General features: G+C 43.4%; 135 protein-coding genes and 3 pseudogenes (2 of these 138 running past the window's edge). 118 read left to right on the forward strand and 20 right to left on the reverse strand.

Features of this window, described 5'->3' with window-relative positions; genetic code table 11:
* The 13 genes from MKZ13_RS08000 to MKZ13_RS08060 all read left to right on the forward strand — a co-directional run.
* Positions 1–433, forward strand: partial view of a GNAT family N-acetyltransferase gene (locus MKZ13_RS08000; protein ID WP_339183143.1) — the 3' portion only. 359 nt of this gene lie to the left of the window's left edge; 433 of the gene's 792 nt are visible here — the last part of the coding sequence; its start codon lies beyond the left edge, outside the window; its stop codon occupies positions 431–433.
* A gap of 168 nt (positions 434–601) precedes the next feature.
* On the forward strand, positions 602–1,258 hold the full coding sequence (locus tag MKZ13_RS08005; RefSeq protein WP_339183145.1) for a HEPN domain-containing protein: 657 nt from the start codon (positions 602–604) through the stop codon (positions 1,256–1,258).
* A gap of 189 nt (positions 1,259–1,447) precedes the next feature.
* Entirely contained in the window at positions 1,448–1,831 is a 384-nt protein-coding gene (locus MKZ13_RS08010; RefSeq protein WP_339185367.1) for a DUF4259 domain-containing protein, read from the forward strand.
* 178 nt (positions 1,832–2,009) lie between these two features.
* Positions 2,010–2,810, forward strand: a complete 801-nt coding sequence (locus MKZ13_RS08015) for a hypothetical protein (RefSeq protein ID WP_339183147.1) — start codon at positions 2,010–2,012, stop codon at positions 2,808–2,810.
* A gap of 323 nt (positions 2,811–3,133) precedes the next feature.
* Complete coding sequence (locus MKZ13_RS08020; protein WP_339183149.1) at positions 3,134–3,565, forward strand: hypothetical protein; 432 nt, start codon at positions 3,134–3,136, stop codon at positions 3,563–3,565.
* Positions 3,566–3,747: 182 nt separating this feature from the next.
* The gene (locus tag MKZ13_RS08025) at positions 3,748–4,470 is read left to right on the forward strand and encodes a hypothetical protein (RefSeq protein WP_339183151.1); all 723 of its coding nucleotides are present in this window, start codon (positions 3,748–3,750) and stop codon (positions 4,468–4,470) included.
* 189 nt (positions 4,471–4,659) lie between these two features.
* On the forward strand, positions 4,660–5,739 hold the full coding sequence (locus tag MKZ13_RS08030; RefSeq protein ID WP_339183153.1) for a hypothetical protein: 1,080 nt from the start codon (positions 4,660–4,662) through the stop codon (positions 5,737–5,739).
* Positions 5,740–5,903: 164 nt separating this feature from the next.
* The gene (locus tag MKZ13_RS08035; RefSeq protein ID WP_339183155.1) at positions 5,904–6,746 is read left to right on the forward strand and encodes a restriction endonuclease; all 843 of its coding nucleotides are present in this window, start codon (positions 5,904–5,906) and stop codon (positions 6,744–6,746) included.
* A gap of 178 nt (positions 6,747–6,924) precedes the next feature.
* Positions 6,925–7,338 (forward strand): hypothetical protein, encoded by a 414-nt coding sequence (locus MKZ13_RS08040; protein WP_339183158.1) that lies wholly within the window; start codon positions 6,925–6,927, stop codon positions 7,336–7,338.
* Positions 7,339–7,360: 22 nt separating this feature from the next.
* A complete protein-coding gene (locus MKZ13_RS08045) occupies positions 7,361–7,582 on the forward strand; it encodes a hypothetical protein (RefSeq protein WP_339183160.1) in 222 nt (73 codons plus the stop codon).
* Positions 7,583–7,736: 154 nt separating this feature from the next.
* Positions 7,737–8,555: a DUF2971 domain-containing protein gene (locus MKZ13_RS08050; protein ID WP_339183162.1), complete on the forward strand. Its 819-nt coding sequence runs from the start codon at positions 7,737–7,739 to the stop codon at positions 8,553–8,555.
* Positions 8,556–8,734: 179 nt separating this feature from the next.
* Entirely contained in the window at positions 8,735–9,163 is a 429-nt protein-coding gene (locus MKZ13_RS08055) for a hypothetical protein (RefSeq protein WP_339183164.1), read from the forward strand.
* A 694-nt stretch (positions 9,164–9,857) separates the two neighbouring features.
* Positions 9,858–11,957, forward strand: coding sequence for a hypothetical protein (locus MKZ13_RS08060; RefSeq protein ID WP_339183166.1), 2,100 nt, complete (start codon positions 9,858–9,860; stop codon positions 11,955–11,957).
* 121 nt (positions 11,958–12,078) lie between these two features.
* Here MKZ13_RS08060 and MKZ13_RS08065 read toward each other — a convergent pair whose 3' ends face one another.
* From MKZ13_RS08065 to MKZ13_RS08075, 3 genes and pseudogenes are all read right to left on the reverse strand, one after another.
* Positions 12,079–12,243 carry a hypothetical protein gene (locus MKZ13_RS08065; protein WP_339183168.1) on the reverse strand — a complete coding sequence of 55 codons (165 nt, stop codon included), beginning with the start codon at positions 12,241–12,243 and terminating at the stop codon, positions 12,079–12,081.
* Between the two features lie 366 nt (positions 12,244–12,609).
* Positions 12,610–13,697 (reverse strand): annotated as a pseudogene (locus MKZ13_RS08070) (IS3 family transposase).
* A 681-nt stretch (positions 13,698–14,378) separates the two neighbouring features.
* Complete coding sequence (locus MKZ13_RS08075; RefSeq protein WP_339183170.1) at positions 14,379–14,624, reverse strand: helix-turn-helix transcriptional regulator; 246 nt, start codon at positions 14,622–14,624, stop codon at positions 14,379–14,381.
* Positions 14,625–14,788: 164 nt separating this feature from the next.
* Here MKZ13_RS08075 and MKZ13_RS08080 point away from each other — a divergent pair, with 164 nt between their 5' ends.
* The 3 genes from MKZ13_RS08080 (at position 14,789) to MKZ13_RS08090 (ending at position 16,104) form a co-directional block, all read left to right on the forward strand.
* On the forward strand, positions 14,789–14,995 hold the full coding sequence (locus MKZ13_RS08080; RefSeq protein ID WP_339183172.1) for an aspartyl-phosphate phosphatase Spo0E family protein: 207 nt from the start codon (positions 14,789–14,791) through the stop codon (positions 14,993–14,995).
* 13 nt (positions 14,996–15,008) lie between these two features.
* Positions 15,009–15,305: a hypothetical protein gene (locus MKZ13_RS08085; RefSeq protein ID WP_339183174.1), complete on the forward strand. Its 297-nt coding sequence runs from the start codon at positions 15,009–15,011 to the stop codon at positions 15,303–15,305.
* Positions 15,306–15,501: 196 nt separating this feature from the next.
* Positions 15,502–16,104: a hypothetical protein gene (locus tag MKZ13_RS08090; protein WP_339183176.1), complete on the forward strand. Its 603-nt coding sequence runs from the start codon at positions 15,502–15,504 to the stop codon at positions 16,102–16,104.
* A gap of 97 nt (positions 16,105–16,201) precedes the next feature.
* Here the strand turns inward: MKZ13_RS08090 and MKZ13_RS08095 are convergent, their stop codons facing one another.
* The 3 genes from MKZ13_RS08095 to MKZ13_RS08105 form a co-directional block, all read right to left on the reverse strand.
* The gene (locus MKZ13_RS08095) at positions 16,202–17,881 is read right to left on the reverse strand and encodes an ABC transporter substrate-binding protein (RefSeq protein ID WP_339183178.1); all 1,680 of its coding nucleotides are present in this window, start codon (positions 17,879–17,881) and stop codon (positions 16,202–16,204) included.
* Positions 17,882–18,374: 493 nt separating this feature from the next.
* Positions 18,375–19,985, reverse strand: coding sequence for a response regulator (locus tag MKZ13_RS08100; RefSeq protein ID WP_339183180.1), 1,611 nt, complete (start codon positions 19,983–19,985; stop codon positions 18,375–18,377).
* A 226-nt stretch (positions 19,986–20,211) separates the two neighbouring features.
* Positions 20,212–22,029 (reverse strand): histidine kinase, encoded by a 1,818-nt coding sequence (locus MKZ13_RS08105; RefSeq protein ID WP_339183183.1) that lies wholly within the window; start codon positions 22,027–22,029, stop codon positions 20,212–20,214.
* A 274-nt stretch (positions 22,030–22,303) separates the two neighbouring features.
* Between MKZ13_RS08105 and MKZ13_RS08110 the strand changes: the two genes are divergently transcribed.
* The 5 genes from MKZ13_RS08110 (at position 22,304) to MKZ13_RS08130 (ending at position 26,129) form a co-directional block, all read left to right on the forward strand.
* Complete coding sequence (locus tag MKZ13_RS08110) at positions 22,304–23,161, forward strand: ABC transporter permease subunit (RefSeq protein ID WP_174806429.1); 858 nt, start codon at positions 22,304–22,306, stop codon at positions 23,159–23,161.
* A 16-nt stretch (positions 23,162–23,177) separates the two neighbouring features.
* The gene (locus MKZ13_RS08115) at positions 23,178–24,050 is read left to right on the forward strand and encodes a carbohydrate ABC transporter permease (RefSeq protein WP_127544821.1); all 873 of its coding nucleotides are present in this window, start codon (positions 23,178–23,180) and stop codon (positions 24,048–24,050) included.
* 193 nt (positions 24,051–24,243) lie between these two features.
* The gene (locus tag MKZ13_RS08120; protein WP_339183186.1) at positions 24,244–24,588 is read left to right on the forward strand and encodes a hypothetical protein; all 345 of its coding nucleotides are present in this window, start codon (positions 24,244–24,246) and stop codon (positions 24,586–24,588) included.
* Positions 24,589–24,630: 42 nt separating this feature from the next.
* Positions 24,631–25,098 (forward strand): GNAT family N-acetyltransferase, encoded by a 468-nt coding sequence (locus MKZ13_RS08125; RefSeq protein WP_076252701.1) that lies wholly within the window; start codon positions 24,631–24,633, stop codon positions 25,096–25,098.
* A gap of 389 nt (positions 25,099–25,487) precedes the next feature.
* Positions 25,488–26,129, forward strand: coding sequence for a FusB/FusC family EF-G-binding protein (locus MKZ13_RS08130; RefSeq protein ID WP_339183188.1), 642 nt, complete (start codon positions 25,488–25,490; stop codon positions 26,127–26,129).
* Between the two features lie 129 nt (positions 26,130–26,258).
* On the opposite strand, the gene MKZ13_RS08135 is transcribed toward MKZ13_RS08130, so the two are convergent.
* Positions 26,259–26,846: an NAD(P)H oxidoreductase gene (locus tag MKZ13_RS08135; protein WP_339185368.1), complete on the reverse strand. Its 588-nt coding sequence runs from the start codon at positions 26,844–26,846 to the stop codon at positions 26,259–26,261.
* 245 nt (positions 26,847–27,091) lie between these two features.
* Between MKZ13_RS08135 and MKZ13_RS08140 the strand changes: the two genes are divergently transcribed.
* The 10 genes from MKZ13_RS08140 to MKZ13_RS08185 all read left to right on the forward strand — a co-directional run bounded on the left by MKZ13_RS08140 (position 27,092) and on the right by MKZ13_RS08185 (position 34,482).
* Entirely contained in the window at positions 27,092–27,478 is a 387-nt protein-coding gene (locus MKZ13_RS08140; protein WP_076209362.1) for a helix-turn-helix domain-containing protein, read from the forward strand.
* A 36-nt stretch (positions 27,479–27,514) separates the two neighbouring features.
* Positions 27,515–27,982, forward strand: a complete 468-nt coding sequence (locus MKZ13_RS08145) for an NUDIX domain-containing protein (RefSeq protein ID WP_339183191.1) — start codon at positions 27,515–27,517, stop codon at positions 27,980–27,982.
* 69 nt (positions 27,983–28,051) lie between these two features.
* A complete protein-coding gene (locus tag MKZ13_RS08150; RefSeq protein ID WP_221822628.1) occupies positions 28,052–28,441 on the forward strand; it encodes a hypothetical protein in 390 nt (129 codons plus the stop codon).
* A 121-nt stretch (positions 28,442–28,562) separates the two neighbouring features.
* A complete protein-coding gene (locus tag MKZ13_RS08155) occupies positions 28,563–29,444 on the forward strand; it encodes a DUF4085 family protein (RefSeq protein WP_339183194.1) in 882 nt (293 codons plus the stop codon).
* Between the two features lie 436 nt (positions 29,445–29,880).
* Positions 29,881–30,354 carry an NUDIX domain-containing protein gene (locus MKZ13_RS08160; RefSeq protein ID WP_339183196.1) on the forward strand — a complete coding sequence of 158 codons (474 nt, stop codon included), beginning with the start codon at positions 29,881–29,883 and terminating at the stop codon, positions 30,352–30,354.
* Positions 30,355–30,533: 179 nt separating this feature from the next.
* Positions 30,534–31,091, forward strand: coding sequence for a MepB family protein (locus MKZ13_RS08165; RefSeq protein WP_339183198.1), 558 nt, complete (start codon positions 30,534–30,536; stop codon positions 31,089–31,091).
* A gap of 263 nt (positions 31,092–31,354) precedes the next feature.
* Positions 31,355–31,771: a MerR family transcriptional regulator gene (locus tag MKZ13_RS08170; RefSeq protein WP_221822636.1), complete on the forward strand. Its 417-nt coding sequence runs from the start codon at positions 31,355–31,357 to the stop codon at positions 31,769–31,771.
* A gap of 25 nt (positions 31,772–31,796) precedes the next feature.
* Positions 31,797–32,768: an aldo/keto reductase gene (locus MKZ13_RS08175; protein ID WP_339183201.1), complete on the forward strand. Its 972-nt coding sequence runs from the start codon at positions 31,797–31,799 to the stop codon at positions 32,766–32,768.
* Positions 32,769–32,931: 163 nt separating this feature from the next.
* Positions 32,932–33,315 (forward strand): hypothetical protein, encoded by a 384-nt coding sequence (locus MKZ13_RS08180; protein ID WP_339183204.1) that lies wholly within the window; start codon positions 32,932–32,934, stop codon positions 33,313–33,315.
* Between the two features lie 141 nt (positions 33,316–33,456).
* The gene (locus MKZ13_RS08185) at positions 33,457–34,482 is read left to right on the forward strand and encodes a hypothetical protein (protein WP_339183207.1); all 1,026 of its coding nucleotides are present in this window, start codon (positions 33,457–33,459) and stop codon (positions 34,480–34,482) included.
* 197 nt (positions 34,483–34,679) lie between these two features.
* On the opposite strand, the gene MKZ13_RS08190 is transcribed toward MKZ13_RS08185, so the two are convergent.
* A complete protein-coding gene (locus tag MKZ13_RS08190) occupies positions 34,680–35,663 on the reverse strand; it encodes a cation diffusion facilitator family transporter (RefSeq protein WP_221822653.1) in 984 nt (327 codons plus the stop codon).
* 290 nt (positions 35,664–35,953) lie between these two features.
* On the opposite strand from MKZ13_RS08190, the gene MKZ13_RS08195 reads away from it, so the two are divergent.
* The 9 genes from MKZ13_RS08195 to MKZ13_RS08235 all read left to right on the forward strand — a co-directional run bounded on the left by MKZ13_RS08195 (position 35,954) and on the right by MKZ13_RS08235 (position 43,149).
* Positions 35,954–36,631 carry a response regulator transcription factor gene (locus tag MKZ13_RS08195; protein ID WP_221823490.1) on the forward strand — a complete coding sequence of 226 codons (678 nt, stop codon included), beginning with the start codon at positions 35,954–35,956 and terminating at the stop codon, positions 36,629–36,631.
* Positions 36,628–38,004, forward strand: coding sequence for a HAMP domain-containing sensor histidine kinase (locus MKZ13_RS08200; protein WP_221822655.1), 1,377 nt, complete (start codon positions 36,628–36,630; stop codon positions 38,002–38,004). The genes MKZ13_RS08195 and MKZ13_RS08200 overlap by 4 nt, the downstream gene beginning before the upstream one ends.
* A gap of 67 nt (positions 38,005–38,071) precedes the next feature.
* A complete protein-coding gene (locus MKZ13_RS08205) occupies positions 38,072–39,202 on the forward strand; it encodes an ABC transporter permease (protein ID WP_339183211.1) in 1,131 nt (376 codons plus the stop codon).
* Entirely contained in the window at positions 39,199–39,876 is a 678-nt protein-coding gene (locus tag MKZ13_RS08210) for an ABC transporter ATP-binding protein (protein WP_221822659.1), read from the forward strand. The genes MKZ13_RS08205 and MKZ13_RS08210 overlap by 4 nt, the downstream gene beginning before the upstream one ends.
* Positions 39,877–40,038: 162 nt before the next feature.
* Positions 40,039–40,575, forward strand: a complete 537-nt coding sequence (locus MKZ13_RS08215; protein ID WP_221822662.1) for an NUDIX domain-containing protein — start codon at positions 40,039–40,041, stop codon at positions 40,573–40,575.
* 48 nt (positions 40,576–40,623) lie between these two features.
* Complete coding sequence (locus MKZ13_RS08220) at positions 40,624–41,133, forward strand: DUF4275 family protein (RefSeq protein WP_221823493.1); 510 nt, start codon at positions 40,624–40,626, stop codon at positions 41,131–41,133.
* Positions 41,134–41,193: 60 nt separating this feature from the next.
* Entirely contained in the window at positions 41,194–41,787 is a 594-nt protein-coding gene (locus MKZ13_RS08225) for a DUF4304 domain-containing protein (protein ID WP_221822664.1), read from the forward strand.
* A 42-nt stretch (positions 41,788–41,829) separates the two neighbouring features.
* Positions 41,830–42,837, forward strand: coding sequence for a phosphotransferase (locus tag MKZ13_RS08230; RefSeq protein ID WP_339183217.1), 1,008 nt, complete (start codon positions 41,830–41,832; stop codon positions 42,835–42,837).
* Positions 42,838–42,855: 18 nt separating this feature from the next.
* Positions 42,856–43,149 carry an RNA polymerase alpha subunit C-terminal domain-containing protein gene (locus MKZ13_RS08235; RefSeq protein ID WP_221822667.1) on the forward strand — a complete coding sequence of 98 codons (294 nt, stop codon included), beginning with the start codon at positions 42,856–42,858 and terminating at the stop codon, positions 43,147–43,149.
* A 19-nt stretch (positions 43,150–43,168) separates the two neighbouring features.
* Here the strand turns inward: MKZ13_RS08235 and MKZ13_RS08240 are convergent, their stop codons facing one another.
* Positions 43,169–44,113, reverse strand: a complete 945-nt coding sequence (locus MKZ13_RS08240) for a hypothetical protein (protein WP_339183220.1) — start codon at positions 44,111–44,113, stop codon at positions 43,169–43,171.
* A 359-nt stretch (positions 44,114–44,472) separates the two neighbouring features.
* On the opposite strand from MKZ13_RS08240, the gene MKZ13_RS08245 reads away from it, so the two are divergent.
* The 8 genes and pseudogenes from MKZ13_RS08245 to MKZ13_RS08280 all read left to right on the forward strand — a co-directional run bounded on the left by MKZ13_RS08245 (position 44,473) and on the right by MKZ13_RS08280 (position 50,818).
* The gene (locus MKZ13_RS08245; protein ID WP_339183222.1) at positions 44,473–44,979 is read left to right on the forward strand and encodes a DUF2569 domain-containing protein; all 507 of its coding nucleotides are present in this window, start codon (positions 44,473–44,475) and stop codon (positions 44,977–44,979) included.
* A 125-nt stretch (positions 44,980–45,104) separates the two neighbouring features.
* The gene (locus tag MKZ13_RS08250) at positions 45,105–45,704 is read left to right on the forward strand and encodes a histidine phosphatase family protein (RefSeq protein WP_339183224.1); all 600 of its coding nucleotides are present in this window, start codon (positions 45,105–45,107) and stop codon (positions 45,702–45,704) included.
* 208 nt (positions 45,705–45,912) lie between these two features.
* A pseudogene (locus MKZ13_RS08255) lies at positions 45,913–46,056 on the forward strand (pyridoxamine 5'-phosphate oxidase family protein); the annotation flags it as partial.
* 262 nt (positions 46,057–46,318) lie between these two features.
* Positions 46,319–46,414 (forward strand): pyridoxine 5'-phosphate oxidase C-terminal domain-containing protein, encoded by a 96-nt coding sequence (locus tag MKZ13_RS08260; protein ID WP_339185369.1) that lies wholly within the window; start codon positions 46,319–46,321, stop codon positions 46,412–46,414.
* A gap of 81 nt (positions 46,415–46,495) precedes the next feature.
* A complete protein-coding gene (locus tag MKZ13_RS08265; protein ID WP_339183226.1) occupies positions 46,496–47,071 on the forward strand; it encodes a GNAT family protein in 576 nt (191 codons plus the stop codon).
* A 342-nt stretch (positions 47,072–47,413) separates the two neighbouring features.
* On the forward strand, positions 47,414–48,370 hold the full coding sequence (locus tag MKZ13_RS08270) for a radical SAM protein (RefSeq protein ID WP_339183228.1): 957 nt from the start codon (positions 47,414–47,416) through the stop codon (positions 48,368–48,370).
* A gap of 418 nt (positions 48,371–48,788) precedes the next feature.
* Entirely contained in the window at positions 48,789–49,808 is a 1,020-nt protein-coding gene (locus tag MKZ13_RS08275) for a phosphodiester glycosidase family protein (RefSeq protein WP_339183230.1), read from the forward strand.
* The gene (locus MKZ13_RS08280) at positions 49,805–50,818 is read left to right on the forward strand and encodes a bifunctional glycosyltransferase family 2/GtrA family protein (RefSeq protein ID WP_339183232.1); all 1,014 of its coding nucleotides are present in this window, start codon (positions 49,805–49,807) and stop codon (positions 50,816–50,818) included. The genes MKZ13_RS08275 and MKZ13_RS08280 overlap by 4 nt, the downstream gene beginning before the upstream one ends.
* Positions 50,819–50,973: 155 nt before the next feature.
* Here MKZ13_RS08280 and MKZ13_RS08285 read toward each other — a convergent pair whose 3' ends face one another.
* The 4 genes from MKZ13_RS08285 to MKZ13_RS08300 all read right to left on the reverse strand — a co-directional run bounded on the left by MKZ13_RS08285 (position 50,974) and on the right by MKZ13_RS08300 (position 53,846).
* Positions 50,974–52,428, reverse strand: coding sequence for a PTS transporter subunit EIIC (locus MKZ13_RS08285; protein ID WP_339183234.1), 1,455 nt, complete (start codon positions 52,426–52,428; stop codon positions 50,974–50,976).
* A gap of 30 nt (positions 52,429–52,458) precedes the next feature.
* On the reverse strand, positions 52,459–52,965 hold the full coding sequence (locus MKZ13_RS08290; RefSeq protein ID WP_221822677.1) for a PTS glucose transporter subunit IIA: 507 nt from the start codon (positions 52,963–52,965) through the stop codon (positions 52,459–52,461).
* Positions 52,962–53,633, reverse strand: a complete 672-nt coding sequence (locus tag MKZ13_RS08295; protein WP_339183236.1) for a PRD domain-containing protein — start codon at positions 53,631–53,633, stop codon at positions 52,962–52,964. Before MKZ13_RS08295 ends, MKZ13_RS08290 begins: the two co-directional genes overlap by 4 nt.
* A gap of 84 nt (positions 53,634–53,717) precedes the next feature.
* The gene (locus MKZ13_RS08300) at positions 53,718–53,846 is read right to left on the reverse strand and encodes a CAT RNA binding domain-containing protein (protein WP_339183239.1); all 129 of its coding nucleotides are present in this window, start codon (positions 53,844–53,846) and stop codon (positions 53,718–53,720) included.
* Positions 53,847–54,131: 285 nt separating this feature from the next.
* On the opposite strand from MKZ13_RS08300, the gene MKZ13_RS08305 reads away from it, so the two are divergent.
* The 47 genes and pseudogenes from MKZ13_RS08305 to MKZ13_RS08535 all read left to right on the forward strand — a co-directional run.
* The gene (locus tag MKZ13_RS08305; protein WP_339183241.1) at positions 54,132–54,842 is read left to right on the forward strand and encodes an AAA family ATPase; all 711 of its coding nucleotides are present in this window, start codon (positions 54,132–54,134) and stop codon (positions 54,840–54,842) included.
* A 52-nt stretch (positions 54,843–54,894) separates the two neighbouring features.
* Entirely contained in the window at positions 54,895–55,389 is a 495-nt protein-coding gene (locus MKZ13_RS08310; protein ID WP_339183243.1) for an isochorismatase family protein, read from the forward strand.
* 480 nt (positions 55,390–55,869) lie between these two features.
* Positions 55,870–56,397: a GNAT family N-acetyltransferase gene (locus MKZ13_RS08315; RefSeq protein WP_339183245.1), complete on the forward strand. Its 528-nt coding sequence runs from the start codon at positions 55,870–55,872 to the stop codon at positions 56,395–56,397.
* A gap of 17 nt (positions 56,398–56,414) precedes the next feature.
* Positions 56,415–56,831, forward strand: coding sequence for a hypothetical protein (locus MKZ13_RS08320; RefSeq protein WP_339183247.1), 417 nt, complete (start codon positions 56,415–56,417; stop codon positions 56,829–56,831).
* Between the two features lie 151 nt (positions 56,832–56,982).
* Positions 56,983–57,465: a hypothetical protein gene (locus MKZ13_RS08325; protein WP_339183249.1), complete on the forward strand. Its 483-nt coding sequence runs from the start codon at positions 56,983–56,985 to the stop codon at positions 57,463–57,465.
* A gap of 71 nt (positions 57,466–57,536) precedes the next feature.
* Positions 57,537–58,001, forward strand: coding sequence for an NUDIX domain-containing protein (locus MKZ13_RS08330; RefSeq protein ID WP_339183250.1), 465 nt, complete (start codon positions 57,537–57,539; stop codon positions 57,999–58,001).
* Positions 58,002–58,041: 40 nt separating this feature from the next.
* On the forward strand, positions 58,042–58,422 hold the full coding sequence (locus tag MKZ13_RS08335) for a hypothetical protein (RefSeq protein WP_339183252.1): 381 nt from the start codon (positions 58,042–58,044) through the stop codon (positions 58,420–58,422).
* A gap of 63 nt (positions 58,423–58,485) precedes the next feature.
* Complete coding sequence (locus MKZ13_RS08340; RefSeq protein WP_339183254.1) at positions 58,486–59,109, forward strand: hypothetical protein; 624 nt, start codon at positions 58,486–58,488, stop codon at positions 59,107–59,109.
* Between the two features lie 57 nt (positions 59,110–59,166).
* Positions 59,167–59,415: a hypothetical protein gene (locus MKZ13_RS08345; RefSeq protein WP_339183256.1), complete on the forward strand. Its 249-nt coding sequence runs from the start codon at positions 59,167–59,169 to the stop codon at positions 59,413–59,415.
* A 158-nt stretch (positions 59,416–59,573) separates the two neighbouring features.
* The gene (locus tag MKZ13_RS08350) at positions 59,574–60,026 is read left to right on the forward strand and encodes a hypothetical protein (protein ID WP_336760398.1); all 453 of its coding nucleotides are present in this window, start codon (positions 59,574–59,576) and stop codon (positions 60,024–60,026) included.
* A gap of 33 nt (positions 60,027–60,059) precedes the next feature.
* Positions 60,060–60,563, forward strand: a complete 504-nt coding sequence (locus MKZ13_RS08355) for a DUF4188 domain-containing protein (RefSeq protein WP_076209318.1) — start codon at positions 60,060–60,062, stop codon at positions 60,561–60,563.
* Between the two features lie 24 nt (positions 60,564–60,587).
* Positions 60,588–61,088 (forward strand): hypothetical protein, encoded by a 501-nt coding sequence (locus tag MKZ13_RS08360; protein ID WP_221822696.1) that lies wholly within the window; start codon positions 60,588–60,590, stop codon positions 61,086–61,088.
* A gap of 206 nt (positions 61,089–61,294) precedes the next feature.
* A complete protein-coding gene (locus tag MKZ13_RS08365; protein ID WP_221822698.1) occupies positions 61,295–61,741 on the forward strand; it encodes a LytTR family DNA-binding domain-containing protein in 447 nt (148 codons plus the stop codon).
* On the forward strand, positions 61,738–62,148 hold the full coding sequence (locus MKZ13_RS08370) for a hypothetical protein (RefSeq protein WP_221822700.1): 411 nt from the start codon (positions 61,738–61,740) through the stop codon (positions 62,146–62,148). Before MKZ13_RS08365 ends, MKZ13_RS08370 begins: the two co-directional genes overlap by 4 nt.
* An 85-nt stretch (positions 62,149–62,233) precedes the next feature.
* The gene (locus MKZ13_RS08375) at positions 62,234–62,641 is read left to right on the forward strand and encodes a hypothetical protein (RefSeq protein WP_221822702.1); all 408 of its coding nucleotides are present in this window, start codon (positions 62,234–62,236) and stop codon (positions 62,639–62,641) included.
* Positions 62,634–62,792 carry a hypothetical protein gene (locus tag MKZ13_RS08380; protein ID WP_339183261.1) on the forward strand — a complete coding sequence of 53 codons (159 nt, stop codon included), beginning with the start codon at positions 62,634–62,636 and terminating at the stop codon, positions 62,790–62,792. Before MKZ13_RS08375 ends, MKZ13_RS08380 begins: the two co-directional genes overlap by 8 nt.
* A 461-nt stretch (positions 62,793–63,253) precedes the next feature.
* The gene (locus MKZ13_RS08385) at positions 63,254–63,763 is read left to right on the forward strand and encodes a hypothetical protein (RefSeq protein ID WP_339183263.1); all 510 of its coding nucleotides are present in this window, start codon (positions 63,254–63,256) and stop codon (positions 63,761–63,763) included.
* Between the two features lie 67 nt (positions 63,764–63,830).
* Positions 63,831–64,667, forward strand: a complete 837-nt coding sequence (locus MKZ13_RS08390; protein ID WP_339183265.1) for an adenylyl-sulfate kinase — start codon at positions 63,831–63,833, stop codon at positions 64,665–64,667.
* Positions 64,668–64,708: 41 nt separating this feature from the next.
* A complete protein-coding gene (locus tag MKZ13_RS08395; RefSeq protein ID WP_339183267.1) occupies positions 64,709–64,894 on the forward strand; it encodes a hypothetical protein in 186 nt (61 codons plus the stop codon).
* Positions 64,879–65,382: an NUDIX hydrolase gene (locus MKZ13_RS08400; protein ID WP_339183269.1), complete on the forward strand. Its 504-nt coding sequence runs from the start codon at positions 64,879–64,881 to the stop codon at positions 65,380–65,382. The genes MKZ13_RS08395 and MKZ13_RS08400 overlap by 16 nt, the downstream gene beginning before the upstream one ends.
* 7 nt (positions 65,383–65,389) lie before the next feature.
* Positions 65,390–65,959 carry a phosphoglycerate mutase family protein gene (locus MKZ13_RS08405; RefSeq protein WP_339183272.1) on the forward strand — a complete coding sequence of 190 codons (570 nt, stop codon included), beginning with the start codon at positions 65,390–65,392 and terminating at the stop codon, positions 65,957–65,959.
* A gap of 20 nt (positions 65,960–65,979) precedes the next feature.
* Positions 65,980–66,156, forward strand: coding sequence for a hypothetical protein (locus MKZ13_RS08410; RefSeq protein WP_339183274.1), 177 nt, complete (start codon positions 65,980–65,982; stop codon positions 66,154–66,156).
* 21 nt (positions 66,157–66,177) lie between these two features.
* On the forward strand, positions 66,178–66,693 hold the full coding sequence (locus tag MKZ13_RS08415) for a nucleoside deaminase (RefSeq protein ID WP_339183276.1): 516 nt from the start codon (positions 66,178–66,180) through the stop codon (positions 66,691–66,693).
* Positions 66,694–66,719: 26 nt separating this feature from the next.
* Complete coding sequence (locus MKZ13_RS08420; protein WP_339183279.1) at positions 66,720–67,262, forward strand: GNAT family N-acetyltransferase; 543 nt, start codon at positions 66,720–66,722, stop codon at positions 67,260–67,262.
* Between the two features lie 19 nt (positions 67,263–67,281).
* On the forward strand, positions 67,282–67,947 hold the full coding sequence (locus MKZ13_RS08425) for a Type 1 glutamine amidotransferase-like domain-containing protein (protein WP_339183281.1): 666 nt from the start codon (positions 67,282–67,284) through the stop codon (positions 67,945–67,947).
* On the forward strand, positions 67,940–68,833 hold the full coding sequence (locus MKZ13_RS08430; RefSeq protein WP_339183283.1) for a PhzF family phenazine biosynthesis protein: 894 nt from the start codon (positions 67,940–67,942) through the stop codon (positions 68,831–68,833). The genes MKZ13_RS08425 and MKZ13_RS08430 overlap by 8 nt, the downstream gene beginning before the upstream one ends.
* Positions 68,834–68,859: 26 nt before the next feature.
* Entirely contained in the window at positions 68,860–69,621 is a 762-nt protein-coding gene (locus tag MKZ13_RS08435) for an aminoglycoside adenylyltransferase domain-containing protein (RefSeq protein WP_339183286.1), read from the forward strand.
* A gap of 4 nt (positions 69,622–69,625) precedes the next feature.
* Positions 69,626–70,078 (forward strand): GNAT family N-acetyltransferase, encoded by a 453-nt coding sequence (locus tag MKZ13_RS08440; protein ID WP_260870935.1) that lies wholly within the window; start codon positions 69,626–69,628, stop codon positions 70,076–70,078.
* Positions 70,079–70,131: 53 nt separating this feature from the next.
* On the forward strand, positions 70,132–70,971 hold the full coding sequence (locus MKZ13_RS08445) for a GNAT family N-acetyltransferase (RefSeq protein ID WP_339183288.1): 840 nt from the start codon (positions 70,132–70,134) through the stop codon (positions 70,969–70,971).
* A gap of 32 nt (positions 70,972–71,003) precedes the next feature.
* Positions 71,004–71,594: an HD domain-containing protein gene (locus MKZ13_RS08450; RefSeq protein WP_339183290.1), complete on the forward strand. Its 591-nt coding sequence runs from the start codon at positions 71,004–71,006 to the stop codon at positions 71,592–71,594.
* Positions 71,595–71,641: 47 nt separating this feature from the next.
* Positions 71,642–72,097, forward strand: coding sequence for an NUDIX hydrolase (locus MKZ13_RS08455; protein ID WP_339183292.1), 456 nt, complete (start codon positions 71,642–71,644; stop codon positions 72,095–72,097).
* Positions 72,098–72,113: 16 nt separating this feature from the next.
* On the forward strand, positions 72,114–72,443 hold the full coding sequence (locus MKZ13_RS08460; RefSeq protein ID WP_339183294.1) for an HIT domain-containing protein: 330 nt from the start codon (positions 72,114–72,116) through the stop codon (positions 72,441–72,443).
* A gap of 363 nt (positions 72,444–72,806) precedes the next feature.
* A complete protein-coding gene (locus tag MKZ13_RS08465; RefSeq protein WP_336760440.1) occupies positions 72,807–73,586 on the forward strand; it encodes a hypothetical protein in 780 nt (259 codons plus the stop codon).
* A gap of 52 nt (positions 73,587–73,638) precedes the next feature.
* Complete coding sequence (locus tag MKZ13_RS08470) at positions 73,639–74,319, forward strand: zinc dependent phospholipase C family protein (protein ID WP_339183297.1); 681 nt, start codon at positions 73,639–73,641, stop codon at positions 74,317–74,319.
* An 87-nt stretch (positions 74,320–74,406) separates the two neighbouring features.
* The gene (locus MKZ13_RS08475; RefSeq protein WP_339183300.1) at positions 74,407–74,829 is read left to right on the forward strand and encodes a hypothetical protein; all 423 of its coding nucleotides are present in this window, start codon (positions 74,407–74,409) and stop codon (positions 74,827–74,829) included.
* A gap of 27 nt (positions 74,830–74,856) precedes the next feature.
* On the forward strand, positions 74,857–75,417 hold the full coding sequence (locus MKZ13_RS08480; RefSeq protein WP_339183302.1) for a GNAT family N-acetyltransferase: 561 nt from the start codon (positions 74,857–74,859) through the stop codon (positions 75,415–75,417).
* A gap of 141 nt (positions 75,418–75,558) precedes the next feature.
* Positions 75,559–76,056 (forward strand): PH domain-containing protein, encoded by a 498-nt coding sequence (locus tag MKZ13_RS08485; RefSeq protein WP_339183306.1) that lies wholly within the window; start codon positions 75,559–75,561, stop codon positions 76,054–76,056.
* 5 nt (positions 76,057–76,061) lie between these two features.
* Complete coding sequence (locus tag MKZ13_RS08490; protein ID WP_339183308.1) at positions 76,062–77,597, forward strand: PH domain-containing protein; 1,536 nt, start codon at positions 76,062–76,064, stop codon at positions 77,595–77,597.
* Positions 77,598–77,679: 82 nt separating this feature from the next.
* On the forward strand, positions 77,680–78,456 hold the full coding sequence (locus tag MKZ13_RS08495; RefSeq protein ID WP_339183311.1) for a Cof-type HAD-IIB family hydrolase: 777 nt from the start codon (positions 77,680–77,682) through the stop codon (positions 78,454–78,456).
* A gap of 110 nt (positions 78,457–78,566) precedes the next feature.
* Complete coding sequence (locus MKZ13_RS08500; protein ID WP_094030640.1) at positions 78,567–78,737, forward strand: YHYH domain-containing protein; 171 nt, start codon at positions 78,567–78,569, stop codon at positions 78,735–78,737.
* Between the two features lie 37 nt (positions 78,738–78,774).
* On the forward strand, positions 78,775–79,437 hold the full coding sequence (locus tag MKZ13_RS08505) for an HAD family hydrolase (RefSeq protein WP_339183313.1): 663 nt from the start codon (positions 78,775–78,777) through the stop codon (positions 79,435–79,437).
* Positions 79,438–79,694: 257 nt separating this feature from the next.
* Entirely contained in the window at positions 79,695–80,219 is a 525-nt protein-coding gene (locus MKZ13_RS08510) for an NUDIX hydrolase (protein ID WP_339183314.1), read from the forward strand.
* Positions 80,206–80,877 carry a DUF3298 domain-containing protein gene (locus MKZ13_RS08515; RefSeq protein WP_339183316.1) on the forward strand — a complete coding sequence of 224 codons (672 nt, stop codon included), beginning with the start codon at positions 80,206–80,208 and terminating at the stop codon, positions 80,875–80,877. The genes MKZ13_RS08510 and MKZ13_RS08515 overlap by 14 nt, the downstream gene beginning before the upstream one ends.
* Before the next feature lie 127 nt (positions 80,878–81,004).
* Positions 81,005–82,338 (forward strand): IS3 family transposase gene (locus tag MKZ13_RS08520; protein ID WP_339183318.1). Its coding sequence is split into 2 segments (ribosomal slippage): positions 81,005–81,407 and positions 81,407–82,338, totalling 1,335 coding nucleotides; the frame shifts between segments, so codons are not numbered across the junction.
* A gap of 179 nt (positions 82,339–82,517) precedes the next feature.
* Positions 82,518–83,474 carry an IS30 family transposase gene (locus tag MKZ13_RS08525; RefSeq protein WP_339183320.1) on the forward strand — a complete coding sequence of 319 codons (957 nt, stop codon included), beginning with the start codon at positions 82,518–82,520 and terminating at the stop codon, positions 83,472–83,474.
* 125 nt (positions 83,475–83,599) lie between these two features.
* The gene (locus MKZ13_RS08530) at positions 83,600–84,622 is read left to right on the forward strand and encodes a phosphotransferase (protein WP_339183322.1); all 1,023 of its coding nucleotides are present in this window, start codon (positions 83,600–83,602) and stop codon (positions 84,620–84,622) included.
* A gap of 84 nt (positions 84,623–84,706) precedes the next feature.
* Positions 84,707–84,961: pseudogene (locus tag MKZ13_RS08535) on the forward strand (IS30 family transposase); the annotation flags it as partial.
* 258 nt (positions 84,962–85,219) lie between these two features.
* On the opposite strand, the gene MKZ13_RS08540 reads toward MKZ13_RS08535, so the two are convergent.
* Entirely contained in the window at positions 85,220–86,380 is a 1,161-nt protein-coding gene (locus MKZ13_RS08540; RefSeq protein WP_339183324.1) for a glycosyltransferase family 1 protein, read from the reverse strand.
* 385 nt (positions 86,381–86,765) lie between these two features.
* Between MKZ13_RS08540 and MKZ13_RS08545 the strand changes: the two genes are divergently transcribed.
* Together MKZ13_RS08545 and MKZ13_RS08550 are read left to right on the forward strand one after the other, a co-directional pair.
* On the forward strand, positions 86,766–87,335 hold the full coding sequence (locus MKZ13_RS08545) for a hypothetical protein (RefSeq protein WP_339183326.1): 570 nt from the start codon (positions 86,766–86,768) through the stop codon (positions 87,333–87,335).
* A gap of 27 nt (positions 87,336–87,362) precedes the next feature.
* Positions 87,363–87,647 carry a hypothetical protein gene (locus MKZ13_RS08550; protein ID WP_339183328.1) on the forward strand — a complete coding sequence of 95 codons (285 nt, stop codon included), beginning with the start codon at positions 87,363–87,365 and terminating at the stop codon, positions 87,645–87,647.
* Between the two features lie 91 nt (positions 87,648–87,738).
* On the opposite strand, the gene MKZ13_RS08555 is transcribed toward MKZ13_RS08550, so the two are convergent.
* Together MKZ13_RS08555 and MKZ13_RS08560 are read right to left on the reverse strand one after the other, a co-directional pair.
* Positions 87,739–89,103 (reverse strand): FAD-dependent oxidoreductase, encoded by a 1,365-nt coding sequence (locus MKZ13_RS08555; protein WP_339183330.1) that lies wholly within the window; start codon positions 89,101–89,103, stop codon positions 87,739–87,741.
* 142 nt (positions 89,104–89,245) lie between these two features.
* Positions 89,246–90,019, reverse strand: coding sequence for a sporulation protein (locus tag MKZ13_RS08560; RefSeq protein ID WP_339183332.1), 774 nt, complete (start codon positions 90,017–90,019; stop codon positions 89,246–89,248).
* A gap of 184 nt (positions 90,020–90,203) precedes the next feature.
* Between MKZ13_RS08560 and MKZ13_RS08565 the strand changes: the two genes are divergently transcribed.
* From MKZ13_RS08565 to MKZ13_RS08645, 17 genes are all read left to right on the forward strand, one after another.
* Positions 90,204–90,635, forward strand: coding sequence for a hypothetical protein (locus MKZ13_RS08565; RefSeq protein WP_339183334.1), 432 nt, complete (start codon positions 90,204–90,206; stop codon positions 90,633–90,635).
* Between the two features lie 30 nt (positions 90,636–90,665).
* Positions 90,666–91,205, forward strand: coding sequence for a hypothetical protein (locus tag MKZ13_RS08570; protein ID WP_339183336.1), 540 nt, complete (start codon positions 90,666–90,668; stop codon positions 91,203–91,205).
* Between the two features lie 8 nt (positions 91,206–91,213).
* Entirely contained in the window at positions 91,214–91,753 is a 540-nt protein-coding gene (locus MKZ13_RS08575) for a GNAT family N-acetyltransferase (protein ID WP_339185370.1), read from the forward strand.
* A 48-nt stretch (positions 91,754–91,801) separates the two neighbouring features.
* Positions 91,802–92,326 (forward strand): YfiT family bacillithiol transferase, encoded by a 525-nt coding sequence (locus MKZ13_RS08580; protein ID WP_339183339.1) that lies wholly within the window; start codon positions 91,802–91,804, stop codon positions 92,324–92,326.
* A gap of 34 nt (positions 92,327–92,360) precedes the next feature.
* On the forward strand, positions 92,361–92,876 hold the full coding sequence (locus tag MKZ13_RS08585) for a GNAT family N-acetyltransferase (protein WP_339183341.1): 516 nt from the start codon (positions 92,361–92,363) through the stop codon (positions 92,874–92,876).
* Between the two features lie 130 nt (positions 92,877–93,006).
* The gene (locus tag MKZ13_RS08590; protein WP_339183342.1) at positions 93,007–93,390 is read left to right on the forward strand and encodes a VOC family protein; all 384 of its coding nucleotides are present in this window, start codon (positions 93,007–93,009) and stop codon (positions 93,388–93,390) included.
* 193 nt (positions 93,391–93,583) lie between these two features.
* Positions 93,584–94,330, forward strand: coding sequence for a class I SAM-dependent methyltransferase (locus MKZ13_RS08595; protein WP_339183344.1), 747 nt, complete (start codon positions 93,584–93,586; stop codon positions 94,328–94,330).
* 50 nt (positions 94,331–94,380) lie between these two features.
* On the forward strand, positions 94,381–95,145 hold the full coding sequence (locus tag MKZ13_RS08600; RefSeq protein WP_339183345.1) for an SDR family NAD(P)-dependent oxidoreductase: 765 nt from the start codon (positions 94,381–94,383) through the stop codon (positions 95,143–95,145).
* A 191-nt stretch (positions 95,146–95,336) separates the two neighbouring features.
* Positions 95,337–96,026, forward strand: a complete 690-nt coding sequence (locus MKZ13_RS08605; RefSeq protein WP_221822759.1) for a response regulator transcription factor — start codon at positions 95,337–95,339, stop codon at positions 96,024–96,026.
* Positions 96,023–97,027, forward strand: a complete 1,005-nt coding sequence (locus tag MKZ13_RS08610; RefSeq protein ID WP_221822760.1) for a sensor histidine kinase — start codon at positions 96,023–96,025, stop codon at positions 97,025–97,027. Before MKZ13_RS08605 ends, MKZ13_RS08610 begins: the two co-directional genes overlap by 4 nt.
* Before the next feature lie 117 nt (positions 97,028–97,144).
* Positions 97,145–97,900, forward strand: a complete 756-nt coding sequence (locus MKZ13_RS08615) for an ABC transporter ATP-binding protein (RefSeq protein ID WP_339183347.1) — start codon at positions 97,145–97,147, stop codon at positions 97,898–97,900.
* Positions 97,897–99,822, forward strand: a complete 1,926-nt coding sequence (locus tag MKZ13_RS08620) for an ABC transporter permease (protein ID WP_221822762.1) — start codon at positions 97,897–97,899, stop codon at positions 99,820–99,822. Before MKZ13_RS08615 ends, MKZ13_RS08620 begins: the two co-directional genes overlap by 4 nt.
* 197 nt (positions 99,823–100,019) lie before the next feature.
* On the forward strand, positions 100,020–100,565 hold the full coding sequence (locus tag MKZ13_RS08625) for a ClbS/DfsB family four-helix bundle protein (protein ID WP_339183350.1): 546 nt from the start codon (positions 100,020–100,022) through the stop codon (positions 100,563–100,565).
* On the forward strand, positions 100,565–101,104 hold the full coding sequence (gene pgsA, locus MKZ13_RS08630) for a CDP-diacylglycerol--glycerol-3-phosphate 3-phosphatidyltransferase (RefSeq protein WP_221822764.1): 540 nt from the start codon (positions 100,565–100,567) through the stop codon (positions 101,102–101,104). The genes MKZ13_RS08625 and pgsA overlap by 1 nt, the downstream gene beginning before the upstream one ends.
* Before the next feature lie 44 nt (positions 101,105–101,148).
* Positions 101,149–101,742: a leucine-rich repeat domain-containing protein gene (locus MKZ13_RS08635; RefSeq protein WP_221822765.1), complete on the forward strand. Its 594-nt coding sequence runs from the start codon at positions 101,149–101,151 to the stop codon at positions 101,740–101,742.
* A 157-nt stretch (positions 101,743–101,899) separates the two neighbouring features.
* A complete protein-coding gene (locus MKZ13_RS08640) occupies positions 101,900–102,325 on the forward strand; it encodes a GNAT family N-acetyltransferase (RefSeq protein ID WP_221822766.1) in 426 nt (141 codons plus the stop codon).
* 39 nt (positions 102,326–102,364) lie between these two features.
* Positions 102,365–102,802, forward strand: a complete 438-nt coding sequence (locus tag MKZ13_RS08645) for a GNAT family N-acetyltransferase (RefSeq protein ID WP_221822767.1) — start codon at positions 102,365–102,367, stop codon at positions 102,800–102,802.
* A gap of 219 nt (positions 102,803–103,021) precedes the next feature.
* Here the strand turns inward: MKZ13_RS08645 and MKZ13_RS08650 are convergent, their stop codons facing one another.
* From MKZ13_RS08650 to MKZ13_RS08660, 3 genes are read right to left on the reverse strand one after another with little or no spacing between them, the layout of a single operon-like run.
* The gene (locus tag MKZ13_RS08650) at positions 103,022–104,404 is read right to left on the reverse strand and encodes an erythromycin esterase family protein (protein ID WP_339183354.1); all 1,383 of its coding nucleotides are present in this window, start codon (positions 104,402–104,404) and stop codon (positions 103,022–103,024) included.
* Positions 104,405–104,464: 60 nt separating this feature from the next.
* The gene (locus MKZ13_RS08655; RefSeq protein ID WP_175399435.1) at positions 104,465–104,668 is read right to left on the reverse strand and encodes a helix-turn-helix transcriptional regulator; all 204 of its coding nucleotides are present in this window, start codon (positions 104,666–104,668) and stop codon (positions 104,465–104,467) included.
* Positions 104,669–104,691: 23 nt separating this feature from the next.
* Positions 104,692–105,198 (reverse strand): DUF6773 family protein, encoded by a 507-nt coding sequence (locus MKZ13_RS08660; protein ID WP_339183357.1) that lies wholly within the window; start codon positions 105,196–105,198, stop codon positions 104,692–104,694.
* A gap of 298 nt (positions 105,199–105,496) precedes the next feature.
* Here MKZ13_RS08660 and MKZ13_RS08665 point away from each other — a divergent pair, with 298 nt between their 5' ends.
* Complete coding sequence (locus tag MKZ13_RS08665; RefSeq protein ID WP_339183361.1) at positions 105,497–106,717, forward strand: RtcB family protein; 1,221 nt, start codon at positions 105,497–105,499, stop codon at positions 106,715–106,717.
* A gap of 249 nt (positions 106,718–106,966) precedes the next feature.
* Positions 106,967–108,145 carry a DUF4272 domain-containing protein gene (locus tag MKZ13_RS08670; RefSeq protein ID WP_339183363.1) on the forward strand — a complete coding sequence of 393 codons (1,179 nt, stop codon included), beginning with the start codon at positions 106,967–106,969 and terminating at the stop codon, positions 108,143–108,145.
* Between the two features lie 160 nt (positions 108,146–108,305).
* Here the strand turns inward: MKZ13_RS08670 and MKZ13_RS08675 are convergent, their stop codons facing one another.
* A complete protein-coding gene (locus tag MKZ13_RS08675) occupies positions 108,306–109,346 on the reverse strand; it encodes a LacI family DNA-binding transcriptional regulator (RefSeq protein ID WP_339183365.1) in 1,041 nt (346 codons plus the stop codon).
* Positions 109,347–109,872: 526 nt separating this feature from the next.
* Here MKZ13_RS08675 and MKZ13_RS08680 point away from each other — a divergent pair.
* The gene (locus tag MKZ13_RS08680; protein ID WP_339185371.1) at positions 109,873–111,252 is read left to right on the forward strand and encodes an extracellular solute-binding protein; all 1,380 of its coding nucleotides are present in this window, start codon (positions 109,873–109,875) and stop codon (positions 111,250–111,252) included.
* A 125-nt stretch (positions 111,253–111,377) separates the two neighbouring features.
* Positions 111,378–113,420, forward strand: the 5' portion of a protein-coding gene (locus tag MKZ13_RS08685) for an extracellular solute-binding protein (protein WP_339183368.1). 885 nt of this gene lie beyond the right edge of the window; 2,043 of the gene's 2,928 nt are visible here — the first part of the coding sequence; the start codon lies at positions 111,378–111,380; the stop codon falls past the right edge of the window.

Consider the following 113,420-nt stretch of genomic DNA (forward strand, 5'->3'; position numbering starts at 1 on the left):
TCTAAATTCGTTTGATCATCATAAATTGGAAATTCGTGAACTACTCGAAGATGAGTTCAATACATATGCAGAAATTCATTGTTTAGGTACAGGATTATCTCTTGATGGGAAAGAACACGTAGCTGCAAATAACCGAGTACTGTTTTCCCGTCCTGGATGGCACTATTATTTGGGGTTGGATCAGGGCTATCCAGTTGCAGTAGCTGTAATGTATATAGAGAACAATGTTGCTTCATTAACATTTGCGACAACACTACCTGAATATCGAAATAAAGGATTTCAAACAAATTTATTACTTAGACGAATTCATGATATCTACAACAATTGTAATCTCGTTGTGAGTCAGTGCTCATTTGGCTCGCAAAGCCATCGGAATATGGAAAGAGTGGGTATGAGAATTGGATATACCCGGGCAACATGGACAAGGAATTAATTGTGAGGGGAAATTTAGGCTGGCATCGCCTAAGATAATATTCAAGCAGCGGCCCTTCGGAGCCTTGGTCTGCGACGTGGATTTCGAAGAGGCTTTTCAGCAGACAACCCCGTTGGGGTTCATGAATACAGGAACTTTATCTGAAAGTTCAAAAAAAGGAGTGTTTTTATGCCATCATACTCATACCGTGATTACAAAAGAAGAACTATCGATGTAAAAAAAATTTCAAGAGATTATAAATCATTAAGAACGATCTTTAATAAGCGTGGAAGAGTAGGGTTAGATCATTTATCTCGAAGTGGAATTTTGCTACTATGTGGTGCTTGGGAAACCTATGTAGAAGATATAGTAAGAGAGACGGCTACTCATTTCGCAACGCTGAATACAATAGATGAGTTGCCTAGGGAAGTGAAAAAGACTATAGCTAGTTATGTAAAGAATCACAAGGAAGATAATAAAGTATTAAAATTAGCAGACGGAGGTTGGAAGACGTTATATCTTGATGAGATTGTTGAACCCAATATTTCAGGATTTAATACTCCTAAAGTTTATAATATTAAAGAGCTTAGTAAGAATTTAATAGGATACGAAGCATTGTTAGATTGTTTATCTTCAGAAGACCGAAAGTCGATTGATGAATTTGTTAAATTTCGGGGGCACATTGCTCATACTGTTAGAATGAGCGGAGAAAGGTATCTTTCTGTAGAGGCTCTTGATGAGTATGTAGAGGATTTTCAAGAAATAGTTAATACTATAGATAACCATTTACTCGATTATTTAAGGACGCATATAAGTGCAAGATTGTGGAACAAAATAAGTGAATAATTCAATAAAGAATGAACCTTCAGTTAACATAATATTCACGCTACGGGCATACGTCCTTGGCCCGGCATTCGCCGAACACCCGACATACGTCGGGTCGTGAATACAACAACGTTATGTGAAAATCCCTAAGGGCTTTAAAACATAATGACACATTTTGGAGGTTAATTGATGGGAGCATGAGGAACTGGAATCTTTGAGAACGATGATGTATTAGATTGGAAAGCAGATTTACTTGATTCTGATGACATCGAATTAATTGAAGAGACGATTGAAGAAGTATTAGAAGAAGAATATATTGAGTCAGATTTAGCTTCAAATGCTCTAGGCGCAATTGAGATCCTTGCAGCATTACAAGGTAGACCTGGAAAAGACATATTGAATAATCAAAGTAATACTGAAGATCTACATGACTGGATTGATACACATAAAGGTAAAGGGAAAAAACTCATTTCAAAAGCTAAAAGAGCAGTTAAGAAAATTAAGAAAGATTCAGAACTAAAAGAGCTATGGGAAGAATCAGAAGAATATCCGATATGGTTAAATACGATAAATGACTTAGAAAATAGATTGTGAATAAATGGATATCTTTTTGAGAAGAGGGAACTTCACATAACAAAATATTCAAGCAGCGGCTCCATTGGAGCCTCGGTCTACGGGAAGGATTTCGGAGAGGAATTATAGCAGACAACCCCTTCGGGGTTCATGAATACAGGAACGTTAGATGACATTATTGAAATGAGGAGCAGCAATTATGGAAGAAAGAGAAGTTAAAGAAGATGTTGTAGAAGATCCTGTAGAAGATGTTGTAGAAAATCCTGTAGAAGAAGAAACTTCAAAAAATGGGAACATTACAGAGTTTCTAAATAGAATTGAAGAAGGGATTATCGAGGCTAAGTCTCAAGTAAAGAAGACGACAAAAGATAAGAAGATATATTTTGGGTTGTCAATTGCATTTGTTGCTCCAATAGTTGCAAAATATTTTGGTCAATTTAATCTTAATACTGTAGTTGAAGTTATATTGTGGGTACTTAGCATTCTTATTTTTATTGCAGCTCTGGGCACAGATTCTAGTAAACATAAAGACGAACTTGAAATATTAGAGTATCGTAGAAAATTTCTACTTCAATTGACTAATCCTAATTATAAGCCTACCTATTTTGATAGTCTCGTTAACATCAATATAGAGAATCTAAGCGAATATTATTCTTTAGTAAAGAAACATACACAAAAAAGTTTCATATTGTCTTGTACAGCCTCAGCATCTGGTTTTGTACTTATAATTCTTGGATTAGTTTTTCAATACATCAATCGAGATTATGAGAATATCTCTTTTCTGGTAACTTGTTCTGGTGTTGTAGTAGAACTAGTATCAGGGCTATTCTTTTATTTGTACAATAGAACTGTCCGTCAGCTTAAAGATTATCACGATAGTTTGTTAGAAGTTCAAAATATCTTGTTATCATTTAAATTAATTGAAGAAACGGGAGAAACGAGTGAAAGGCTTCCTTTAATCACAAAAATGATTGAATTTTTAGTGAGCCAACGAAAATGAAAATAAGTATCTCAGAGAAGTCAATAAACATCATCTAACATAATATTCAAGCAGCGGCTCCGTTGGAGCCTTGGTCTGCGGAGGGGTCTCGAAGAGGAATTTCAGCAGACAACCCCTTTGGGGTTCATGAATACAGTAACGTTAGCTGAAATTAATGTAGAACCGTCATAAACCCTTTACTAAGATTTAGAAAGGATAAACATGTATAAGTTAATAACTTTATTGATTTAGTAATTCTGTTGGGATGATCGGATGATACGCGAAAGAGCTTTGAACAAGATGACTCAATAAATAATAATCCCTTAAAGGAGGAACTAAGCGAAATGTATACCTATAAAGCTATTACTGAAGAAGATCAAACATTAGGATTTTCGAAATTTCTGGATACCGGCATTTTCGAAGGTAAAGAAAGTGCGAAATTTAGAGGATCGCTTCTTACTTTGTTTGGGGAACCCTTTTATAAGTCAGATAATGCTGAAGATGCGTACCATTATTTAATTGAAGTAAGCCATAATACAAGTAAGTGGAATTTTATGGTTTATGAAGGTCCTTCAGGACCTGCGATTGGTTATGATAGCAATGAAAATCAACCAAACGCAATGGAAGCCTCAAAAGCTTTGCTAGAGAAAATTAGAGGAACAACACCTTCTGATTTTAATGAAGTCGTCTATTACGAAGACTTCGGCTCGAAAATTACATATGGATCTAAGAACGGAGAATGCTTTTATAAAGAAGAAAACGAAGAAAATCATTAGAATTTGAGGATATTTCATAGAGGACATTAACTTCAGCTAACATAATATTCACGCTGCGGACATTCGTCCTTGGGCTGGCAGTCGCCAGACACCCGACATGCGTCGGGTCGTGAATACAGGAACGTTATACGACAGAATCAAGATGGCAATATCAAAGAATCAACTTTAGAGAAGGAGAAATTATGAATAACTTAGATTTAGATAAAATTCTTGCGGTAATTTTGAAAGAAATACAAAATGAAACAAGGGGATGGTTAATTGGAAGACCGTGTAGCGAAGAAGCGTTTTTAAATAGACTTACTGAAGTTTTAGCAAAGAGAAGGAAGTGCGATGTAGGAACTACTGAAGTTTATAAAGTAGAGGTTGAACAGCATATTCTACATAGGAAGGGTAAAAATCAAACGGATAAATATGGTTCAGACCTGGCAGTTACAATTTCTATTCCAGACCAAAAATTCTCAAAAACAGCACTACTTCAATTAAAAAAAAGCGAAAATTATAAGGCTCAACTTTTGCGAGATCAAATACAACAAGCCTCACAATTTGAACCGATTAAGCAAAGAAGTTTTGTTATGGTAGTTGATGAATTACGAGGAGGCATTAAAGTTAATTCGATTAATAGTATTGAGAAAGAGATACCTATTGGACAAACTAGTAAGACTTTTGAATGCAAAGAGTGGGATGCACTTTCAAAATGGATTATTAAATGGATGAGTTGTGAGGTAGGGGCTGGAAATACTTCTAGCGATCCAATGCCTATTGAAAGATTATTAAAAAAACAAATCATCAATCATGAAAAGATTGGCCAACTAGAACTTGATGATATTTATGATTCAAATGAATTTGAACTTCCTGAAAATTTCTTTATGACAAAAAGCTGGATAAAATATACTTTTAGAAATTAATAACCTTACAATAGAGTTTCAATAACTATGTATGTAAATCAGAGAAGTGATTCCGTCGCATAACATCATATTCACGCTGTGGGCATGCGCCCTTGGTCCGGCATGTGCCGGACACCCAGCATACGCTGGGTCGTGAATACAGGAACGTTATAGGAAATAAACGCAACTTCAATTGATGGAGGAATCCTTGTGAATAAAGAAGTGAAGATGAGATCTTTGGGACTCTCACAATCTGAAGTAAAATCATTCAAAAATAAAAAAGTTGAATTCAATAAATTAACAGGAACAATAATGAAAAAAAGCCGAGCGGATGCTAAAAGACTAAGATGCTACATCTGTAATACTGAGTGCAGTAGTTTTTGTAATTCCCATTCAGTTCCAAGATTTTGTTTAGATAATATTGCTGTAGATGGTCGCCTACTTTATTCAGGCAATTTAATTGACTCAGTTATGTTTGATAAACCTAAAGGGATAAATGAAGCAGGGACATTTAAAATAATATGTAACGATTGTGATAGCAAAGTTTTTAAAGATTACGAAAACCCTGAAAACTACTTTAATGAGCCGAATGATAAAATGCTCTCACAAATGGCTATGAAAAACTATTTGAAGAACATTGGTAAAAGAGAACTTGAAAATGCACTATATCCTAATATTGAACAGTTACCAGGCGGATTTGCGGATCATATGCACTCTATTAATAAGCTTGATTTAAGAGAATATGTTATGGGATTTGAATATTCTAAAAAGGCTACGGTATCAAAATGGAATGACCATTTTTACTTGGCTTACTTCGAATCTCTTGATTATGTTGTTCCAATAGCTTTTCAGAATTGTATATCATTAATAGCTGATTTTGAAGGTAATACTATAAATGATATCTATAATAGTTCTCAAGAGTATCTTTTAAGTGAAATGCACATAAGTGTATTGCCATTTAAAGATCATAGCGTTGTATTGATTTTTCTAAAAAATGAAGATAATAGATACAGAACTTTCTTTAAAAAATTTAAAAAGCTCACAATTCAAGAAAAATTAAAAGTGATTAATTATATAATTTTTAGTTATTCGGAGGATGTCTTTATTTATAAAGGATTAGATAAAGAAATTTTAGAGAACGAAGAATTAAGGAGGGTAGCGCAACAGACAAATGTGGCTGAAGCAGCTACGCCGTTTGCTAATTTCCTTGAAGAAGCTAAAAGAGTATTCGATCTACAGAATAGAAATTCTATTCCTAACTTATTGGATGAATCTTATAAAGTAAGATGAAATTTTAGGCGAAATCGAAGAAGGCGTTAACATCCTATAACACAATATTCACGCTGCGGGCATACGCCCTTGGTCCAGCATTCGCCAGACACCCGACATGCGTCGGGTCGTGAATACAAGAACGTTATCTGCAATGACTGTAAGTATATCGAGGAGGTTATTTCATGGCAGTACCTAAATATGATGAGTTATTTAATCCTGCACTACAGGCTCTTCATTCTCTTGGAGGTTCTTCTTCAATAGCTGAAATGGAAGAGGAAGTAATTAAAACTTTGAATTTATCTGAAACAGATGTTGCAGATTTGCATAAAGGAAATACAACGAAATTAAGTTATCGTTTGGCATGGGCACGTACATATCTTAAAAGATTTGGTTTACTTGAAAATTCCTCTAGAGGAGTATGGTCATTGACACAGCGAGGGCTTGCGACAAAAAGTGTTGATAAAAAACAAGTCAAAGATACCGTCCAAAATTCAAAGTTTCAAGTAAATATAGTAGGATCAGAATCTGAAGAAGAAAATGATGATGTATCCGAAGAATATGAATGGAAAGATAGATTGCTTGAAATAGTTAAACATATTTCTCCTGATTCATTTGAAAGATTATGTATGAGGCTTCTACGAGAGTCAGGGTTTACTCATGTCACTGTAACTGGAAAGAGTGGCGATGGTGGAATAGACGGAAAAGGAGTTGTGAAGTTAGGAGGACTTTTATCTTTTCATGTGGTTTTTCAATGTAAAAGATATAAAGATACAGTTGGTTCTGGAGTAATAAGGGATTTTAGAGGGGCTATGCAGGGAAGAGCAGATAAAGGCTTAATTATTTCTACAGGAACATTTACTAGGGATGCGCGTCAAGAAGCTCAACGTGATGGAGCTTCCCCAATAGACCTTATAGACGGTGAAATGTTAACTGAAAAGTTGAAAGAATTAAAACTGGGAGTAAGAGTAGAAGAAAAGATAATTGAAGACATTATTATTAAGGAAGACTGGTTTAGTAATTTGTAGGTAGCTCATAGTTGACCGTCACAGCAGATAACATAATATTCAAGCTGCGGCTCCTAACGGAGCCTTGGTCTGCTAGATGGATTTCGAGGAGGCATTTCAGCAGACAACCCCTTTGGGGTTCATGAATACAGGAACGTTATCCGAAAGATACTGTAATTACAACTAGGGGGAAGATGCGATGAAGATAGAAGAAAAGATGATTGAAAGATTTAATTCATTAATCCATTCAGGTCAAAGAGTACTATCTACTAGATCATACAATGAATTTGGTGATGATCAAGTAGATCAAGAATTAGCAGTACAATGGCTTTCAAGTACTGAGAATTTAATCCAGAGATTATTTGGATTAAATAGTGTGCATTTAAAACGAATTGAGAGCATTGTTGGACCTCATACATATTTATCTTATGATCCGTCTTCACAAATACTTGGAGTTCTTAAATCGGCTAAAGAGGATTATGAATTTGGTATGATGCTAGATCTTAAAAAAATCATCGAAGCAGAAATCTTTGATGATTTCTTTGAACAAGCAGAATACTTGTTGAATAAGATATTTTCAACCGGCAGCGGTAATTACAGGTTGTGTACTTGAGGATGCTTTAAGAAAGTTATGTTTGAAAGCTGAAATAGAAATAGGTGATAGACCTAAATTAGATAAGATGAACGCTGATCTAGCCAAGAATGAAATTTATAATAAACTAACTCAAAAACAAATTACTGCTTGGGCTGACTTGAGAAATAAAGCAGCTCACGGTCATTGGGATACTTTTAATCAAGATGATGTAAAACTCTTCATTCAAGGATTGCGTTCATTTATGATTAATAACTTTGATTGATTAGACGAAGAAGTCAGTATCCATCGGATAACATAATATTCACGCTGCGGACATTCGTCCTGGGTCTGGCATTCGCCAGACACTCGACATATATCGAGTCATGAATACAGGAACGTTATCTGAAACTGCTTAAATGCTGATAAGGAGAAAAACTATGTCGTATTATACAGATGATTTCATGTTTGATGTGATGGGAATTGAAGAAATTCCAGATTATTTATTTCATTACACTTCATTAGAAACCCTTGCATGCATACTAAAGTATAAAACATTGAGATTTACTAGGCTTGATAAAGTAAACGATAGAAATGAGGCGACTTCTAAAGATTTAGAACATGCAAATACTCTTGTTTTTGTTTCTTGTTGGATGGGAAATGATAGCGAATCTATACCAATGTGGAATATGTACACTTCTGGAATGAATGGTGTGCGCATAAAAGCTCCAACTAATTTGTTTCCAGGGAGAGAGAAGCCGGTTGTCTTTGAACGAGGAGGTGCAAGATTAGGTTACAACGGCGATCCATATGTAATTTCACGTGTTGAACCAGCATTCGGCCTGATGGGTAGAAGTATAGTTGGACCTAATAAAGTTCATTATTCAAATGATCCTAGATACCTGCACGTATCTTGTAAGACTACTTATCAAGATAGAACTGTCTTAGACTTTAGCGATCTTGGGATGTTTAAGGATCTTGGTTGGTCATATGAAGAAGAATGGAGATACAGAATACTCGGAATGCTTGATGCAGATTATCCGAATGATAAATTTCTTAATGAAGTAACTCTTGATTTAGGAAGGTATCCAGTAACGCCAGAACATATCGATATAAAACTAGATGAAAGTATATTCAACGAAATAGAAATAACAACCGGACCTAAAATGACGGATTCACAATTCATTTTATTAGAGGCGTTGATTGAAAAATATGCTTCGAAAACAGTTGTAAATAAAAGTAGTTTAAAAATAAGGTGAATGTATTTCAGGACGTACAGCTTCAGATAACAAAATATTCATGCATCGGGCATATGCCCTTGGTCCGGCAGAGGAATTTTGGGGAAGCAGGGGCAGCCTGACACGTCCGACCTCGTCGGACGTCGTGAATACAGGAACGTTATGCGCAATCCCAAGACACAAATGTAAAGGACCACAAAATGAGAAATAGAACAAAGATTTTTATGGGATTGATCATAGCAATAATAGCAGGGGTAATCATCGTACTGGTAAGAGGTGACGAAAATCAGTCACCCTTAGAATATATAAAAAAGGATAGTTATCATAGTGAATTTAAGATTACAAAAAACAATGAAGTGATTATAACCGAAGAAATCCATATTCAAAATTGTAGTAACGACTTACAAAACTTTAGAGTGATAGGGATTTATTCAGAAGATTTTAATCAGGGTTTACTGACAACTGAAAAACTGAATGGATATATAGGAAATCGTAAACAAGAAGTTTTAGAATTAGGTGCAAATCAAGAAAAGACTTTCAAAATTAATTTTATAGGGAATAAGGGATCGATAAATACGAAGCAAGATCGAAATCAACTTGAAGATATTGTATTTGAAATCATAGAATAAATAAGAGGGAAAGAAGAAGATCCGAAGAAGTATGGGACAGCGCATAATATCATATTCAGGCTGCGGACATTCGTCTTTGATCTGGCATTCGCTGGACACTCGACATACGTCGAGTCGTGAATACAGGAACGTTATAAGATCATGAAATACGGCCGAAAGAGCATGAAATGATAAGAGCCTAAGAGAACGGGATGTCGATTCTATGCGAATCATGGATTAGGAGTTCATAAAATATAAGGTACATTGGAACTAACAGGAAAGATGAACAGATAGTCTTTTTTTGAAATGGATAATTTAGTATCGGAAGTATATAGACATTTAGCCATAAGGTTTTTATGGTGCTTTTAAACTAAAATTTTAGAGATTTCAGAACAGATTTTTACTCATTGTAGTTCTTCGTTCCGTTTTCGATCTGTAATGTGCAACTGGATCGCTAAGCGTTTAATCGCGCACTTTTTAAGACACTTGTACGTCGGTCGCTAACGTCCATCTGGTTGCATGCCTAGTAATCTTGTATCATGTCCTCATTCAAGTACCACAGCTCAATTCAGTTCGTGTCGCCGATTGAGCTGTCTAAGGTTTGTCTAAAACTGTAAGTCAAACAATCTTATTTTCTTATTTTGAATTTTGTTATTTGCGTTTTCTGCATCGTGATCTATCATTATACTTATCTGCTCTAAGGAGGGAACTTTGCATGAAGAAGATTATGGGTGTAGCCAATACTGACCAAGTCAACAAATACAATGTGCGCTTTACTATTTCTGCGTTAGAATCTGCCTACGCCGATATGTGGAACACGGGTGTACCTTCTTTTTTAAACCACGACCATGAGAAGCCGATCGCATGGTGTACCGTTGCTGCTTTGTTTTTTGAGCCAGGTCAAGTTAGTACGATAACTCTTTCACATATGCCTGAATCCGAGAGTGAACAGCTTATAGTCCAAAGAATGATAAAAAAGTATTATACAAACGCGACTTCTGATTTTATATCACAATACAGATCAGAATTACATGATGCTGTAAAAGAGCATATAGTAGGAGAACATAAATATTGCGCAACAGAGTCGGCAGCTATTATAAACGATGGAATAGTAGAGCGTTTATTCCCAAGTCTCTTTAAGGATGCAGATAAGCACGGGCTTGTTGAGTTATCCAAACTCAAGCAGTTAGCTCCAGGAATCTTTGAAATCAATGGACTTGTAGTTTATGCGAGTCCTTTTTTCCGTAGATCTTTCTCAAGACTCAATACTCTGAACACTCCTTTCTTGAGAAGGTTCTCAGAAGTTGCAGGGCAAGGAAATGCAATAGCTAAGATTGCTATCGATAGAGATATGATTGGATTAGCAAAATCGGTTCATGAAGTTTTTGAATTTTCGTATTGGTGGGGGCCAAAATTTAACGAATCGCTAGATGAGATTCATCCAGGCGTGACTCAGCATAAAAATGACGAAACGAATACGTATTTCTCGGATATCGATAGAACAGATTTTTGGTGGTACGTTCAAGATAATCGTAAAACCTTTGAATGCGAAGAAGTGATTACCCAGCCTAGCTTAGGTATAAGCAATGCTGATTACGGGTGCCGATTTGTTCATAGCATGATAGATGTGAACAGCAATGAGCCTTTCCACTTAGATGGAGCAATCAGACTTTATACTGAAGATAAGATATTAAGTAGATGGGATAATGACCTCAGTACTTCAGGTAAAGACACGGATTATAACAAAATCTGGAGATTAGATGGGTCAATCAAAGTAAGCGAATGGAAAGAGCTTATTACTCATTATTATCGAGATAACATGTTGATTGGTGAGTACTTTGATGGAGAGGATGAGAAGAAAGATTTTAAACCAGCAACAATAAAGGATTTTACCAATGAACATGTACTGTTGTCTGACTTTGTACCTACTCATATGCAAATCGGTGACGGAGTACGGTTAGCTGTTTCGTATCACCCGAACAGCTCCAGAGGTCGAAATGGAAGAAAGATCAGGGCATTAAATATGATAGAGCTTAATGGTATTAAGGAAAAATATGTAGAGTCCGATGCTTTTGAGTTGATTAAAGCCTTAAAAAGACATGGAGAACCTAGCTCAGCTGTAATTGGCGGTATAAAACATCTAGCTTTTGAAGATACAATTATAAACTTCCCTTTAGTTCAGCACTTTGGCACAGATGCAGTATCACAAGCTAACCTTACTTTAAGAGCTATTTGCGATCTCTGTAGAGCTTGGAATAGCGGAGATACTGATAGAGCTATAACTTTTAGCATTGCCATTGAATACCAAAGTAAAGAGGTACATTTCTCTTTTGCAGGCCATGTCCAAGATTTATACCTCTGGATCTCGGGCAATAAGATAAGTTTTCCTGAAAACGAAGCACAAATGTCAGAGTGGAGTGAAAAAGCTGCAGAATATTTATTGAAGGATTTTAGTAATACACCTGCCAATCCGGGATTGGGTAACTTGCTTAGAGAAAATGGGCTTTTGCACTTTCAAAGGTATTTCCTCCCCCAAGAAATGTATACTGCCTATTTCGATAAAGAGAAGCAGGCCTTGTCTGTACAAATGATTTTGCCTGAGAATGAACAATTGATGTTGAAAGCAATTGAAAAAAAGAAGTTGCAAGTGACACCTATGTTTTTAGTGGAATCTTCTAGCTGTAGCAAGTGCGGAAGAGAATATTCTGATTGTGGTTGTTCAAAATATTTAGACGAAAATGTAGGAGAGAATATGGATCGGGTAGAAAGGTTAGGAATTTTTTGGACTAGAAGAAGCTCCGACAGATTTTATTAATTTATATCAAATTTTTGAATCACTATATAACTAAAATGCCTTTGCCTGACTCGTTGATCATGAGAGCCAGGCGAAGGCTCATTTACTTTACAATACCTTGTTACTAGAATCGCTTAGAGGCTTAGCTAAATAACAACTTGATAATGAAGCGAACGATAGCAGAAAGTGCTTTGAGAAACGTCGGGTATTTGTTTAAAATCTTTTCTGCATGCTTATTGGGAGCCACATATTGGGCATCGAGGCGGACGACAAAAACATTAACTTTTTCTTTCAATTGCTGATACATAAACGAATTCCTCCTTGAACAAAATTTGCGTCCAAGGTCTATGCATCATATCCGTTTACATGTACAGAAATTGAAAAAAAGTTTAAAGCACCTAAAATCATGTAGCTCAAAAACTTCATTCTTAGTCGAAGTGAGCTCGTTTTTCCCCTAAAAAGTATCATATCACCTCGTGTTTGAATCCAACTCACTCAATGCTACCAATGTCCACGCGCTAATTTTTTGGTTTCACATGCGCAATTATTAACGTTTTAAGTGAATTCTTGCGCTCTAGTACCGCAGTACACGCATTTTTCTTCTGTATTACTACTATGCTTTTGGACTGTCAACACTAAATCAGACAGCTTTTTTAATGGCTTGTTGGCGATACTAAACAGGAGTCAGATAGCCAAGTGTTCCATGAATTCGGTGTTTGTTAAACCAATTGACATAGTCGTAGAGTTCAAATTGAAGCTCTGTTCAAGATTCTGGAATTCCATCTTGTTCATAAACTCGGTTTTCATCACTTTATAGGTCGCTTCGGCTACCGCATTGTCGTAGGGACAGCCTTTCATGCTTAGCGAACGGCCAATCTCAAAGGTCTCCAAGAGATCATCCATTTCTCGTTGGAGAACTCGCTTCCTCGGTCGGTGTGAAACCACTGAATGTGGCGTAGGTCGCCTTCCACGCTTGCAAAGGCATGGGAAACAGCGCAGCATCCTTGTTTGGGCCTGCACTATGTCCAATAATTTCCCCGTTGTACAAGTCGAGCAGAATGCAGACGTAGTTCCATTTGTTTTGGACTTTCACGTAGGTCAAGTCGCTCACCACAAAGCGCTGCCTTTCCGTCTGTTCAAATTTGCGATTTAACATGTTAGCTGTGGAGGACTCGTTGCATGTTGTTTGATGCGGCTTGTACGAGACGCAAGCGTATACGTCGAGACTAGGCCCTGCTCTTTCATGATTCGCCGATCCGGCGTCTGGATAGAAGAAGCCCTTGTTCGAACAGCTTCACTTTAAGTTTGCGTGTTCCATAGGCTTTGCGTTTTTTGCGAAATATTTTGACGATTGCCGCTGTTTCTTTTTCTTCTTTGGGTTTTTTTTCGCTTCATAGTAAAACGTACTTTTTGCCATTTGGAGGACGTCGCACATTGCTGATACCGAGTATTTCTTCCGAGTTCTTCGGATAAGTTCTACTTTCGTCCCATGACCAGCGCGGCTTGCTTTAAAATGTCGTTCTCCATCTTGAGGCGTTGGATTTCTTTGCGCATCGTCAGAAGCTCATTCTCTTCGGCAGAACGATTGTCCTTCTCTGTGAAAGAACCGGTATTTTTTTCCTGCTTGATCCAGCGATCTAAAGCTGAGGCTGTGAGGTCTTACTCCTCCACAATGGCCGTTCTAAACTTCCCATTTTCATAAAGCTGTACCGTTTGTTTTTTAAACTCGCTTGTAAACGTTTTTCTTTGCGATCTAGACATTGTAGAAATCCGCTCCTTTTCTGGGTTAGATACATTCTACAAGCCCTTATTTTTTCTGTCCAACTAAGTGTAGCCTATCCATTTGAAATCATAGAATAAATAAGAGGAAAAGAAGAAGATTCGAAGAAGTATGGGACAGCGCATAACATAATATTCACGCTGCGGGCATGCGCCCTTGGCCCGGCATTCGCCGGACACTCAGCATTCGCTGAGTCGTGAATACAGGAACGTTATAGGAAATTAAAAAAAACTATAAAACTCCAATGATTCAGTGAAAAATGATGAACAAATCATTAACTTATTCACAAAAATTAAAGATACTTATATTGATGAAACAGATGATGATCTAATGATTGCTATTACATTTTTTTCTTAGTAGATTCAATAATGTACTTTCTATTTGAGAATGTAAAGATGCTTTTGAGAAATGGGTATATATCATTGAGCAGTCTTCGTATCTTTCTGTTCAAAAAGAATGGCTTGGAGCTATGACAGACAGTCCTTCAATATAAGGACACTTACAAGTAAATAGTTCAAATTAAGTTAGTCTGTCGAGTTTAGACAGGCTCCTTCTAATTTATAAAGACTGGACGAATGATAAAAGAAGTGAGGTCTGCCTGTTTATAATAAAATACATTTGTCGAGGAGGATTAATTATTATGGACAAGTTTATCAGATTCATTATTCTTCACCAAGCAAATACCCCACAGAAATCTCCAAAGCTTTCGCTATCATCACCACTTCATAATCTTGAACTAGACGATACTGGCCCTCAAGACGGGAAAGGCTGGTCTGACTGATATCCAAACCCAATGTTTGCAATCTCGCGAGGAATTCACGTTGTTTAATGCCTTTGCTTTTACGAATAGCTACGACTCGGGAGCCGATGATGTTTTTATCGCCAGGCGGTTCTTGTCTATGCTTCATTATGTACACCCCTCATTTCAACCAAATTGTATGAGAAATAATGGTTGTTTTAATGCGATTATCGAATTAAAATGAAATAAACCGATAATCGCATTAAAAATGACTGCTCACGTCTAGCATTAACAAGACATGGCGCAGTTTAGACCCATCAGAGAGGTGGATGTATGAGCCGGTTGCTTGACTTATTGGAAGAGGAACGGCGCAAGCTTAATCAGCTTGGTGAGGCATCCTTGAAGCAAGCGATTCCGTTGTGGGAGAACCCTGAGGTTCAGGAACAGAGCCGAAGGGTGGATGAACTGGTGGCACAAGTTAGTGAGATGAAGGCAAGATATAGCCGAGTTGTACGATTATGTGAGGTACATAATGCGTAGGGGAGGAGAAGCTATGGATTTTCCACGGTGGATGCAACGAGCGATTCAAGCAAGGCTGGATGAGGTGACTGCCCGGATTGAACATGATCCTGAAATGAGGCGAGTACGTGGGGGAACAGACGAAGCATTTGAAGTTTTGTTTGCAGGTAAAGATGTCGAGCAGACACCTGAATATACCGAGTGGGAGAATCGTTATATTGTCAGCAAAGGCATAGAAAATGAGCGGTTGTATATGCAGGGACTACGAGATGGTATTCAGCTCACAGTATCCTTGCTGGGTCAGTCGATGCCAGAGGAGACCGATACTTAGGCTTGATCCACTAAGCGAACCCATAAGTCAGGGGAAGCTACCTCGAACTTAACTTAAAAACCGGAGCCGAAGCGTGAATTCATCGCTTCGGCTCCGATTTTAATGCTCTACTTTTCCAAATTCTAAATTAAGGAAAGGAGGGCATTGAGTATGTGTTAAGCTTTAAGAAACAAAGGCAGAAGTGAGGTATGGTTATATGAAAAAAAGATCTAAATACTTAATCTTACTTTTTGTGTTTATTGCGATTGTGTTTGTTCTGCTTTTTTTTTTTAATACCAACAAAAATGAAGCCAATGAGCCAGTAGTTAATGGCAATATCATTCACGTCAAAAAATTTGATCTGGATGCCAAATCAACGAATTTAAAGACAATGACACAAGGATCGATATTCGTTGAGAGTGAGAAGCAGTATATTGATCATATCAAAATAGTAGCACATGTAGAGATTGACCCCGCTGACTGGGGTGGTGTTGCATTTTATATCCCTGATCAATGGAGTGTCTCCAGCATCACCAGCAGTTATCCTGAACATCAATCGAAGTTGAAGCCTGCTGAGTATGTATCCACCTGGAGGAATTCTTCTGATGACTCTTCATGGCGCACAATGATTGAAATTGGGAGAGAACGAAATTACATAGCAAATGGCGGAGGTACTGGAACGATTGTGATCGAATTAAGTCCCGATAAAAAGGGGATGTCCACCTCTGAGTCATTGAAAATTGGTATTGAGGTCGGATCAGAAGAGAAAAATGGAAAGAGAGTTATGGGGACAGATTCTGTTGAAGTTCCTGTATTTTAAAGTGCTAGGTTACCTAAATATAGAAAAACAAGCCGAAGCGATGGCAATGCACGCTTCGGCTTGTTTTTTATTTTGAACCATGTTACTTCTTCAATTCTTACTTCGCACTCACAGACTTAAACCAATCATTCACTTCTTGCGTGATCTGATCTCCGCCATTGGATTTCCAGTTGGCGACGAATTGGTCAAAGGCATCAACCGGCAGTTTGCCGTAGATGATTTTGTTGAAGGTTTCCATCTCGGATTGGCGGAGCAGGTTCCATTTGGATACCATGGTTGGTGTTGCAGCGCCAGTGAAATAGTTTTGCTTACGAATGTCGATTTGCGACATCACAACTTTGGCAGCGGCCCAGTTTTCCGGTTTACGGAACTCGGCCATTTGTTTCTCGTAAGGTGTTTCGGGTTTCTCGCCGTTAGCCAGTTTCACGAGTGTTTTCATATACAGATCCGGGATACGGGCCGGACCAGTCAGGAACGGAAATTCGTTGGAGAAGTCTTTGATCTTCTCTCTGTTACTGGTCGGCTGTCCATCTATGATGTCCCAATCGTAGCCTTTGGCGAAGCCGTGTTCATATTCACTGCCCGTAGCGGGGTTCGCCAGGTTATCGAGCAGATAGTTGTAGTACAGGAAGATTGCTTCGGGATGTTTCGCATCCTTGTTGATCATGATGCTCGCATTGACGCCAGAGTTCTGCCACTTCGTTCCGATTTTTCCATCTGGACCTTCTGGAATGGGATAGGCTTTATAATTGGCGTCAGGTAAGTTCTTGATGAGGTCGGGAGCAGGCCAGTCTGGAACCCAGTTGGCACCAGGCAGAATGCCTGCGGCACCTTTGGTCCAGCTTTCGGCTGCTTTACGTTCGTCCCACAGGGCGGAGTCGGCATGAATATATCCTTTTTCCATCCATTCACTGAGCTTGGCAAGTGCTTGTTTTGCTCCGGGATTAACAGAGCCGTATTCCAGATTACCGTTCGCGTCCTTGTTCCATTGCTCTTGGACTGTTCCGTATGCACCGAATAACCAGTCGAGCGAGCCCATCCAGGTATTCGTATTACTTTTCAGCGAGATTGCGAGTGGGAAAACTTCATTTGGAGATAGGCCATCCGGATTCTCATTTTTGAATTTATCCATGATGTTCTCTAGATCTGCGATAGTCTTAGGAGCTTCCAGATTCAGCTTCTCCATCCAGTCTTCTCTAAGCCACAGCAGGGTATCGTCGTTATCCGTGTACTCCATGATGGGCATATTGTATTTCTTTCCATCCTTGGTGAACGGATACCAGAGCTCGGGATGCGCTGCCGCATGGTCCTTGAGCGTTTTATTCGCATACTTGTCGAACAACTCATCAATGGCGATGAATTGACCGGAGTCGATCAATTGATTGGTCAGTACCGCATTGGTGGGTACGGTTACGAAATCAGGCAGTTTCTCACCAGAGGCGACAGCAAGTTGAAGCTTCTGTCTGTACTGATCATCACTGGCTGGATACCAGGTATCTTTATGCTTCATGCCCAGCGTTTCCAGCATCCAGCGATCGTGTACGTTATTTTCTTTGGTATCTCCTTGCACGTATTTCTTCGGCATTAATACCGAACTGAACTCGATGGGAGGGTCATATTTTCCTTTAGCAAAAGCAGCTTCTGCTTCAGCTGAGCCGACAGTTCCCGGCGTATTATTACCATTGTTACTGCCTGTCTCGCCACTGCCGCACGCAGTGATCGTGATGAGCGCGATAACCATGAGCAGTGACCACCATGTTTTTTTGAATTTGATCATTGTTCAATCCCCCTACGGTGTATGATCTTTAAAAATGCGTGTTCAAAAAGGCCGGTTTTCAGTACCGAGAAGATGGGATGAAGCTAGAAATGGAGTAGCGGAGCGTAGATAGAGCTACGTGAGCAACGGACATTTCGGCTGAATTCCATATTCGATGCTGATGATGCCGCTAGGCATCCTTCGTAATCAAAAGCGGACTTTTTGAACAACCTCTACAATGTAACTGTACCAATTTGGGCGGGAGGGCATCTATATGAGTTTGTTAGTTTCCATAGGACTCTATTAGTGAATGTTCAAATGAATGTTCAAATGAAGTTCAAAAAATTTGGTTTTCAGTACCGAGAAGATGGAATGAAGATAGAAATGGAGTAGCGGAGCGTAGGCAAACTACGTGAGCAACGGACATTTCGGCTGAATTCCATATTCGATGCTGATGATGCCGTGAGGCATCCTTCGTAATCAAAAGCGGATTTTTTGAACAACCTCTAAGATGTTATTTGTGCTGGTCTCTGTATTCCTGCGGCGTAACGCCAAACTGGCGTTTGAACACTTTGATAAAATAAGCCGGGTCCATATAACCAATCTCTATGCTGATTTCGTACACTTTTTTGGTGGTCGTGACCAGCTTGTGGCAGGCCCGATCCATACGCAGACGCGAGATATAATCACTGATGCCTTCGCCCGTTTCGATCTTATAGATCTTGGACAAATGGGTCGGGTGCAGATTAACATGGTCGGCTAGTACACGTAAAGAAACATCCAGATGCAGGTTCTTATCTGTAAAGTCCTGAATCTTCTTCACATACTCGGAACGGATGTCCTTAATCTCGTTGGACGTGCCTTCCTTGAGTTTGCCAAGCACACTGAGCGACCATTTCCGCAATTTGCTGATGGTAGCGAAAACTTCCCCACTTTGCAAATCCTCAACATCATTTCCCATTAAAGTGGTCAGGGTCAGCTTGTTCCGGTGAGCAATATTAGTGAATGAAGCCGTAATAAGAAAACCAGCCTCCATGCAATGTTCCCAGGATTCCGACCATTTCTCATCCAGCTCCGCGCAGACCGCGAGGATTTTCTCTTCGGCGGCATCCCACTGTCCGCTTTCCAACAGACTAATGAAAGTAGGCGGGGTATAAAGCACATCGAGTGGACCTTGCGCCGCAGGTGTCTCAACATCGCTCACGCGCATAACGAATTCGCGTTCGTCGCCAACAATCTGCCGGAAATAGGCGGAAGCCTGACGGAAACGATCGTAAAGCTGATCCGGAAAGGTGAACCACTCGGTGATAACGATGGAGAGGGAGCCTTTTAGAAACTGTTTTACTTTGGATTGGAGCTGAATCGATAGCTTCTCCAGAATGGTTTCTTTGCCAATATCGCCTTTCCGTTCTTTCAACTGAAGCAAAAACACCAGATATCCGTGCTCCTCCTTGACGCCCCACACTTCCATAAACTCACCCATAATCTCTTCCGCCATATTGATGATGGCATATTCGATCAGGGTCTGATCATTGCTATCATAGTGTCCGAATTCTTCTTCCAGACGTACCAGCATTAATGCGGCATCCCCGGTGTGAAAGGGGAGATTGTAATTGGCGAGCTTCCGATCCCATTCGGCAGCGGCGATTCGTTGTCCCTGCAAAGCCCCTAGGAGCAGTCGTCCCCGCAAATGGGGGAGATTCTCTCGCAACGTAAACTGCGTTCGTGTCAGTGAACTGACCATTTCCCATTCATTGTTCAATTGATCAATGGCCTTCTGGACAGCGCCCATTAATTCATCGTCTGTTGGCGGCTTCAGCAGATAGTCCACAGCTTCGAACTGGATGGCTTTTTTGGCGTAATCAAATTCGGAATATCCGGATAACAGAATACATTTTATTTTTTTGTCCCGGATGCGGATGCGTTCGATCAGTTCAATGCCTGTCATTTCAGGCATCTGGATGTCCGAGATCACGATATCGATGGGGTGGGTGTCGATCATTTGAAGTGCTTCGTGTGCCGAGTATGCTTTATGCACATGTTCGATCCCCAGTGTGTGCCAGGGCTTGGTCATGGACAGGTTATCGACCCAGTGAGCTTCATCGTCTACGATCATCATTTGCATGTTTGTATTGTCTCCTTGGTGGTTGAACCCAGACATCTGTACACTTGCCACTCCGATGACAGAATAACCTTCCGATCGCTGTTATCCCCAGATTTATTGAATGAATTTTATAATGTGTAAATCTGGTGATAAAGGCGAGCACTCCGTTTCTTCAGGTTTTTTCTGTCCTCTGCGTTATCGTGTACGTGATCTTGTTCAAAATTAAATCGTCAATTTATTGTTTGTATTAACTTAAATTCGTATCGGTATTACCTTTATCGGAATCGGTGTCCTCTTTTGGTATCTCCCAGATGATTTCGGTTCGGAATCCGCCAAGTGGGGATGGGCCAAATAGGAGGTAGGAATGACTGCCGAACAGGTGCGTGATTCGTTGGTACGTATTCCAAAGGCCGCAGCCCATTTCTTCTTGTAAGGGTTCCTGCATCTTCAAGTTCAGCGCTTCGTATTGTTCCGGGCTTAAGCCTGGGCCGTCGTCGTCGATGTATATTCTGCCAAAACCATTCAAGCGCTCCCCGGTAATTCGGATTTCCCCGGATGAATAGGATTTCGCCACGCCGTGTATCACGGAATTCTCGACCATCGGTTGAAGCATTAATCGTGGTACAGACTGGGCAAGCATATCCTCTGGGATATCGATGTGATACTCGATGCGACCATTGCGCAGTTTCTGGATATCCAGATAGTTGATCAGCAGCTTGATCTCTTCTTGTAGCGACGACGTCTCCCGTTCCATACGGGTGGTGTAGCGATAATACGCACTTAGGTTATGCGCCATGGAGACCACGGCTTGCTCGTCCTTCATCTGGGCCATGTTGATGATATAACCTAGACAATTATATAGGAAATGCGGATTGATCTGCGCTTGTAATTGTTTCAGCGTAGCTTCCCTGGCTCTAATTTTCTCATGGAATACATTTTCGATGAGATCTTGAATCTGATGGGACATATCGTTGAATCGGCGGAACAGGAATGAGAACTCATTCTGGTTTTTGCTATACAGTCGGACAGAATAGTCCCCTTGTTCTACACGGCGTAAACCTTTGATCAGCTTTTTGATCGGATATTGAACATTCCGGTACAGCAGGATCGACGCAGAGATACCCACTACTAGCAGCAAAATCATACAGGTGTAGAACAGATTCTGACTCAGCGAGATGGGTTTCAAAATCTGATACAGTGGAATCACGTCAACCAGATGCCAATCCAGATAAGTGGACTTCACGGAACTAACCAGATAGTTCTTACCGTTCAGCTCTACGACATCCTGTGTAGTATCTTCCGGAGAATGCGTGTCCAGATACTGAATGAGTTCTGCGGATAACTGCTTGTCCGCGCTACGATTGAGAATGGGGGAATTTCCTTTGTGATACAAGAAAGGATCGCCTTGTCCGCCCGCTTTATACGTATCCAGCATATTTTGAATGTTCTCATAACTGAAGCTGGCTTCAATCACCAGATTGCTTCCCGTGAGCATCCCCGGCTGTGCCAAGGAATCGGTATAGAACCAATAGAAGGAATTTAGTTCATCCTCTGATACGGCTCCTTGATCCCCATAGGTCCATCGTCCGCTCATATTTTTTTTCAGATACTCCTCATCATATCCTGTGGTTCGATTGTAGTTGGCGATGACATCCTCATTCTGCTGTGAATGCACCGCATATCGGGTGGGCCATATATCCGTAACGCCGGTTTGCAGCGTCATCTTCTCTTGTATCACATAACGGGTCTGCATCCGGTCATACCGATCATCCCACATATTGAGGCCGTTGAATGCTCTGACATTCGGGTCTCTGGAGAGAATGAGGCTGAAATCCATCATCTGGTTGATGCGGGAGTCGATCTGACTGGACAGAAACGTGAGCTGTTTTGTGTTGGAGATCTGCAGTTCTTTGCTGACGACATCATAGGTGACGTTATTCGAGTAGGTGTACATGATTAGAATGGGGATGAACAAGACCACAATTAACAAGTTTATTTTGGCAAAAAGACTGAATGGGGATTTGATTTTACCTTGAAAAGGCATTAAGCGCTTCCATATATACATGAAAAGTCTCCTTCTAATTCGTGTGTAAACAACCTCTTCTGATGATACCCTAACAAAACACTATCAAGCCTAACAATGTTATATAGCAGACCTCAGAATGGCTTGATACTATTTATATCAGAGAACCCGATCACACACAAAAACTTTTTTTGGGAACAGGAGAAGCGCTATGGAGGCTAAATTGGAGGGTAAGCGGATCCCGCAGGCAAACGTTGGGAACAAGCTGGATAAAAAGAGAAAAAAACGCTACAAACAGCCATGGATTCTGCACTTTATGGTGTTGCCGGCGGCCATTATGGTCTTTATATTTTCATACATTCCGATGTCCGGGATTTTGATGGCATTTCAAGATTATAAACCTGCACTGGGATTTTTCAATTCCGAATGGGTAGGACTGAAGCACTTCAGGTACATGTGGGAAAATGATTATTTCTTGCAGATTACGTGGAACACGTTGTTCTTTGCCTGTACGAAGATCATCATGAACCTGATCATTCCGTTTGTCTTCGCCTTATTGCTCAACGAGGTACGGAAGATGGCACTGAAAAGAACGATTCAAACGCTTGTGTATCTTCCTCACTTTCTGTCCTGGGTCACCCTGTCTGGTATTCTGATCGACATTCTGGCACAGACGGGTATTCTAAATCAGTTTCTAGTCTCGATCTTTGGCATCAAACCAATCTTCTTCCTCGGGGATGGCAGTTGGTTCCGATTTACGGTCATTGCAAGTGATGTCTGGAAAGAGTTTGGATTCAACACGATTATCTTCCTCGCGGCATTATCCGGCATTAATCCATCACTTTATGAAGCGGCTGAAGTAGATGGGGCGGGACGCTGGAAACAAACGGTCTATATTACCATCCCGGCTCTTATTCCGATTGGGATCGTAATCGCAACGCTGGCACTGGGTAATGTGCTCAACGCCAACTTTGACCAGATCTTTAACTTATATAGTCCATTAATATATCAGCAGGGGGATATTATCGATACGTTTGTGTATAGAGAAGGTCTGCTAAGTGGTCAGTTCAGTTTCGCTACCGCGGTGAACCTGTTCAAATCCGTCATCAGTTTGATCCTGATTGTGATCTCCTACCGACTGGCTTACCGATTCGCCGGATACCGAATTTTCTAGAAAGGAGGACGAACTGATGTATCATAAAACGATGTCCTACCGCATATTCAGCATATTCAACAATGTGTTCTTAACCATCATTTCCCTGCTCTGTTTGCTGCCTTTGTATCACTTACTAATGGTATCGCTCAGCGCATCTGCACCTGCCAATGCGGGATTAGTTACACTCTGGCCGATTGGTTTTACACTGGAGGCCTATGCGAAGACGTTTGTTAACGCCAATTTTCTCTCCTCCTTGTGGGTGTCCGTTGAGCGGACGGTGCTTGGTACAGGGCTAGCGCTAATTGTGAACACAATTGCAGCATACGCCCTCTCCAAGGAGACACGGGTGTTCCGTGCACGTAACATCTATCTATGGTATTTTGTCATTACAATGTTATTCAGCGGCGGTCTTATTCCGGGGTATATCCTGATCTTGAAGCTTGGCCTGATGAACTCATTGTTGGCCCTGATCCTGCCAGGATTGGTTGCAGTGTTTAATATCATTCTGTTGCTCAATTTCTTCCGTACCGTGCCCAAAGATCTTGAAGAAGCTGCATTTATCGATGGAGCAGGACACCTTCAGACGTTTATCAAAATTTATCTGCCCGTGTCCGTGCCTGTCATTGCTACAGTATCCCTGTTCATGATGGTTGGGCATTGGAACGCATACTTTGACGGAATCATCTACATCCGTGATGCGGAAAAACTGCCACTCGCGACATTCATGCAGACGATCATCGTCCAGGCCGATATGTCGAGAGTTGACCCGGAAATTGTCGCCAATCTGTCTCAGCGCACGATTCGTGCGTCACAGATTTTCATCAGTGCACTGCCAATCCTGCTCGTGTATCCGTTCCTGCAACGTTTTTTTGTGACCGGAATCGTGGTTGGGGCTGTGAAGGAGTAGTTACGTGTAGAGGTTAATAGGTTGTGAATCAAGGAGTCACTGAACTGGGGAAGGCCAGGGAGGTGGCTTCTTTTTTGTGTATGGAAAAAGAACGTTGCACGTATATAGTGTATTACCTTTATTTGAATAAAATGGTACTATTGTAATTGATTTAAAGTTATCTTTATTATTCATATCAGAGGGTGTTTACGAAGTGAAAAAAATGATAATCGTTACTCTTGCTTTGTCGTTAGTAAGTGCTTCTCTTGCTTTTGCAGCGACAAGCGCACCACAGAAGACCGAATCTAAGGTCTGGATCCGCCCAGAGGTATTTACTCCAGTACAAGACGATAATTCCTTTGATTTTTCTGATGCGGGTTATAGTGTGGAGGCATATAAAAAAGCAAGTATTGAGTTAATAGCCTATGTTAATACCGGGGACAAGGAAAGATTAAAGTCTTTTTACCAAGAGAGAAAAAAGGCAATTGAATATGACGATTCTTACACATATATGTATGATCGTATTTTTAAATTGAGCTATATTAGTGCAACAAAATAGGAAGAAAGTGGTAATGGCGATAAGTGCAGGAGGGAATTCAAAATGGAATTTAGAAGAATAACTTGGGATAATTTTATCGAATGTATTGAACTTAAAGTCACTCCAGACCAACAAAGATTCATATCCTCGAACCAACATGCACTTGCTGAAGCGTACGTTGCCTCAGATGAGGGGCAGATTATTATTACTTTTGCAGTCTATAAGGAAGACAATATGGTAGGTTTTATTTCGATGTACTATGATGACGGAGATGGCAATTTTGATTATAGCAGTTATGGCATCTTTAAGATGATGATTGACCAGCGATATCAAGGTAAGGGATATGGTAAAGAAATGGTAGTAAAAGCAATCGAGTATGCGAGGACTTTTCCACGAGGAAAAGCCAAAGTTGTAGAACTCACCTACAAACCTGAAAATGTCGTTGCGAAGAAAATTTATGACTCTCTTGGTTTTATTCAAACAGGTGAAATATTGGCATGTGGTGAAGTACAGGCGGTATTAACTTTGTAATTGTCCGTTACAGCTCCAATCCTGCTCTTGCTTCAGGAGGCCATTGAGCAGTCAGCAGAAGATCATTTCGTGGAAAATGGGAAGAAAGCCTGAGATGCAATCATATTTCTTGAACAGAGGAAATTGGAACGGAGCCCGTTGCCTACACTATGCTGCCCTGTTATAATTTCGATATATCTATCGTATTGGGGGTTATGACGTGGCAATATGGATAATGCCGGATTGCTCGTTCGCTAGAAAGCCTTATGCAAAGCCTGAATAGGGGCGGACTTTGTGTAGGGCGCGACAAAAATGAGATTGTTGCCCTGAAATCAATATCAACATAATGTTACATCCCGCAGGCTTTGCACCTTATTTGTTCTTCCAATAAAAATAAGGGGCTGAACGCCATGCAAACACCATTTATTCAGAATCATCAATTTAATTATATTCAAAAACAAGCTGATTTCCTGCTCAAAACGCTACGCTCGGTTGTGGATCCAAAAGTATTGGAAACCGTCCGTTATACGGTCGGCACAAATGCGGTGAGCATCTTCGATGAACTCATTTCGGAGCAGAAGCAACTGCTGGAGCAGTTATCCACGTATGAGACGACACATGAATTGCAGACGTATCTGAACCAGCTCGAATCATATCTGATTCCATATCCGCAAGTATCAGCCAAGCAGATCCAAAAGCTGTTTCCAAAGGCCAAGAAGCTTAAAGTGCCCGATCTTGAATCCATCGATTACGCACACACCACCTATCTGAGATGGACTGACATTGCGACGAGCCGTTTGTTCATCGTGTACCCGCACGAAGGCAGATTCCTCGGTATTGAGGGACGGATTACACCCACGAACAAAAAGGGGTACTGCATGTTCTGTCATCGTCATCAGGAGCTTGGATTCTTCAACGTGAAGACCAAGGCTCATTCGCCAGACAACTTTTCTTCCATTGCCCAGTACGTATGCATGGATAACACAGCTTGCAACCATAGTATTACCGATATCTCTATGCTGGAGAAGTTTCTTCTCTCGACAGTAAAATAATGCAAGACACACAGGCAGGGTCGCTCTTCGGAGCGACCTTTTTGCCGTGTTCAAGCGTAGTGATTCGCCATTGAACGTACCACAAAACTTCAGAATTCATATTCGGGTCATACCTTTTTTCTCATACCATTACAGCGTCGGAATATCATTGGCATAGTTCAGTCCCAAGTGATGTGCATGGTTCAGCAGTGCCTCATAATGCTCAGGCTTGGATTCCAACGTTTCATATAAAAACTCAACCCTCGATTGGGACACGCCGCAGTAATCGGCAATACCCACATTGAGCAAATTGGCGATCGATTGACCATAGTTGCGCTTGTGCATCTGTTCTTCCGTCACACCCGAAAGAGCGATCCACAATATCTGCTGATGAGGGAGCTTGTTCGCGCCGTAGGCAAATCCGTTGTTCATGACACGATCCACATAGCCTTTCAACATGGCTGGCAGATGCCACCACCAGAGAGGAAATACAAAAGCCACAGCATCATACTTCTTCAACCGCTCCATCTCGGTTTCAACCTCGGGCGAGAACACCTGATTTTCTTGGGTATAGTCTGGTTCATCCATCTCTCGGAGAATTGGGTCGAAGCCAATCCCATGCAAATCCAATATCTCATAACCGTGACCGGCACCGGTAAGACCCTGTGCAAAACGTTGAGCTACCTGAAAGGTCAAGGAGTCTTTTCTTGGGTGGGATACTACAACGAGTACGTTCATCTTATCTTTCACTACCTTTCTGGATTGCAGTCTTGTAGCCATAAATCAGTGGCTGATGCTATTATAAACAGGTATGAAAACATCTGGAAGTACGCACTTTGATGTTCTATAGGAAGAATGAAGTGCCATAGGAACATCAAAGTACCCTAAATGGATGCCTCGAAATAGGCTCAAATAATTGAAAGAAGAGCAGTGAAAATTTTATTTTCACTTGGGATACAGCCTGATTATGGAGGGGTTCAAAAATGACGGAACATGGAGAAACGAGCGCGCCAAAGAAATATAAAGTAGGCGTGGAAGCAGCCTTGGAAGTGATGGGCGGGAAGTGGAAGCCTTTGATTATTTATCACTTGATGACCGGACGGAAACGCACGTCAGAGCTTCGACGATTAATCCCCGACATTACGCAGAAGATGCTGACAACACAGCTTAGAGGACTTGAAAAGGATGAAATCGTACAGCGAAAGGTATATTCGGAGGTACCTCCCAAAGTGGAATATGAGTTAACGGACTACGGCTGGGGACTTAAGCCCGCCCTGGATCATCTATGTTATTGGGGAGAAGAGCATCTGGATAAAATCCACGGGGATAGGTTTAAAGTATTGGAGGATTTCGATTCTCAGGAAAGTTGAAGAGAGGGGCACGAGAAGGTGGATGGTGCAGAGCACGTGAAACAGGCAGTTCCCATTCGTTGTGAAGGCGTGGCTGTAGTTCTATTGAAGAAAAGCCTCGATCAATACCGTGTACTGATGCTGAAGCGGGCTGGTCGTATGTTGCATAACGAGTGGTGTTATGTTGGCGGCGGGATAGAAAAGGGCGAGAAGGCATGGGAAGCTGCACTCAGAGAAGTTCATGAGGAAACAGGTATTACGGAAGTCAGGTTGTATTCTGCCAATCAATTCGAACAATATTATTCACCCATGGAGGAGTATATCTATACCGCTCCCGTATTCGTAGGATATGTGGATGAAAGCCAGGTTGTCCGGTTAAATCATGAACATATCGAGTACCAATGGATGACGTTTGACGAAGCTAAAGAAAATGCGGCTTTGCCCGGAATTGATGATATTTTGGATTTTGTTGAAAAGCATTTTGTCAGAAAAGTCCCTTCCGAGTGGCTTCGGATTAATGGTTAGAATAATTAGGAGGTGGAACTCATCACATACAAGACGATTTATCCAAGAGCATGGTTGAGCCTACTATGTATGTTGGTCATTGAAGCTATGTTTTTCAGAAATATTATTTATGATGAAAATGGTATTATGAAGTACTTCCTGATCGTTATATTGACCTTTATTCTCGGTTATATCGTTTTTCTGCTCTGGCGTTTGTTTTTCACTAGACCCAGTATTACGCTGGAAAGCGATCATGTGATTTCTATGAAACATCAGAGATATGATGCATCTCAGATTGAGTGTATTTATATGAATTACAGACGGATTGGCATCAAACTCTATGGTAAACGGTTAGTGCCGATGGATCTATGTTTTTATTTTCAACGAGGTCAGGAGTCTGCAGGCGTAGAAGCTGTGCATGAATGGGCGGCGCGAAACGACAAAGAGATCAAACACAAATTTTTTCAAACATTGGGGTAGAGCAGTGCGTTTGTGAATATAAGGAATCGTTGAGGAAGTGCAGCTTAATTCTCGTCACAAATTAAAGAGGTCTATGCTTTAATAGCAAAGTAGATTCTATAAATCAGCAGGAGAGATGCCCATGAGATATCTAACGAAAGAATGGTATGAGCTTTGTCAGCAGACACATTTTCATTTTGGTTTAAGAGTACATAACGGAGCTTACGAGTTCGATGAAAATCTATTTTTAAGGCTGTATAAAAGAAAGGAAAAAGCGCATGTGAAACAGGAGCGAGAGTTATATAACTTGGACCCACGTTACATGCTGGAGCATGATGGTCAAGTACTTACTCGCGTAGACAAAGCTTTCGGTGAGGAAGAAGTGACAGAAGAGGATCAGATCGTATTTCACATGCAGCCAGAACAAAGAGCGCATATCGAGAAACTCATTGCAGAATATGATGTGCGTCCTCCGTTTGATGAGAAGAAATGCAAGGAAGAGTACAAAGAATCGATGGAGTCGAGTTTTCAATACAAGGCGGAACATCTGCCACAGGAAATCGTTGAACAAATTGCGGATATTCGTGTGTTTACTTTGGGATATTGCACGAGAGAGATACTACAGCAATTGAAGAAACAGAGTGCACACAATTGGAGACGTGTGGAACACACATCGAAAGAATTTAGAGAAGTGATGATGGCACAGAATATCCCCGATGAAATACATAGCCGGGTTCAATATCATGATTGTACGGTAACGGAACTGTTGACGATGGATGAAGTGGTTATTCGTTTTGACACCCGTGGGGGCTTCACCAATATAAATAAACTCACGCTGGTTGCACCCGAAATCATCAAGCAAGAGGGTGAGATTGTAGGCAGTTACTGGCTGTATCAAGAGCTGTATCGGATCGATAACGGATATGAACTTCATGTTCTATTTGATGGAGAGAATATGCCTGAGCTGATTGTTCGCTGTGCTGATATTCTCGTAGAGGAAGAACCAGAGAGACCAAGAGGATGAATATGGAGGGAATAGAGATGGAATGGACCACCAGTACGTGGTTATTTATCTACTCCCGTATTTGTCGTGGGCGTTGCATGTTACTTCTTTCCTGATTTTCTATACAAAATATTTGTCCTGATGAGATATCGAAAAATTAAACCGAATAGCGAGTTTGAAGATAACCCACCTAATAGTAGCAAGGAGTTGGATACCATTTCGGAATTTATCTGGGCTTTAGTGATCTCAATTATAAGTTTAATTGTCGTTCTTATCTTTACTGCAATTGTACGTTATGCGATAGATTCATCCAAAACATCGAAGAAGATGGATGTACTAATTAAAGAAGTGCACTATCTGAAAATGAAATTAAAAAATTGCAACACCATAAGCAGCGAGATGATAGCAAGCATATTATTGATGAGAAAGTATAAAAAGCAAAACGGAGGACATCTGTATGGGCATGTCAGACTATTACAAAAACCTCAGGGAAAAGATCGGCAACGAGCTTATTTTTATGCCGGGTGTGGCTGGGATTATCCGAAATGGACAAGGGGAAATTCTGTTCGGTCGTAAACATAACGAATCAACCTGGGGGCTGATTGCTGGAGCAATCGAACTTGGTGAGACACCGGCGCAAGCGATGGTAAGAGAGGCACTGGAAGAGACAGGTCTAGTTGTTGAACCCGAGAAGATTATCGGAGTATACGGGGGTGAAGCAAGACGGTTTACATACAACAATGGTCATCAGGTTGAATATTTGACTATCGTATTTGAATGCAGGATCAAATCTGGGCAACTCACGCCCGATAATGAAGAGATGAAGGATCTGCAGTTTTTCCCCGAGGATCAGCTCCCACCCATGGCAAACCAGTACCCAGATTATATTTTTAGCTCCAACCAAGAAGAAGGTGCCCATTTTGAAAGGTAAGCCAACCCACTGTGCCGAATTGGGCTGAGCAACAAGCATCATCCGGATGCTTTGCCTGAGTACTTAGAGGCATGGCAGGAATGGAAGCGACTATGTCAGGAATTTTGAACAAGCAAAGTTTTTACAGCTATTCCAAATGCCTTAGTTCAGACTATACAAGACAGGAGAGATATCACAAGTTGGATAACAAAAGGTTTTTGAATCGTCCGAATTCTTGGACGACCTCCGAGATGCTTCATGGCGACTTACTTGCCAGTAAAGAACTTATCTATGACAAGTGTGGCTTTGGTTGCTCACAACCGCATGAAGAAGCACAAAATGCTGAATATGGGGCATATGTGTTCACCATAAATTCTCTCTCCATTCGATTCCGCGTCGCCAAAACCACACCAACCAAGCTTGGACAATTTGTCACTCTGTGGCAGCGGGGTGAGGATGGAACGACACAGCCATATGATGTATCAGATCCAGCAGATGTGTATGTCATTAGTACGCGCACAGGTAGCAACTTTGGTCAATTTGTATTTCCGAAGCATGTATTGTTGCAGCGAGATATCCTATCGGATCAAGGAAAAGGTGGCAAGCGGGCCATACGTGTATATCCGCCTTGGGACAAGCCAGCAAGTAAGCAGGCTTTAAAAACGCAGCAATGGCAGCTGGAATACTTCTTGGAAGTACCTTTTACCAAACCGTTGAACTGTGATCAAGCTCGGGTACTTTATGGCCCTAGCGATTAAAGTAAGCGAAACAGTAGCCAGCATCTCCAAACTCTTTTCCTCTGAATATCAACTTTTCACCGATCTTTCGACATAATCTCCTCTATTCGTTATTTCTCAGTACTGAAGCGTGTGCTATGTCCTCCATTTGTTAAAAATAGTGAACGTCAGTTCATTTAATTTTTTTGAAATTTGTGCTTGCCTTAATGTGAACATTAAGCCTTAGGATGTAAAAGAACCGGCCAAATGCATCCAAAAATGAACATAAAGGAGGAGTCAGCAGTATGGCTTTCTCGATAAAAGAAGCTTCGGAGCGGCTGGGTTGTCCTGCACATAAAATTCGTTACTACGAGAAGGAGGGACTGCTCCCTTACATTCAACGGGATCAACATGGAAATCGGATGTTCGAGGAAGAACATCTGGATTGGATGAGACTGATGTCTTGTTTCCGGGCAACGGGTATGAAGGTAGCTACACTGAAACATATGGTTAGTCTGGCGCTGGATGGTGATTCAACGATTCCACAACGGAAAGCAATCCTTCACGAATATAAAGAGGAATTACATCGCCGCCAACTTGAAATTGCCGAAGCACTTGCAGCGGTGAATAACAAATTGACCATCTATGAAGACATAGAAAAAGGAAAGCTTCCTTCAGAGAGCAAGTTGCTAGATCAAATGGAAAGCATCGGCAAAAACTAATATTAACGGATGGAGAGATGGAGATATGAAGCAAAGAGTGCTGGGAAATAGCGATATCGTCGTATCTTCAATTGGACTGGGAATTATGGGCATGTCTCCGGGGATGTACGGCGAAACCAATGATGAGGAGTCAATAAAGACCATCCATCACGCGCTGGAGATTGGCGTTACACTGCTGGATACAGCTGATGTGTATGGTAATGGTCATAATGAAGAACTACTGGGGAAAGCGCTGAGGGGACGTCGCGATCAGGCCATTATTGCTACCAAATTTGCGTATACCCCAAACTATGAGACGTTGAATGGTCATCCGGATTACGTGAAAAAGGCTGTAGAAGCAAGTCTTCGCAGGCTGGACACCGACTATATTGATCTGTATTACCAACACAGGGTAGATCCTCAGATTCCGATTGAGGAAACGGTTGGCGCGATGGCTGACTTGGTTAAAGAGGGGAAAGTCCGCTGCCTTGGATTGTCCGAAGCATCGGCTTCCACTTTACGCTGTGCACACGTCGTTCATCCAATCTCTGCGTTGCAGAGCGAGTATTCCCTGTGGAGCAGGGATATTGAGGACGAGATTCTACCAACTGCGAGAGAACTGAATATTACCCATATTGCTTACAGTCCATTAAGCAGAGGGTTTATCACAGGTGAGATACGGAAATTCGAAGATTTGGATGTTAATGATCTGCGCAGATATATGCCGAGGTTCCAAGGAGACAATTTCGCCAAAAATATAGAAGTTGTGGATAAAATCAAAGAGATTGCGATGGAGAAGAGTTGCACGCCTGCACAATTGGCTTTAGCTTGGACAATGGCTAGTAACGCATTGCCGATTCCGGGAACGAAACGAATCAAATATTTGGAGGAAAACGCGAACGCTGCAACGATTGAACTGACACCTGATGACTTAGCCCGCATTGAAAAGGTAAGTCCTCAACATGAGGTCCATGGAACACGTTATATGAAAGAAATGATGACTCAGCTTAACGGGTAAAAATGAGGCAAAAAAGGAAGTATGATTTAGTGCTATATCCTGTATAATTTAGAGAACAATCAGGTTTGCATTTCTGTAGAGAATGAAGGATCTACGATTGGAAAATAAGGTATCCCTATTATGGGAGTGATTCTGCTGCCACTTTGAGTACTGGAGTGTGGTCATGATTGTATTGACATCAGCAATCGTAGTCACCGTCTTGATTCTGATCGTTATTCTGTTTCAGGTTGCGTTGGCAGTGGGTGTGCCATGGGGAGAGTACGCCATGGGTGGGAAGTTTCCCGGGAAATACCCCATCTCCATGCGTTTTGCCTGCATAGCTCAGATCGCAATATTGGCATTCATTGGGATCATTGTCCTGAGTAAATCAGGATTGCTTTTGCCAGGATGGTCTTCATTCTCAGATATCGCAATTTGGTTTATCGTTGGGTATTTGGTGCTGGGGACCATATTAAATCTGATCACGAGAAGTGTATGGGAACGAAGAATCTGGGCGCCCGTAACGTTGTTGATGCTGATAACCAGTATAATCATTGCCATTTCATAACAATGAGCAACAATAGAATATACTAAACGAGAGCCCTGGCATGTATGCCAAAGGGCTCTATGAATTACTGCCGTTCCTCATTTATACTAATGATAGTTTAACCCTACATAGAGAAGATCAACGGAGAGGAGCGGTTTTATTATGCCGATCTACTACTACCTTGTAGCAGTTTTATTAGTTGTAACAGCCTATTTGGTTCGACGTAAGCTCAAGATTTTCCGTCCAGCAGGAAGACGCAGAAAACAGACGAAAGTGACGTACAGACGAAAAAAAGCACCATTGAATCTTGGACTTCGAGAAGAAGTCTCTTATCAGCAAACCATTCTTCAATTGGAGAAGAGTTACAATAAGCATTTTGCCAATAAACTCAAGATCCGAATTCAACAGGAATATCCTCACATGAAAACGCTGGAGTATCGGTGGAAATTGATAGAGCTTAAGCGATATTTCATTATGGCTTCATTACTTAAGCAGGTGCCCATGTTCAGTGATGAAGTTGATGATTTGTGGCATGAGATGCTGATGTTTACGAAATCTTACGCTGATTTTTGTGCAGAATTCATGGGTTCCACGGTGCACCATGAGCCGGCAATCACCCGCCGCGAAACGCCAGGAGCACGTGCATGGTTTGATTGGGTGTACTGTCAATTATTTGAGTTCACCCCCTACAGTGCTGCAATCTGGGGTGATTTTTTCACTTACCCATTAACCAGTGATGTACAGAAGCTGATCGCACAGGGAGATCAATCTGAACTGGTGAATGAACTGTTTCATGCCAGACGCAAGCAGGAAGATCCTGAAGCTGCTCAGGTGATTGCCTACTTAATTGATCAACTACGTAGATCCGCAACGCTAAGTGAAGACGAGCTATCTCCAGCATTTTCCGGAAGTAGCGATGTAGCTCTCGTCATGGCTAGCGCCATGGTGTATTACTCCATGCATAACGAGGCGACATATGGGTTACACATGGGGCGGCTAGAACAGGAAATTCTTCCACAGGAAAAGGCAGCCTATGGTTCCTCGTCAAGCAGTGGCTGCACGAGCAGTTCCAGCTGTTATGCGGATCAATGTACAGACAATAGTAGTTCCTCGGGAGGATCTGGATCATCTTCCGACTTTTCTTGCAGCTCATCCAGCTGTTCATCTTGTGGTGGTGGCGGAGATTAATGAAGTATGAAGCTAGCGAATGAATGGAAAAAGAGAAGATGTCGATGATACAGCGGAATAACCTGTCAGAAAAGAAGGCAGGGATGTGTTCATCAAGCCGTAGGACATACCAAAAAATTATAAAAATCAAAAACAGGGCTTTCCCAGTGATGGGAATCAGCCCTGTTTTCATTTAGCAGTTTTTTTTTAGTAAACATTCAATGGTGATGATGTGCGTGGGCATCTGGTGCGTCGCCTTTGACCGTACATAATACCGAGGTGTCATGCAGATGTTTCTCGGACTCCACTTGGAGCGTTACATGTTTGATTTCTTTATGCTCCAGCATATGTTCAATTTTTTGAACCAGGATCTCGGATGCATAAACATCCATCGTTCCATCCACCACAATATGAGCGGTCAGCGCATTCAGGTTACTGGTGATGGACCAGACATGCACATCGTGTACACCTTTGACGCCATCAACTTGTTTAATAGTCTGCACCAGTTCATTCACATCCACATTGGCTGGAGTGCCTTCCATCAAGATATGCAGGGAGGATTTGGTGACATAGAAACCACTTCGCAATACCAACGCCGCGACAATTACACTTGCAAGTGGATCGGCCCAACCCCAGCCAAAAAACATCATAAGCAGGGCTGCCGCAATAGCCCCAACGGATCCCAGCATGTCGCTGATGACATGGAGATAAGCACCGCGCATATTCAGATTATTTTCCGTATCGCTACCACGCATCATGATCCAGGCCACCAGAATATTGATGAGTAATCCAATGATGCTGATGATTAACATACCTACGGTTGCAACTTCCGGCGGATTGATAAAACGCCCAATCGCTTCGTAGAAAATGTATAGTGCAATGGCGATTAACGTAATTCCGTTTAACGTAGCGGCTAAAATTTCAAATCTTCTGTACCCGTACGTTTTGCCGGTATTTACGGCTTTTTCACCAAAGGTGAACGCCAGTAAAGCGATCCCGAGTGCAATGGAGTCAGACAGCATATGGCCTGCATCCGAGATAAGTGCGAGACTGTTGGTGATGAATCCACCAATGGCTTCGACGATCATATAGATGGTAATAATAATGAAGGAAAACAACAGGACTTTCTTGTTATTGGTGGTGTGAGCGTGGTTGTGTCCATGATCGTGCCCATGGTTGTGACTGTGATGATGTCCAGACATATAAATCCTCTCCTTTGGAGCGCGGCTCCGTTATGTAATATGATTTCTAGTGTGGTTATAGGTGATCCTTAGCGATGGTTACTCACTAACAAATGAATATATGAGCGTTCGTTCATATGTTATGGTTTTATTATAGTTGCGCCACATAGTAGTGTCAACCAGATTCAAGAAAATATAAACATGTCCAAGGTGTCTCCATGCATGTGCTGGCGAATGAGATTGCTTTTATGCTACCATCTGTGCAGGATCAAAGTGAGATGTACTCGCTACATAGAAGGGCGGACAACGATATGAAACATCTGCTGCTGGCAGACGATGATGCCAATATTCGAGCACTTCTGCGGCATGTCATGACCAAGGAAGGGTATCGGGTTCATGAAGCGCAGGATGGATTGGAAGCGGTCAGACTGATGCAAGAAACGCCGATTGATCTGGCGATCCTCGATGTGATGATGCCCGGCATGGACGGACTGGAGTTATGCGATTTCATTCGGCAGCATTACGACATTCCTATCATGCTACTGACGGCACGAGATCAGCTATCCGATAAGAGAGATGGTTATTTGAAAGGAACAGATGAATATGTGACCAAGCCATTTGAACCGGAAGAGTTAGTCTATCGGGTAAAGGCGTTATTTCGTCGGTACCATCGCACATCCAGCGATATTATCCGTATGAACCGGATCGTCATTGACCGTAACAATGTGGAGGTTACCGATGGGCAATCGATTCTCTTTTTGCCAATGAAGGAGTTTGAATTACTCTCACAGCTTGCACAGTTTCCAGGCCGTTTGTTCTCGCGGGATGAGCTCATTCGACTCGTCTGGGGAGCAGATTATGAAGGAGATGACCGTACCGTTGATGTACATATCAAGCGGTTGCGTGATCGGTTTGCCGATTATACGGACGATTTCGTCATTCAGACTGTGCGGGGCATTGGTTACAAGATGGAGGTGAAAACACCTTGAGGACCTTGTATGTCCGGGTATTCCTTATTACGATTGGAGTGATTATGGTCAGCGGCATGCTCGGTTTTCTTTTGTCCAACATCTACTATCATGCAAAGCTCAAGGATTTTAATGACCAGAAGCTGGTGGGCATTGCGACGCAAATGAAGCAATTTGTGGAACAGCAACCCGGCACGATGGAGCAGTATTTGAACAATGCCGCCGCACTTGGGTACGAAATCTATGTGACGGATGGAAAAGGCACTGACCAATTCTACGGCCGCGAATTCCGTGAGAAAGATCTGGACAAGCAAGCTGTTGAACTGGTGCTGAATGGTGAGGTGTACCATGGCGTCGCCCAGTTTCCAAGCAAACCGTTCATTACCGGTTTCTTCGATAATCAATTAAGCAATACCGTGGGTGTTCATCTACAGTGGGGCAATGCGAATTACGCTCTCTTTATGCGCCCGGATGTAATTCTGCAATTCGGTGAGCTGCGGATCTTTTTTGCGCTGATTGGAGCATTAACGGTGGGTATTAGTATCCTGATCTTTCTCATTAGTACCCGTTATCTGGTTAACCCGATTGAACGTCTGTCCGAGGCGACCAAGCGCATTGCTCAAGGAAAATATAATCTGAAATTGCCTACCGCAAGGCGGGATGAGATTGGACAGCTGGCCCAGCATTTCATGACCATGAGTCGTGAATTGGAGAGGGTAGATCAGGCGCGGCAGCAGTTTGTATCCAACGTATCGCATGAGATTCAATCACCGCTGACCTCGATTCAGGGGTTTGCCCAATTGGTGGCGGATCGGGATCTGCCTGAACAGGAAAGAGAGCACTATGCATCGATCATTGAGGAGGAGAGCCGTCATCTCTCCTTGCTCAGCAAACAACTGCTTCTCCTCTCTTCCCTTGAACAAGGCAACGAAGATTTGTCCAAAGTAAAGTTCTCTCTGCGAGATCAATTCCGGCAAGCCGTTCAGGTGCTGCAATGGCAACTCGAAGAAAAAGAACTTCTGCTTCGGATTTCGGTGCCCGAATCCATCCAGCTGGTGGGCAATGAAGTGCTGCTCATGCAGGTGTGGATGAATCTGCTGGGTAATGCAGTGAATCATCTGCCTCAGGGAAGAAGCATTGAGATTCATGCCGAGCAGACGGATAACCAGTGCGTGATTCAGATTCGGGATACAGGAGACGGGATTGCTGCGGAGCATCTGCCTTTTCTGTTCGATCGATTCTATCGGGTGGATCGTGCGAGGGAACGTTCTTCTGGACGAACCGGACTTGGACTTGCCATTGTGCAGAAAATTATCCGAATTCATGACGGTACAATCGAGGTTTCCAGTTCACCTGAGGGTACGGTCTTTACCGTGACACTTCCGCAGATGTAATCTGTTATTCATTTGCCGTTCATTTTCACCTCCTATACTTGGGTTATCAAGAGGGAGGTCACAGAACATGTACTTGGCTATTCGGGAAATGAGGTATGCCAAAGGGCGGTATGCCTTAATTGCTACAATCATGGTACTGGTTTCATTTCTGGTACTGTTTGTTACAGGTCTTGCACAGGGGCTGGCGTATGATAACGCAGCTTCGGTCAAAAATATGGCAGCAACCCATTTTGTGCTGGAGCAGGATTCGAATCATCGATTTACCCGGTCACAAGTGGATCAGGATCAACTTAATCAAGCTCGCTCCGTAGTGGGGCAAGAGAACGCTGAGCCGCTCGGTGTGAAAATGACAACCGTCAGTCCAACCGGCGACACAAAAAAGATCGATGTCACGTTGTTCATGGTTAATCCGGAAGGTTGGCTTGCTCCAACCGTTACCGAAGGATCTCCGATTACGGATCAGACAAAAGGGCAGGTTGTGGTAGATCATAAGTTAACTGAATCTGGCGTCACGATTGGCACTGTTCTCGTCGATCAAGCTACAGGAGCGGAGTGGACCGTTGGTGGATTTGTACAAAATGAGTCCTTCAGTCACTCCCCGGTGGTATTCCTGAATGAACAGGAATGGCTCGCACTCCAGGGAAGTTCACGGACTTCTCAAGCTTCAGCAGACACCAATGCCAATGCTCCGATATTCAATGCCATTGCTATCAAGGATGGGGGCGAGCAGGTAGACCGCTTGAGTACTGCAATACCTAATACGGAAGTCATCACAAAGTCGGATGCCGTATCGGCTATTCCTGGATATAAGGAAGAACAGGGATCGTTGCTCATGATGATCGCTTTTCTATATGTCATCTCGGCGTTTGTGCTTGCGGTATTCTTCTACGTTATCACGATTCAGAAAACAAGTCAGTTCGGCATATTAAAAGCCATCGGAACCCGGAATGGTTATCTGGCAGGTAGTGTTTCGTTACAAGTATTGGTTCTGTCGGTTGGCAGTTTGGTGATCAGCCTGCTGTTGGTTCGACTGTTCGAGTCCATCTTGCCAGCATCGATGCCGTTTCAATTAGGTTTATCCACCCTCGCTCTGACCTGTGTGTTATTCATACTCATGTCTGTGGCTGGTTCATTATTCTCGGTGTGGAAGGTTACCAAAATTGATGCACTTGATGCGATTGGGAGGACTGCAGCATGAGAAACCGATTGGTATTGCAGGGAATTACACAGACCTTTGAAGATGGCGGCAGCAAACGCGTGATTCTGGACAAACTGGACCTTGAAGTAGCAGAAGGGGAACTAGTGGCTGTGATGGGGCCTTCCGGCTCGGGCAAAAGTACATTCTTGTCCATTGCTGGTGCACTTCTTGAACCTACGGAGGGGCAGGTTCTACTGGATGGGGCTTCTATTATGGGCAAAAGCAAACAAGATATATCCGATGTACGGCTTCAGCAACTCGGTTTTATCTTTCAAAGTGCCAACCTCATTCCGTATCTGAAAGTAGAAGAACAACTGATGGTGGTCGCAAAGCTCGCCGGAACGGATAAAAACAAAGCGGAGAAACGAGTGAATGAGCTGTTGGATACGGTAGGCTTGACCCATCGGCGGAAGGCATATGCGGAGAAGCTGTCTGGCGGGGAACGTCAGCGGGTCGCCATTGCACGGGCGTTGATGAACGATCCGGCTGTCCTGCTCGCGGATGAACCGACAGCCAGCCTGGATGCGGAACGTGGGCTGGATATTGTCCGCATGATTGCACGGCTCGTGAAAGAGCAGGGCAAGAGTGCAGTGATGGTTACACATGATGAGCGGATTTTGCCGCTCTGTAGCCGGGTTCTTTTTTTGGAAAATGGAAAGCTGGTGCAGCATTAGAGAGAGCATGGTCTGAGAGTCTGGAGAGAACACTGATCCAAGGCTAAGGGCAGAGCGCATAAGAAGAGGGTCACGTATTCCCGGTGGGAAGGTGGCCTTCTTTCTGTGTTTTCGAATATAATTGGAAGAATAGTGGAATTAGATAGAGAGGATCGGGTGCGGATGAGTAGCTTGAGTGCGGAATTATTTCCGGCGTTGAGTACGTCGATTCATTGGGGAATTATTGAGGCGGAGTTCAGATTAAACGACATCGTGGATGAAACGCTGGTGAGCAATATTAGCATCATTCCGTTTGTCGGGGATCAATGTGTTGTATTCCAACTGGATAATGGAGCTTGGGAGCTTCCTGGGGGTACGCTTGAAGCGGGTGAGCATTACATGGATGGACTGAAGCGCGAATTGATGGAGGAACTTGGGGCTGAAATGCGGTCCTATCAGATTTTTGGCCAATTCTATTGCGCATCCAGTGCGTTGAAACCGTATCGACCGCATATCCCGCATCCCCATTTTGTACGAATCATCGGATATGGAGACGTTGAACTTGTTGGTGATCCGCTGAATCCGGAGGATGGAGAGCAGGTGGTTGCGGTGGAAGTCGTAGAGATTGATGAGGCGATCCGAAGATTCCAGGAACAGAACAGATATGACATTGCGGAGATGTACAAACTGGCTCATATGCTGCGAGAAGAAGCTAAATAGTCAGGCAAGGACCAGATGATCTAATTCCGATATCTTACGGAGGTAATGATGATTCGAGATAAAATTAACGAGCTGCTGGATGCATTACCCGAAATGGAACTGAACCGAGCATATTGGGGGATTGAGCGTATCCATCAGGAATATATGTTCAAGAAGAATTTGCAGGGTAAAGGGGTTGTCGTGTCCGAACTGTATGAGGAATCCGAAGGGATTGTACAGCAATGGGACAGCGTGTTTGCCCATAATATCGATGATGTGGTCAAAGAGTCTATCCATTATAGTGAGTACAAGTGGCATTTGTTCAGTTATGAACAACAGAAATGTCGGACACATGATCAAGCACGAGATGCTTTCAATGCCGAGCCGAAAGATGAAGTATATGTGATGTATGAAAGTGGGGGTTGGGTGCTTTTATACGAAAACGCGAATCGGATTATTGCAGCGGATTTTGATTCGGAGCAGGATATCTATATCTTCGACCGAGCGTTTACATGGACGTACGTGCATACGCACGAATCCATGTGTGGCCCTTATTTTTATAAAATGGAACAAGCATGATTTTGAACAAAAAAAAGATAACAACGTATTAAATAAAATTTGCCTTGGGAGTGATATCTAATGCAGGAACTTTTTAAGAAGATCATCAAAACAGAAGTCAAACCCGTATTTGCCAAACACGGTTATTCCAAGAAAAATCTGAATTTCTACAAAGCGGATGGAAACCTCGCATATAAGTTCAACATTCAAAGAGCAAAGTATAACACCAGTCGTCAAGTCCAGTTTTATGTTAATTGTGGTGTTCATTCCACCGAACTTGCGGAGTTGCATTCCGTTGGATTGAATGGAGACATATTGGAGTACATATCTCATTTTACCTGCCGAATCAGAGCAATAGCCCCTTCCGCTCCGGCCCACTATACCTTAACGCCTGATATCGATCCGGAAGCTTTATCGAAAGAACTGGTGTCACATTTGGAAGAGGGCATGTCATTCCTGCACTCGCTAACAGGGGCCAGAGATATAGTCCATTATTATATGGACAAGACAGCGCTACATTTAAGCGAAGTAACCTTCCGCTTCCTGCTAAAAGCCGGTGATACGGAAGAAGCCAAGCATTATTTACAGCAACTGCACGCCAAATACGGAGCCGAAAAGCGCTGGACGATATTAGAAAAGAAATATGCAGCCGTTTTTGCCGAGTACGGATTATAGGCTTTGCTCCAGACAAATAGCCAAAATGAGAGGGGATAACATATGAACGATACTCAATATAATTTAAATTTTGAGAAACTGTGTAATGAATTACAGCTTGGTGAATTGATCAGTTCGCCCAAACCGATTTCAGGTGGACTTCTTCATCGAATGTACGCCATTGAAACGACGCAAGCTAATTATGCAGTTAAGGCATTGAATCCCCAGATCATGATAAGACCTACTGCTGTGCAAAATTATATTGATTCAGAAAAAATCGCAAGCGTGGCAGCTGAACATATCCATGCTCAACCTGCAAAAAGGTTAAAGGGTGCTTCTATGCATAACATTGATAATCAATTCTATCTAATTTTTGATTGGATTGAGGGGCAACGCTTGGAACAAGATGAAGTTACTATCAATAACAGTTCTCTGATGGGAACGATCCTTGCAGATATTCATAAAACGGATTTTAGACAACTAGAATTGCATAGTTCACAGGTGACTAATTCTAAAAAAATAGATTGGATGTTTTATCTGAACAAAGGAAAAAATGAGAATTCGGAATGGATTGAGATTTTGAATTCCAGTATGGATAAGCTATATGAGTGGAGCATGAAGGCTAAGAAGTCATCTTCAATGTTAGCATCTGAGAATGTTATTAGTCACAGAGATCTGGAGCCTAAGAATGTGATGTGGAGACAAGACATACCTATTATTATCGATTGGGAATCGGCAGGTTATATTAATCCTATGCATGATCTGGTAGAAACAGCTGTGTATTGGTCAGTAGATAACTCCGGAAGTATAAACAAGGAAAAGTTCTTGGCTTTTATAGCTGGATATGAGAAGCAAGTGGGGAGTCTAACCGCCAATTGGGATGTGGTTCTGGATAATGGTTTTGCTGGAAAGTTGGACTGGCTCGAATATAGTCTTAAACGGTCACTGTGGATTGAATGTACGGACATAGAGGAACAGTTAGTAGGAACATCACAAGTCATTTGGACTTTAGAGGCTCTAAAACAATACGAAAATATGATTTCAGATATTAAGAACTGGTTGAATACTTGATTCAGGAGGGGATGCCATATGGCCAACGATAAAGGAACACTCAGAACATGCGAACAAGGCCATTCGTATTATAAAAAAAGTGATTGCCTAACCTGTCCGACATGCGAAGCTGAACGTAAACCGACAGAAGGATTTCTAGCCTTGCTGTCAGCTCCCGCCAGACGTGCCTTGGAGAATGAAGGCATTACGACACTACTGCAACTTGCGGATTACACAGAGAAAGAAATCCTGAAACTACACGGAATCGGACCATCTGCCATGCCTAAACTTCGAAACGCATTGGAAGAAGAGGGATTGTCTTTCAAGAAATAACCCTCTTCATGTGGTTTCACTAATCCAAACCAGAAGCAGAAGTAATCTCCTCCATCGTTACCCGATACAACAAGTTACCTTCACTAAGTAGCAGACGATGTTGACGAAAATCCAGCCGTACCTGCTTGAAGGGCTGATCATCTTCATTTAATAAATCAATCTTCTGCCCCTTGCTTAATCTTTCGGGCTTCTCCATTTTCTTAAGTATAAACGTACCATGTTTACCGTATCCGGCATCGAACAAGAAATGATAACCATCTGTACTGAAGCCGGAGGAACCGGAGATGTTCGGGTTCATGAATTTAACGTTGGCTTCGCTGGTGCCCCCTGTGATACAACCCAGTTCAAAATCGGTATAGAAGTAGAACCAGACCTGGTTATCATTTACGACATTGAGTGCGTAACAATCCGCAATGTCTGCTGCATGGTTTTCGTACACTTTATTACCGTGCTTATCCCAGGCCAACAGACCGCTTGATCCAACCGGATTGCTCCATCCGTAGTTACCAAATATCCCTTCATCAAAGTAGCTGGTCCAAATCGTTCCCTTCTCTGTGACCTGTACACTCTGAATACCGTCTCCCAGCAGAAACTCGCGAATTGTATTTCCGTCTAAATCACACACTTTGGCGTTTAGATCATACTTTTCATTCCCGTAATTGGCACATCGTGCTCCGACGAGCAGCAGATGATCATGCAATGGTTGTACGTAATGATAATTGAACGTCTGTTCCCAGATGACAACTTCCTCGATATTTTGATCTGTCACAATGAGAACTTTGTACGTATAGCTTTGGTTTAATGTGGTCTTAACGAACATACCTCGTTCTCTTTCGGGAATCTGATTCATCAGCAGCACATAGACAAGGCCATCACCGCCCCACTGGGTGGAAACGATATCGAAGCCCTCGACATAATTTGAAATGTCGGCGAAAGGCAAAAGTTTTACTTTGGGATTGGGCATATCCATAACCCCTCCTTCGTACTCGAATGCAGAGTCACCACCCGCATCTGTATAAGAGGATTATGACGTACGCGTACTTTGCTGAACATGGCGGAAGTATAGCGAAAGCCTTATTTGGTTTTTTACAGTGTATGAGTATGATTTGAAATGGCTGCTTCGTCCTTGACATATGTAGTACAATAAGGAAGTTGTGTAAAATTCCATATAATAGGAAGGCGGAGAGATCGCTATAAGGAGAGTATGAAAATACATACAACGCACGTGAAGTAAGGGGTGAGAATCACCCATAGGTTCAATGTGCAATATTAAGATGAAGACTCATCTCAGAAAAACAAAACTGGCTAAGGAAGTGTTACGAAATGGAATCACATATTCAAGAGCAAAAGGCAGATTACCGTCCACTAGGCGTCTCGGGATTGGGTGGTTGGCTGATTCTCATCCAGATTGGATTATTTCTAACGGTAATACTGCTTGTAGTGCAATTATTTCAACAGATAATACCCACATTCACAACGGAGACTTGGGAAATGCTAACCTCCAAACAATCGGACTACTATCACCCGTTATGGGGTCCAGTACTTATTTTTGAGATGGTGTACAATACGCTGTTTTTATTATTCAGTGTCTACACAATTTTTGCGTTTTATAGCAAGAAGGCAATATTACCCCGTCTGATGATCATATTCTATGGTCTCAGTCTAGCTGTTGGTATCATTGATTACCTATTATTACTCCAGATTCCGTTAGCAAAAGAATTGGAAGATGGAAGCTCGATCAGAGAAATTGCTAAATCTGTAATCACTTGTGCCATCTGGATTCCTTATTTTATCAAATCAGAGCGAGTTCATAACACATTTGTGAGATAAATGGTAAGCAGGAAATACCCGATCTTGGATAGAAGCTATCTGAGGTCGGGTTTATTTTATATATGCCGGCTGTCATACAGTGTAAAGGATATTGTTCATTATAGAAGTGAAAAGGAGGAGAGATCTTGAAAATTTACCTGGTAAGGCATGGGATGGATGAGGAAGGGTATCGAGGCGGATGGAGTGATCGTGGACTTACGGAACAGGGAATCAATCAATCCAGGAAACTGGGAGAGCATTTGCATCATCATGCTGAGGAGTACAACATACATACGATTATTAGCAGTGATCTTCCTCGTGCAGTGCAGACGACACGGGAAATTGAGAAACAATTAAACATGCAGGCTAGCTTAATGAAAGATTGGCGGGAGATGAATAACGGAGATTTGGCAGGCATGCTCCATAAGGATGCTGAGGAGCATTACCCAGGGATTTATTTCAATACTCTTGAGATGGACTCCCCGTTTCCGGGAGGAGAAAGCCCAAGGGATTTTTATAACCGGATAAGCAAAGCTATCGAGAGTCTTTTCAGAGGTTTAGAGGAGAAAACAGTAGAGTCCAATGTTCTATTAATTACTCACGGCGGAGTGATTAATATTCTGTATTATCTGCTTGAGAAGAAGGAATGGAGCAATAAGTCTAGCTTTTATCCCATGGACAACACCAGTGTACATACCGTTGAAAAGGGAAGGCATGGTTGGAAACTTAGCAGCGTAAATGTGTAAGTCATCTAGATTAGTTGTTTTTCCATGTTAAAGAGAAGATGGAGGCGATGACATGAGTGATAAACCCATTGAACTGCTACAACGTTTGAAGTCTTTATCCGGCCCATTTCCAACGTGGGATATGGGGCAGTTACCGGATCGGCCCGGGAAGCTATTTTTGGAGTGGTTGAGATTGGCGGTTGAGAATGAAGTGAAAGAACCTCATGCCATGACGATTTCAACCGTGGATCAAGACGGTTATCCTGATGCGAGAGTATTGATTTTGAAAAACGTAATCGACGAAACGTTTTATTTTGCCTCCAGTTCGGAGAGTCGCAAAGGGCAGCAGTTGAAGGAGAATCCTCATGTCGCTCTGACATTCTACTGGCCTTCCCTTGGAAGACAGATTCGGATAAGGGGAATTGCCGAGGATCGGGGAGATGAAGCGGGCGCTGATGATTTCCGCAAACGTTCAGCTGGAGCGCGAGCAGTTGCCATGACAGGACATCAGAGTGAGGTTTTGGATAGCGAGGAATTACTGAATAGTTCCATTGAAGCTCAGAAGGAAAAGATAAGACGTGACCCTAGTGTTAATTACACCTCATTGGCGTTTATATGCCGTGAATTCACAAGAGGTGGAGTTTTGGCAGGGAGATTCGGAGCGCAAGCATGTACGAGTCCAATATGTAAAGCAAGATGGGCAGTGGAAAACACGCAGATTGTGGCCTTAATTTTAGAACAGATGAGTTAGGCAACATGCACCGAACGGCTGTGTGTTTCATTTTCCTAACAATCTGAGGGAGGATAAATCTATGAAAACGATTGAAAGTTTCTTCGAACCATTTCCCATGTTGGAAACCGAACGGACGTTACTCCGACCTCTTACCTATGATGATCTGGAGGATATGTACAGTTACTGCGTTGTACCCGCTGTATCGGAGTTCACCACTTGGGATGCGCATCAGAGCAAAGAAGACACAAAAGCTTTTTTACATTTTGTTATGAGTCGTTATGAGACGGATTTAATTGGCCCATGGGGGATTGAAGATAGACAAACCAAGAGGCTGATTGGTAGTTGTAACTATCTAGGGTGTGACAGCGATAACAGAAGAGTTGAACTGGGATATGTGTTATCTGATCAATTTTGGAATCAGGGCTACATGACCGAGGTAGTGAAACGAATCATCCAATTTGGATTTGACGAAATGGGGCTCGAGCGAATCCAGGCCAGATGTTTAGTGGAAAACACAGGTTCTGCCAAGGTCATGGAGAAGGCAGGCATGCAATTCGAAGGTGTGCTGAGGAAATACATGAAGGTGAAAAACGAGCTTCAAGATCTGAAGATGTATGCTATCGTAAAAGAAGACTTCTATACTCGTGTTAAATAAAGAACGTGTTATTGAAAAGTCGTGTGTCATTTATCATGCTGGCGAGCCATGGATTTTCCTATAATCCTGAATTTATCAGTGATACACAATAAAAGCAGAAGTAAGAAAGAGCTTGAATTGTTGCATCAAAAGGTCAAGGTGTCGTATTTTATATTGTCTAATTCATAATTCAATAATTATATGCAAAGCTTTGGCCCATTCCTGATCGTTGAGGAAATGGGTTTTATTTTTGTTTTTAACAACCAACGTACATAATGTCATATCGTCAACCTGGTGCCATCCGCTATAATCTTCAAGTTATCCAAATGTGGATTGAATGAAGGAACCAGGAGGTACAACGAATTGATAGCCAGAAACAAATATAAATCACTCGAACTGGAGACCCCCGGCGTATATGAGCTGGAAGGGCTTGAGGTGGGAGTGACATCGAACTGCAATTATAAATGCGACTATTGCTGCGCCTACAATCGGGATGATGGAGCGTGCATCAATAGTCAGGAAGTCATCCGTATTATTCGTGAGCTTCCTCGTCTCAAGCGAGTGCGATTGTCCGGGGGTGAAGTCACTCTGAAATTCCAGGATTGCCTGGAGATTGTGACGTATTGTGCAGCACAGGGCATTGATACACAATTGAACAGTAATGCCAGTCTGCTGACAGAAGAACGGATTCTCGCGTTGCGTGACGCAGGCTTGTCCAACATTCATATTTCGTTCAATTATACGGATGCGGAGTCGTATGCTGCGTACTACCGTGTGCATCCTCGCATGTATGAGAGACTGGAGCAGAATATCCGTTTGTGTACAGAAGTCGGTCTGGAGACAGTATTGGAAACGTTACTATTTGAAGGTAATCAAGCGAACATGCAGGCCATTAGCGATAAGGTGTATGATCTGGGTGTGCGCATCCATGAGATCCAGAACAGCATTAAGATGCCACATACGGATTGGAGTCAGATTGTATCCAGAGAGTCGCTTATTCGATCTGTAACGGAGCTGATTGAACATAAAAAGCCGGATACAACGCTCTATTTTACCTGTATGGATCGGTTTGCTGAACAGTTGAATTTGCGCTCTCAACCTGGGGTGTATTTCTCTAATTGTGTGGATGGGACGAAACAGCTGCACTTGCACGGCAACGGGGATATTCTTATCTGTGAGTTATGCCACCCTGTTGTGATAGGTAACATCTATAATGGAACGTCGTTGAAGGATATCTACGCTCAGCAGCCACCGGCGTTAACAGAATTCCTGGAAAAGCGGCCTTGTCCCGCGTACGATGCTCTTTTTGTAGACGCATAACAGGAAGACCTGTTGAAGATATGTGATATGTATGTTGAACGAAATATGTACACGGTAATAGTGACCTTTAAGGTTGTATAGATTGAAATCAAGGTGATCTGATTTCCTCAATGGGAAAACGGATGGCCTTTTTTGCATTTACACAATAACGGAGAGGACAGAAAAAACCTGAAAAAGCGAAGCGTTCGCCTGAAAGCTTTCTGAGAGAAAGCTGCATCGGAAGCATACGCTATCCCCGGATTTTCCCCTCTAGAAAAGGGAATCAAAAAAATCTGGGGGTAACAGCGATTGGAAGGTTGTTCTGTCATCGGAGTGGCTAGTGTAAATAATCTTTAGTCCAATTGATATGGTTTCAGATTCATTTAAGCTACTCAGCCTAATATGGCCTTAAGAACTTAGATGAAGAGGTGAGCTTCACATGATGAAGATCTATGAGAAACCAACCCGGAAAGAACCACATAAACGACCGATCTCTCCAAGAAAGCGCAGATGGCTCATCATCACACTTGTCATCGTGCTTGCGGTAGGTGGAATTCTGTACAGCCTGGCGGACCGTTACCTGATCCGGCATGTACAAGTGGTTGTAGCAGATGAGAACACGGCAACGGCAGCAGCGGGCAATGCCAATGCCAATGGTTTCAGCAGTACTTCGACCACTACAACTGAAGTGAATGCAACGTCAGATGATTGGAATTATTCCAGTGATGATATGAAAGTCAATATTGAAAAGGTACAGACGGGTTCTGACTCGGATCAGATTACGTATTATGTCGCCGATGTTCAGCTAACGGATGCAAGCAGCCTGCGAACTGCGCTGGCGGACAACAGCTTTGGAACAAACATTACCGAGAATACGTCAGAGATTGCCTCAGCCAACAATGCGATCTTTGCCATTAATGGTGACTACTACGGATTCCGTGATGATGGTGTCATTATCCGAAATGGAACGTTGTACCGGGACAGCCCAACGCGGGATGCACTTGCCCTGTTCAACGACGGTACGATGAAGACATATAACGAAAATGAGATTTTTTCCTCGGAACTTCTGGCTGAAGGTGCAACCAATACGTTATCCTTTGGGCCCATTCTGATTCAGGATGGCGAGATCGTCAGTGATTTTAGCAGTGTGAAAATCGATAACAACTTCGGTAACCGCTCCATCCAGGATACTAATCCAAGAACAGCGATCGGCATGATTGCTCCGAATCATTACGTCTTCGTGGTGGTGGACGGACGGCAGGATGACAGCCGTGGCATGACCTTGGCAGAACTGGCTGATGTCATGAAAGGCCTTGGAGCAACCGAAGCCTACAATCTGGACGGCGGCGGTTCATCCACGATGTATTTTATGGGCAGAGTTGTCAATAATCCGCTGGGGCGTAATCAGGAACGTGGCGTAAGTGACATTTTATATCTGACGGAGGGACAAGGATCATGACGATATTAATTCCATCATATGAACCCGATGTACGTTTACTGAATCTCGTTCTGCAACTGCAAACATTTAAACTTGGTCCCATTGTGATTGTGGATGATGGCAGTGGCCCAGGGTACCGTGGTTTTTTTGAAACGGCAGAAGCCTACGGCTGTACAGTCCTGACACATCCCGTCAATTTGGGCAAGGGATGGGCCTTGAAGACTGGCTTTCAGTATATTAAGGAGTATGGACCTCAGGGTGGTGTGGTGTGCGCAGACAGTGACGGACAGCATCTGCCACATGATATTAAGCGTATCTTTGAAGTATTGCTCGCACAAACGACACCAGGAATTGTACTCGGTAGCCGTCGCTTCAGCGGGAAAATCCCAGCACGTAGCCGTTTTGGCAACACAGTCACCCGGGCAGTTTTTTCGCTCACGACAGGTACCAAAGTATATGACACGCAGACGGGTCTACGAGGTTTTCCTTACTCCATGCTAGGCTGGCTGAACCAGATTCCGGGGGATCGGTTTGAATACGAGATGAACATGCTGTTAACGGCGCACAAGGAAGGGTATGAGATTACGGAGGAGTTTATTGATACGGTGTATCTGGATCACAATGAGTCTTCTCATTTTCGCCCGCTGGTGGATTCATTCCGGATCTATATGCCAATCCTGATGTTCAGCACATCTTCGGTGCTGTCCGCTCTGATTGATTTTGGATTACTGTTCATCATCCAGTATTTTACGCATAATCTGTTTTTGTCGGTTGTCGCAGCAAGACTATGCAGCTCCATCTTCAATTATACGATTAATCGGAAGTACGTATTCTCTGCTGGACAGGCCTCGAAGGTTCGGCAGTCTTTGCCCAAATACTTCTCACTTGTTCTACTGGTGCTGTTATTAAACTACGGTTTATTGTATTTTTATAATGAAAAACTGATTATTCCGCTGCTCGCGGCCAAGCTGTTGACCGAGGTATCCATCTTCCTGTTCAGCTATTGGGCGCAGCGCAGATTTGTCTATTAACCCTGAAGAGAGAGTAAGCCTATGGCTTGCTCTCTTACTTTCAATACAAACCGTTTCAAACGAATATCCTGCGCTTCTTGGTTAACAAAAAAGGTCGAGAACAGGGGTAAGCATACCCTTGCTCTCGGCCTTTTAAACTCACAGGAGAACGAGCGTTACATCAGCTTCTTAATCTCATCCTTCAGGATTTCGGACTGGGTGCCGAAGATGACCTGCACAGCTCCACCACCGAGCCTCATGACACCGGAAGCGCCAAGCTGTTTGAGCGCCCGATCGTTGACGGCTTTGTCGTCCCTAACAACTAGCCGGAGGCGAGTGATGCAGGCGTCAATGCTCTCGATATTATCTGTTCCCCCGATCTCGGCGAGCACTTTGCCAGCCTTGGTGTCGGCAGACGCTGCCACTGCGGAAGTATCAGTGGGGGTATCGGCATCATAAGCGTCATCCTCGCGCCCCGGCGTTTTCAGGTTGAACTTGATAATCATGAACCGGAACAGGAAATAATAGACGACCGCAAATGCGAGTCCGACCGGGATCATGAGCAGCGGATTGGTCGACAGCTTCATGTTCACGAGGTAATCGATCAGACCTGCAGAGAAGGCGAAGCCCAGCTTAACATTCAGCAGGTACATGATCAGGGCCGCTGCACCGGTAAGAATAGCGTGCACCACATACAGCAGAGGCGCCGCGAACATGAAGGAGAATTCGAGCGGCTCGGTAATACCCGTTAAGAACGAAGCCACCGCTGCGCCGATAAAGATCGAAGCGACCATTTTACGCTTTTCAGGCCGGGCTGTATGAATCAAGGCTAGCGCCGCCGCCGGAAGAGCGAACATCATAATCGGGAAGAAGCCAGACATGAACATGCCTGCCGTAGGGTCTCCGTTGAAGAAGCGGGTCAGGTCGCCGTGCACGACTTCCCCGGCTGCATTGGTATAATCTCCGATCTGGAACCAGGCGATGGAGTTGAGGACATGATGCAGACCGAGCGGGATGAGCAGGCGGTTGGCGATCATAAACACCATGGAGCCAACGCCTCCAAAACCCACAATCCAGGCGCCGAAAGCGCCGATGGCATCCTGAATCGGGCTCCAGACCATGCCGAACAGGATGGCCAACACCAGCATGGAGCCGGCGGTGACCATCGGCACAAAGCGTTTGCCGGAGAAGAAGCCGAGCCAGTCAGGAAGCTTGATATTATGGTATTTTTTATACATATAGGCTGCAAGCAGTCCGGCAAATATCCCTCCCAATACGCCCATATCCAGCTTGACATCGTCAGGAATGTAGCCGAATACACCTGGAACGGCTCCCAGAATCCGCGTCAGCACCATATAAGCGATCAGGGCGGAAAGCGCGGCGACCGCATCCCCCGCCAGTCCGATTGCCACCCCAATGGCAAAGATGAGCGCAAGGTTGCCGAAGATCGCCCCCGCTCCTTCATTCAGGAATGGAACTACATACTGATTAAGGAATCCCCCGATCACGGGACCGAGCGGAATGTCCTTTTCATAATTTAGAAGGCCGAGGCCTTGAAGAATACCTGCCGCAGGCAGGGTTGCTACAGGAAGCATCAGGGATTTTCCCAGCTTTTGCAGTGATTTCAGCATATTGTTCTTCCTTTCTTTTTTTGATTTAGGTTATTTGGACAAGCTGACTTTCATGATAGTTCCCATGCCTGCTTCTACGCTGCCATACTCTGGGTGCGACTCCCACGGTTGTTCAGCCGCATTTGCAACGATGACAGGGGTGATGACCGGATAACCGGCCGAAGCGATCGCATTCAGGTCAAATTCAATTAGAGTCTGACCGATAGTGACCTGATCCCCGGTCTGCACTTGGGGGGTGAAGCCCTGTCCTTTCAGGCTGACAGTATTCATACCGATATGCAGCAGCAGCTGCAGCCCGGAAGCATGTTCAATCATTACGGCATGGTGCGATTTGATCAGGTGTACCACAGTGCCGTCGATAGGGGCGACCAGCCTGCCTTCCTGGGGAATCATTGCGACGCCCGGTCCCATAAGTCCTTGCGCGAACGCTTCGTCAGGCACTTCTTCCAAACTGACGCAGGTTCCGGTTAATGGGGAGGCGACGGATATTGTTTCAGATGTTTTGGCAGATTTGTTGTTTTTCCATTTCCAGATCATTGTGTGTTGTCCTTTCTGTTGTTGGTTTTGGCATGGGTTTGAAAAAGCCGGTATAAATGCATTGCGAGAAAAGCCGTTTCTTCCTCAGGCACTTCTGTACCCAAATCCTCGGCCATTACAGCGCTCAGTTTTCTAGCTAGCTGGTATTCGGACGTATATTCATTTTTCACATATTGTGCGAAGGTGGGGGCCGTCATCGGCTGCTGATACAGGCGTTCCATGGAGAAGCGCAGGTGTATCATGAGTCTTGCCTGGCTAAGGCTGCCCTGATCAAAGCGAACGCCACCCTCCTCTTCAATAATGGACTGAAGCTTGCTGATCACATTAGATACCTTAACCAACTGTCCGACAGGGACGTGATTTACGGAGGAGTACACATGGTATGTCAGGAATCCCGCCTCATCCTCCGGTATCTCTACGCCAAAAGCCTCTCCGATCATGGCCGCCGCTTCCGAGGCGATTTCGAATTCTTTCGGAAAACTGAGCTTTGTCTCCGTAAGGAAAGGATTCAGAATCTCCATCCCGTTGCGGATACGATATAAGGTGAACTGAATATGACTCGGAAGAGCAAGATAGATCTTGTCATTCAGCTTGCCGGGAAACTGATCAGCGATGAGACGGATAATTCGGTCAGAGATGTCGATGACATTGGGGTCCAAATCCCTCATCAGCTCCTGAGCCTGCCCCCATTCCTCCCGGTCTTCCAGCCGGAACCTTTTCTCAATCCGCGGATCATCGGACTGAATGGTGCTTTACACCTTGAACGCAAATCCCAACCCTTTGCCAATCAGTACGTACTCCTTGGTATTCTGGTGCGACCGGGCCAGAACAATATTGCTGCCGACGACCCGCTCCACCTGCAGAATCATTCCTTTACTCACGGTTCACCGCCTCCTCGTTTCTAAAGTTAACGCTTTCATGCCGCCGGAACGCAAAAAGAGCCAAGAAGCGAGTATAGTCTCATGTTCGCTTCTTGGCTCATGCCCTCTGGGGTATTCATTTTATGTTTTTATCAGAACGTTCTTCCTACATAATATATAAGCTGATCTGTCACCGTCAACCATAATTTTGTCATCCACCTGTTCGTCGTTTAATATAGGGAATGTGTAAACGAAAAGGTACCTGTCATAGATGGAGCCAAATCTAACATGAATAGGAGTATGCCTATGTATCTTCGAAGTGTGGAACTCTTGTCGTCTAAGATCGAGAATCGGGACCAATATCCTTTTGACATCCCCTCGATCCGGTCCTTGGAACGGTTGGAGCTCACGAATAACGTTACTTTTTTTGTAGGTGAAAATGGTTCAGGGAAATCTACGCTGCTGGAAGGCATCGCTCATCAATGTGGATTCAATACCGCAGGGGGCGGCAGGAATAATACCTATGAGACACATGCTTCGGAATCCTCGCTCGGGAATTATCTCAGGCTGGCCTGGTTGCCCAAAATAACGAATGGTTTCTTCATGCGCTCTGAATCGTTCTATCAATTCGCATCACATGTCGATGAGATGCCGGCGTCGCTTCAATACTATGGCGGGCGTTCATTACATGAACAATCACATGGGGAGTCTTTTCTCAGTCTGTTCGTCAATCGCTTCAGTTCCAAAGGCATCTATCTGCTCGACGAGCCCGAAGCCGCATTGTCCCCAGCAAGGCAGCTCTCTTTATTGCGTATCCTTCATGATCTTTCAGGTACTTCGCAATTCATTATTGCGACGCATTCACCCATTTTGCTGGGATATCCGGGAGCAGAGATTTTAAGTTTTGACGATAACCATATTCAAGAGGTAGTCTATGAGGAGACCGATCACTATCAGATTACCCGCAGCTTTCTGGAGAACCGCGACCGGATGCTGAATGAATTATTTAAAGACTAAATGAGATTGTGATACCAAGATTATAACTACATTTTGTATGAGGAGAGATAGGATGAAAGTAGGTTTGCTGATTGTTGATATGCAGGAGAGTATTGTGCGAAAAAAGATGGACCAGACTTCGATAGACCATGCTTGCGAGTACATTAACCATGTAGCTAACGTGCTGCGCTTGAATGATCATGTGGTCGTTCACGTGCAGGATGTGGAGGGCATGGAGGAGACACCACCGGAAGAATATCGTATTATTTCTGAGGTAGATGTGAATGAGAAGGATATCACAGTTACCAAGGAAGCTTCCAATGCTTTCTGGCAAACTGATCTGGAGCAGGTGTTGAAGAGTCATGGAATTGAATTGGTGATCATTGCCGGGTTTGCCGCAGAGGAATGTGTTCTATTCACCTACAACGGAGCGATGGAGCGAGGTTTCCGCCCGGTGATGTTGCAAAACGGAATTCTTAGCACAAATCCCGAAGCGGTGATTTCAACGTACAGAGATCGCAATGTGATCTCATATCCTGTGGTTGATTATCTATATAAGTTCAACTAAAGAGGTTTACACTGAGCACTCCAATGACAGAACAACCTTCCGATCGCTGTTATCCCCAGATTTTTTTGATTCCTTAAAGGGGAAATCCGGTGATAGCGTATGCTTCCGATGCAGCTTTCTTTCAGAAAGCTTTCAGGCGAACGCTCCGCTTCTTCAGGTTATTTCTGTCCTCTCCGTTTTTGTGTAAAAAGTTTAGTTGAACCTATATAATTCAATAATTATTAGCTAAGTGCTAATGGATATTTGGTGAAAAGTGAAAATAAGACTAATAATCGGACTCTGTATGGAGTCTTTTTTTTTTGCACAAATGTACACTTCCACTACGACAGTTAAGGTTACACCATGGTTTAAATCAAACTTTGCCTATATCTGCTGTGGTTGAAACGATATATTGAGATCAGGTTACAGCAAGTGCGCTATATACATTGGTAAGGTCTTGTATGGATCACTAACTAACTGATTAACTAAGGGAGATGTGCAATGAAGATGAACGTACAAATCACGAGTATTTTGGCAGAACAGAAGGAACTGTTCCTCAACCTGTATAACTTGTATTTATATGACCTGTCCGAATTTTCGAGTGAGGATCTGCTAGAAGCGGGCACATATGATCCAACGAACACCTATCTATATCTGGAACGCGATGAATTACATCCGTTTTTGATTCAGTATGAAGGAAAGGTTATTGGATTCGTACTGGTGTGCTCACCTCCATATGTGCCGGAAGGTGTGGATTATACCGTGCAAGAGCTGTTCCTGGTCAAAAAATATCGCGGACAGGGGCTGGCAGCACAAGCGGTTGACTTGGTTTTTGCTCAATTTGAGGGTATATTCAAAGTGGAACAGCTTGCTAATAATGCGGCAGCAGTTTCATTCTGGAAAAAATATTATGAGCAGCATCAGATTGAATATACTGAGTCTGAATATAACATTGAGATTGACAACATCGCTGGCAGCCACCGAATTTTGTCTCAGACTTTGTGCGTGAAAGAGAGAAATAATATTTAAATTAGAAGGTGATTAGTATGTTCATTATCTTAGTAACCAAGGGGAGTATGAAGTGGGTCTCAGGTGTATTTCAGGCAGAAGAGGTAGCTAGAAAGTATATGGATCTCATACCTGATGAGCTTAAGGTGTACCAGGAATTGATTCAGATCGAGAACATCATCACATATCCTTTTTATATTATAGAGCGTCAGGATTCTCCATTTAGGTTTCTTGGTAAAGATGAAGTGATTTCACTTTTTGATAAAACAGATGTGTCAGAGGATGAAGATGAGGTGCACTTCAATATCTACACGATTGATTCAGATTATAGACCGAAGAAACCAGGTACAGATTATATGGGTATATTGCGGCATGCTCATGTGACCAATGACGTTATAGAGAAGTACCGAGAAGAAGGAACATCATTTCTGAATAACGAAGATTTTTTAATATAACGAATGTATTATCAAGATTTTATTTGCTTCTCCTGAGTTAGGAGGTGGATAGGATCTTTTTCAATTTCCATTTACCAATACATGGGTTATGATGAATTAAGAGGATTGAACAGATATTGAAGCATGGGTAAGTGTAACGGAGGTGCGGGTGTTGCCGAAGCATCATTTTGTTATCGAAAACAAATCGCAAGTAGACGGGAATATTCATACCTCCTACTCATGGGATTCAAAAGGGAGAATACATCGAAGTGGATTAACCACAGAGAATCATGCGACCTTGGAAGACGAATTCATTGCGTACATCTATGATTCCCTTTGCTGGTTGGATACATGGAATCCATCTACCTGTATGAGATGTAGTGGACTGAACAACTATGGAATAACCGTTATTGAAGAGCAGGATGCTTTGTTGAAGTTTCATCAACTGATTCGAGCCTGGATGGATCTATTTAGCCATGCGACGGATCCGATCGTTCTTACAGGGAATTACAGCATTGCTGGAGGCGAACAGAAGGGCTACTACGAGAAACTCGTATACAACAAAGTCGAATTAATCAACGAATTAAACAAGCTTGCGAACATGGCAAAGTACGCTGAGGTAAATGGGAAATGCATTGTGCATTTTGGGATATAAATCAATAGAGAAGTTTCCTGATAAAAATTATGATCTGTTGAGAAGCAACCTAACAGAAAGGAGCAAGAGTAATGACTAGTCGTATTGTAGTTACGGGTGGAGCTATTATTCGAGATCATATGGGGAGGGTTCTGCTGCAAAAGAGATCAGATTATGGAGATTGGGGGTTACCCGGTGGAGGTATGGAGCCAGGTGAACGAATTGAAGAAACCATGATTAGAGAAGTGAAAGAGGAAACAGGGCTTGAGGTGAGTTCTTATGAATTGGCCTCCATATACACGGGCGAGAGGATGCACTATACGTATCCGGATGGAAATGAAGTAGTATTTGTAATGTTTTTATTTGACGTTATTGCGGAGTTGGAAGGAAAACTCTGTGATGATCAGGTAACTCTTTTATTTGAAGATGAACAAAAGGAGTCATTACAGCTTGTTTTTAAAAGTCTGGATGAGATTGATATTTCCACAATTAACAATGTGCAGAAGCCTATATTTGTAGACTTGAAGCAAGGAGAGTCTAAATTACTACGCAAGTGACAGCATTAATAGAATGGCTCAAAATGAATAGAGGTAGATCATGATGAAAAACATGGACTTAATTCAACCTTTTATTCCAGCATTTTCTGTTCAAAATTTGGAGTGGGTTGCTGGGTTGAATCTGTATATAAAACAAGACAAATATTATGAAAATATTTCGATAGCAGATATTACATTTTTAATGAAATTCTCCAATGTTACATATGAATTACTTTTTAGATTCACTAATATTGAAAATTTTCATTATAAGCCTCATGGTGTTTTAGTTAAGATAATTGGGTTTAATATTAAAGATTTAAAAGATCACGGATATCATCCGATGAAATATTTCGTTGAGGACTACGAGGACGGAATATTAGGATTTTATTGTGAGGATATTGAATTGATACATGTACAAGAGAGTGAGCACTTAGCTTTGTAAATCATAGAACATCATAGTTTGAGCCTTTTAATAAAGAAAGGAGTTTTTATATTGCCTTGGCCGATGGTTCATTTTGCAATTGCATCCGAATTGATATCCAAGCCATCCCCTGAGTTGTTACTGGGAAGCCTCGCTCCTGATTCCATTCACGTAAGAACTAATCTTCGTACTGAGAAGGCAAAAACCCACCTCATGCCAGAGGCAGGAAGGTTCGCAACAGACGAAGAACTTAAAGGATTTTTTGAGTCCAACAAGAAGTTAGCTTATAGGGATCCCAAATTCATGCAATATCTGTGCGGATACATCGCCCATATCTATACGGATCGCGTGTGGACTTTCGATATTTATCCTGCATATGAAGTCCACCCCAATGAAAGAAGCGTGTATACACAGGATGTCACGAAGCTGGAGTTTATGATTCTACGGAATTGGAACGAGGCCCATGAATGGTTAAATGAGCTGAACGTGGGAAAAGCATTTGAGATAGGGGGATTGCTGGAATCTGAGGTGTATCAGTATAGGGAAGAGAAGCTTGAGTTTTTAGCTAATCCTGACAACGAAACCTTAGGTGACTTAAATATTTTATCCATGGAAGCTATGGACAAGTTCATACATACAACAGGATTAGCGCTAAAACAATTGTATACAGAATGGAATGTGTATAAAGATTTACGCAGCAGTGTGTAAGTAAGGGAGGGAGGGATTTACCTGAAGGTATACAGGAAAAAAGTCCGCAAAATTGTAGTGAATGATACACTGTTCTTATATGTTGTGGATGAGCAAGCATACGATATTGTTATTCGGATTTATTCCAATACACATAAATCTACATTTATAGAGTTCGATGTTGCTTGGGAAGATACATGGGATATATTTGTCTATGAACCAAAACTGATATCCAACCTTATTCAATATGCTATAAAACAAGAGTGGGACTACCAAGAGAAGAATAACAAAATGAAATTTAACAATGCGACCAGCATTGTATTGTAAGAATTCTAATGGCAGAGAAACAAACACGATCATAAGGAACTTGAACACAAATTGAAAGCAGGTCTACTGCTCTACAACTCAAATTAGAAGATATATGTACTGAAAGGCATAATTTCCAGTTAATCTTACATCATAGAATCACATAAAGGAGGAAGGACATGGACATCGTTATGACGCTTGAACCGCACGGATGGCTGGATATCCTGGTTAAACCTAATCAAGGAGGACAGATAGAGATTCCGGTTTCTTTTTTGTCGGATGCGGTTGAGGAGATAGCACGTCAATTCGTTGCGTTGCACAAGGGAGCCACAGAGGTAACCATGACCATGCAGACCGAACCTGGAGAATATCGTTTCTGGATCAAGAAACGTTCACAGGTAATCGTTCAATTTATGGTGTATGAGATGAGTGATAACTTTAGCACGGAAGCCGTTACAGAGGGCCGTTTACTTATGTCCGAGGAGTTAACCTTGGTCAAGTTGACTAAGCTGTTCTACAGAGAGCTAAGCAAATTGAAGGAAATGGGACTGGAGGAATATCACAAACGGTGGAGTTTTGATTTTCCTCTGGATGCCTATGAGCGGATAGGAAGGGTTGTCCAGATCCGATGAAATCGATTGTTTTTGTCGAGAAGGAGGGGTGATGTGGCAAACATATATAAGGGAAGATATTCAGCTCAAATTGAGGGAGAATTTGTTGTGTTTATCATCGGAATGAGGGTCAATCGTTTGTGGGCTATACACAAATGGCTGCCTGTCTTTAAGTCCATGGGCCCGATGATTAAAGAACTGTATACGAATCCGGAGACCGGATTTCTGAGTACAGAGTATTTTATAAGCTGGCGCGGGGTGACGTTACTACAATACTGGCGCTCTTACGATGAATTGGAGAAATACGCACGAGGTGGACTGCACTTGGAAGCTTGGAAAAGATTCAACCGCTCCATTGGTTCCGATGGAACTGTGGGGATCTACCATGAGACATACAAAGCTCAGTCAGGTTCCTTCGAGACCATATATGCCAACATGCCAAAGTTCGGATTAGCTAAAGCGTCTGAACATGTGCCAGCGACAGGCAGGATGGAAACATCCAGACGCAGAATGGGCGGAGAGAATGACCCGGCAGTGGAAGCACCAGAGAATCCTTAAACGTTGAACAGAGAGGAGAATGTTATGAAGGCTAGAGTGCAAGCAGAAGATGTACATTCAAAGCAACTTAGCTGGTTGTGTATTAAACCGATGCTTGTTTCTGTACGGGGCAGAGATATGGCCGCCAAAACAGAGATATACCGACAGTTACACGAAGGGCAACAAGCCTTATTTCTGTTCTATTCCTATCACAATCACACGAAAAGTCTGGCAGAATTTTATTGGTTTTCGGCGTATAACATCATCGAGATCAAGAGTTGGAATGGGATCAAAAAAGGGATGCACTTTTTTCATTTAGCTGAGATGGCGACCGTATTGGACCAGATTGAAAGTCTCATTACGGACAAAAATAGAGTGGGTGAAGAGTGGCGTGAGGTGTTAGCAACGGATCTGGATAAGGACCCGATTTTGCTTCAGAGAACAGAGGTGTTATATGCGACCTATCAGACCGTGGCGCAAGCAACAATTGCACATATGAATGAGATGATCCTGCAAAATCAGGAGATGTATCTGGAGATCGTATAAGGATAACGTAGCACCTCGAAATAATAGAATAGCTCATGCCTTGAATGCTCTGGATGAGTACATGGAAGAACTGCTCCTATGGAGTGGTTTTTTTATTGTCTACGTAGTGCCGATGCAACAAACCTGCAAAATCATGCAACAAAACGCAATACAGTGGGATAGTCATAACTATGCTTGTAATATGAGTTGTGAGAGGAGGGCAACACGTGAAAGTCATTTTTGAAGAGAACACAGCAATTGAAAAAAGGGTGGTCAAAGTCATAACTCATCCTGAAGAGAGGTCGAAGTGGGATCGTATTGAAAAAGCGATCGGCCAATCGGAAACTCAACTAACGGTCATCCATGCCAAGAACAATCGCAACGTACAGATTCAACTGAGCTCGGTGGTCGCCATTGAGTCAGAGGATCGGATGTGTTGTGTACGTGTGATTACAGGCGAGAGATACCTGCTTAACAAACGTTTGAAATTTGTGGAAGAAGACCTGGATGACGTTCATTTTGTGAAAATTAATAATCAAACGATCATCAACACACGGTATATCACCGCATTCTCTGCAACAGATCATGCTCGGATTAAGGTAGATCTGAGCGATAGCTCCAGTTACTTTGTCAGTCGATTTTATATTAAAAACTTTAGGGGGAAATTATCATGATGATGCAGCTTAGGCTTTCCTTTTTTCAAGTATTCACCGTTACTTCACTCTGGGTGACCTTGCTATTGACCCTATTCTATAATGATCAACCTATCGAAATGGGCTATCTGTGGAATATTGCCGGCATTTCAGCTATTGCCGCTGTGTTGTTTGGCGTGATGTACAATGCGCTCTGGAACCATTTTACGTTAAAACCGGTATGGAATATCGCCATTTCTTCCACATTCAATATTGCAGGAGGCATGGGGATCGTATGGTTATTCTCCACGGAAATGTTCCATTTGATTGCTCCCTGGTTCCCCGGCATGTGGTTGTTATCCATTGTGCTGCACATCATCGCTTTCTATTTTTATGCTAGAATGGATAGCAGGAAAAAAGCGGAAGAGTTAAATAACATTCTAAAGTAGCTAAGGGGAACAAATATGAACGAGGAAGAAATGTTGCAGTTGTACGGGGTGGAACCTGATGAGGTACACCGGAAGGAGGGGGACTATGCCAAGTTTGCATGACAACATCATCTTAAGTTACGAAGTTGATTTAGAGAACAATAGAATCAGGATGCGCACTCGTTCAAGTCATGCTGTACCGAAAAATATGGATGTCTTATTCTCTGGTGTAATGGCTCATGCGTTTGATATATCGCTCCATGGCAGCATTATTTTGGATCTGGATGAGTGGGATATAGAGCATTTTATTCCTTATAATCGAGAGTTGTTAGAATCGGGAAAGGGTAGTGGTTGGCCTGTCAATTATGATTCCTATGACGAATTGCAAATCCGGCTGATAGAGGAGAAATACAAGTATATGGTGATCTCATCCTCGTATGGATTGAATGGGTGGGTTTTGGCGAAGGGGATAGATATTTCTGTTCAAGAATCGGGTGAACGGGTTGATGGGTGAGTACACCCAGCATGGTAGCAAGAGGGGCGCAGGACTAAAAACGTACATTGTTGTGTTTGCTGTCCTGCTCCTTATTCTAGTCATGACCCATCCAAACGAAGAAGATTTTGTTGCATGGCTTGCAACTGAACATTATCCATTCTTCGTATAATGTGAATGAAGGCAGGACGTTTGTGCAGAAAATCGATGGTGAGGAAAAGACGCTTCATTATAAAGCTGGACATATACGGCATAGGGGGATCTATTCAACATATAGTTACCGTTTTGCGGATAATGAAGAAAACGAGGCCCAGATTGAAGCGGTCGGCATAATGAATATGCTATTTAATAGATAGCTAGATTGATTGTGGACAGTTACAAAAATTGAGTGAAAGTTCTGCTAATAACCACGCGCTTTGCATGATATAGCTTGTGCAGAGAAACGTGGTTTTTTGCATGAAATGCGCTAGAAACAGAGATGGTTAACTTCGTTTATTCGCAAATTCCACATTATGGGTTATGATGTACCTTGAGAGAAAATTTTACATACAATAGGAAGTCTTCGTTCTAAATTAAAGGTATTTAAGCTCTTTACTAGGGGAGTGTTATCCATGATTGAATGGAGGATTGATGATGAAAAAGTTAACCGTAGTTTCATTATTACTTCTACTTCTGGTGGCCTGTCAGAACAATGGAAACACTGAAGATGCACAGCAATTAATAGATTCCTCACCTCAAAATGTCACAGAAAAAGAGACACAACAGGAAGGAGAAATACCGACTTCCCAAGAGAAGGAAGACATCCCACCAGAGTATCTCGATGAAACAAACTATACTGGGGAGAAATTGGAAATCGTCAAACTTATGAACGCCCGAATGCGTTATTTATACGAAAAGGATGAAAAAGAATATATGAATCTTTTTGATCCAAAATCTCCTATATCGGGCATGGGAAGATACAAAGTTCGCAAGATTACTTCCATAAGCGATATTATCATTCAAGAGCAAAAGAAGCTCTACCAGGGGGCAGTAACGATTACTGAATTAAGAGAGAACGACAAGGAATATATTAATACGATGGTGTTTTGGAAAAAGAAAGCGGATGGCGATAACGCGCAATGGGTTATTGCAGATATTGATTGATAACATAGTTTCTGATACATGGAAAATCCATAACATCACACATAATGAAGAATAAGGATGATGTAAGATGGCTAGGCAACTAATACTCATTGAAGGATTGCCAGGTTCGGGCAAGTCGACGATTGCAAAGATGGTATCCGAAATCCTGATAGATCAAGGCAAGCAGGTGCAACTATTCCAGGAAGGAAACCTGGATCACCCTGCTGATTACGAAGGCGTTGTTTTTTATCTTGCTGAAGACTTCGAGGCCCTACTAACCACGTATGAAGATTACAGAGAGATTCTGGAAAGTAATGCGATTGCCTATGATCAAGGTGTTCTGATCCCATACCGTAAGATGAAAGAACAACGGGGAATAGAGCTTCCCGATCAGGTGGTGGGGGATATATTTAGCCGAGATATTTACGAAATTTCTTTTGCACAAAATGTAAAGCTGATCACCGAGAAGTGGCAGAAGTTCACTGAAAACCAGTTAAGCACGAATGATGACTGCATCACGATATTTGAATGTTGTTTTATCCAGAATCCACTGACCATGGGTCTTGTTAAATGTAATCAATCCAAAGAGCAGAACGTGCAGTATGTATTGGGACTGGGGCGTATCATTCATGCTCTGAATCCGCTTCTCATCTATATCGATCAGAAGGATATATCATATACATTTGAGAAGGCGGTCAGTGAAAGACCAAAAGAATGGTCAGAGGGCTTTATTGACTATTATACGAATCAGGGCTTTGGGCAAGCACAGGGTTATCAGGGTGTTCAGGGTACGGTACAGGTTTTGCAGGAAAGAAAGAAGCTGGAGTCCGAAATCTATGACTTACTTGAGATGGATAAGGTATGGCTGGATAATTCGGATTATGACCTCGAGGCTTGTAGGCGCAAACTAGAAAAGATTCTGTAATAACCTTAATGAAATACGAATACATACCGGAGGTTAGTTTTATGACATTTTATGAAGTAGCCCTAATTGCAACAACCGCATTCTTAATTATTATAGGTGTTCGAAGCAAACGGAAAGTAATTTTTAGATGGGGCATAGCCAGTTTGATTTTATTGCTCGTACTCATCATTCCGTCATTCATCATGGGATTCATGGATGGATTGTCCGATGGATGGTCAGCGAGATGAGTAATTCAGAAAACAAAAATATATCGTATGAGCAAAATAACAACAAATTCAACTTTCGTGTGGCAGGTATTGTGATAGACAAAGGAAGAGTTCTTTTGCATACGACTGAACAGGACGATTTCTGGAATCTTCCCGGAGGGCGGGTGGAATTGCACGAGACAACAGAAGCGGCTATTGTGCGAGAGATAGCGGAGGAACTGGGTGTTCATGTAGAAGCGCAAAGGCTCGCATTTGTTAGTGAAAATTTCTTTGAATATGATGGCCTGAAATATCATGAAGTTGGTTTTTATTATATCATCACATTGCCGGAAGCCCATAAGCTATATAGTGAAATTGAATTCAAAGGTCTAGAAGATAACGGTAAGTTAATTTTCAAATGGTTTTCTTTGGACGAACTAGAGCAGATGGAAGTCTACCCTGTGTTTTTGAAAAAGGAACTGAGTAACCTTCTTGATGCAAAAGGCATCAGACACTTCATTCAGAAATAGAGGGCTTATGAACATTACATTTATTCGTCATGGTCATGGTGAACACTTGATAGATTACCCTAACCGATTAAATTGCCTGCACCCTGGCCTCACTGAATTGGGAAAAAGTCAGGTTATAGCATTGCGTAAACAAATCGTTTTTGCGCCCGAAGACGTCATTTTGGTTAGTCCAACGAAACGTACGATCGAAACAGCACTCCTTCTAGTCCCTAACAAAAATCTTGCATTCTTCAGCCCGCTGGTTGGGCCAAGAATGTTTCCTCAGAATCCGGAGTTTGTTCCTTTCGTCTGCGATCAGATCTATACGAAGGAAGAACTCAGCAATCCGTATACTGACATAAGAATGGTTGAATTGGGATTGGACTGTTGGGAAGAAAGTATTAATCAGATGAATGCACAACGATTCGGGATATTAGCTGAACAGCTTCTTGAATGGTGCAGGAAACAGAGGGGCAACACGTTTATCATTTCACATGACGGTACGATATCGAACTACAGGATTTTACTCGGAGAACAAGGGTTAACCAAAAGTGATTTTCTTGGTGAAGCAGGACAGTACACGAGCAGGAACTTTTAACGATTAAAGGAGAGACCGTCATGACTCATTTTCCTAATGTAAAGACTGAACGATTGTACCTCAGAGAGTTAACCCTAGCAGATCGTCAGGTTGTTTTTGAGCATTTCGCTGAACCAGATGTAACCCGGTTTATGGATATTGAGCCTTGTAGTGACGTAAAAGAAGCAGAAGGAATCTGTTTTGTAAGTGGTCTATAACTGTACTCAGGGGGACTTTCAATGAAGTTATCGGATTATGAATATTTAACTTTGGCTCTGGAAGAAGCAGAACAATCACTTGTTGAAGGCACGTATCCAATTGGTGCGATAATTGTGGATGTGGATGGAAATGTCGTGAGTAAAGGCCGGAACCGAGTCTTCTCGGATTGCGACCCCACCGCACATGCTGAGGTGGATGCCATTCGTCAGGTAGGAAAACATTTGCTGGATGTAGACAATAAGAAGAGATTCACGAAGAAAGACCTGACGCTCTACACTACCTGTGAGCCTTGTCCCATGTGTTCTGGTACCATTTTAATGTCGGGGATTAAAAATATTGTATGGGCAGCGGATGATGAAGAGTATGGAGGGCTTCGACGTTTCAAGGAAGGACCTCATTTTATCCATATGTTTGACACGTTATCCTGTGTTGCAGCACCGTATCTTGATCTGGAAAACAGACAGAGAGCTTTGCTTGCCAAATGGAACATTGGTAGAGGTTTACTTAATACAGAGTGGGAGATTCCCAAGCAATGATACTAATCCAAAGGGGATGAATTCACATGGAATTCGTGGGACAGAAGGTTAGAATAACAACAGTCACAGAACAGGACCTCGACTTTATATGTCAAATTGAATGTGATGCAGGCATATGGAGTTTTGAGGAAACTGTTGAAACGGATGAGGAGAAGGTCCGTGAAAAATATCGCAGCCATTTTGCTGTCGCAGACGAGAAACCGTATGCCTATGATTTCGTTATACGCCGCTTGAATGATCCGGAAAATACGCCAATTGGTATCGTTCAAATGTGGAGTTATGTGGATTACCGAAAAAGCTGGGAACTTGGATTCGCAGTACTTTCCGACTATGCAGGGAGAGGATACGGGAGTGAAGCCACCCGACTTTTATTACAATTTGCGTTTCAAGAATTACAAGCTCATAAGGTCGTTGGCATGTGCAATTCGCAAAACGTTCGCTCAGCCGCAATAATGCAGCATGTGGGTATGACACGGGAGGCTGTCTTCAGTGAGGAACTATGGTGGAACAACCAGTGGACAGACCAGTATTTTTTCTCGATTTTGGATAAAGAGTTTAAGCTAGTCTGACATATACGGAGGAACTAAGATGACTACGTTGGTTCTGCTAAGTGATTTGGTTTTCGAATCTAACGAAAAATTGGATCAGAGAATACGAAGCTTATTCGACAGTGAACAGCCTTCCATTGGATATATCCCTTCATGTTCCGACCCGGAGCGTAAATATGTTGAGCACACCAGACGGTACTACAATCGATTAGGCATCCATACTATGCAGTATTATGATCTCGATATGGAGTATGAGGAGAATACATTTAGCTCTATTTTCGAATGTGATGCGATTCATCTATCCGGAGGAAATACGTTTTATTTTCTAAGTATATTACAGAAGAGAAATGTGCTTGGTCTGCTACGTTCCTATGTGAAGAGTGGCGGCATTCTGATCGGGGTCAGCGCAGGTAGTATTCTGATTACACCTACGATAGATATAGCCGGGTATGGGGAAGATGCTGATGAAAACAATGTGGGCCTGAATGATATGAAAGCGCTGGGGCTCGTAAATTTTGAATTTGCACCGCACTGGGACGGTTCGGAAGAGACTCTGAATTCATTAAGAGAATACACGCTCGTTAACAGTAAGGCGGTCTATGCGTGCCAAGATGGTGGTGGGATTGTAATTGACGGTGAAAGTGTAGAGTTATATGGAAATGTGCATCTCGTAGATTACAAAGAAAGTGGGCCTTTTGATGAGTGATATTAAGGTATATCATTATGATGCTTTTTCTACAGTTCCCGGCCAAGGTAACCCGGCAGGAGTGGTTTTTAATGCTGATCATTTCAGTGAGACCGCGATGCAGCAGATCGCTTATCAAGTTGGATTTAACGAGACGGTATTTGTATTGAACTCTGAAATAGCTGACGTCAGATTACGTTATTTTACGCCAGGACATGAGATTAATCTGTGTGGTCATGCCACAATGGCATCACTGTATGGTTTGAAGACACGTGGTATGTTGGGTGACAAAGAGTTGATCACGATTGAAACCAATGTAGGCGTATTACCTATTCAATTTGAGCGAAATGGCGACACCATTTACATGGAGATGAAGCAAGATCAGCCGCGGTTTAACCCGTTCCAGGGTGATATCGAGAAGCTGCTAAGTACAATAAACTTAACTCTGGATGATGTGGACCTCTCTATTCCGATCGTTTATGGAAGCACTGGAACCTGGACGCTATTAATCCCAATCCGTGAACTGAACTCTTTTGTTAAAATGAAACCCGATTCTTCTTTATTCCCTGGTGTTTTGCTTGAGAATCCTAAAGCTTCGTTACATCCCTTTTGTTTTGAAACCCGTGATACCGATGCGATGATGCATGCGAGACATTTCTCTTCACCGTACTCAGGTACTACAGAAGATCCAGTGACTGGAACAGCCTCGGGGGTGATGGGTGCCTATTATTTAACCTATGTGAAACCGGAGATCGATGAGGTACAGTTTGTGGTAGAACAAGGGCATGAGATTGGAAGAGATGGAAAAGTTCAAGTGAGTGTGATTCGGGATGGTGAGGATATGGATGTCAGAATTAAGGGGACAGCTGTTTTTGTGCGTGAAATGAACGTTGCATTGGCGACCTGATCTTCTACATAAAGGAGAGACTCTTATTGAATGGAAAAACTGTTTTAGATAGCATTACTCGTATGTTGAAAGAAGAATTAACGGATGCCTTGGTGGGAATCTATTTACACGGTTCTATGGCTATGGGATGCTTTCATCCGAATCAGAGTGATATCGATATATTGGTCGTTAGCCGGGAAAAGCGAACTGCCGATACCTATCGAAGGATTGCAAAAAAGCTAATGCATATTGAAGATGAGATGCACATTACGAAAGGCTTTGAACTCAGTATTGTACTGGAATCTACGATGGTTGCCATGTCATACCCTACTCCTTTCGAATTTCATTACTCTGCCTATCATCGGGAGAAATATCGAACGGATGAGCAATATCTATGTGGTGGATATGAAGATCCGGATCTGGTAGCACATATGGCGGTCATCTATAATCGAGGTATTGTGCTGGATGGTAAACCAATTAAAGATCTGTTCCAACCGGAAAATCGTGAACATATGATTGCCTCAATTACATCGGACGCGAGTTCAGCTATGGAAGAAATTGTGGACAACCCAGTCTACTATGTATTGAACCTGTCCCGGGTTCTCTTGTATGTGAAAGATTCAGTCATTCACTCCAAGCGAGAAGCAGGAGCATGGGCGCTCACAGAGCTTCCCTCTAAATACACGGACGTCATCTCACAATGTCTTGCAAAGTACAATGGTGAACTGGAGAATGTGAATTTGAGTGAAGCATTACTTCTGGATTATGCGGAATATATGTTGAATCAGATCCAAGTGAAGGGAGAATAACATTTTGCAAATTATTGATATTCGGCAGAAGCCGGACGTGCTGCAAGAAGCAGTACAGTATTTCTGGAAACAATGGGGCTCAGAATCAAGCTTCCATTTCTATCGGGATTGTATAGAGCGTTCTGTGGATACAGAGAGTGATGTGCCAAGATTTTATGTGATGTTGGACGGAGACCGAATTATCGGTGGGTACGCTTTGTTGCGAAGCGATCTGAATAGCAGGCAGGATCTTTTTCCCTGGTTTGCGTGTCTTCATGTTGATCCAGAATATCGGGGCCAGAACCTGGGTGGACAACTTCAGACTCATGCGATGAATGAGGTGAAAGCAAAAGGGTATGACAAGCTGTACCTATGTACGGATCTGAACGATTATTATGAAAAAAGTAATTGGACTTATATCGGTAAAGGATACCTGCTTGATGATGAAGAGACGAGAATCTATGAATATAAGATTTGATTGAGATCATCCATGCTGTAGGGCTCTGTCTCGAATTTGGGAGGAATGAACCAATGATAACCGAGATTGATAAACATGACTTCCACAAAGTAAAGCATCTCACGGATTCGTGTCAGAATATTGAAGTTAAGGCTGTGGTATCTGGCTTGAATCCGGGACGGATCTATGTCGATGATGCAGAGAATATAACTGCAGCTTTAATTTGGGTACAGGGACAATCTGGTTTTCAGTTGATTGGAGACTCTCGAAGTGGCCCCTTTCTGAATGAATTGAAAGAGTTCATGCAGGAACATATTGAACCTGAGTTATTGAACTTACATATTCATGCCGTTGAGATTGGTGTGGTGGACGAAGCCTGGGAAGATGTTCTTCAGCATATCTCCGGGAAAAGAGAGATCTCCAGTGATATTCAACATGTATTCAAATTGAATCCAGATCCTATAAGTCATCAAGTACCTATCGATATATATGCTTTTCAGGACGAGGAAGTCAGAATTCTCAGAATAGATCAAGTGCTATTAGGAGAGAAAAGGTATAACAATTCCTCTTTTCTGAAAGATAAAATCTCTCACTTTTGGACGACAATAGATGATTTTTTACAACATGGCTTTGGCTACATTGCAGTGCATAACGATGATATCGCGAGTGTTTGCTTTTCGGCATTTATTGCAGATCAGACACATGCGGTTGATATTGAAACGGTTGAAGTCTACAGAAGAAGAAATTATGGTGCGATGGTGGCAAAAGCATTTGTAGAAGAATGCAGTCGCGTAGACAAACATCCGTATTGGGATTGTTCTCCGGACAATGAAGGCTCAATTCGTCTGGCACAGGGTGTGGGCATGTCACTGGACTTTAACTATAAAGTCTACTGGTATGACCTCTCTATATAGATTCGGTATCGAATATGAAGGAGGATATACTGTTGAACGACTCATTACAGGATCAGATTCACTTTCTCATTGAAATTGATAAACTAAAAACGATTGAACGGAGAACAAGAATCATCCATGGGGATAGACTTGAAAATGATGCGGAGCATTCCTGGCATCTGGCGATGATGGCTTTGGTTCTGCAGAGTCACGCCAACAAGGATGTGGATATCCTCAAAGTCATTAAGATGCTTCTCGTTCATGATCTGGTCGAGATTGATACCGGAGATACATTCGCTTACGATACGGTGGGACAAACGGATAAATATGATCGTGAACTCAAAGCGGCTCATCGGCTGTTTGGTATGTTGCCTAAGGAACAGGCTGAAGAGCTACTCCAATTATGGTTGGAGTTTGAATTAAAGCAGACGCCTGAAGCACAATTTGCTTCATCTCTCGACCGGTTGCAGCCTCTAATCCACAATCATCAGAATGAGGGAGATACGTGGCAGAAATATAACATTACAAGTGATCAGGTATTAAACAGAAACCGTGAGATTGCGAACGGTTCCGAAACATTGTGGGAGTATGCGCAGCAACTTATTCAGAAATCTGTGGACCAGGGAATCTTGACCAAATCATAAAGGATACGTTTTAACGTATGCAATATGAAGATGGGGGAGAAGCATGTATGGGATATATCATGGAGCTAAGAAAAATGGTGGGCCCGCGTCCTCTAATTATGGCGGGCTCATGTGTACTCGTGTTCAATGAGGAAGGTCACCTGCTGCTGCAAAAACGTACAGATAGCTTGGATTGGGGGACACTTGGGGGATCAATGGAACCCGGGGAGTCGTTGGAGGAAGTAGCTGCGCGGGAATTGTATGAGGAAGCCGGACTGAGAGCGGAATCGTACAAACTCATTAGCGTCTTTTCTGGTGAGGACATGTACTATCAGTATCCACATGGTGATGAAGTTTACAACGTCATGGCTGTTTATGAAGCTGCAGGCATCAAGGGCAGCCCAACCATTATGGATGATGAAGGGCTGGAACTCCGATATTTTGATCTGAATCAGCCGATCCCTGAGATCAATCCGTTTACGGAATATGTGTTGAAGAAGGCAGGGTATATCAGAACTAACTAGTAAGAGGAGGGATGTTATGACGGAGGACTTTTATTGTGATGAGGTGCTGAGTGGTAAAACGCAAGTCAAAGTTGTCATGGAAACAAATAACGTTATGGCTTACCATCACACTCGGCCATACTACAAGCATCACATTGTTGTGATTCCCAAGATTCATATTCAGTCCTTCATTTCAGAAGAAGAAGAGAATAATGATGAGCTACTCTTAGAAATGATGCAGGTCATTAAAAAAGTAGCTTCTGACTTGTTAGCTCAGACAGGAGCATCCAAGATTGTGACGAACCTGGGTAACTATCAAGACTCGAAGCATCAACATTGGCATATAGTCAGTGGTGAACGAACTTAGGAAACTGTATACCGGATTATAAATCTTCCACCTTCTCGCACGGGTGTGGAAGATTTTTTTATTTTTAACTGATAAGCACGCTAAATCATCCTTACATCTACCAGAAAAGTTAACTAAGGAAAAATATGCTAGAATAGGGAGTAATGATTTTATGGACTGGGTGTGTATGCGCTGATCCTGTTTATTAAGTTAGCTCAACGTGGGATTCAGGCACTGGATATCTACCTGTATGAGAAACGCGGAGAGCGATTCTAACGTTCACCATCTCATACTCGAACAGAATTATCATTTTTCTCTCAGTGTTTTATCTTTCCTGTTCTAGTATGATTAACGCATCATCCCAGTAAAGAGAGGGTTAATAACATGGAAGCTTTTTTAGAGCAAATTAACGAGTTAAACGAGCTTCAGAAAGATTTGGTCAGCATACATCCTTTATTTGCAGAACATTATCCAGTGGTTGTAGCCTATGAGGCTTTATTATATATCTATGATTATTCGTCCAAAACACAACAATATGAGTGGGTGAAGACGGTTCCAGATGATTTATATATTCCAGATGAATGCCTTGCTGCGATGCCTGTGCATCATATGGATGGACGAATGTGCGCGATTGTAACGGATGCAGCTTTTAAAGATCTGGAGCAGAAAGTCTATCTATTCCACGAATATGTTCATTGTTATGTATATGAGAAATATGATGAACGGATCGTGAACCGTCTCCAGATTAAGCATAAAATGGACCAACTGAAGCGTGTAACATGGGAACTGGATTATGAGTTTCCGTATGAAGATGAAATCGTTGTGGAGCGGATTAACTCATTGTTGTCTGCGTTGAAGAGTAAGGACCTAACGGAAGTGCAAACAGCTAGAAAGGCACTGTTCGGTTCATTAAATGAAGAACAAGCCGAGTACTGGAGCTGGCTGGAATGGAACGAAGGTTTCGCAAGGTATGTTGAGAATCTGATTCGTGGAAAATTTGGACAGGAAAGCAATCATTTTGGAGATACAGCTCCGTTTAATCGTCTGGTATTCTATGAGTGTGGGTCGGAATATATTAGTCTGCTCGCACAGGAACAGCCGGAGTACCATACGGATCTGGAGCAGCTGTTTGACCGGATGCAATTGGAGAGAATCAAGGGTTAATTACTTTTTCCTAAGTATAGTAGAATATTCCCGATAAAAGGAGATCATCTCTATGCCGCTACCTATGGTTCATCTCAATATTGCTAATCGAATTGCAGACTCTCTGCAAGTGCAGACTGATCGAGGTTCATTCTATCTGGGGAATATCGCCCCGGATTCCATACATATGCGTGAAGGCACAACCAGAGACGATAAGGAGTACACCCATTTCAACCCAAAGGATGAAGGAGATCACGTTGGTCGACTGCAGGAACTCTACTCATCCTATATGCAACAACTCATCGATGAAGGATGGAAGTGGTTTGTGCGTGGGTACTTTATGCATGTGCTGACAGACTATTACTGGTTCCGAAGTGTGCATCCTGAATTCGTCGAACGGGTCAACAAGGTAGACCAACATAGAGGCATTAGCAGATCGAAGGATGAACTGGCGCGATTATATTACCAGGAGACGGACCAGATCGATTTCAATCTTTATCAAGGTTCAAGTTGGAGTGAAGAGGTATGGCATGTGCTCAACAGTTCACCAGGTTATGACATGACGGATCGTTTAACTGCTGACGAGATTATTCGCTGGCGGAACCATACGTCTTCTTTTCTGAATGGGGAAGAACCGGGAATTACTCCTGAGTTTATTACAGGTGATAGGGTTCAAGTATTTGTGGAAGAGACCGTACAGCGACTGATCGCTCTGTTGTCTTCATGGGACCCGGAGTTACGTAACTGGATATGACTACGGATAGTTAGATAGTGCAGTTGAGTAACTAGATGCTGTAAACTTTACGTCTCTATTCATTACGAAGTCAGGGAGGCAGGTGGTATGGTGAAGTATGTAGGTTTCTTGATGGTACTCGTCATTGCTACGTTCATTACAGGGTGCAGTCAACCGAATGAAGTGGATTCGGAAGAAGGTCTTCCTGTGCTGATCACCTTAACCTGTAATCCAGACTTCACTTTTGAACCATGCCAAGATGTTATGTTTGATCGATCTGACGAGATACGGTACATGATGGAGGCCATACATAAGGCAGAGCGTTTGCCGGGCAATCTGAATTATGGCACACAGTACAAGATGAGTATAACGAATGCGGATGGCTCGGTAACGCGGTACGATTTTTCATTAGGAATGGACTCCGAGATGCAAGGTCTGTTAGTAAACCAGGAAGACACCTCAACGGGATATAGCATATCTCTTGAGGATTCGAACCAATTAAGAAGATTGATCCAGCGACGTACAGATTAAGAAGGTATATGGAATGGAGAAGAACCTGTGGATGACAAAATTATCATTGAACCTTTGACACAATCGGATGCTGAGGGAGCGTATCAGGTGTTCGAGACAACCATCCCTGTGGCATTCGAACAGGAGGGCATTGGCTCGCTTTTGGATGATATCCAGAATGAAATAGCGCATAAGAAAGCATTGATTCACACTGCATTGCAGTCAGATCACAACAAGGAAGGAAGGGTATTTTTCCTCGTGGCCAAAATGGGAGATCTTATTGTAGGCACAATCTCGTATGGACCTTGTGGTGAGGAGATACGAGAATGTACAGATCACCGGCTGAACGATATCGGAGAACTGGGCAGCCTGTACGTTTTGCCCGAGGTTCAAGGTCAGGGGATTGGTTCGGCGCTCATTCTCGCACTGGTTACTGAACTGCAGCGGCTGGGCATCCAGCAATTCTGCCTGGATAGCGGCTATCGAATCGCACAGAAGAAGTGGCAACGCAAATTCGGTGAACCCTATGTCTTGGCGAAGAACTACTGGGGCGAAGGAACTGACCATATGGTTTGGCTGTGTGAAGTACACGATTTTATAGTAAAATAAACAATAGAGATGACGACCTGTACCACACAGGGGTCATCTCTTTTACTAACTAACGGAATCTTTCTGCATCGATCGTGGACGATTGTTCGTAGAGTGTATTATGTGTGTTAATATGTACCCGAGGAAAAAAGGAGTGAACATATGTCAATCCAGTGGAATACACCCGAGCAACGGCTCTCCCCTCATGCGGTAAACTTGTGGAGAATTAGCGCCATCATATGGAATGTGATAGGCTTTCTGATACTTGCCGTACTGTTAATCCTCGACTCCATCTATGGATGGAAGACATGGATTGGTTGGATTTTGTGGGGCGTTACGGCCATATCTGTGCCTTATGCGGTGTGGGATATCTTCATCCAGCCTTCATGGTTATACAAGCATTGGTACTATGATGTGAATGAGGAGTTCCTGCAACTGAAGCATGGGGCGCTAACCAAAGTACATCAGATCATCCCCATGGCGAAGGTGCAATCGGTTACAACGAATCAGGGACCTTTGATGCGAAAATATGGACTCTATTCCGTATCGGTGGGCACGATGGGTTCATCGCATGACATCCCGGCATTGCCAGAGGAAGTAGCGCTTGCACTCCGTCATCAGATTGCGTCCTATGCGCGGATTAATGAGGTGGATGAATGATCGATATGAAGCGACATCATCCATTAACCATGCTGTGGAGTTTGTGGAAACTGGTGAAAAATTCGTTTGCAATCATCCTGTTTTTGTTTATTTTCCGTCAGGGCTCAGAGTCCCAATGGGTTTTCTATGGAAGAATCGCCTTTTACATCGGGATATCCATCAGTATTATTTCGATTATCTTGAAGTGGTTCACCTCGCGTTACACAGCAGATGATACAGCCTTTCATATCTATAGTGGTGTGTTCAACCGTACTCGAAGAACGATACCTTATACCAAGGTCCAGAATGTGAATCGTCATACGGCGCTGTTTCATCGTTTGTTCCGGGTGACGTCAATTCGATTCGAGACCGGAATTAAGGGAGAAGATGCTACCTTTCAGTTACACGTTGTTTCACTTTCCGGAGCGGAACAGCTGGAGAAAATTGTAGCAGGTCACATGGCTGAAGAAGCAGAGGAACATGTTACGATAGATGTAGATGAGTCCATCGAAGAGGGAGAGGAGCAATCTGAACCTGTTGTAACGGATGAAGTCATGTCACTACCTGCCAAAGAAAAACAGGAACGGGTTGTTCATTATCATTCCACTCGCAGGGACATATTGAAAGCATCCTTTACGTCGCTTAGTTTTCTCGTACTGATTCCGGTCCTGGCTACGCTCTATTCGTGGGTGAAGGACTTCTTCCCAGATGAAGAAGTAACGGAAAGTCTATTATTAACCTGGCTCGATTCCTGGTGGATTGCCGGTTTGATGATTGTAGTTTTATTGATCATATCTATTGCTCTGGGCATTGTCAGAACGTTTGTGAAATATGGAAACTTCCAGATTACCTCGGATGCCAAGCGGATCTATATTACGAAAGGCATGATGGAGCAAACGTCATTTTCAATCCTGAAAGAGCGAGTCCAAGCCGTGAAAATTACACAGTCTCGGATGAAAAGGCTGCTTGGATTAGCCGAAGTAGAATTGACTACTGCAGGTAGTTTGGGAGAATCTGATCATGAGGTGAACTCGCTCTATCCATTCTTGCCTGTGAAGCAAGCCTATACCATGATAGAGGAGATTCTACCATCCTATCGGGTCACACAGGAGATGGAAAAACTTCCGAGAATATCATTATGGTTGCGCCTGCTCAAACCAAGTTGGGGATGGATCATTATCATGGGTTTACTGTGGTATTTCAAACCATTCGTGTTAGGACAGAAGCATGCCTGGTGGATGATTTCGGCGATTCTGTTAGTATGGATTGCAACATGCAGAGTGATGGACTTTTTTCATACCAGATACACTCTGAATCAGAATTTCATTCAACTTCGGCGCGGCGCGCTCACGTCAACCCTCTTCATCTCCAAACGTGAGAAAGTCATCGAAGTGCAGATCACCCGTAATGTGTTACAGCGTTGGTTCGGTGTTGCGTCCATTCATACGGTAAACCGCGCCAAACCTGTTCTGCATCATCGCGCACATGACATCCCCTTGGATACGGCGGAATCATTTCAATCATGGTACATGGGACGTACCAAAGATGTTCAGACCCGTTAAACGTAAGAGCAAGTGCAGGAAGACCGCATCAGGTTATTCTGTACTTGCTCTTTTTACTTGAAGAAAGAGGAGGAAGAATATATTGATTAAAGCTGTGTTCTTTGATGTGGACGGTACATTGCTGAGCGAAGTGGATCGGAGTTTATCACCTCATACAGCAGAGTCGATCAAGGACTTGATTCGTAATGGCATTCAAGTCGTACTCGTCACAGGTAGACCCCTTAATTTATGTGAAGAATTCCGGAGTCTCGGAATCGATATAATCATTTCGGCCAACGGAGCATTGATCAAAGCAGGTGATGAAGTGATACATAAGTCAGTTCTTTCTGCACAGATGGTTAGAGAATTTAGCGAGTTTGCCGAATTGCAAGGGCGTAGTATTTCATATTTTACCGAGTCCTTCGAGATGAACGGGTTGTGTACAGCAGATGGTCGTGTTGCTGATGCATTGAGAGATACGCTTGGACTGGCGGATTCCCCACAGAAAGTCAGCACGTTGGAACAGGACGTATACTGCATCTGCTTATATGCGGATGAGGCAGAGACGGAGAAATTTCAATCCAGATTTCCTTCCATACGATTCGTGAGATTCCATCCGTATGTAGTGAATGTGCTGGAAGCGAGCGAAGTCAGCAAATCTACAGCTGCAGGGAAAGTTCTCGACTATCTGAAGATAACCAGAGATGAGACGATGGCCTTTGGCGATGGGGAGAATGATGTGGATCTGCTACTGTATGCGCGAATCGGAATTGCGATGGGAAATGGCGGAGAACGAATTAAACAAAGCGCCGATTATGTTACCCTGCGGGCAAGTGAAGACGGAGTCACCCATGCGTTGAAGCAATTTAAGATTTTATGAGAATGTACGGATAAAAAAAGATGAAGGATATCCCAATTGTGGATTTTCATGTAGAATGATATAGCACGTATTAAGCCCTAAAGCATAGGGTGTTTATCGAAGGGTAACTTATGAAAAAGGTTGTTATTGTAATCCTGTCTCTTGTCGTGCTTGTGGGTGTATCCTCTTCCGCTTATGCTCATCCAGGCAGACTGGATAAGAACGGTGGACATAACTGTTCAGCCAAATCCAAGCAAAAGGGTCTATGCACGGGTTATCATTATCACAAAAAGAAAAAATAAGCACGGCTTCTCATTATTGGACTGGGGGAAAGAAGCGATGGATCATATTAAAGCGGTTATTTTTGATTTGGACAATACAATCCTGAACAGAACGATGACCTTTGACGTATTCACGCAGAGCTTGATTAAGACTTATTTTGGTCATCTAGAATCAACCGAAGATATCAGCAAGCGGATTATTGAACTCGACCAAGATGGTTATAAGGACAAACCCCTTCTTTTTAACGAGTTACTACATGAACTACCTTGGGCAGAGCATCCGCCACATGCAGAACTGATGGAGTTCTATGGCAGAGAGTATGTGCGAAGTTCAGTTCTGATGGAACAGGCGCGAGAAGTTGTTCAGCATCTCAGAGGGAAATATCGTACCGGGTTAATTACCAATGGGCAGACCGATATTCAGTATGGGAAAATCGATCAACTCGGTATCCGGGAGGATTACGACCATATTATTGTTTCAGAAGAGGCTGGAGTCAAAAAGCCCGATCCTCGGATCTTTCAGCTTGCACTCGATCATTTCGGTCTTACTCCCGAGCAGTGCATCTACATTGGCGATCATCCGGTGAACGATATTCAAGGAGCGGCAAGCGTTGGCATGAGTACGATCTGGATGAAGGTTAACCAGCCATGGCAGGACACCATTACGACTGGTCCTTTACATACGATTGAGCATCTAAGTGAGCTAAAGGAATTACTTTAGAAACGGTTATATAAATTGAATATAACATTTACACCAAACGGAGAGGACAGAAAGAACCTGAAGAAGCATAAACCTCGCCTTTATCCCCGGATTTACCCTTTAGGAAAGGAATCAAAAAAATCTGGGGATAACAGTGATCGGAAGGTTGTTCTGTCATCGGAGTGTCTAGTGTAAATATTCTTTAGTTCAGTTTATATAGACAAGTAGATTCCTATAATTACAGTTTGGAAAGCGAGGTACATATGGAGATTAGACAGATGGCTACAGCATTTTTGAGCAATGGCTCAGACATGCTGATGATGAAGAAGGCGGGTAGCAGATTGTTTGATTTTGAATTCTGGGGTGGCATTGGCGGACATTTGGAACAAGGGGAACTGAACACGCCCATGACCGCCAGCTATCGGGAGATTGAAGAAGAGACCGGATTCAAGCAAGCGGATGTCGAACACTTTCGGCTTCGATATATTCTGTTAGAGGTTAACGGTGGTGAGATTTGGCAGCAGTTTGTATATTTCGGAGAGACGAGTCATCGACGGTTTGTACCCTCGGATGAAGGGGAGTTGTTCTGGATACCGCTGGATGAGGTGCTGGATTTGCATGCGTCTATTCTGGTTAAAGCGACGCTCAGGCACTATTTACAGCATCCGGGAAACGAACAAATCTGGATTGGCAACGTCCAGAACGGAGCAGACCTAAAGGGTACTCCACAGGTAATATGGAACAGAATGCAAGAAACGATATCATTTGAGCCAAAGGGGTTTGTTGATAATGTGGGAATATAGAACTGGAATAAAAAAATTCAGATGGATAAATTACCTTATGCTCATTGTACTGATTGCTATAATTCTTCCGATTAATCATGTAGAGGCAGCAAGCACGATTACAGTGAAAACGAAGATCCAGTATTACAAAGGACAGCAATACATACATCTTACAGGTGGAAAGAAATCTGTGACGGATATGCTGAACAAGACATTTAAACTCCACGCAGTCAAGGCAGCTAGCCTGGACAAAGAAGACAAGAAATTAAACAAGAATTATTCCTTCACTACCATGGCCAGTGTAAAATACAATGCAAAAGAAAAGATATCTGTGGTGTATGAAGATCATATGTACGCTGGGGGAGCACATGGAATGGATGCGACAAGGTCATATAACTATGACTTAAGAACGGGGAAAGAACTGAAGCTAAGCGAGTATGTCAAAGACGATACTCAGATGAAGAAGGTAGAGAAATCAATCTCAAACAGTCTATTAGCCATGTATAATGCAGGAGTTTCTATTTTTGAAGAAAATATTTATGATTCTCAGCTTGATCAAACATCTGAATTCTTTTTATATGATAAAGGGATTGTCATCCGATTCCACCCTTATGAGGTTGCACCCTACGCTAAAGGATTTGTAGATATCAAAGTCCCGTTCAGTAAATTCAACACATAGATCGTATGCAATAAAAGGCATGAATCAGTTTATAAACTGTACCCTATAGAGTAGATACTTTAAAAAAGTCTCTCTATGGGGTATTTTTGTTATATACCATGTACGAGACAAGGACGGAGAACGATTAATGAGTAAGAAAACATTTACAACAAGCGAACTAGAGCAACTTGCTACAAATCCCTATGTGAAGTCTGTTTCGACCAAGGGAATCACTTATACGGACGAGTTCAAACAACTCTTTATTACATTAAATCAGCAAGAAAGGCTGCCTAGAGAGATCTTTGAGACTTGTGGATTTGACGTTCAGATCATTGGAATGACTCGGGTCAAAGCCGCAGCCGACCGATGGAGAGCCAGTTACAACGAGCAAGGGGCTATAGGCTTACAAGATACACGAGGCAAACATTCAGGAGAGTCTCTAAAACGAGAGTTAACCTTGGCAGAAAAGAACGCGAAACTCGAAGCGCAGATTCACCTGCTCCAAGCAGAGAATGAACTCTTAAAAAAGATTCGCCTGGCCGAACGGGGGTGGAACCACGAGTAAAACTAACGCCTAGCCTTCGATACAGGTTAATCCGAACCGTGATTGAGAAATACCATCTTCAGCGAATGGTAAGTGTTCTGTGTGAGACTGCTGGGGTCTCCAAAAGCGGATATTACCGATACTGGAGCACTTCAGCCATTCACAGACGCACGAAGAAGGAACAGGTTGATGAGGAAATAGGTGTGTACATTCGTCAAGCCTTCCAGTTTAAGAAACGTAACAAGGGCGCTCGTTCCATTAAGATGACGCTGCAAGGACAATTTCAGATCATTTGGAATCTCAAGCGCATCCGAAGAATCATGAAAAAATACGATATTGTATGCCCTCATCGACGAGCTAATCCCTACAAACGAATGATGAAGGCAACCCATGAACATCGAACCATGCCTAACCTGTTACAACGCAACTTCAAACAAGGCATCCCGGGCAAAGTACTTCTAACAGATATTACATACTTAAGTTACGGCCAAGGGAAACGCGCCTATCTGTCCACCATTAAGGATAGTTCCACCAATGAAATTTTGGCTTATCATGTGTCGGAGCGAATGACGATGGATCTGGCGACAAACACGTTGCTTCACTTACAGAAAAATCGCAAATTCAAGAAGAGTCGTAATGCCTTCATTCATTCCGATCAAGGTACGCATTACACTCATCCGGATTTTCAGAAGAAAGTGAAACGGATGGGGCTTGGACAATCCATGTCAAGACGAGGAAATTGTTGGGATAACGCACCGCAGGAGTCGTTTTTTGGTCATTTTAAGGATGAAACTTCCTTAAAGAGCTATGCCACGTTAGACGAAGTCAAACGTGAAGTTAAAGCCTATATGACCTACTATAATCACTATAGATACCAGTGGAACCTAAAAAGGATGACCCCTGTACAATACAGAGATCATCTTCTTGAAGCCATATAGTTTTTTTTAGAAATGTCCTTTACATAGGGTACAGTTTATTTAAGGAGTCATGTCTTTTTTCTATATGACGGATTGTAATATGAAGTGCGACACCCTACTGAAATAAAAAAATGGCTCACAGCCTGATTCGTGTAGAATGAAAGTTACCACACCAGCATTCACACAAGGAGAATCAGTCCATGAGTTATTCACATCTTAGCATAATCGAACGCAGCAAGCTAGAAATCCTCCACAGACAAGGCAAAAGCTCAAGAGCTATTGCAAAAGAACTGGGGAGACATTCGTCCACGACTTGCCGCGAACTAGATCGTGCTAATTCATCGTATCCCTATCAGGCAGAACACGCTCAGAACGCTTATGAGAAGCGTCGTCAATCCTCTGTTTCTTCAGGTAAATGGTCAAGCACCTTAGCTGCTTCACTGGAGGAAAAACTGAAGGCAACGTGGTCTCCGGAACAGATCAATCAACGCTTCCGTACCGAAGGCTTGCAAGCAGTATCCTTCAAAACGATCTATCGCTGGATCTACGCAGGTCGACTGGTTCAAGGCACGTTACAGGTTCTTCGGCACAAAGGAAAGCGTCAGAAACCCGCAGAAACTCGCGGTAAATTTGCCATTGGCAGATCCATTTCGGATCGTCCCCAAGAGGTTCGTTCTCGTGAAACGTTTGGGCACTGGGAACTGGATACCGTCGTATCTAGTCGTGGGAAAAGTAAAGGATGCATAGCCACGCTCATTGAACGCAAAACCCGTCTATATACCGCCATTCTCATGCCTGATCGCACTGCTCTGTCTATGGAAATTGCGCTTGGTGTAGCCATCTCACAGTATCCCACAGGCACTTTCCTCACAGCCACGGCTGACCGGGGAAAGGAGTTTGCATGCTATGCCAATCTGGAAACAAGCCATGACCTGCACGTTTATTTTGCTGATCCATATTCGTCTTGGCAACGCGGTTCCAATGAGAATGCGAATGGATTGCTTCGAGAGTTTTTCCCGAAAGGCACCGATCTCGCTCAAGTCGAGGATGAAGATCTTGCCAGTTCACTAGATCTAATAAACCACAGACCACGAAAATGCTTGGGTTGGAGAACCGCTCACGAATCTTTCACAGAGGAACTGTCGCACTTGGTTTGATAATCTGTCGTAAGTATAGTTTAAATTAAATTGTTTATTACATATTTCCAAGCTTTTACTATCGTTATAATAACATATAAGAGAAGTAGTTAATTTACTTCATAAAAATTGCAGGGGGATAACAAATGAATGAATTTTTTAGATTTGATACTGATGAAGAACGGCGGGCGTTATTAATCAGAGCAAGGAAAGTCGCTTTATCTGCAATTCGAAAGTATGACGTAGAATGGGATAACATCCAGTTTATTCAACTATCCGGCGATACGATCACGTATAAAATTGAAACCAGTACAGATAACAATTATTTACTTCGCATTCATTCGGACCGATTAAGCAGAGAGGAAATTCGTTCGGAACTCCTACTGTTACAAGCACTGAACAAATCGAAAGATCTAAAAGTACCAGAAGGGATGGCAAATTGTGATAGTATTTATGTATTGGACATCGAAACAGAGACAGGATATAGGCGCCCTTATATAACAATGATGCGATGGATAGAGGGTGAAAAAGTTGTAGGTGAATTTACAGATAGTCAAGCATATAATATAGGTGTATTGATGAGCAGGCTCCATGAAGCAGCAAAGGATTTCAATCCACCTTCTGATTTTGTAAGACCTACTTGGGGAGTAGAAAGTTTTAAACGTGAAATGGCTAAGTTGGAACGTTACTATGAGCGTTTTTTATCCGAAGAGGGATGGAAGCTGTATCAAGATGCAGCTGAGAAGGTTGTATCCCAACTTACCACGATGCATCCAAGTGAACATAACTATGGGCTCATTCATGCTGATTTACATACCGGTAATATGGTTTTTGAGGATAATCAACCCTATCCGATTGATTTTGGAAGATGTGGGTACGGATATTATCTCTACGATATGGCAGGCACCATATTGGAGCTTTGGCCAAAGCATCGATGGATGCTTATCCAAGGTTATGAGAGTATTAGGAAGTTGGAAACCGACTATATTCGGGATCTGGAATGTTTTTTTGTCATGTTCATGATCGAGAACTGCTGCCATCACGCCTCTGATCCAAGAGAAACAACCAGTTTAATCGATGAACAAAAGTATGCCCAAGCATACATAAGAGAATATTTAAATGGTAATCCATTTTTATTCGAAGTGATCGAGCCTGTAAATGTGGATTAATACTAACCGATACCGGGCTAAAATAATGATATCTTATGGTGATGATTTACAATAGGTCGCTTTTTAGAGTGTTTGTTCATAACATGCTATGCCAATCTGGAAACAAGCCATGACCTGCACGTTTATTTTGCTGATCCATATTCGTCTTGGCAACGCGGTTCCAATGAGAATGCGAATGGATTGCTTCGAGAGTTTTTCCCGAAAGGCACCGATCTCGCTCAAGTCGAGGATGAAGATCTTGCCAGTTCACTAGATCTAATAAACCACAGACCACGAAAATGCTTGGGTTGGAGAACCGCTCACGAATCTTTCACAGAGGAACTGTCGCACTTGGTTTGACAATCTGTCATATACAATCATTCGAAATATTTTAAATAATTCCAATAAATGAGGCTCTATGTGTCTACATACCGTGTAACAGCTCAACCCATTCCAAGATGTAGGTTTTGTTATGAAGTGTATTGGAAACATGTTTCAGGCCGACTGTAGTAGCGTGCAAATGCTGCTACGGTCGGCCTGAACGGGGCGAACCAGTTTAACTTAACAGAGGGCAGAGGCGGTTATTATGGGTTGTTGGAAGAAGCTGATTTCGTCCGACTACGCTGTAATAATTCGATCTTTCGTTCGTCTGTTCCGATGTTCGATAGCCTCCTCATAATCCCCGATTAGTGTATCAAAAATATGCTCCCACGACCGCTGCTCAGCCAGCTTTCTGCCTTCCAGTCCCATTATCCTCAATTGGTTCACGTGATTTCCCCAGAGACATATCTCCCGAATCAGTGCATCAGCCTGACCTGGCTCGAATAATACACCGTTACGGTGGTGGGATATCAGATCCTTTACACCTCCGGCATTGGCCGCCACCACAGGGAGTCCGGAAGCCATCGCTTCCAGTACCACATTGCCAAATGTCTCCGTAGAGGAAGGAAACACAAACAGATCTGCCGAAGCATACATAACAGCAAGTTCTTCGCCATGCATATATCCTGTAAAGGTGACATTGGATGGGGATTGCAGACGCATTTTTGGGAGAGATGGGCCGTCGCCAACGATAATCCAGTGTACACGGGACTGCATTTCCTGGGGCAGCTGCTGCATGGTAGTCGTGAGCGTAGCGATATCTTTTTCCGGGGCAATGCGTCCAACGTAGAGTAGAATAAGGGGAGCGGTGATGTGGTATCGTTCACGGATATCCGAGCTGCGTTTATCAGGGAAGTACAGGTTGCAATCAATCCCGCGAGACCAAAGTTTCAGACGTTGAATGCCCTGGGCTTGCAGGGTGTTTAATGTTTCCTGCGATGGAGTCAGTGTTGCATCACAGGCGCGGTGGAACCATTGGATATATTTCCAGTAGAGCGGAATCATACTTTTTAACCGGTAGTATTCGAGATAACGATCAAAGTGGGTATGGTAGGAGACAACATGCGGAAGATGGTGTTTGAGTGCATACCTCAGGCCAAGCAGCCCCATATTAATAGGCGTAGCGATATGCAGCAGATCGGGCTGAAAGGCTTGTAGCTGTTTGTGTGTGTTTGCTCTGTTGGGTAGAGCAATGCGGCATTCGGGATACAGAAAAAAAGGGATGTTGGCAACCGATCGAACTTGAGTCTCATGGCTTCCTTCAATGACGGAGTTCGGAGTAAACAGCAGATGTTCAATTCTTCTGCGGTTCAGATGGTTACTCAAGCGGTGGAGCGTGCCAGCAACACCATTGGTTTCCGGAAGATAGGTGTCTGTGAACAAGGCCAGGCGCATCATTACCCCTCCCAAGACTCGTGATGCCAAGATCATAACAGCGGAACATTTTCCAGAGGTCAAGTGCACGTTAACTTGACGATATTCCCTGTAAAATGACTTCTGCACGAACATGTAACTTCCATAAGTTCAACTTATATAGCGTATTCTGCTATGATGTAATAACGTGTCGGCGTAGTTGAACTTGAAATTTACACGAAACGGAGAGGGCAGAAAAAAACTGAAGAAGCGGAGCGTTCGCCTTTATCACCGGATTTTACCCTTTAATAAAGGGATTGAAAAAATCTGGGGATAACAGCGATCGGAAGTTTATTCTGACCGCGCAGTGGTCCAGTGTAAAAAACACGTTCAAACTATTTAGACAGAGAGATACAGGAGGCAGAGAAAGATGAATAAGTTACAAGAAGAGTTGCAGGAGTTGTTATCACTCGATCAGCTTGAAGAGATGTCGGGTGAAGAAGTGGTGGGGAGTGTTGCCATGGACCTGTATCGGGCTGAATTTTCGACGATTCGAGAAAGTGGGCCGGAACTTCCGCAAGTATTGCAAGATATCATTCTAATCATTGATCTGGATACCGAGCTGTCCATGAACGGGATGACCGGTTTCCTTGAGAATATCAGCGGACAGTATCTCGGTGAGACAATAGCAGCGATGGAGCGGATCGGCAATGATGCAGATGTCGTGATCCTGAAGAAAATAGAGCAGATGTTGTCCGAAAGCGGCGTAACGCACGGGCAATTACGAGATAATGTGAATGGCCTGTCTGAAGACGATATCACGACAAGCCTGCAAACACACGGGGAACAGATTCATGAGGTATTGCAGCAGATTGAACTGGAAGCCGCGAATTTGAGCATGCAATCGGATAACGAAGAAAGCTTCGACTTTCTGTATCAATATGTGGATGAAAATAAAGATCGTTTAAAACAGGAAATGCAGCACATCTTGTCTAATTGAATCGGGAAAAGGAGATAAATGACAAGTATGAACAAACGATTAGCGATGGAATCCGTTCTGGTTACCCTGTTATTCATCATTGGTTTTGCAGCTTGGAATGTCGTTCAAGGCATGATCATGACCATGAATTACGTACCTGATCTGACAAACACCGCTTCTTCGGGTACCCCACTGCAATCCAAGGTTGCTTTTGGAACTATTGTTCGGTGGGATTCTTCCATGATAATCGTTGGCATAGGCGCAGTTATCCTGTTTGGAACTGCTTATTATGTTATCCGCTCACAATTCCAGCAGCGGAAGCAGCGCCCCTAGTCGATAGTAATCTCGTAACACATATTTCTTTATACACTAAAAAGAGCCCTTATTGTCAGTTCACTGATAATAGGGCTGCTTTTCGTTATCCTCATATATTAAGAATGCCGGCCGCAGCCTTCTGACCAGATATCACAGCACCTTCCATTGTGGTGAACATGGGCTGTTTAGTATAATCCCCAGCGAGGTATAACCCTTGAATTGGAGTCACTTGTTCGGGTCGCTTGGGCTCATTGCCTGGTGAGATCCGATAAAAATTCTCATTCCCCCGAACAATCCGGTAATCCGTTACGGAAGACACACCTTCGGCCAGTCCGATATCGACCAACCCTTGTTTGGTACGCTCCCATACTTCCTCATCAGGCAGATCAATGAGTTCGTCGGGATTAACCAGAATGATTGAAGCTCTGCCAGGCCGCCCGCGAAACGTTGTTCGGGATTGCTCCCCAAATGAACCGATGTCGGTGCCTGGCCCAAAGGTTGTACGGTCCTCGGGCAGGAGCGGCAGCTCTAATTCGAACTGTGCTGTAACGTGTGGCATGGCATCCAGACTCAAAAAGGGCTGAAACCATTCATGTTCACTGAAGTGCTCTTCAAGTAATTGTTGGGAACGTCGGATATTGGTAGCTACAACAACACGTGTAGCGGAGAGCTGTTCACCATTTTCCAGTTCAACACCCTTCAGACCCTCCGAATCATAGAGTAGTCGGATTACTGGGGCGTTGATTCGTACTTGTCCTCCTTTTTGCGTGATGGTAGCAGCCAGAGGCGCACACATGACATCCGTCATGCCGCCAGTAAAGGCACCAATTCGCATTTTATGAATCCGAGGAATACCCGGCAGGAACAGGCCAAAGAAGGCATACGCAGAATATTTATCAAGTGGCATGAAAAAAATGCCTGAAGATAACGGTTCAACGATTCGTTGCAGAGCCTGTTCGCTTACCCCATGCTGATTCGCAAAATCAAGCACCGATATTGAATCGAGTTCCTCAGGGCTGGATACACACTCCTTGAAGCCAGCAGCTAAAAAAGGAATAAGTGAAGCCTTGTCGGCTGGCGTGATGAAATTATTGTTTCCCAGCACACCTGATAGTGTTTTGAGGGGAGCATGAATAACGTCAAGTCCAAATTCACCATGCTCATCGACATTTGGGTGACGGACTTCCATCGTGGTTTCCCATACCAACATATCATCAAGGTCAATGCCAGCACGTTCAAGCAGATCTGGCAGTGCTTTGTAATATCCAATGAATTTGTGGAACCCGGACTCCACCTCCATTCCCCGCTCATTCCAGTTCCCTGTGCGTCCGCCTACATAGGGGGCAGCTTCGAGGACCAGTACAGACTTTCCATGTTCTACAAGTTCAAAGGCACAACTCAAACCTGCGAGCCCTGCACCGATGACAATGATTCGATCTTCGTTCATCTGAGAATTGTTGGGTTGTGTAGACAATCATATTCCCTCCTTTTATATCTAATATACCCATTAACTCCTGTACAAAAGTTTCTATACATAATTGAGATCGAGTTATCGTAGTACAAAAAAACAGCACTTCGACACGGGTGTGCCAAAGTGCTGTTGGTACAGATGACAATCAGATATGTTTGGAAATGATTTCTTCCAGTCCTTGAGCGACAGAATGCGCCCCTCGCGCCAGATGTCGTTCATACAGATGCAGGCGGACAAAACTTTCATCCGTGCCCATGGCTTCGGAGAACATTCCACTGAGCCCACGAGCGCGGCGATCGATCTGTAATAACAGCTCCAGCGAATCGCCCATCGGATAGAACATGACTTCCAGCTCATCCAGATGCCCACGGAATTTGTTTGTTGGTACAAATTCAAACTCTTGCACAAATGGCAGATTACCGCCCAGCTTTGGTGCATAGTCATTGGTCACTTCACGGAGCTTGAAACCAAGGATATCAATTGCATCGAGCACGGTGTTCATGTCTTTGCTAGGAACAACATGCAATCTGTCCCGGTCTGAGGGGTCTACAGCGCTTGAAATATCAAGGCCCGTTTCTACCCACACCTCTGCACGATGTAGCGTAATAGGCAGGTTTTCTGGTAAGTCAAATGAGAAGTCTTTCTCCAATTTGGCTCCAGGCTGTAATGTGAAACCTTCGGTGAGCAAATATTTGGCTATAACGGCTGTTTCTTTTACTTTACGATCATCGCGCTCCCGTATGTAATGGGTTTTGATTGAAAGATAGATTCGATCTACGTTCTGTTCCACTTCTCCACCTTCAATGTACACAACCCCCGAGATGATTCCTCCAGGCGTGACCTCTGGTGTATGCAATTCTGTATTCACTTTGGCTGCTCCAACACCTACACTGGCTAACATTTTCTTGAAAAATGACATGCGCTCAACCTCCAGATCAGATGGTTTATTATATGGGATACATACGGCTTCGACCTTAATACGGAAGCTGGAAGAGAAGCGTTTCATATTTTAGCAAAGATATATCACATATCCAAACAGGAGAATCGACGTACCTATGTCGAATGTTTAAATAAAGGGATTTTTTGTCAGGAGGTGAAGCGGATTGAACACAGAATTTTCAGAACAGAAATATGGTGAAACGGGTGTCAAAACCAGCTTCGAACAGATGGCGAACGGGGAACAAAAATATAAAATGATAGCAGAAGATGGCAGTTATTATTGCAGAACCGTTGCCTCTTCCCACGGAGCATGGCAAAACAGTCATGTACATATCAACTTAATGGAGTTTTATGTGGTGCAAACCGGATGGATTGCGTATGCCAGTTATAGAGACGATCAGATGTTTTCGATTCGAGTGATGCGTGCAGGAGAGCACATCATTGTCCAACCTGGAATCCACCATAATATATACATGTCTGCACATAGCGCGATACATACCATCAAGCATGGATTGAATACCTCCTGTGATTGGACGGCATCCCCTGAGTTGGATAGGTTAACTCAATCTTTAACAGAGAAGGAGCTACTCCAGTAGTATGATTAACCAGACGGGAGGATCAGACAGATGCGTAAAAGTACAATATTTTGGATTACGGGAATAACGATAATCCTCTTGGTGACTCTGCTCATATACAGCTATGTTATTCCAAGTGTGAGTGCACAGGATGTTGTGATGGAAGGCACAATCAGGCAGATTGATACGGACGCAGTTGAGGTAGAGTTAGAGATAACGCGAAAAAGAGAAGACAGGGATCGACATATGGTGTATCCTGTTGTCCCTGGATGGGAAGGGGTCACATTCACTGAAGAACAAGATGATGCGTGGTACATGCCTTCGTCTGTCGGCAGCTCCTATCTTGATCAAGTCATTCTGGAAAAGTATCTGAAGGCGCAGGGGAAAACCATGAAATCAGCTGATAATCTGATAGGATTTGCGATACCTGATGAGATAGGGAGCTACAAGTTGCGGTTAACGCTCAGATCTTCGGATGGAACGACTCAACCGCTTGAGAATCCCATGGTGTATTATGTTCACAACGAGCATTTGTTAGGGAAGGATCTGAGTTGGGTTACGGGTGAGAATCTGGAGATCAATAAGGAGTAAACCGAATGATGAATGTATATGAATCGAATGAAATCACCGTACGTTTCTTGGAAACAGAAGATGAACACCATTTGGTGAAATGGCTGTCAGATCCGAAAGTTCTTCAATACTATGAAGGGCGTGATCGGCCGCATGATCTGGAACAGGTGAGAGAGCATTACTACAATCAGAAAGATGATGCTACTCGTTGTATCGTTGAATATGGAGGACATCCGATTGGATACATTCAGTTCTATAAGCTTGAGGAAGAAGAACGAACGGAGTATGGTTATGGAGACACGGATGAGATCATCTATGGAACGGATCAGTTTATTGGTGAGGCAGACTACTGGAATAAAGGCATTGGTACACGGTTGATGCAGTCCATGCTGGCTTATCTGATTAATGCAAAGCAAGCCCGTAAAGTGGTTATGGACCCTCAATCCTGGAACTTGCGAGCGATATCCTGTTATGAGAAATGTGGTTTCCAAAAGATTAAGCTGTTGGAGAAACATGAGCAGCATGAAGGACAGATGCGAGATTGTTGGCTTATGGAATATACCCTGTAGATTCTGTTTAAAGTTATTTTGAATCATACAAACAAGGAGGAATGATGGATGGATGAAAGATTTCCATTAGGACCATTTGTACACACGGGCGAAGTTACGCCCACGCAGAGAGAACAGTGGATTCGGGACATTGCTGAGTTGCCTGAACGCGCACGAGAAGCGGTAAAGGGACTAAGTGAAGAGCAATTAAGTCTGCCGTATCGAGAAGGTGGATGGATGCTCAAACAGGTCATTCACCACATGGCAGATAGCCATATGAACAGTATGATACGTTTCAAGTTGGCACTGACAGAGGATACACCTACGATTCGACCTTATTATGAAGAGCGCTGGGCTGAACTGAGTGATTCAAGAGACCTAGATGTTGAATTCTCGCTTCAGATTTTGGATGCCCTCCATCGTCGTTGGGTGTTTCTGTTAAACGCGTTGACAGATGCAGATTATGCCAAACAATTTTATCATCCCTCATCGAAAGAAACGACAAGACTGGATTACAATCTGGGCATGTATGCTTGGCATGGCAAACATCATGTTGCTCACATCACATCGCTTCGGGATCGGCTGGGAATATAGCTAGAAAAAATATCTTGTTGAGGAGAAATTATCAATGAGTGTACATATCAGACTATTAAATGAGAGCGATCCTGTAATCATATCAAAGGCGTTTCAGGAGCAGGGTTGGGGGAGATTCGCTGAGCAGTATACTCATTACTTGGCTGAACAACAGAATGGGGAACGCGTAACCTTGGTAGCCGAGTTGAATGGAGAATTTGCCGGATACGTGAATGTATTGTGGTATTCCAGCTACCCGTCTTTCAGGGAACAAGGTATTCCCGAAATTAACGATTTTAATGTGTTGATGAAGTTCCAGCGCCAAGGTATTGGTTCACGGTTGATGGACCGAGCAGAGGAAGTTATTCTGGAACGAACGGATGTAGCAGGCATTGGTGTAGGTGTGTTTTCCGATTATGGCAAAGCGCAAGTTCTATATGTCCATCGCGGGTACATACCAGACGGTCACGGTGTACACAAACATGATCATTACATTCAGCCGGGTGAAGAAACGATTATGGACGACGATGTTGTACTTTATCTTACGAAGAAGCTAAAAGCCACGCAATAAGTCTAATGTGTAGTTAGTACTTGCAAAGAAAGATGATAAAAAAGCGGTCCTGCATGTTATACTCTATTGGAATTTGAAGAATGATAAGCAGGATGTTGAGAGATTAGATGAGCAGAGGAGTGATTGATCCATGTTTAGCAAAGTCGGCCAGGTTATGTTGTATGTCAACAATCAAGATGAATCACTGGCTTTTTGGACGGAAGTTGCAGGATTCCACATTGTGGATGAAGTAAACCTTGACGAGGGCATGAGATGGATTGAGATTGCGCCTACCCCAGACTCGCAGACGAGTATTATTCTCCATGACAAAGAGTTCGTTGAACGGATGTCGGCGGGTGTAAATCTGGGCACACCTTCGTTAATGTTCTTCACCGATAATCTGGATCAGTTATATGCCGACTTGGCTAGTAAACATGTAACGGTCGGAGAGATCGTAGAGATGCCAACCGGGCGAGTTTTCAACTTTGCTGATAATGAAGGAAATTACTTTGCAGTCTTGGAACGGGCGAAGTAAATTACAACTCAAAACTGCTACAATTGTAAGCGATCGACACCCATGTCGGTCGTTTTTTTGTTGGGAAAAAGCTTATTTTTTGGAGTGGGAAAAAGCAAGGAAAATAGAGAACTACTGGGTAAAAATGTTATAATAGAGTATGGCTGATTTATTGAAAATGACGAGGAATGAATAGTCGGAAATGAAGGTTTGGATGGAGCAGTTAAGGAGGAATGTGGTTGTGGAAAAGACAATTAAAAGTGTACAGGATCTATATGATATGCTCGATGCGGACTTCAGATTTGCCAAGCAGTTTTGGGAACCTTTCTATGAGGATCGGAACAGACCCATCCCCTTTTTCCCAAACAAACCGGATGAGAATCTGGTAGCACATGTGAACGCAGGTGTCCTAAGCGGTGGCAAGGCACTGGAACTGGGGTGTGGCCCGGGCAGAAATGCGTTGTATTTAACACGCCAAGGATATCAGGTAGATGCTTATGACCTTTCGGAGACAGCTATTGCCTGGGCTAAGGAGAGGGCGGTAGAAGAGCAATTGGACGTGCATTTTGAATGTCGATCTGTATTCGAATTGTCCCCAGAGCAAGAATATGATCTTGTCTACGACTCGGGTTGTCTGCACCATCTGTTGCCACATCAGCGTATTCCCTACATAGAGATGATCCACAATGCACTCCGGCCTGGAGGATACTTTGGAATGACTTGTTTTGCTCCTGGTTATGGCGATATTGGTGGGCCTGAGGTCGTTATGAATGATTGGCAGGTGTATCAAGAGAAGTCGATGCGAGGTGGTCTTGCATTCACGGAGGAGAAGCTTCGCTACATGCTGGAAGATGGCTTTGAATGTGTGGAGTTCCGTGCGATGAAGACGATGGAGCAGCATGAACTATGTTTTGGTGTACCTTTTCTCTGGGCCACGTTGTGGAGAAAGAAAGATTCATAAGCTTATATGGGGATATGATCGATTGAAGATAGAGGAGGGGGAGTATCGAAATGGGAACAGAAACAGGAAGAAGACACTTTATCATTACAGGCACATCCAAAGGGATCGGTTTACAACTTGCAGAGTTATTATTGGCTAAGGGGGATTACGTTTACGGTATTTCACGCGGGGGTTCGGATCTGTTGGAATCAAGCGAGGAATGGAGCGGACGTTACCGCCATGTTCAGTACGATCTTGCCGAACTGAATGGGATCGATGATTTGATTACACGCATATTGGACCAAATTCCGTCTCAGGAAGCTGAATTCATTGGACTCATTAATAATGCAGCGATGCTGGAGCCACTAAGACCTATCGATCAGTGTAGTGCGGCAGAGATAAGTCAGAGTCTTAACATCAGCCTCGCAGCGCCAATGATATTGAGTTCATCTTTTATTCAACAAACAAATCACCTGTCCGCCAGACGTAAAATTGTTAATCTTTCATCGGGTTCGGGAAGTTATCCCGCGCCTTCAATGGCAGTGTACTGTACATCCAAGGCAGGCATGAACATGTTTACCCAATGCGTATCTCTGGAGCAAACGGGCCAACAGAACCCTGTTGAGATTATTGCTTTTGATCCGGGGATGGCCGATACGGAATTGCAGGCTGTTGCACGAGGCAAAAGTGCAGAGGAGTTCGTCCTTGCGGGTATGTTCAATCAAGTATATGAAACAGGACAATTAAGATCGCCACAAGATGTAGCGAAGCAGTTGATCGAGCGGATCGATGAACACAGTGATGCAAGCCATGTTATACACTCCACCGAGAGTTAATATCGTATACTTCGTTTTGCCTGTTTTCTTGTGAAGTAATAAGTAAGGATACCTTTTTGATATAAGCCCAATTTCCCTGTACACTGGTAACAGCGATCGGAAGTACGATTCGTAACGGTAAGGGTGATCCTGCAACAATGGAGTCTGATTACCTTATTCAACCTTAGAAGATCAGAAACGTGGTGAATCTCTTGTTTAAAATTATGCTCATTGAAGACGACGAATCGTTATTCACTGAAATCAAGGAACGTTTGTCCCAATGGTCGTATGACGTGTATGGTGTGCAGGATTTTGGAAAGGTATTGCAGGAGTACAGCGTAATTCAGCCGCAACTGGTCATTATTGATATTCAGTTACCCCAATATGACGGGTTCCATTGGTGCCGGATCATTCGTTCGCACTCCAATGTGCCGATTATCTTTTTGTCCTCACGGGATCATCCTGCGGATATGGTCATGTCCATGCATTTGGGTGCAGATGATTTTATCCAGAAGCCTTTTCACTTCGATGTATTGATTGCCAAGATCCAAGCGACTTTGCGGAGGGTGTATAACTATAACACAGAGCATACTGAACTCCGAACCTGGCGCGGTGCTGCTATTGAATATGTGAAAAATACACTAACCTGCGGGGATGAATCTGTTCTGTTAACCAAAAATGAGATGTTCATTCTTAAAGTGCTGGTCGAGCACAAAAATCAGATTGTTTCCCGTGAGGATCTCATCCGGAGCTTGTGGGATCATGAGCATTTCGTGAGTGACAATACGCTGACGGTTAACGTTAATCGGTTACGGAAGAAACTAGAACCCATCGGCTTGGAGCAGTACATTGAAACCAAAGTAGGTCAGGGATACATGGCAACGGAAGAGGCAGAAGCATGATCGGAAAGTACATACGAGAAAGGGCTAGTTGGTTATGGCTACTGATAAGCATGCAACTTATTATTTTATTGGTGGCCTACCTGGACTCGTCCATTCCATTCCAATCTGTGATGTATATCGTAGGACTGAATGTGGTGGTATGTCTTGTTTTTATCTGGGCGAGATACCTGAAAGAGACCCGTTTCTATAGAAAATTGAGCCTCTGGGATCATACCTATGATCTGAGAGAACTCGATATCGCCGAAAGTCCATATGAGCAGATTGTACATGAGGCGGTCAGTTCCCAGACACAGCGGTATCGTAAGGAGACGTCACACCATTTTATCGCTCTAGAACAGGAGAAGGACGAGATGTTATCCTGGATTCATGAGGTGAAGACCCCACTGACAGCGTTGCAACTGATGATCGAGCGCTTGCCAGATGACAAGTTACAGAGCCAAATGACATATGAATGGTTACGAATCCATCAGTTACTGGATCAGCAACTTCATCAGAAGCGTATTCCATTTATGCACAATGACTTGTTCATCGAAGAAACGGAACTTGAACCGGTATTGAATAGCGAGATACGAGCGTTGAAATCGTGGTGCATTTCCAAGGGTGTTGGCTTTGATATGTCTTTGATGGTATCGCGCGTGCTCACAGACAGCAAATGGTTAGGCTTCATCCTCCGGCAGTTGCTGAGCAATGCGGTGAAGTATAGTGATTCATCGGATATCCTCATCGAAACGCGGGAACAGGATGGACATATTGTACTGATCATTCAGGATCACGGGCGAGGGATTGAGACACAAGATCTGCAGCGTATATTTGATAAAGGATTTACGTCTACCCGAGGCAGAATGGATGGGGCGGCAACCGGGATGGGACTATATTTGGTTCGTCAAGTGGTCCAGACGCTTCATATGAACATTCATGTAGAATCTTCTCTTGGCGAGGGCACAACCGTCACACTTACTTTTCCGCGAAAAAACGACATGGTGCATCTTGCAGGCGTGTGACAACAATGTCACATGCTTTTTGGTTTTGTTCGGTGAATCACACGATAACACTGCACATCCCGATTATGATATAGACATGAGCATTTTTGCAGAAGATTTAAGAGGAGTGAGTGGGATATGTGGATACTGGAAGCCAAAAAAATTCATAAAGTCTATGGTAATAAACTGAATAAACAGGAAGTGCTGAAGGGCATTGATCTTGGAGTGAGCAAGGGAGAGTTTGTTGGTATTATGGGGCCTTCGGGTTCGGGTAAAACGACGCTGCTTAATGTACTTTCCTCCATTGATCGGGTGAGCCAGGGCACGATTGATATTGAGGGCAAGGAATTTACCGGAATGAAGGAGAAACAGCTGGCTGAGTTCCGCAAACATCATCTGGGCTTTATTTTTCAGGAATACAATCTGCTGGATACGCTAACGGTGAAGGAAAATATATTATTGCCGCTCTCCATCACGAACATTCCAAAGCAGGAGGCACACCGGAAGTTTGAACAGATCGCCCGTGAACTGGGGATATATGAACTGAAAGACAAGTATCCATCTGAGATTTCAGGGGGTCAGAAGCAGCGGACTTCGGCAGCACGAGCATTTGTCCACGAGCCGAGTATCATTTTTGCGGATGAGCCGACAGGAGCGCTGGATTCCAAGTCCGCTTCGGATCTGCTCGGCAAGTTAAGTGATATGAACAGCGCACGAAAAGCGACTATTATTATGGTTACCCATGATCCGGTTGCCGCAAGTTATTGCAGCAGAGTGATCTTTATTCGAGACGGTCAGATCTACACCCAGTTGAATAAAGGAGACGAGTCCCGGCAATCGTTCTTCAACGATATTATCAAAACCCAGGGCGTATTGGGTGGTGTACAGCAATGAGCTTGAATTATATCATCTTCCGCAATCTCAGGAAAAATCTAAAGAATTATTATCTCTATGTATTTGCGCTTGTGTTCAGTGTGGCCTTATATTTTTCCTTTGTGACGTTACAGTATGATCCTTCCATGGATGAGGTGGCTGCTTCAACAAAAGGTGCGGCGGCCATAGGTGCATCTTCAGTACTGTTAATCGTCATTGTCGGCATTTTTTTGCTCTATGCCAATACGATCTTTATCAAGCGGCGCAGCAAAGAAATTGGATTATTCCAATTGATTGGACTGACGAAAGGCAGAATTTTTGGTATTTTGAGTGCGGAGAACAGTATCCTCTATTTTGGCTCCATGGCTATCGGTGTGTTAATTGGGTTTCTTGCGTCCAAGCTGGTATTGATGATATTGTTCAAAATTCTCGGTGTGGATGCGATTACGAAACTGTATTTCTCTCCGATGGCACTGATGCAAACGGTGATTGTCTTTACGATAATGTATCTGCTCATCATGCTGATGAACTACACTTTTATCAAGAGACAGAGCATTCTCTCACTCTTTCGGGTGTCTGCCACTTCGGAGCAGCAGGTGCAGAAGATGTCTGTCGGACAGATGATTATTGGCGTCTTGGGCATTGCCCTGATTGTGTATGGATACTTCATGTCTGCACGGCTGTTCAGCGGTGAGGCAATGGACATGCAGCAGTTGATGTATACGATGATCCTGATTCTCTTCTCGGTCATACTGGGGACATACCTGTTCTATAAGGGTTCGGTAAGTTTTATTTTTAATCTGATTCGCAAAAGTAAAAACGGATACCTTACTATTCATGAGGTGTTGTCTTTATCTTCAATCATGTTCCGCATGAAATCTAATGCATTGTTGCTCACGATTATTACAACCGTGTCGGCGCTTGCTATTGGTATGCTGTCACTCAGTTACATTTCGTATTATTCGGCAGAGGCTCAGGCGAAGGAAAGCTTGCCGGAGGATTTTTCATTTGCTCAGGTTGAGGTGAAAAATCGCTTTGTAACGGAGTTGGAACATAAACAGATTCCATATGAGGAGAATCATAGACAGCCTATTTATATTGAAATTGATGCTCATGAAGTGATGGATGAGTCCATGACGGAACAGTACCTGTTCAGCAGTGTGTTGAGTGACAACATGGTAGATAACATAGATCTGCAACCAGGTGAAGTGATCTTCATGGGATATGGAAATGCTATTAAGCAGTTGATTTACATTCAGGAGACAGGTCCAATCGTCTTGCATGGGTTGAAGCGAACGTTGGACCAACAACTGATCGGAACCACCAAACAGGGAGTTCTTCCTGCGTATTATACTAGGGGCACGCCTGTAGCGGTAGTAGATGAAACGGTATACCAACAGCTGAGACAGGATCTCGATCCCGAGCTGCAAAAATCCGAGTGGGCTGACTACTATGGTGTACGTATTCTGAAAGAGGGGCAGGCTGAAGAGGCATATGCCGTATATAAGGAGCTGCAGTTGGAAGCACCGAGCTTCTCCCAGATTGAGTTCAGAAATAACCAACGTAATAATATGGGACTGATTATGTTCATTGTTGGTTTCCTTGGTTTGACGTTCTTGATTACATCGGGATGTATCCTGTACTTTAAACAAATGAACGAGAGCGAAGAGGAGAAGGGTAATTATACCATTCTTCGTAAACTTGGATTTACGCAAGGCAATCTGTTGAGGGGAATTCAGATCAAGCAGTTGTTTAACTTCGGTATTCCGCTTGTGGTGGGATTGAGTCATAGTTACTTTGCCGTGAAATCAGGTTGGTTTTTCTTTGGTACGGAGCTGGCGACACCTACGGTCATTGTCATGATAGTTTATACATTGTTATATTCGATTTTTGGCCTGTTGTCTGTGTGGTACTATAAACGGGTGATTAAGGAAGCCTTGTAGAATTGGGTTCAGGAGTATGCTGATATAGCAAAATAGGTTGAGTAAAGGGCAGCTGTATTGTTTACAGACTGCCCTTTGTCTTACAGAAATGAATAGAGCGAACTAAAAAAAGGATGATTATGGAATTGAGTCGAAATGATGATAGAGTCCATGCTTCTGATTCGTGTAAAACTGTGGAACGAGGGGAGTGGAGCAGCGTGCCTGGAATTCTATATGCCTCGAAGAAAGAATTAAGTGAGACGATTCGACGCACCTATGTATTATTTGAGGGAGAATTCAATGACATCCATAACAGTGACAAAGATAAGTGGGTTGAAGGTGTGGATAAAACCCCTGCCCAGATGGTCGCCTACCAGCTGGGATGGATGAACCTGGTGATGGATTGGGAGCGAAAGGAACAGTTGGGACATGAATGTCATATGCCTGCACCAGGGTATAAATGGAACCAATTGGGGCCGTTAAATGAATCATTTTACGAAAAGTATTCAGGTTATACGCTGGAGGAGCTGCGCTCTTTGTTTCGGGAGACAGAACAACAATGGCAGAACTGGATTAACTCCCTTAGCGAAGAGGAGTTATTTGTACAAGGGATGAGACAGTGGACGGGTACCAAGCCTGGGTGGGCTATGGTGAAGTGGATCCAGATTAATTCGGTAGCCCCTTTTAAATCTTTTCGGACCCGAATTCGAAAATGGAAAAAAGGTCAGTTAGCCAACATGGATGTGAGGAGTGGAGATATCTAATGAATCTGGCAAATAAAATCACGTTGGCTAGAATCGCGTTGATTCCATTGTTTATGATCTGTTTTCTCAATCAGCAAAACGTGATGATTGCACTAATTATATTTGCAGTAGCAGCAGGTACGGATAAATTGGATGGATATGTGGCGAGGAAATATAATCAGATCACGAATCTGGGAAAGCTGCTCGATCCACTGGCGGATAAACTGTTGATTGCGGTAGCGCTCGTCATGATGGTTCAGGAGAATATGATCAGTTCATGGATTGCTGTAATCATTATAGGACGTGAAATTGTGATTACAGCGTTACGAATGGTAGCAACAGAGCAGGGCATTGCTCTCGCAGCCGATCGGTATGGAAAAATCAAAATGGTGCTTCAGGTGGCAGCCATCATTGCGATTTTGTTGAACCATGTTCCGTTTAGTTTGCTAACTGAGGTGCGGGTTGATGTGATTTTATTATGGCTGGCAACAGGAGTTACGCTGTTATCGGGATTGAATTATATTCTAGTAAACTATAAGTTGCTACAGACAGGAAGGTAGGAATATAGGAAGACCCATGAACTACGGCTTCACAACGCAATTGGTTGCAAAATGATGTGGATGATCCGCTGACCAAAGATGAATTGGCGGCAGCTCTCATTCAGACTAATGGAGGATTGTATGCAAGAAATGCGGGTATTTCCGATGTGACAGGGCTGAACTCCCTGCAAAAACTAGATCTGAACAGTAATGAGCTTGTTCATCTGCCAGCTGGAATTGCCGGACTATCTGATCTGCAATACTTGGATGTGAGGAACAATTCCATCCCCCTGAGAGAAGAGCCTGACTTCACAATGCATCACACGTTGCTGCAACGTGTGTACATGTATAATTTTGATGATGCTGCCCCTGTGCTGGTGGAGGCACCTGCGGGTAATATCGCTTATGTTCATGGAGATGAGATTGAGATCGACCTGTCCTTTATGTTTGAGGATGAAGATGACGCTAGGTCGACCCTCATCCTACTGGCTGACTCCCCTGATCCACAATTGGCAGATGTCAGAATGGATGGACAGAAACTATACATTACTGCACTGGGGACGAGTAGTGAGCCAATTCGGATAGAGTTGAAGGTTACGGACCTTCTGGGCAAAGTTGGTGTAGGTCACGTGTACGTTGATCTGAGAGAAATAGAGTAGCGTATTTTAAAACAGCATATGTGAACAAATGCAAGTTACATCAACGTGCCTTCCGCTATGGAAGGTACGTTTTTTTATTTTTGTAAAGGATAACTTTATGTTAAAATATGCAAGAAATGAATGAGGCTGTGAGTAATGATGATAGGGGGAGCAGAGGATGTCCCAAATCAATATCAATCCAAGTACTTCAAAGGATTCAGAGTATGTTCGCCAGCAATTAGTCGCATATAATGCTGCACATGTGAGCGAGGAATTAAGGCATCGGTACGAAGAATTGAATTTCAATATCAAAAATGAGACTGGCGAGATTGTTGCAGGTGTGCTTAGTACACTTTGCTGGAACTGGCTGGAGGTTGATATTCTTTGGGTGGATTCTGAACAACGGCATCGGGGATATGGTTCACAGTTGTTGCTTGAAGTTGAGCGAATTGCACGAGAGAAATCTTGTGATTTTGTCATGTTGAACACTTTCTCCTATCAAGCACCGGAATTTTACAAGAAACATGGCTACCAATTGATCACAACGATCGAGAATGCACCGACTGGACACAGTCATTATTATTTTAAAAAGGACCTTACTTAAGACAAAGCATGCGAAATAGGAAAAATCAGGAGGGTTATGATGATTACCATTAAAGGAATCAAACTTGAAGATTTACCGGCACTAAGCCAGCTATACAATGAGTTGATGGGAACGCCTACCAATGAGCAACAGATGAAAAAGATGTTTCATTACATACAACAGAATGGTCATTATCATGTGCTTGGAGCATTTTACAATGACAGGCTGGTCGGGTCCGTTATGGGGATTGAGTGTATGGATCTGGTGGGTCCATGCAAACCGTTCATGGTTGTGGAGAATGTGATTGTATCGGATCAGGTACGCAGGCAGGGCATTGGGCAGAGGTTAATGCTCCAGATTGAGCGGATTGCCAAAGATATGGGTTGTGGTTACATGATTCTGGTGTCTGGTGATCAGCGTAAGGAAGCACATATATTTTATGAGAAGTTAGGTTTCAAGGATGAGAAGGTTCAGGGTTACCGGAAGCATCTTAATTGACTATTCTTCCTGTTTTCGTGACCGAAAACAGCGATTGTTATTAGCTAACACATCGACGTGGAGTTATGGTGCAGTCGACCAAGGTAAATAGAGACACGTGAGTTGGAAAACAAAAAAAAGAGAGCTGGCAGCTCTCTTTTTGTATTTATTCCTTGCTTTGTTCTTTGGAGCCGGATGAGGATGATCGAATATATTGCGGTGGATGAACATCATCAATCATTAAAATGCCGTCATACTGATCGCGTGGGACAAAACTCTCAGGATCATGCCCCAGCTGTATGCAAATCGTGGTTCGAACATCCATGAGTTGCCTGTTTCCCTGTTCTGATACCGCAGGTCCAGAAAACTGTAGGGTGTATTCGTTGCTGACATGATGCCTTCAATGGAACCGGGTTTTGCCGGCTCAACGGCATGAAGTCCGCCGGAATTATCGGCCGTTTGACCGCTGGATGCATACAATCCCAAAACATAACTTGATTTTTTCATTTCTTCCGAAAGTTTTTCTCCCATCATGGTTATGGGATAGGGCGAGCCCATGACTTCGCTATGCGCCTTTCTTATGTGATCGTTATGTCCCCATACAATAAATTTTTCGTTGGGATACACTTCGGTAGCGAGCCACATGAGATTGTCATGCATCGCCTGATCACGCCACTCCATGGAATCAAAAAACGACTCATATTTTCCTTCATCCATTTCAGCCGTTGCACGGATCGAAAGATCGACATATTCCCTTGCTACACGAATTCGATCACTGAGGCTTCGCTCCAGCAGCATGGAAAGTTTCGGTTGATCCGGGTATTCTTTTTGCAGATAGGCCTGGTTAGATTTGGATTTCAGGGATTGAAGGACATCTTTGTATACCTTGATAATTTCATTTTTCTCAGCGCGATAGGCTTTCAGATCCGTTCCGGCAGAGAAATTGGACATCTTTTGTTCCGTTTGTGTGAGTCGCTTGGCGAGCTCTTTATCCTTCAGCCAGTTACCGTCCAACAGTGGGAATTGCAGTTGCATGTCGAAACCGGTTAGAATCAGGGGTCGTTCAGTCTGTGCGCTCGTTTTGAGATAATCGAATAAAGGCATGATTTCCTTGGACCACCAGACGCCGAAGATGGAGTTTTTCATCGTTTGTTCGGGAAGTTGCTGTTTTACCATGGTATTAGCAAGCGATGTGTTGGAAAGACCGCTTTCAAAGGCAAGAATGTTGTATCCCATTTCCTGATGCAAAAACTGGATCAGCCGGGTCTTCGCCAGATTAAATTCGGCAACCCCATGGGAGCTTTCACCCAGAAACACAATTCGCTTGTCATAGAGTAGAGGTTTCAGCATCTCCAGATCCGAGAAGGAATCGGGCTCCTGACCTGTCTTCACAGGCTGGATGCTATCCAGTCGATATGCGTGATCTCTAGCCCATTCGTTCCATTCTGCAATTTTCTCATCCGACGTTTTCGCGGATTGCACCTGGGTTACCTGCCCCTGAATGGTCTCCATGGTAGCTGATGCTGCAGCACCTGCATGTCCGGCTGGATAGAGTGAATTGGCCAGTATGGCGGTAGTCAGAGCAAGTACAGCACCCGTTTTTCTTTTCCTGAAATAGTTCAAAATAATGCCTCCTTCATCATATGCGTGATAATAAATGATTTCGTAATGGAACCATCCGGCTTATGTCTGCTCTTCGTCCCAGAACAGGTCATTCAGTGTTCTTGAGAGTGCCTTGCATATGGCAATACATAAGCTGAGGGACGGATTATACTTTCCCAGTTCAATGAGACCAATGGTTTGCCTCGATACACCAACGATCCGTGCCAGATCGTCCTGCGATAGATCCTTTTCGACCCGGGCGACTTTCAATCGTATGTTTTTCATGCTCATTCACCCTTGTATCCTTTCTATGAATCCCACTGATCTTTTCGAGCGGCTTTTTGACTCGCCTTGTTTGCGAAGTGATGAACGATGACATTGAATCCTGCAAAGAGCGGAATATAAAGCAGCAGTGAAATAATAAAAACGAGGAAGAAAAACCACCACTTCTCATTCGCCGTTTCGGCAAACAAAACAGAACTTCGGATGCCCAGGAACAAGGCCATAGAAAAACCGATAACAAGACCCGTAATTATGTTGCGCAGGCTATATGAAATTTTGCTCGTCTGGTCATGGACCTCAACTTCATCCGAATAAATGCCCAGCATGACGGAACGAATTCCGAAATAGATACTTCCTGCGAGAAGTACGATCACTTCCGTCAGCATGGAGTAAGTCTCCCAACTGAGAAAGCTTTTGATCAGGATGGAGATGCCGCAGATCCACATGATTAAAGTGTAAGCTTCCTTATACACCTTGTTTTTCAGATTGACGATACGCTCATCCTGATTGCCATTTGTTTTAAACCATTTCATGATTGACCTCTCCTTCATAGAGATTGAAAATAATGTGGTAAATATTTCTTATGAGCTTCATGATAATATTATTCGAGTCTTTTTGCAATATATATATGTCATTTTGTTTGGTATAAAATACAATCTGTGAAAATAAAACAAATCTAAAGTTACACAATAACGTACAGCGACTGGTAGAGGACACTGCAATCGAAGTGGCATTGTGTATCATCCGGCAGGAATTGATTGACTGCCCATACGGCATAAATTTTGGTAATATATACAAAGTGTTTGATAAGACAGGAGGTTTATATAGAGTATGAGAATCGTAGATAACATTAAAGTCTGGGGGGAGCCGCTGGAGAACGCCGTAAGTCAGGCGGTGACTTGCTCGCAATATGGGGATGTACTGGGTGTGGCTCTCATGGCCGACCATCACAAAGGCTACTCGCAACCCATCGGTGGTGTTGTCGCTTACCGGAATATGATCAGTCCGTCAGGTGTCGGATACGATATTGCCTGTGGCAACAAGGCTGTGCGCACAAATCTGATGTGGGACGATATTCGGGATCAGATTGTAAAGATTATGGATGACATCAATTCGACCATATCTTTCGGTGTGGGCCGCAATAATCCAACACCCGTGGATCATGAGCTGTTCGACGACGCGAGCTGGAAGCTGTTTGATACCATTGAACCGGGATTACAACATAAGCTGAAGACACTCGCACGCAACCAGCTTGGAACTGTAGGCAGTGGCAATCATTTTGTGGATATTTTTGTAGAAGAGACAACGGGAAAGGTATGGATCGCGAATCATTTTGGCAGTCGCGGGTTCGGTCACAAAGTGGCGAGTGGATTCCTTAACCTCGCTGCAGGACGCGAGTTCAGTGGCAAAGCTCCTGGTGAATCGATGGATCAGCCGCCTACATTGTTTGACCTAAATAGCGAAATGGGTGATATGTATTGGGACGCAATGACTTTGGCGGGCCGGTATGCCTATGCAGGACGAGACTATGTCATTGAACAGGTGCTTGGAATTCTCGGGGCAAGTGCTGAATATGCCGTTCATAACCATCACAACTTTGCCTGGAAAGAACAGCACATGGGTGAAGAGGTAGTCGTGGTCCGCAAAGGCGCAACGCCGCTGGCACCCGGGCAGCTCGGTTTTGTCGGTGGAAGCATGGGAGATATCTCGGTAATTGTGGAGGGGATCCACAGCGAAGAGAATACCGAATCATTCCGCAGCACTGTGCACGGAGCAGGGCGTACGATGAGCCGAACGCAGGCGGCTGGCAAAATGAACTACAAGCTGCGCACACGCATGGGCGGTGAGATTAGTGAAGCACAGATGCATGAAGCAATTCGTGCCTATGGCGTTGAGCTCCGGGGAGCGGGCACAGACGAAAGTCCGTTTGTGTACAAAAAACTGCAAGACGTACTGAACGCACATGCCAATACGCTGAAAATCAACCATGTGCTGCGTCCCGTTGGTGTCGCCATGGCCGGAGGTAATGAATTCGATCCGTATAAGGATTAGTCATATATGTTCAACTGAACATTTACACGATAACGGAGAGGGCAGAAATAACTTGAAGAAGCGGAGCGTTCGCCTAAAAGCTTTCTAAAAGAAAGCTACATCGGAAGCATACGCTATCATCGGATTTCCCCTTTCCAAAAAAAAGGAATAAAAAAATCTGGGGATAACAGCGATCGGAAAGTTATTCTGCCATCGGAGTGCCAGTGTAAATATTCATTAGTTGAACTATATATAGAGAGGGTGAACTTCATGAGAAATTGTGCGATATATAGCTCTCAATTTGACCTGGATCAGCTGTTTGCAGTGATTCTATCCATTTATCCTGAGGGTACGATTGAACGCCGGGAAGACAAGACCCATATTCAAGTGACGCAGAAAAAATGGCTCAGTAAGAAAACCAAAGGCTTTAATATCATGACCAGCCAGACACATCCTGAGGAATTTACGACAATGATTCAAGGGATGCTTGGTTTTTTGAGTCAGATTGAAGGGCGCAATGCTTCGCTCCAGGAAAAGGTACTGATCAAATGTTCCACATTGAATATGGTGGTTGGTATTGAGACGGAAGAGGACATATCGGAAGAATTCTTCGGCGAGTTATTGCGATTGGCGGACTCTCTGGATGCTGTTATCTTCTGGGGAGGTGGATCTCTGCTCAATGCACAAGGCCAGCTATTGCTGGATGTAAATGGAGATTCTGAGGTGGAGGATTACACCGTGACAGCACACACCAGCTTCCTGGATGGCGATACACCCCAGTCCGAGTCTGCAATTCAACGTAAAGTGCGGTCAGAGCAACGCTTAACCGAACAAGGGGTTCCGTTTAATGCGAACTTGCCCGCAAGAGCCGGAGACGAGCACACGACGATTCGGAGTGAAGCGGAGGTCGCGCGCCGTGCGGTTGCCCTATGTCTTGCCGCTCTTAAAGGTGAGTGTCTGGGAGCAGGCGAAAGTGCGGAAGATACCGCAGCGTTGGTTCAGGAAGTGATTGACAAGTATGAGGCGGAATCCTTTTTCTCACCCGTTGAGAAGAGGTTTATCGACCAGCAAGGAGCAGAGCAGCAGGAAATCATCTCCTTCTCTTGGGGATATGAAGCGTTCCACGTGATGTTGTGGGCGCTTGGTTATGTGAAGGAACTGGGTGCACCAACGGAGTTGTGTAACGTAGGGAAGGATGTCGGTTATTTGCAGCAGAAGGATAGTTTTACCGAGTTTCTCTCCGATGCATCTCTACGCAGTAAGAGCGAGATTCTGGATGAAGCAGATCTGATCTACCGTTACAACTGGGTGTGTGTGGATAGTCGGGTAAATGACAGAACGCCTCCCGCTGGTTTGAATGGTGGGGTGGCCTATGAACGTCACCGTGCATTGAACTGGCTGATCTGTTACCTGGATCAGGACTGGGATGATGTGCGCACGGATACGTAGAACGGCCCAACATAAAATAATCAAGCCAAATAACCCAAAAGCCGTATGATTACACGGTTAAAGGGGTATTTGGCTTGCTGTTCTGTGTGGCATAAGTGTTATTCCATATATGATTTTCAGTATGTGCACTCACATATGTACCACCATGTATCCTACCTTATTAGCCGCTATGCCGGCTGAACTGTTCACGAATAATAACGTCAGCAAGAATCAGCTTTTTCTCTACGCTGCTCTCTGGGTTCGCAATGCGCCATAACATCTGATCCACTGCACGTGACCCCAGCAATTCCTTGTTCACATTGACTGTGGCCAGTAAGGGAATATTGTCGTATAGATTATCAAATCCAGTCACAACACACTGATCGGGTACACGAATGCCCATACTTTCAAGAGCTTCTATGGTGTATAGCCCATAGAAATCATTCGCACATACAAACACTTCAGGCAGGTTATCCTCATGGATCACTGAAGTGAACGTCTGGCGGAACTCATCCAATGCCTGATTACTCAACTCGGGAATCTGATGTATTTCCATCCCATGACCCATGAGCACAGAAGTATACGCAATCCAGCGTTCATAGAAGCTATGAGCATCCCCGATATTGCCAACAAACTGGAATGTTTTGAAGCCCTTGCGGAGCAAATAGAGCATGATCTCTCGCATGGATGCAAAGTTATCGGTGAATATGCTGTCACTGTGAAAAACAGGGTCCAGATGATCCACCATCACAACCGGAATACTGAGCCGTTTGATTTCAAGCAGAATCGGGGTAGAGATAGAGCCAACGGTAATGATTCCTCGAATGGCATCCGGGTTGAGCAGGGTAAATAGCTGGTCTGCTGAGGGTTCCGTCAAGGTCAGAATATTAATCCCTTTTTGGTTCAGCTTGGAAGAAATCCCGTTAAAGACGGGTCCCCAGTATACGGAGTCTTGATTTTGATACCGAACATTGGGGAACAAAATCAAGATCGTTCCGCTTGAACGTGTGTTCTTCGGTTCCTGAAGTTCATGGTTGTTATACAGGTCACCAGACAACATGCTGTTATCTTTGAAATATCCAAGTTTGCCGGCGGCCTTGAGAATAACATCCCTCGTCTGATCGCTAACTCCCGATTTTCCAGACAAAGCTCGTGACACCGCGAATTTCGACAAACCCGTAAAATGTGCAATTTCCTGAATTGTTACCTTCGTTTTCATCATACCATCCTTACACTCGTAGTTCTGCCGTATTCCTATTTGGAGCGATATCCAACTGATTCTAGTATAGCATGATGTATTTCTCTTAATCTAATAACGGATAGAGAATTCAAAATGTTAGTGATTCGCAGCATTTTACGATAGCCATCCAACGTGAAGGTAAGCATATTTTCAGATAGTATGACGAATATTGTCTTAAGAATTATTATTTTGTTATTTAAATAAAATAACAAATGATTGAAATGTAGTGCTGATTATAACAAGTGTGTACTTAGGGAATGACCTGGTGAATAAGCTATAATACAGCTAAAATATAGCTTTATCAGCATTTTATCAGAATAATTAGAAAATGTTAACAACAAAAATGTTGACGCTTACATTTCGCTGTGTTAAATTTTGTTTGTCAAAAACAAACAAGAAAATAACAAATGGTGGTGGTCGTTTATTTTCGATTGGTTGATGAGTGGGGTTAATGATTTAGGGTGAACCATGATTGGTATACACATTCGGGGAGGTTGTTAAAATCATGATGAGAAGATGGAATGTTCTACCTCTGATGTTATTGGTTGTGATTCTTTTTGTATCCGCTTGCAGTGGTGGGGGGACAACGCAGACGGGGACTGATGCAGAGGGAACAACGAATTCAGGCAACAGCACCGAAGTCGCTGAAACAGAGAAAGAAGACGTAGCTGAAGAAGTTGTGGCGAATGTGCCTGATCTGGGTGGACGTGTCATCAAGGTTGCGGCCTGGTGGGATCTGAAACCGGCGGGAGAGACGGCCTCGGATAAGGCCAGACTCGATAAAATTGCAGAGGTAGAGAAGAAATACAACGTGAAACTGGAGTTTGTCAACGTACCTTTCGAAGAATACATGAACAAATTCACAACGTCTGCACTAGCCGGCGAACCATTCGCTGACATCGTTCAGATGGAATACAAATCCGCACTACCTGCCATCCTCAAAGGGCAATTGTTGCCCATCTCCGAATTCACTACACCTGAGAACAACATCAATCAAGAGGCAAACCTGATTGCTAAATTCCCTGCCATTGCGGGCAACGAGTACGCCTTCGAATCTCCAACCAGCATCGGTCTAGGACTTCACTATAATCGTGACTTGTTCAAAAAACTGTCATTACCTGATCCGCAGGACCTGTATAACCAAGGTGAATGGAATTGGGATAAATTCTTGGAACTCGCCAAACAGGCAACCAAAGATACGGATAATGACGGCAAAACAGATGTATACGGTTTTTCTGGGTGGGCCCTTGATGTCGTTCGTCATTTTACTGCAGCCAACGGTGGAACCATCGTGGATGATACCAATAGCAAAGAGGGATTATCCGATCCGAAAACGATTGAAGCTGCTGAATTCGTCAAACGCCTGTATAACGTGGAGAATGTCGTGAAGGTCAAAACCGGCGACAAAACCAACTGGGAGGAAAGCAATACGTTCAAGGATGGAGACGTAGCTCTGTTCACTGCTGCTGAATGGCAGTTGGGCGATCTCACCTTTGCTGTCGGCGTTGTACCGATTCCGAATGGGCCACAGGGTAGCAAAGAGGTAACGTATGCAAACAACGCGGCATCGGCGAAGTTCATTCCAAAAGGTGTGGAGGATCCGAAGATCGTCTACCAAATCTATGAAGAGACCTTCGACATCCCGCAGATTGAAGAGTATCCAGGTCAAGATTATCTGGAGAGTCGTTATACCGATGAGAAGGATATTGCGATCATTCGCGAGCACATCGCTGGAACGGGCCGCATTTTACTGGATGATGCTTACACGGGTTACCCATTTGGAGATTACGTGAACGATATCATCAAAAACAACGCTTCCGTGACAGCAACAGCGGAGAAATACAAAGCACAGGCACAAGCTGCCATTGATAAACTCGGCAAACAATAAAAACACTTATCACCAGTAAACGATTCAGGCAGGGGCTCGTGTCGGCAAGGTTGCACGGAGTCCCTTTTTCCTGAACCACCAAATCGGCATTGCTGGCATCAGCCTTGATGAGGAGGACTCGTAGGATGGCTGGAATTCTACAACGTAAGACATGGATATTGTCCACAGTAATCATCGTGGCGGCAGCCTGCATCATTTTATATGTAACTTCCGGCGCTGATGTGAAGAGTGCAAACATTCCGCCTGGCAGTCTGCCTGCCATTGAAGTGGATGCAGTCTTGCAGCAGACCCGGCAGAAAAAGGGGTACGAACAGTATCGATCCGGAACGGATCAGGCAACACAGCCGAATGTGGACATCACCATTGAAGCAGGAGATTACATAAAAGCCGAAGGTGAGGACGTCCGTAAACTGACTAATTATGAGGGAATGGATGGTGTATCTCTCCATACCGGAGAGACCGGACAAGTCGATTGGACCATTAACGTGCCGGAGACCGGGCTGTATAACCTGTCCGCCACCTATTATCCCGTTGAAGGCAAGAGTTCGGCCATTGAGCGTGCATTGTACATTGATGGTGAACTTCCTTTTGCGGAAGCCGCCTATTTGCAGTTTGATCGGGTGTGGGCGAATGAGAAAGATGTTGTGGAGCAGGACAATCAAGGTAATGACCTTCGCCCGAGACAAGTGGAGCAACCACGCTGGATGGAAGAAACGTTTCAGGACTCCGACGGGTACGAACAGACTCCATTCAAGTTTTATTTGGAAAAAGGGGAACACACGCTAACGCTAAAATCATCACGCGAACCCATGGTGATTCGGTCCATTCGTCTTTTCAATGAGAAGACAGCTGTTCCTTACGCGGAAACTGCAGGTGCACAACAGTCGGATTCCTCCGGGCAGCCGAAGGATGTACTTATTCGCATTGAAGGAGAAGCCGCGATTGCCAAATCTTCACCTACGTTATACCCGACCAGCGAAAGGTCAAGTTCTGCTGTATCTCCTTACAGCGCTTCCCAGGTACGCATTAATACGATTGGCGGCTTTAACTGGCGTCTGCCGGGACAATGGATTGAATGGGAAGTGGATGTGCCGGAGAGTGGACTTTATCATATCGGTTTTACCGGACAGCAGAATTTTGTCAAAGGCATCTATTCCACACGCAAGCTCACCATTGATGGTGAAGTTCCGTTTGCAGAGATGGCCAAAGCTCCTTTCCGTTATCAGAGTGACTATCGCATTGACATCATGGGCGGCAAGGAAGCATACAAGTTTCACTTGGAAAAAGGAAAGCATGTGCTACGGCTGGAGAACAGCCTCGGAGATTTTGCACCTCTTATCCGCAATGTGGAGGACAGTCTGTACAACTTGAACTCCATGTACCGACGAATTCTGATGATTACAGGTACGAAGCCTGATGAATTCCGGGATTACCGGGTGGAGAAACAGATTCCGAACCTGCTGGAAGTGTTCAGCGGGGAAAGTAAACGACTCAAAGACGTGGCCGCACAGCTTCGTCTTCTGTCAGGACAGTCCAGTGATCAGGAAGCGCTGATCAAGACAATGGCGCTTCAACTAGATGAGATGATCGACAAGCCGGATACCATTCCAAGACGGCTTGCGGCTTATAAAACCAACACGGGTGGTCTCGGAACATGGGTGCAGCAGGCACGAGAGCAACCCCTTGAGATCGACGCACTGTACGTCACTTCGATCGATCGTGATATTCCCGGAACAGGCATGGGACCACTCGCGAAGCTTGGTCATGAAGCCAAGATATTCTATCATTCGTTCTTCATTGATTATAACCAGATCGGCAATGTAGCCACTTCAGAAGATCAGCGCACGGTAACGGTCTGGATTGGTAGCGGACGAGACCAGGCGAATACGATGAAGGCGATGATTGACAAGACCTTCACACCAGACAGTGGCATTAACGTGAATCTGAAGCTGGTCAACATGGGAACCTTGCTGCCAGCGACGTTGTCCGGTGAAGGACCCGATGTTGCCATGCAGATCGGTAATGACCTGCCCGTGAACTTTGCGATGCGGAACTCGGCTGTAGATCTGACGCAATTCAGCGACTATAGCATCGTAGAACAGGAGTTCAGGGAAAGTGCAATTGTACCGTATGCCTACGATTCGGGCGTATATGCCCTACCGGAAACG

It is taken from the genome of Paenibacillus sp. FSL R5-0701, assembly GCF_037973995.1.
Classification (GTDB): Bacteria; Bacillota; Bacilli; order Paenibacillales; family Paenibacillaceae; genus Paenibacillus.

What these genes read in the sequence shown, in the direction of transcription:
- MKZ13_RS08005 (WP_339183145.1), top strand. Translation starts at nt 602, where the DNA reads ATGCCATCATACTCATACCGTGATTACAAAAGAAGAACTATCGATGTA.
- MKZ13_RS08015 (WP_339183147.1), top strand. Translation starts at nt 2,010, where the DNA reads ATGGAAGAAAGAGAAGTTAAAGAAGATGTTGTAGAAGATCCTGTAGAA.
- MKZ13_RS08020 (WP_339183149.1), top strand. Translation starts at nt 3,134, where the DNA reads ATGTATACCTATAAAGCTATTACTGAAGAAGATCAAACATTAGGATTT.
- MKZ13_RS08025 (WP_339183151.1), top strand. Translation starts at nt 3,748, where the DNA reads ATGAATAACTTAGATTTAGATAAAATTCTTGCGGTAATTTTGAAAGAA.
- MKZ13_RS08035 (WP_339183155.1), top strand. Translation starts at nt 5,904, where the DNA reads ATGGCAGTACCTAAATATGATGAGTTATTTAATCCTGCACTACAGGCT.
- MKZ13_RS08040 (WP_339183158.1), top strand. Translation starts at nt 6,925, where the DNA reads ATGAAGATAGAAGAAAAGATGATTGAAAGATTTAATTCATTAATCCAT.
- MKZ13_RS08050 (WP_339183162.1), top strand. Translation starts at nt 7,737, where the DNA reads ATGTCGTATTATACAGATGATTTCATGTTTGATGTGATGGGAATTGAA.
- MKZ13_RS08055 (WP_339183164.1), top strand. Translation starts at nt 8,735, where the DNA reads ATGAGAAATAGAACAAAGATTTTTATGGGATTGATCATAGCAATAATA.
- MKZ13_RS08060 (WP_339183166.1), top strand. Translation starts at nt 9,858, where the DNA reads ATGAAGAAGATTATGGGTGTAGCCAATACTGACCAAGTCAACAAATAC.
- MKZ13_RS08065 (WP_339183168.1), bottom strand. Translation starts at nt 12,243, where the DNA reads ATGTATCAGCAATTGAAAGAAAAAGTTAATGTTTTTGTCGTCCGCCTC.
- MKZ13_RS08075 (WP_339183170.1), bottom strand. Translation starts at nt 14,624, where the DNA reads ATGAAGCATAGACAAGAACCGCCTGGCGATAAAAACATCATCGGCTCC.
- MKZ13_RS08080 (WP_339183172.1), top strand. Translation starts at nt 14,789, where the DNA reads ATGAGCCGGTTGCTTGACTTATTGGAAGAGGAACGGCGCAAGCTTAAT.
- MKZ13_RS08085 (WP_339183174.1), top strand. Translation starts at nt 15,009, where the DNA reads ATGGATTTTCCACGGTGGATGCAACGAGCGATTCAAGCAAGGCTGGAT.
- MKZ13_RS08090 (WP_339183176.1), top strand. Translation starts at nt 15,502, where the DNA reads ATGAAAAAAAGATCTAAATACTTAATCTTACTTTTTGTGTTTATTGCG.
- MKZ13_RS08095 (WP_339183178.1), bottom strand. Translation starts at nt 17,881, where the DNA reads ATGATCAAATTCAAAAAAACATGGTGGTCACTGCTCATGGTTATCGCG.
- MKZ13_RS08100 (WP_339183180.1), bottom strand. Translation starts at nt 19,985, where the DNA reads ATGCAAATGATGATCGTAGACGATGAAGCTCACTGGGTCGATAACCTG.
- MKZ13_RS08105 (WP_339183183.1), bottom strand. Translation starts at nt 22,029, where the DNA reads ATGTATATATGGAAGCGCTTAATGCCTTTTCAAGGTAAAATCAAATCC.
- MKZ13_RS08110 (WP_174806429.1), top strand. Translation starts at nt 22,304, where the DNA reads ATGGTGTTGCCGGCGGCCATTATGGTCTTTATATTTTCATACATTCCG.
- MKZ13_RS08115 (WP_127544821.1), top strand. Translation starts at nt 23,178, where the DNA reads ATGTATCATAAAACGATGTCCTACCGCATATTCAGCATATTCAACAAT.
- MKZ13_RS08125 (WP_076252701.1), top strand. Translation starts at nt 24,631, where the DNA reads ATGGAATTTAGAAGAATAACTTGGGATAATTTTATCGAATGTATTGAA.
- MKZ13_RS08130 (WP_339183188.1), top strand. Translation starts at nt 25,488, where the DNA reads ATGCAAACACCATTTATTCAGAATCATCAATTTAATTATATTCAAAAA.
- MKZ13_RS08135 (WP_339185368.1), bottom strand. Translation starts at nt 26,846, where the DNA reads ATGAACGTACTCGTTGTAGTATCCCACCCAAGAAAAGACTCCTTGACC.
- MKZ13_RS08140 (WP_076209362.1), top strand. Translation starts at nt 27,092, where the DNA reads ATGACGGAACATGGAGAAACGAGCGCGCCAAAGAAATATAAAGTAGGC.
- MKZ13_RS08150 (WP_221822628.1), top strand. Translation starts at nt 28,052, where the DNA reads ATGTTGGTCATTGAAGCTATGTTTTTCAGAAATATTATTTATGATGAA.
- MKZ13_RS08155 (WP_339183194.1), top strand. Translation starts at nt 28,563, where the DNA reads ATGAGATATCTAACGAAAGAATGGTATGAGCTTTGTCAGCAGACACAT.
- MKZ13_RS08160 (WP_339183196.1), top strand. Translation starts at nt 29,881, where the DNA reads ATGGGCATGTCAGACTATTACAAAAACCTCAGGGAAAAGATCGGCAAC.
- MKZ13_RS08170 (WP_221822636.1), top strand. Translation starts at nt 31,355, where the DNA reads ATGGCTTTCTCGATAAAAGAAGCTTCGGAGCGGCTGGGTTGTCCTGCA.
- MKZ13_RS08175 (WP_339183201.1), top strand. Translation starts at nt 31,797, where the DNA reads ATGAAGCAAAGAGTGCTGGGAAATAGCGATATCGTCGTATCTTCAATT.
- MKZ13_RS08180 (WP_339183204.1), top strand. Translation starts at nt 32,932, where the DNA reads ATGATTGTATTGACATCAGCAATCGTAGTCACCGTCTTGATTCTGATC.
- MKZ13_RS08185 (WP_339183207.1), top strand. Translation starts at nt 33,457, where the DNA reads ATGCCGATCTACTACTACCTTGTAGCAGTTTTATTAGTTGTAACAGCC.
- MKZ13_RS08190 (WP_221822653.1), bottom strand. Translation starts at nt 35,663, where the DNA reads ATGTCTGGACATCATCACAGTCACAACCATGGGCACGATCATGGACAC.
- MKZ13_RS08195 (WP_221823490.1), top strand. Translation starts at nt 35,954, where the DNA reads ATGAAACATCTGCTGCTGGCAGACGATGATGCCAATATTCGAGCACTT.
- MKZ13_RS08205 (WP_339183211.1), top strand. Translation starts at nt 38,072, where the DNA reads ATGTACTTGGCTATTCGGGAAATGAGGTATGCCAAAGGGCGGTATGCC.
- MKZ13_RS08210 (WP_221822659.1), top strand. Translation starts at nt 39,199, where the DNA reads ATGAGAAACCGATTGGTATTGCAGGGAATTACACAGACCTTTGAAGAT.
- MKZ13_RS08215 (WP_221822662.1), top strand. Translation starts at nt 40,039, where the DNA reads ATGAGTAGCTTGAGTGCGGAATTATTTCCGGCGTTGAGTACGTCGATT.
- MKZ13_RS08220 (WP_221823493.1), top strand. Translation starts at nt 40,624, where the DNA reads ATGATTCGAGATAAAATTAACGAGCTGCTGGATGCATTACCCGAAATG.
- MKZ13_RS08225 (WP_221822664.1), top strand. Translation starts at nt 41,194, where the DNA reads ATGCAGGAACTTTTTAAGAAGATCATCAAAACAGAAGTCAAACCCGTA.
- MKZ13_RS08230 (WP_339183217.1), top strand. Translation starts at nt 41,830, where the DNA reads ATGAACGATACTCAATATAATTTAAATTTTGAGAAACTGTGTAATGAA.
- MKZ13_RS08235 (WP_221822667.1), top strand. Translation starts at nt 42,856, where the DNA reads ATGGCCAACGATAAAGGAACACTCAGAACATGCGAACAAGGCCATTCG.
- MKZ13_RS08240 (WP_339183220.1), bottom strand. Translation starts at nt 44,113, where the DNA reads ATGCCCAATCCCAAAGTAAAACTTTTGCCTTTCGCCGACATTTCAAAT.
- MKZ13_RS08245 (WP_339183222.1), top strand. Translation starts at nt 44,473, where the DNA reads ATGGAATCACATATTCAAGAGCAAAAGGCAGATTACCGTCCACTAGGC.
- MKZ13_RS08265 (WP_339183226.1), top strand. Translation starts at nt 46,496, where the DNA reads ATGAAAACGATTGAAAGTTTCTTCGAACCATTTCCCATGTTGGAAACC.
- MKZ13_RS08275 (WP_339183230.1), top strand. Translation starts at nt 48,789, where the DNA reads ATGATGAAGATCTATGAGAAACCAACCCGGAAAGAACCACATAAACGA.
- MKZ13_RS08280 (WP_339183232.1), top strand. Translation starts at nt 49,805, where the DNA reads ATGACGATATTAATTCCATCATATGAACCCGATGTACGTTTACTGAAT.
- MKZ13_RS08285 (WP_339183234.1), bottom strand. Translation starts at nt 52,428, where the DNA reads ATGCTGAAATCACTGCAAAAGCTGGGAAAATCCCTGATGCTTCCTGTA.
- MKZ13_RS08290 (WP_221822677.1), bottom strand. Translation starts at nt 52,965, where the DNA reads ATGATCTGGAAATGGAAAAACAACAAATCTGCCAAAACATCTGAAACA.
- MKZ13_RS08295 (WP_339183236.1), bottom strand. Translation starts at nt 53,633, where the DNA reads ATGAGGGATTTGGACCCCAATGTCATCGACATCTCTGACCGAATTATC.
- MKZ13_RS08305 (WP_339183241.1), top strand. Translation starts at nt 54,132, where the DNA reads ATGTATCTTCGAAGTGTGGAACTCTTGTCGTCTAAGATCGAGAATCGG.
- MKZ13_RS08310 (WP_339183243.1), top strand. Translation starts at nt 54,895, where the DNA reads ATGAAAGTAGGTTTGCTGATTGTTGATATGCAGGAGAGTATTGTGCGA.
- MKZ13_RS08315 (WP_339183245.1), top strand. Translation starts at nt 55,870, where the DNA reads ATGAAGATGAACGTACAAATCACGAGTATTTTGGCAGAACAGAAGGAA.
- MKZ13_RS08320 (WP_339183247.1), top strand. Translation starts at nt 56,415, where the DNA reads ATGTTCATTATCTTAGTAACCAAGGGGAGTATGAAGTGGGTCTCAGGT.
- MKZ13_RS08330 (WP_339183250.1), top strand. Translation starts at nt 57,537, where the DNA reads ATGACTAGTCGTATTGTAGTTACGGGTGGAGCTATTATTCGAGATCAT.
- MKZ13_RS08335 (WP_339183252.1), top strand. Translation starts at nt 58,042, where the DNA reads ATGATGAAAAACATGGACTTAATTCAACCTTTTATTCCAGCATTTTCT.
- MKZ13_RS08340 (WP_339183254.1), top strand. Translation starts at nt 58,486, where the DNA reads ATGGTTCATTTTGCAATTGCATCCGAATTGATATCCAAGCCATCCCCT.
- MKZ13_RS08350 (WP_336760398.1), top strand. Translation starts at nt 59,574, where the DNA reads ATGGACATCGTTATGACGCTTGAACCGCACGGATGGCTGGATATCCTG.
- MKZ13_RS08360 (WP_221822696.1), top strand. Translation starts at nt 60,588, where the DNA reads ATGAAGGCTAGAGTGCAAGCAGAAGATGTACATTCAAAGCAACTTAGC.
- MKZ13_RS08370 (WP_221822700.1), top strand. Translation starts at nt 61,738, where the DNA reads ATGATGATGCAGCTTAGGCTTTCCTTTTTTCAAGTATTCACCGTTACT.
- MKZ13_RS08375 (WP_221822702.1), top strand. Translation starts at nt 62,234, where the DNA reads ATGCCAAGTTTGCATGACAACATCATCTTAAGTTACGAAGTTGATTTA.
- MKZ13_RS08380 (WP_339183261.1), top strand. Translation starts at nt 62,634, where the DNA reads ATGGGTGAGTACACCCAGCATGGTAGCAAGAGGGGCGCAGGACTAAAA.
- MKZ13_RS08385 (WP_339183263.1), top strand. Translation starts at nt 63,254, where the DNA reads ATGAAAAAGTTAACCGTAGTTTCATTATTACTTCTACTTCTGGTGGCC.
- MKZ13_RS08390 (WP_339183265.1), top strand. Translation starts at nt 63,831, where the DNA reads ATGGCTAGGCAACTAATACTCATTGAAGGATTGCCAGGTTCGGGCAAG.
- MKZ13_RS08395 (WP_339183267.1), top strand. Translation starts at nt 64,709, where the DNA reads ATGACATTTTATGAAGTAGCCCTAATTGCAACAACCGCATTCTTAATT.
- MKZ13_RS08400 (WP_339183269.1), top strand. Translation starts at nt 64,879, where the DNA reads ATGGTCAGCGAGATGAGTAATTCAGAAAACAAAAATATATCGTATGAG.
- MKZ13_RS08405 (WP_339183272.1), top strand. Translation starts at nt 65,390, where the DNA reads ATGAACATTACATTTATTCGTCATGGTCATGGTGAACACTTGATAGAT.
- MKZ13_RS08410 (WP_339183274.1), top strand. Translation starts at nt 65,980, where the DNA reads ATGACTCATTTTCCTAATGTAAAGACTGAACGATTGTACCTCAGAGAG.
- MKZ13_RS08415 (WP_339183276.1), top strand. Translation starts at nt 66,178, where the DNA reads ATGAAGTTATCGGATTATGAATATTTAACTTTGGCTCTGGAAGAAGCA.
- MKZ13_RS08420 (WP_339183279.1), top strand. Translation starts at nt 66,720, where the DNA reads ATGGAATTCGTGGGACAGAAGGTTAGAATAACAACAGTCACAGAACAG.
- MKZ13_RS08425 (WP_339183281.1), top strand. Translation starts at nt 67,282, where the DNA reads ATGACTACGTTGGTTCTGCTAAGTGATTTGGTTTTCGAATCTAACGAA.
- MKZ13_RS08430 (WP_339183283.1), top strand. Translation starts at nt 67,940, where the DNA reads ATGAGTGATATTAAGGTATATCATTATGATGCTTTTTCTACAGTTCCC.
- MKZ13_RS08445 (WP_339183288.1), top strand. Translation starts at nt 70,132, where the DNA reads ATGATAACCGAGATTGATAAACATGACTTCCACAAAGTAAAGCATCTC.
- MKZ13_RS08455 (WP_339183292.1), top strand. Translation starts at nt 71,642, where the DNA reads ATGGGATATATCATGGAGCTAAGAAAAATGGTGGGCCCGCGTCCTCTA.
- MKZ13_RS08460 (WP_339183294.1), top strand. Translation starts at nt 72,114, where the DNA reads ATGACGGAGGACTTTTATTGTGATGAGGTGCTGAGTGGTAAAACGCAA.
- MKZ13_RS08465 (WP_336760440.1), top strand. Translation starts at nt 72,807, where the DNA reads ATGGAAGCTTTTTTAGAGCAAATTAACGAGTTAAACGAGCTTCAGAAA.
- MKZ13_RS08470 (WP_339183297.1), top strand. Translation starts at nt 73,639, where the DNA reads ATGCCGCTACCTATGGTTCATCTCAATATTGCTAATCGAATTGCAGAC.
- MKZ13_RS08475 (WP_339183300.1), top strand. Translation starts at nt 74,407, where the DNA reads ATGGTGAAGTATGTAGGTTTCTTGATGGTACTCGTCATTGCTACGTTC.
- MKZ13_RS08485 (WP_339183306.1), top strand. Translation starts at nt 75,559, where the DNA reads ATGTCAATCCAGTGGAATACACCCGAGCAACGGCTCTCCCCTCATGCG.
- MKZ13_RS08490 (WP_339183308.1), top strand. Translation starts at nt 76,062, where the DNA reads ATGAAGCGACATCATCCATTAACCATGCTGTGGAGTTTGTGGAAACTG.
- MKZ13_RS08500 (WP_094030640.1), top strand. Translation starts at nt 78,567, where the DNA reads ATGAAAAAGGTTGTTATTGTAATCCTGTCTCTTGTCGTGCTTGTGGGT.
- MKZ13_RS08505 (WP_339183313.1), top strand. Translation starts at nt 78,775, where the DNA reads ATGGATCATATTAAAGCGGTTATTTTTGATTTGGACAATACAATCCTG.
- MKZ13_RS08510 (WP_339183314.1), top strand. Translation starts at nt 79,695, where the DNA reads ATGGCTACAGCATTTTTGAGCAATGGCTCAGACATGCTGATGATGAAG.
- MKZ13_RS08515 (WP_339183316.1), top strand. Translation starts at nt 80,206, where the DNA reads ATGTGGGAATATAGAACTGGAATAAAAAAATTCAGATGGATAAATTAC.
- MKZ13_RS08525 (WP_339183320.1), top strand. Translation starts at nt 82,518, where the DNA reads ATGAGTTATTCACATCTTAGCATAATCGAACGCAGCAAGCTAGAAATC.
- MKZ13_RS08530 (WP_339183322.1), top strand. Translation starts at nt 83,600, where the DNA reads ATGAATGAATTTTTTAGATTTGATACTGATGAAGAACGGCGGGCGTTA.
- MKZ13_RS08540 (WP_339183324.1), bottom strand. Translation starts at nt 86,380, where the DNA reads ATGATGCGCCTGGCCTTGTTCACAGACACCTATCTTCCGGAAACCAAT.
- MKZ13_RS08545 (WP_339183326.1), top strand. Translation starts at nt 86,766, where the DNA reads ATGAATAAGTTACAAGAAGAGTTGCAGGAGTTGTTATCACTCGATCAG.
- MKZ13_RS08550 (WP_339183328.1), top strand. Translation starts at nt 87,363, where the DNA reads ATGAACAAACGATTAGCGATGGAATCCGTTCTGGTTACCCTGTTATTC.
- MKZ13_RS08560 (WP_339183332.1), bottom strand. Translation starts at nt 90,019, where the DNA reads ATGTCATTTTTCAAGAAAATGTTAGCCAGTGTAGGTGTTGGAGCAGCC.
- MKZ13_RS08570 (WP_339183336.1), top strand. Translation starts at nt 90,666, where the DNA reads ATGCGTAAAAGTACAATATTTTGGATTACGGGAATAACGATAATCCTC.
- MKZ13_RS08575 (WP_339185370.1), top strand. Translation starts at nt 91,214, where the DNA reads ATGAATGTATATGAATCGAATGAAATCACCGTACGTTTCTTGGAAACA.
- MKZ13_RS08580 (WP_339183339.1), top strand. Translation starts at nt 91,802, where the DNA reads ATGGATGAAAGATTTCCATTAGGACCATTTGTACACACGGGCGAAGTT.
- MKZ13_RS08585 (WP_339183341.1), top strand. Translation starts at nt 92,361, where the DNA reads ATGAGTGTACATATCAGACTATTAAATGAGAGCGATCCTGTAATCATA.
- MKZ13_RS08590 (WP_339183342.1), top strand. Translation starts at nt 93,007, where the DNA reads ATGTTTAGCAAAGTCGGCCAGGTTATGTTGTATGTCAACAATCAAGAT.
- MKZ13_RS08595 (WP_339183344.1), top strand. Translation starts at nt 93,584, where the DNA reads ATGGAGCAGTTAAGGAGGAATGTGGTTGTGGAAAAGACAATTAAAAGT.
- MKZ13_RS08600 (WP_339183345.1), top strand. Translation starts at nt 94,381, where the DNA reads ATGGGAACAGAAACAGGAAGAAGACACTTTATCATTACAGGCACATCC.
- MKZ13_RS08610 (WP_221822760.1), top strand. Translation starts at nt 96,023, where the DNA reads ATGATCGGAAAGTACATACGAGAAAGGGCTAGTTGGTTATGGCTACTG.
- MKZ13_RS08615 (WP_339183347.1), top strand. Translation starts at nt 97,145, where the DNA reads ATGTGGATACTGGAAGCCAAAAAAATTCATAAAGTCTATGGTAATAAA.
- MKZ13_RS08620 (WP_221822762.1), top strand. Translation starts at nt 97,897, where the DNA reads ATGAGCTTGAATTATATCATCTTCCGCAATCTCAGGAAAAATCTAAAG.
- pgsA (WP_221822764.1), top strand. Translation starts at nt 100,565, where the DNA reads ATGAATCTGGCAAATAAAATCACGTTGGCTAGAATCGCGTTGATTCCA.
- MKZ13_RS08640 (WP_221822766.1), top strand. Translation starts at nt 101,900, where the DNA reads ATGTCCCAAATCAATATCAATCCAAGTACTTCAAAGGATTCAGAGTAT.
- MKZ13_RS08645 (WP_221822767.1), top strand. Translation starts at nt 102,365, where the DNA reads ATGATTACCATTAAAGGAATCAAACTTGAAGATTTACCGGCACTAAGC.
- MKZ13_RS08655 (WP_175399435.1), bottom strand. Translation starts at nt 104,668, where the DNA reads ATGAAAAACATACGATTGAAAGTCGCCCGGGTCGAAAAGGATCTATCG.
- MKZ13_RS08660 (WP_339183357.1), bottom strand. Translation starts at nt 105,198, where the DNA reads ATGAAATGGTTTAAAACAAATGGCAATCAGGATGAGCGTATCGTCAAT.
- MKZ13_RS08665 (WP_339183361.1), top strand. Translation starts at nt 105,497, where the DNA reads ATGAGAATCGTAGATAACATTAAAGTCTGGGGGGAGCCGCTGGAGAAC.
- MKZ13_RS08670 (WP_339183363.1), top strand. Translation starts at nt 106,967, where the DNA reads ATGAGAAATTGTGCGATATATAGCTCTCAATTTGACCTGGATCAGCTG.
- MKZ13_RS08675 (WP_339183365.1), bottom strand. Translation starts at nt 109,346, where the DNA reads ATGATGAAAACGAAGGTAACAATTCAGGAAATTGCACATTTTACGGGT.
- MKZ13_RS08680 (WP_339185371.1), top strand. Translation starts at nt 109,873, where the DNA reads ATGAGAAGATGGAATGTTCTACCTCTGATGTTATTGGTTGTGATTCTT.